General features: G+C 70.4%; 74 protein-coding genes, 2 tRNA genes and 1 riboswitch. Of the genes, 42 read left to right on the plus strand and 34 right to left on the minus strand.

The annotated features are described in order from the left end of the window. The 4 genes from ACZ6S6_RS36505 to nudC all read left to right on the plus strand — a co-directional run. Positions 1 to 962, plus strand: a 962-nt coding sequence (locus tag ACZ6S6_RS36505; protein WP_469709345.1) for a tetratricopeptide repeat protein, incomplete at its 5' end; no start/stop codon positions are given. Positions 963 to 1290: 328 nt separating this feature from the next. Next, complete coding sequence (locus tag ACZ6S6_RS36510; RefSeq protein WP_469709346.1) at positions 1291 to 4713, plus strand: UvrD-helicase domain-containing protein; 3423 nt, start codon at positions 1291 to 1293, stop codon at positions 4711 to 4713. A 10-nt stretch (positions 4714 to 4723) separates the two neighbouring features. Continuing rightward, entirely contained in the window at positions 4724 to 6118 is a 1395-nt protein-coding gene (locus ACZ6S6_RS36515) for a dipeptidase (protein WP_362957442.1), read from the plus strand. Positions 6119 to 6162: 44 nt separating this feature from the next. Next, positions 6163 to 7107, plus strand: a complete 945-nt coding sequence (gene nudC / locus ACZ6S6_RS36520; protein WP_362957440.1) for an NAD(+) diphosphatase — start codon at positions 6163 to 6165, stop codon at positions 7105 to 7107. 191 nt (positions 7108 to 7298) lie between these two features. Here the strand turns inward: nudC and ACZ6S6_RS36525 are convergent, their stop codons facing one another. Next, the gene (locus ACZ6S6_RS36525) at positions 7299 to 7556 is read right to left on the minus strand and encodes a mycoredoxin (RefSeq protein WP_362957436.1); all 258 of its coding nucleotides are present in this window, start codon (positions 7554 to 7556) and stop codon (positions 7299 to 7301) included. Positions 7557 to 7790: 234 nt separating this feature from the next. Here ACZ6S6_RS36525 and ACZ6S6_RS36530 point away from each other — a divergent pair, with 234 nt between their 5' ends. From ACZ6S6_RS36530 to ACZ6S6_RS36550, 5 genes are all read left to right on the plus strand, one after another. Continuing rightward, positions 7791 to 9980 carry an ATP-dependent DNA helicase UvrD2 gene (locus ACZ6S6_RS36530; protein ID WP_469709349.1) on the plus strand — a complete coding sequence of 730 codons (2190 nt, stop codon included), beginning with the start codon at positions 7791 to 7793 and terminating at the stop codon, positions 9978 to 9980. A gap of 167 nt (positions 9981 to 10147) precedes the next feature. Continuing rightward, a complete protein-coding gene (locus ACZ6S6_RS36535) occupies positions 10148 to 10483 on the plus strand; it encodes a hypothetical protein (protein WP_363067793.1) in 336 nt (111 codons plus the stop codon). Between the two features lie 172 nt (positions 10484 to 10655). Further along, complete coding sequence (locus ACZ6S6_RS36540; protein WP_362957428.1) at positions 10656 to 11024, plus strand: WhiB family transcriptional regulator; 369 nt, start codon at positions 10656 to 10658, stop codon at positions 11022 to 11024. A gap of 32 nt (positions 11025 to 11056) precedes the next feature. Beyond that, complete coding sequence (locus tag ACZ6S6_RS36545) at positions 11057 to 11380, plus strand: hypothetical protein (protein WP_362957598.1); 324 nt, start codon at positions 11057 to 11059, stop codon at positions 11378 to 11380. Between the two features lie 232 nt (positions 11381 to 11612). Then, the gene (locus ACZ6S6_RS36550) at positions 11613 to 11816 is read left to right on the plus strand and encodes a hypothetical protein (protein ID WP_469709351.1); all 204 of its coding nucleotides are present in this window, start codon (positions 11613 to 11615) and stop codon (positions 11814 to 11816) included. A 12-nt stretch (positions 11817 to 11828) separates the two neighbouring features. Here ACZ6S6_RS36550 and ACZ6S6_RS36555 read toward each other — a convergent pair whose 3' ends face one another. Continuing rightward, positions 11829 to 13358, minus strand: coding sequence for an ABC1 kinase family protein (locus ACZ6S6_RS36555; RefSeq protein WP_469709353.1), 1530 nt, complete (start codon positions 13356 to 13358; stop codon positions 11829 to 11831). Positions 13359 to 13399: 41 nt separating this feature from the next. After that, the gene (locus tag ACZ6S6_RS36560) at positions 13400 to 14545 is read right to left on the minus strand and encodes a ThiF family adenylyltransferase (protein WP_362957419.1); all 1146 of its coding nucleotides are present in this window, start codon (positions 14543 to 14545) and stop codon (positions 13400 to 13402) included. A 188-nt stretch (positions 14546 to 14733) separates the two neighbouring features. Between ACZ6S6_RS36560 and ACZ6S6_RS36565 the strand changes: the two genes are divergently transcribed. From ACZ6S6_RS36565 to ACZ6S6_RS36580, 4 genes are all read left to right on the plus strand, one after another. Further along, a complete protein-coding gene (locus ACZ6S6_RS36565) occupies positions 14734 to 15357 on the plus strand; it encodes a M48 metallopeptidase family protein (RefSeq protein ID WP_362957416.1) in 624 nt (207 codons plus the stop codon). Positions 15358 to 15463: 106 nt separating this feature from the next. Further along, a complete protein-coding gene (locus ACZ6S6_RS36570; RefSeq protein ID WP_469709355.1) occupies positions 15464 to 17098 on the plus strand; it encodes a TerD family protein in 1635 nt (544 codons plus the stop codon). 11 nt (positions 17099 to 17109) lie between these two features. Next, the gene (locus ACZ6S6_RS36575; RefSeq protein WP_362957410.1) at positions 17110 to 17790 is read left to right on the plus strand and encodes an AIM24 family protein; all 681 of its coding nucleotides are present in this window, start codon (positions 17110 to 17112) and stop codon (positions 17788 to 17790) included. A gap of 19 nt (positions 17791 to 17809) precedes the next feature. Continuing rightward, entirely contained in the window at positions 17810 to 18565 is a 756-nt protein-coding gene (locus tag ACZ6S6_RS36580) for an AIM24 family protein (RefSeq protein ID WP_469709357.1), read from the plus strand. A 66-nt stretch (positions 18566 to 18631) separates the two neighbouring features. Here ACZ6S6_RS36580 and ACZ6S6_RS36585 read toward each other — a convergent pair whose 3' ends face one another. Both ACZ6S6_RS36585 and ACZ6S6_RS36590 read right to left on the minus strand, forming a co-directional pair. Next, positions 18632 to 19180 carry an NUDIX hydrolase gene (locus ACZ6S6_RS36585; protein ID WP_469709358.1) on the minus strand — a complete coding sequence of 183 codons (549 nt, stop codon included), beginning with the start codon at positions 19178 to 19180 and terminating at the stop codon, positions 18632 to 18634. Then, complete coding sequence (locus ACZ6S6_RS36590; protein WP_469709359.1) at positions 19177 to 20652, minus strand: zinc-dependent metalloprotease; 1476 nt, start codon at positions 20650 to 20652, stop codon at positions 19177 to 19179. Before ACZ6S6_RS36590 ends, ACZ6S6_RS36585 begins: the two co-directional genes overlap by 4 nt. A gap of 190 nt (positions 20653 to 20842) precedes the next feature. Between ACZ6S6_RS36590 and ACZ6S6_RS36595 the strand changes: the two genes are divergently transcribed. The 4 genes from ACZ6S6_RS36595 (at position 20843) to ACZ6S6_RS36610 (ending at position 24156) form a co-directional block, all read left to right on the plus strand. Next, positions 20843 to 22033, plus strand: a complete 1191-nt coding sequence (locus tag ACZ6S6_RS36595; RefSeq protein ID WP_362957399.1) for an SDR family oxidoreductase — start codon at positions 20843 to 20845, stop codon at positions 22031 to 22033. A 111-nt stretch (positions 22034 to 22144) separates the two neighbouring features. Then, positions 22145 to 22606: a molybdenum cofactor biosynthesis protein MoaE gene (locus ACZ6S6_RS36600; protein WP_362957396.1), complete on the plus strand. Its 462-nt coding sequence runs from the start codon at positions 22145 to 22147 to the stop codon at positions 22604 to 22606. Positions 22607 to 22734: 128 nt separating this feature from the next. Then, positions 22735 to 22923, plus strand: a complete 189-nt coding sequence (locus tag ACZ6S6_RS36605; RefSeq protein WP_362957393.1) for a hypothetical protein — start codon at positions 22735 to 22737, stop codon at positions 22921 to 22923. 144 nt (positions 22924 to 23067) lie between these two features. Continuing rightward, positions 23068 to 24156, plus strand: a complete 1089-nt coding sequence (locus ACZ6S6_RS36610) for a YlbL family protein (protein WP_469709360.1) — start codon at positions 23068 to 23070, stop codon at positions 24154 to 24156. A 31-nt stretch (positions 24157 to 24187) separates the two neighbouring features. On the opposite strand, the gene ACZ6S6_RS36615 is transcribed toward ACZ6S6_RS36610, so the two are convergent. Continuing rightward, positions 24188 to 24757: a PPA1309 family protein gene (locus ACZ6S6_RS36615; RefSeq protein ID WP_362957387.1), complete on the minus strand. Its 570-nt coding sequence runs from the start codon at positions 24755 to 24757 to the stop codon at positions 24188 to 24190. 127 nt (positions 24758 to 24884) lie between these two features. On the opposite strand from ACZ6S6_RS36615, the gene ACZ6S6_RS36620 reads away from it, so the two are divergent. The 4 genes from ACZ6S6_RS36620 (at position 24885) to ACZ6S6_RS36635 (ending at position 30556) form a co-directional block, all read left to right on the plus strand. Then, on the plus strand, positions 24885 to 27818 hold the full coding sequence (locus tag ACZ6S6_RS36620; protein WP_362957595.1) for a UPF0182 family membrane protein: 2934 nt from the start codon (positions 24885 to 24887) through the stop codon (positions 27816 to 27818). A 52-nt stretch (positions 27819 to 27870) separates the two neighbouring features. Next, positions 27871 to 27944 (plus strand) — tRNA-Met (locus ACZ6S6_RS36625). A 213-nt stretch (positions 27945 to 28157) separates the two neighbouring features. Next, positions 28158 to 30212: a tetratricopeptide repeat protein gene (locus ACZ6S6_RS36630; RefSeq protein ID WP_469709361.1), complete on the plus strand. Its 2055-nt coding sequence runs from the start codon at positions 28158 to 28160 to the stop codon at positions 30210 to 30212. A gap of 270 nt (positions 30213 to 30482) precedes the next feature. Beyond that, a tRNA-Met gene (locus tag ACZ6S6_RS36635) sits at positions 30483 to 30556 on the plus strand. Between the two features lie 68 nt (positions 30557 to 30624). Here the strand turns inward: ACZ6S6_RS36635 and ACZ6S6_RS36640 are convergent. From ACZ6S6_RS36640 to ACZ6S6_RS36655, 4 genes are all read right to left on the minus strand, one after another. Further along, positions 30625 to 31770 (minus strand): ABC transporter substrate-binding protein, encoded by a 1146-nt coding sequence (locus ACZ6S6_RS36640; protein WP_469709362.1) that lies wholly within the window; start codon positions 31768 to 31770, stop codon positions 30625 to 30627. 32 nt (positions 31771 to 31802) lie between these two features. Next, positions 31803 to 32672 carry an ABC transporter permease gene (locus ACZ6S6_RS36645; RefSeq protein WP_469709363.1) on the minus strand — a complete coding sequence of 290 codons (870 nt, stop codon included), beginning with the start codon at positions 32670 to 32672 and terminating at the stop codon, positions 31803 to 31805. Then, entirely contained in the window at positions 32669 to 33493 is an 825-nt protein-coding gene (locus tag ACZ6S6_RS36650; RefSeq protein ID WP_362957375.1) for an ABC transporter ATP-binding protein, read from the minus strand. Before ACZ6S6_RS36650 ends, ACZ6S6_RS36645 begins: the two co-directional genes overlap by 4 nt. Positions 33494 to 33691: 198 nt before the next feature. After that, a complete protein-coding gene (locus tag ACZ6S6_RS36655) occupies positions 33692 to 34111 on the minus strand; it encodes a Fur family transcriptional regulator (RefSeq protein ID WP_362957372.1) in 420 nt (139 codons plus the stop codon). A 151-nt stretch (positions 34112 to 34262) separates the two neighbouring features. On the opposite strand from ACZ6S6_RS36655, the gene ACZ6S6_RS36660 reads away from it, so the two are divergent. After that, positions 34263 to 35732 carry a catalase gene (locus ACZ6S6_RS36660; protein ID WP_362957369.1) on the plus strand — a complete coding sequence of 490 codons (1470 nt, stop codon included), beginning with the start codon at positions 34263 to 34265 and terminating at the stop codon, positions 35730 to 35732. Between the two features lie 61 nt (positions 35733 to 35793). Here the strand turns inward: ACZ6S6_RS36660 and ACZ6S6_RS36665 are convergent, their stop codons facing one another. Continuing rightward, positions 35794 to 36195 (minus strand): CBS domain-containing protein, encoded by a 402-nt coding sequence (locus tag ACZ6S6_RS36665; RefSeq protein ID WP_362957367.1) that lies wholly within the window; start codon positions 36193 to 36195, stop codon positions 35794 to 35796. Positions 36196 to 36459: 264 nt separating this feature from the next. Then, positions 36460 to 37260, minus strand: a complete 801-nt coding sequence (hisN, locus tag ACZ6S6_RS36670) for a histidinol-phosphatase (RefSeq protein ID WP_362957364.1) — start codon at positions 37258 to 37260, stop codon at positions 36460 to 36462. A 137-nt stretch (positions 37261 to 37397) separates the two neighbouring features. Between hisN and ACZ6S6_RS36675 the strand changes: the two genes are divergently transcribed. Further along, a complete protein-coding gene (locus ACZ6S6_RS36675) occupies positions 37398 to 38018 on the plus strand; it encodes a TetR/AcrR family transcriptional regulator (RefSeq protein WP_362957361.1) in 621 nt (206 codons plus the stop codon). Between the two features lie 11 nt (positions 38019 to 38029). Here the strand turns inward: ACZ6S6_RS36675 and ACZ6S6_RS36680 are convergent, their stop codons facing one another. The 4 genes from ACZ6S6_RS36680 to ACZ6S6_RS36695 all read right to left on the minus strand — a co-directional run bounded on the left by ACZ6S6_RS36680 (position 38030) and on the right by ACZ6S6_RS36695 (position 41589). Next, a complete protein-coding gene (locus ACZ6S6_RS36680; protein WP_362957358.1) occupies positions 38030 to 38353 on the minus strand; it encodes a DMT family transporter in 324 nt (107 codons plus the stop codon). A gap of 98 nt (positions 38354 to 38451) precedes the next feature. Next, positions 38452 to 39468: a ribosome small subunit-dependent GTPase A gene (gene rsgA, locus ACZ6S6_RS36685; protein ID WP_362957355.1), complete on the minus strand. Its 1017-nt coding sequence runs from the start codon at positions 39466 to 39468 to the stop codon at positions 38452 to 38454. Positions 39469 to 39471: 3 nt separating this feature from the next. Further along, positions 39472 to 40812 carry a 3-phosphoshikimate 1-carboxyvinyltransferase gene (gene aroA / locus ACZ6S6_RS36690; RefSeq protein ID WP_362957353.1) on the minus strand — a complete coding sequence of 447 codons (1341 nt, stop codon included), beginning with the start codon at positions 40810 to 40812 and terminating at the stop codon, positions 39472 to 39474. A 63-nt stretch (positions 40813 to 40875) separates the two neighbouring features. Further along, a complete protein-coding gene (locus tag ACZ6S6_RS36695; protein ID WP_362957350.1) occupies positions 40876 to 41589 on the minus strand; it encodes a M50 family metallopeptidase in 714 nt (237 codons plus the stop codon). Between the two features lie 65 nt (positions 41590 to 41654). Here ACZ6S6_RS36695 and ACZ6S6_RS36700 point away from each other — a divergent pair, with 65 nt between their 5' ends. The 9 genes from ACZ6S6_RS36700 to ACZ6S6_RS36740 all read left to right on the plus strand — a co-directional run bounded on the left by ACZ6S6_RS36700 (position 41655) and on the right by ACZ6S6_RS36740 (position 50051). After that, positions 41655 to 42470 carry an SOS response-associated peptidase gene (locus ACZ6S6_RS36700; protein ID WP_469709364.1) on the plus strand — a complete coding sequence of 272 codons (816 nt, stop codon included), beginning with the start codon at positions 41655 to 41657 and terminating at the stop codon, positions 42468 to 42470. A 111-nt stretch (positions 42471 to 42581) separates the two neighbouring features. Then, positions 42582 to 43232, plus strand: a complete 651-nt coding sequence (locus ACZ6S6_RS36705) for an alpha/beta hydrolase family protein (RefSeq protein WP_469709365.1) — start codon at positions 42582 to 42584, stop codon at positions 43230 to 43232. Positions 43233 to 43505: 273 nt separating this feature from the next. Further along, positions 43506 to 44162, plus strand: a complete 657-nt coding sequence (locus ACZ6S6_RS36710) for a sigma-70 family RNA polymerase sigma factor (RefSeq protein ID WP_018105559.1) — start codon at positions 43506 to 43508, stop codon at positions 44160 to 44162. Beyond that, positions 44159 to 44479 (plus strand): mycothiol system anti-sigma-R factor, encoded by a 321-nt coding sequence (gene rsrA / locus ACZ6S6_RS36715; protein ID WP_362957342.1) that lies wholly within the window; start codon positions 44159 to 44161, stop codon positions 44477 to 44479. The genes ACZ6S6_RS36710 and rsrA overlap by 4 nt, the downstream gene beginning before the upstream one ends. Positions 44480 to 44583: 104 nt before the next feature. Beyond that, positions 44584 to 46056 (plus strand): HD-GYP domain-containing protein, encoded by a 1473-nt coding sequence (locus ACZ6S6_RS36720; RefSeq protein ID WP_469709366.1) that lies wholly within the window; start codon positions 44584 to 44586, stop codon positions 46054 to 46056. After that, positions 46053 to 47288: an HD-GYP domain-containing protein gene (locus ACZ6S6_RS36725; RefSeq protein WP_362957336.1), complete on the plus strand. Its 1236-nt coding sequence runs from the start codon at positions 46053 to 46055 to the stop codon at positions 47286 to 47288. The genes ACZ6S6_RS36720 and ACZ6S6_RS36725 overlap by 4 nt, the downstream gene beginning before the upstream one ends. A gap of 91 nt (positions 47289 to 47379) precedes the next feature. Then, a complete protein-coding gene (locus ACZ6S6_RS36730; RefSeq protein WP_250967742.1) occupies positions 47380 to 48372 on the plus strand; it encodes a tetratricopeptide repeat protein in 993 nt (330 codons plus the stop codon). A gap of 143 nt (positions 48373 to 48515) precedes the next feature. Further along, complete coding sequence (gene def / locus ACZ6S6_RS36735; RefSeq protein ID WP_362957333.1) at positions 48516 to 49154, plus strand: peptide deformylase; 639 nt, start codon at positions 48516 to 48518, stop codon at positions 49152 to 49154. A 165-nt stretch (positions 49155 to 49319) separates the two neighbouring features. After that, positions 49320 to 50051: a D-Ala-D-Ala carboxypeptidase family metallohydrolase gene (locus ACZ6S6_RS36740; protein WP_362957330.1), complete on the plus strand. Its 732-nt coding sequence runs from the start codon at positions 49320 to 49322 to the stop codon at positions 50049 to 50051. 52 nt (positions 50052 to 50103) lie between these two features. Here the strand turns inward: ACZ6S6_RS36740 and ACZ6S6_RS36745 are convergent, their stop codons facing one another. Further along, on the minus strand, positions 50104 to 51987 hold the full coding sequence (locus ACZ6S6_RS36745; RefSeq protein WP_469709367.1) for a family 20 glycosylhydrolase: 1884 nt from the start codon (positions 51985 to 51987) through the stop codon (positions 50104 to 50106). 131 nt (positions 51988 to 52118) lie between these two features. Beyond that, a complete protein-coding gene (locus tag ACZ6S6_RS36750; RefSeq protein ID WP_362957325.1) occupies positions 52119 to 53093 on the minus strand; it encodes a helix-turn-helix domain-containing protein in 975 nt (324 codons plus the stop codon). 81 nt (positions 53094 to 53174) lie between these two features. Here ACZ6S6_RS36750 and ACZ6S6_RS36755 point away from each other — a divergent pair, with 81 nt between their 5' ends. Beyond that, the gene (locus tag ACZ6S6_RS36755) at positions 53175 to 53387 is read left to right on the plus strand and encodes a hypothetical protein (protein ID WP_362957322.1); all 213 of its coding nucleotides are present in this window, start codon (positions 53175 to 53177) and stop codon (positions 53385 to 53387) included. Here the strand turns inward: ACZ6S6_RS36755 and ACZ6S6_RS36760 are convergent. The 6 genes from ACZ6S6_RS36760 to ACZ6S6_RS36785 all read right to left on the minus strand — a co-directional run bounded on the left by ACZ6S6_RS36760 (position 53384) and on the right by ACZ6S6_RS36785 (position 60735). Continuing rightward, positions 53384 to 54400, minus strand: a complete 1017-nt coding sequence (locus ACZ6S6_RS36760) for a ribonucleotide-diphosphate reductase subunit beta (protein WP_362957319.1) — start codon at positions 54398 to 54400, stop codon at positions 53384 to 53386. The genes ACZ6S6_RS36755 and ACZ6S6_RS36760 overlap by 4 nt on opposite strands. Further along, positions 54400 to 56826, minus strand: a complete 2427-nt coding sequence (locus tag ACZ6S6_RS36765) for a ribonucleoside-diphosphate reductase subunit alpha (protein WP_469709369.1) — start codon at positions 56824 to 56826, stop codon at positions 54400 to 54402. Before ACZ6S6_RS36765 ends, ACZ6S6_RS36760 begins: the two co-directional genes overlap by 1 nt. A 154-nt stretch (positions 56827 to 56980) precedes the next feature. Further along, a riboswitch (adenosylcobalamin-variant (AdoCbl-variant) riboswitch) is annotated at positions 56981 to 57079 on the minus strand. 78 nt (positions 57080 to 57157) lie between these two features. Beyond that, positions 57158 to 57670, minus strand: coding sequence for a GNAT family N-acetyltransferase (locus ACZ6S6_RS36770; RefSeq protein WP_469709371.1), 513 nt, complete (start codon positions 57668 to 57670; stop codon positions 57158 to 57160). A gap of 130 nt (positions 57671 to 57800) precedes the next feature. Next, positions 57801 to 59429, minus strand: coding sequence for a monocarboxylate uptake permease MctP (mctP, locus tag ACZ6S6_RS36775; RefSeq protein WP_362957310.1), 1629 nt, complete (start codon positions 59427 to 59429; stop codon positions 57801 to 57803). Next, positions 59426 to 59632 carry a DUF3311 domain-containing protein gene (locus tag ACZ6S6_RS36780; RefSeq protein WP_362957592.1) on the minus strand — a complete coding sequence of 69 codons (207 nt, stop codon included), beginning with the start codon at positions 59630 to 59632 and terminating at the stop codon, positions 59426 to 59428. Before ACZ6S6_RS36780 ends, mctP begins: the two co-directional genes overlap by 4 nt. A gap of 332 nt (positions 59633 to 59964) precedes the next feature. Continuing rightward, positions 59965 to 60735, minus strand: a complete 771-nt coding sequence (locus ACZ6S6_RS36785; RefSeq protein ID WP_362957589.1) for a GntR family transcriptional regulator — start codon at positions 60733 to 60735, stop codon at positions 59965 to 59967. 281 nt (positions 60736 to 61016) lie between these two features. On the opposite strand from ACZ6S6_RS36785, the gene ACZ6S6_RS36790 reads away from it, so the two are divergent. The 4 genes from ACZ6S6_RS36790 to ACZ6S6_RS36805 all read left to right on the plus strand — a co-directional run bounded on the left by ACZ6S6_RS36790 (position 61017) and on the right by ACZ6S6_RS36805 (position 65868). After that, a complete protein-coding gene (locus ACZ6S6_RS36790) occupies positions 61017 to 62318 on the plus strand; it encodes a sugar ABC transporter substrate-binding protein (RefSeq protein WP_362957307.1) in 1302 nt (433 codons plus the stop codon). 135 nt (positions 62319 to 62453) lie between these two features. Then, the gene (locus tag ACZ6S6_RS36795; RefSeq protein ID WP_469709373.1) at positions 62454 to 63449 is read left to right on the plus strand and encodes a carbohydrate ABC transporter permease; all 996 of its coding nucleotides are present in this window, start codon (positions 62454 to 62456) and stop codon (positions 63447 to 63449) included. Continuing rightward, positions 63446 to 64303 carry a carbohydrate ABC transporter permease gene (locus ACZ6S6_RS36800; RefSeq protein ID WP_362957301.1) on the plus strand — a complete coding sequence of 286 codons (858 nt, stop codon included), beginning with the start codon at positions 63446 to 63448 and terminating at the stop codon, positions 64301 to 64303. Before ACZ6S6_RS36795 ends, ACZ6S6_RS36800 begins: the two co-directional genes overlap by 4 nt. Positions 64304 to 64311: 8 nt before the next feature. After that, complete coding sequence (locus ACZ6S6_RS36805; protein WP_362957298.1) at positions 64312 to 65868, plus strand: glycoside hydrolase family 3 protein; 1557 nt, start codon at positions 64312 to 64314, stop codon at positions 65866 to 65868. 296 nt (positions 65869 to 66164) lie between these two features. Here ACZ6S6_RS36805 and nagB read toward each other — a convergent pair whose 3' ends face one another. Continuing rightward, entirely contained in the window at positions 66165 to 66950 is a 786-nt protein-coding gene (gene nagB, locus ACZ6S6_RS36810; protein ID WP_362957586.1) for a glucosamine-6-phosphate deaminase, read from the minus strand. 218 nt (positions 66951 to 67168) lie between these two features. Here nagB and ACZ6S6_RS36815 point away from each other — a divergent pair, with 218 nt between their 5' ends. Together ACZ6S6_RS36815 and ACZ6S6_RS36820 are read left to right on the plus strand one after the other, a co-directional pair. Then, positions 67169 to 68239 carry an SIS domain-containing protein gene (locus ACZ6S6_RS36815; protein ID WP_362957295.1) on the plus strand — a complete coding sequence of 357 codons (1071 nt, stop codon included), beginning with the start codon at positions 67169 to 67171 and terminating at the stop codon, positions 68237 to 68239. Positions 68240 to 68601: 362 nt separating this feature from the next. After that, on the plus strand, positions 68602 to 70068 hold the full coding sequence (locus ACZ6S6_RS36820; RefSeq protein WP_362957584.1) for a sensor histidine kinase: 1467 nt from the start codon (positions 68602 to 68604) through the stop codon (positions 70066 to 70068). A 200-nt stretch (positions 70069 to 70268) separates the two neighbouring features. Here ACZ6S6_RS36820 and ACZ6S6_RS36825 read toward each other — a convergent pair whose 3' ends face one another. Both ACZ6S6_RS36825 and ACZ6S6_RS36830 read right to left on the minus strand, forming a co-directional pair. Continuing rightward, entirely contained in the window at positions 70269 to 70526 is a 258-nt protein-coding gene (locus ACZ6S6_RS36825; protein ID WP_003953983.1) for a WhiB family transcriptional regulator, read from the minus strand. 319 nt (positions 70527 to 70845) lie between these two features. After that, positions 70846 to 71814, minus strand: coding sequence for a diacylglycerol/lipid kinase family protein (locus ACZ6S6_RS36830; RefSeq protein ID WP_362957292.1), 969 nt, complete (start codon positions 71812 to 71814; stop codon positions 70846 to 70848). 235 nt (positions 71815 to 72049) lie between these two features. Here ACZ6S6_RS36830 and ACZ6S6_RS36835 point away from each other — a divergent pair, with 235 nt between their 5' ends. Further along, positions 72050 to 72439, plus strand: coding sequence for a hypothetical protein (locus ACZ6S6_RS36835; RefSeq protein WP_362957581.1), 390 nt, complete (start codon positions 72050 to 72052; stop codon positions 72437 to 72439). 84 nt (positions 72440 to 72523) lie between these two features. Here the strand turns inward: ACZ6S6_RS36835 and ACZ6S6_RS36840 are convergent, their stop codons facing one another. From ACZ6S6_RS36840 to ACZ6S6_RS36850, 3 genes are all read right to left on the minus strand, one after another. After that, entirely contained in the window at positions 72524 to 73504 is a 981-nt protein-coding gene (locus tag ACZ6S6_RS36840; protein WP_469709376.1) for an RNA polymerase sigma factor SigF, read from the minus strand. Continuing rightward, positions 73501 to 73914, minus strand: a complete 414-nt coding sequence (locus ACZ6S6_RS36845) for an ATP-binding protein (protein WP_014048265.1) — start codon at positions 73912 to 73914, stop codon at positions 73501 to 73503. The genes ACZ6S6_RS36840 and ACZ6S6_RS36845 overlap by 4 nt, the downstream gene beginning before the upstream one ends. 232 nt (positions 73915 to 74146) lie before the next feature. After that, on the minus strand, positions 74147 to 74407 hold the full coding sequence (locus ACZ6S6_RS36850) for a UBP-type zinc finger domain-containing protein (RefSeq protein ID WP_362957286.1): 261 nt from the start codon (positions 74405 to 74407) through the stop codon (positions 74147 to 74149). A gap of 35 nt (positions 74408 to 74442) precedes the next feature. Between ACZ6S6_RS36850 and ACZ6S6_RS36855 the strand changes: the two genes are divergently transcribed. After that, the gene (locus tag ACZ6S6_RS36855) at positions 74443 to 76041 is read left to right on the plus strand and encodes a Na+/H+ antiporter (protein ID WP_362957284.1); all 1599 of its coding nucleotides are present in this window, start codon (positions 74443 to 74445) and stop codon (positions 76039 to 76041) included. Here the strand turns inward: ACZ6S6_RS36855 and ACZ6S6_RS36860 are convergent. From ACZ6S6_RS36860 to ACZ6S6_RS36875, 4 genes are all read right to left on the minus strand, one after another. Beyond that, on the minus strand, positions 76020 to 76967 hold the full coding sequence (locus ACZ6S6_RS36860) for a 1-aminocyclopropane-1-carboxylate deaminase/D-cysteine desulfhydrase (protein WP_362957281.1): 948 nt from the start codon (positions 76965 to 76967) through the stop codon (positions 76020 to 76022). The genes ACZ6S6_RS36855 and ACZ6S6_RS36860 overlap by 22 nt on opposite strands. Before the next feature lie 114 nt (positions 76968 to 77081). Then, positions 77082 to 77672 (minus strand): N-acetylmuramoyl-L-alanine amidase, encoded by a 591-nt coding sequence (locus ACZ6S6_RS36865; RefSeq protein WP_362957279.1) that lies wholly within the window; start codon positions 77670 to 77672, stop codon positions 77082 to 77084. Between the two features lie 147 nt (positions 77673 to 77819). Further along, positions 77820 to 79016 carry a globin domain-containing protein gene (locus ACZ6S6_RS36870; RefSeq protein WP_362957276.1) on the minus strand — a complete coding sequence of 399 codons (1197 nt, stop codon included), beginning with the start codon at positions 79014 to 79016 and terminating at the stop codon, positions 77820 to 77822. Between the two features lie 133 nt (positions 79017 to 79149). Further along, on the minus strand, positions 79150 to 79599 hold the full coding sequence (locus tag ACZ6S6_RS36875; protein ID WP_469709380.1) for an RrF2 family transcriptional regulator: 450 nt from the start codon (positions 79597 to 79599) through the stop codon (positions 79150 to 79152). A gap of 175 nt (positions 79600 to 79774) precedes the next feature. On the opposite strand from ACZ6S6_RS36875, the gene ACZ6S6_RS36880 reads away from it, so the two are divergent. Next, entirely contained in the window at positions 79775 to 81181 is a 1407-nt protein-coding gene (locus tag ACZ6S6_RS36880; protein ID WP_362957270.1) for a family 2B encapsulin nanocompartment shell protein, read from the plus strand. Positions 81182 to 81273: the final 92 nt, after the last annotated feature.

Here is an 81273-nt window from a genome sequence, read left to right on the forward strand (position 1 = left end):
CGCTCTATGAGGCCACCCTCGCCCAGCGTGAGCAGGTCCTGGGCGACACTCACCCCGATACCCTGATGAGTCGCAACAACCTCGCAGGCGCCTACAGGAGTGCGGGGGATCTTGCGCGGGCGATTCCGCTCTATGAGGCCACCCTCGCCCAGCGTGAGCAGGTCCTGGGCGACACTCACCCCGATACCCTGACGAGTCGCAACAACCTCGCAGGCGCCTACAGGAGTGCGGGGGATCTTGCGCGGGCGATTCCGCTCTATGAGGCCACCCTCGCCCAGCGTGAGCAGGTCCTGGGCGACACTCACCCCGATACCCTGACGAGTCGCAACAACCTCGCAGGCGCCTACAGGAGTGCGGGGGATCTTGCGCGGGCGATTCCGCTCTATGAGGCCACCCTCGCCCAGCGTGAGCAGGTCCTGGGCGACACTCACCCCGATACCCTGACGAGTCGCAACAACCTCGCGTTCGGCTACAAGAGTGCCGGGGATCTTGCGCGGGCGATTCCGCTCTATGAGGCCACCCTCGCCCAGCGTGAGCAGGTCCTGGGCGACACCCACCCCAACACCCTGAGCAGTCGCAACAACCTCGCAGGCGCCTACTGGAATGCGGGGGATCTTGCGCGGGCGATTCCGCTCTACGAGGCCACCCTCGCCCAGAGTGAGCAGGTCCTGGGCGACACTCACCCCGATACCCTGATGAGTCGCAACAACCTCGCGTTCGGCTACGAGAGTGCGGGGGATCTTGCGCGGGCGATTCCGCTCTACGAGGCCACCCTCACCCAGTACAAGCAGGTCCTCGGCGACACCCACCCCAACACCCTGAGCAGTCGCAACAACCTCGCTCGGGCTAAAGCGTCAGAACAGCAGTTGACCGCTTCAGCTGACGCACTCAGCGGTGCAGTCAACGGCAAAGTGCTGCCTGATCGCCGCCCAGATCCCACCAGGGGAGACATCCCTACGTAATGGGTCGAGTACTCTATGTGTAGAGGAAGTGCCTGCCGAGGAAGACGTCGTAGACGCGGGCCGGGTGCGCCTTAGTGGTATCTATTCGCTTCCTGAGCCCGGCGGTGGCGTCTGGCGCTCCGGAGCCGTTTGCGGAGCCGGGGGCTGGGATGTCGGCGCTCATATGACCGTCCTCGTAAGGCTGTTGATGCGACAGGCGTCAATCTAGACGGTTCCCTGCGGCCTGTATCCCGCCATCGGGCAGAACGGGCGCCCCGCCGATGCCCCGCCGGCGCCCGCCCGCTCACGGCTTCGTGGGTTGTCGGCGCGGCCGGTTAGCCTCTGTGGAGTGTCCTCACACCTCACCGATCCCGAGCAGCTCAAGGAGCTCCTCGGGATCCCCTTCACCCCGGAGCAGACGGCGTGCATCACCGCGCCGCCCGCCCCGCAGGTGATCGTCGCCGGAGCCGGGTCGGGGAAGACCACGGTGATGGCGGCCCGCGTGGTGTGGCTCGTCGGGACCGGACAGGTCGCCCCCGAGCAGGTCCTCGGCCTCACCTTCACCAACAAGGCGGCCGGCGAACTGGCGGAGCGCGTCCGCAAGGCCCTGGTCGCGGCCGGCGTCACCGACCCGGACGCCATCGATCCGGACAACCCGCCGGGCGAGCCCAGCATCTCCACCTACCACGCGTTCGCCGGCCGGCTCCTGACCGAGCACGGGCTGCGGATCGGGCTCGAACCCACCACCCGCCTCCTCGCCGACGCCACCCGCTTTCAGCTCGCCGCCCGCGTACTGCGCGAGGCCCCCGGCCCGTACCCGGCCCTGACCAGGTCGTTCCCCACCCTGGTCAGCGATCTTCTGGCGCTCGACGCCGAGCTGGCCGAACACCTCGTACGCCCCGAACAGCTCGCGGAGCACGACACCGAGCTGCTCCGCACGCTGGAGACCGCCAAGCTCAGCAACGCCGAACTGCGCAAGATCCCCGAGACCGCCGAGGCCCGCCGCGAGCTGCTCTCCCTGACCCGGCGCTACCGCGAGGCGAAGCGGAGCCGCGACCTCCTCGACTTCGGTGACCAGATCGCGCTCTCCGCACAGCTCGCCCTCACCCGCCCCGAGGTCGGCGCGATCCTGCGCGACGAGTACCGGGTCGTCCTGCTCGACGAGTACCAGGACACCTCCGTCGCCCAGCGGCTCCTGCTCTCCGCCCTCTTCGGCAGCGGCCCCGACGGCATCGCGTCCGGGCACGCCGTCACCGCGGTCGGCGACCCCTGCCAGGCCATCTACGGCTGGCGCGGCGCCTCCGTGGCCAACCTCGACGACTTCCCGAGCCACTTCCCGCAGGCCGACGGCGCCCCCGCGACCCGCTACTCCCTCAGCGAGAACCGCCGCAGCGGCGGCCGCCTCCTCCACCTCGCCAACGGCCTGGCCGCGCCCCTGCGCGCCATGCATGAGGGCGTCGAGGCCCTGCGCCCCGCCCCGGGTGCCGAGCACGACGGCCTCGTCCGCTGCGCCCTGCTGCGCACCCACACCGAGGAGATCGACTGGCTCGCCGACTCGATCGCCCACCTCGTGCGGACCGGCAAGGCACCCGGCGAGATCGCCGTCCTGTGCCGCACGGCGGGCGACTTCCCGGAGATCCAGGCCGCCCTGGTGGCCCGGGACATCCCGGTCGAGGTCGTCGGTCTCTCCGGGCTGCTCCACCTCCCCGAGGTCGCGGACCTCGTCGCGGTCTGCGAGGTCCTCCAGGACCCGGGGGCCAACGCGTCCCTGGTCCGGCTGCTCACCGGCCCCCGCTGGCGCATCGGCCCCCGCGACCTGGCGCTGCTCGGCCGCCGGGCCCGACTCCTGGTCCACCGCGCGGCCCACGGGGACGACGACGACTTCGACCCCGACCGCCGGCTCGCCGAAGCAGTCGAAGGTATCGACCCGGCCGAGGTGATCTCGCTCGCCGACGCGCTGGACACCTTCCTCGACTCCGGCGGCGAGCAGGACGACCGCCTGCCGTTCTCCACCGAGGCCCGCATCCGCTTCGCCCGGCTCGCCACCGAACTGCGCGACCTGCGCCGCTCGCTCGCCGACCCCCTGATGGACGTACTGCACCGGGTCCTCGGCACCACCGGACTCGAAGTCGAGCTCTCCGCGTCCCCGCAGGCCCTGGCGGCCCGCCGCCGCGAGACCCTCGCCAACTTCCTCGACGTCGCGGCCCGCTTCGCCGCCGTCGACGGGGAGGCCACGCTCCTCGCCTTCCTCGGCTTCCTGCGCACCGCCGCGCAGTACGAGAAGGGCCTGGACAACGCGCTGCCCGGCGGCGAGAACACCGTCAAGGTCCTCACCGCCCACAAGTCCAAGGGCCTGGAATGGGATGTCGTCGCCGTGCCCGGCCTGGTCACCGGCCAGTTCCCCAGCGGCCAGTCCCGCGACGCCTGGACCTCCCAGTCCAAGGTCCTCCCGCACGCCCTGCGCGGCGACACGGCCACCCTGCCCGTCATCCACTCCTACGACGCCAAGGGCCTCAAGGGCTTCAAGGAGGAGATGAAGGAGCACCAGCACACCGAGGAGCTGCGCCTCGGATACGTCACCTTCACCCGGCCCCGCACCCTGCTGCTCGGCTCCGGCCACTGGTGGGGCCCCAGCCAGAAGAAGCCGCGCGGCCCGTCCGCCTTCCTGCACGCGCTGTACGAGCACTGCGCGGCCGGACACGGCGAGATCGAGGCGTGGGCGGACGAGCCGGCCGAGGACGAGGAGAACCCCGCCCTGGCCGAGTCGGCGACCGACCACGCCTGGCCGCTGCCCCTGGATGACACCGCGCTGGCTCGCCGCAGGGCCGCCGCGGACACGGTGATGGCCCGCCTGAACGCGCTGGCCACGGCGGGGCCGGTGCCGGACGGGTCCGACGACGCGCCGTTCCCCGAGGACGAGCCGCCCCCGGACGACGCCCCGTTCCCCGAGGACGACCCCTACCCGGACGAGGCGCCGTTCCCGGACGAGGCCCCCTTCCCCGACGACGCCCCGCCCCCCCAGGCCCCGCACGTCCCCGTGGCCCGCACGCCCGAGAGCGTCCCCCCGCGCCTCACCCCCGAGGAGTCCCGCACCCTCGCCTCCTGGGACCGCGACCTCGACGCCCTCGCCGGGGAGCTGCGCCGGGCCCGCGCCGGCGTGCGCGAGGTCCTCGTGCCGGCCTCGCTCTCCGCCACCCAGCTGCTGCGGCTGGCCGACGACCCCGACGGCTTCGCCCAGGAGCTGGCCCGTCCGATGCCCCGCCCCCCGCAGCCGGCCGCCCGCCGGGGCACCCGCTTCCACGCCTGGGTCGAGTCCCGGTTCGAGGAGCTGCCGCTGCCCATGCTCGGCCCCGACGAGCTGCCCGGCGGTGACGAGAGCGACACCGACATCGCCGACGAACGCGATCTCGCCGAGCTGAAGGAGGCCTTCGAGCGCACCCCGTACGCCCGCCGCACCCCGTACCGCGTCGAGACGCCGTTCCAGATCACCCTGGCCGGCCGGGTGATCCGGGGCCGTATCGACGCGGTGTACCGCACCGGGGACACGTACGAGATCGTCGACTGGAAGACCAGCCGTACCAACACCGCTGACCCCCTCCAGCTCGCCGTCTACCGTCTCGCCTGGGCCGAACTGCACGGATTGCCGCTCACCGACGTCACGGCCACGTTCCTCTTCGTACGGAGCGGCGAGAGCGTCCGCCCGGCCCGCCTCCCGGGCCGCCCGGAGCTGGAGCGCATCCTCCTGGACGAGCCACCTCCCGCGGCCGGATAAGCTGAAGGTCATGAGCGACACCCCGGACAGCGCCGTCCGTACGTACACCGAGCAGCACCGCACAGCCTTCCTCGATGACCTCGCCGAGTGGCTGCGCATTCCCTCCGTGTCCGCTCAGCCGGAGCACGACGGGGACGTACGGCGCAGCGCAGAGTGGCTCTCCGCCAAGCTGAAGGAGACCGGTTTCCCGGTCACCGAGATCTGGGAGACGGACGGGGCGCCCGCCGTCTTCGCCGAGTGGCCGTCCGAGGACCCGGACGCCCCCACGGTCCTCGTGTACGGGCACCACGACGTGCAGCCCGCCGCCCGCGAGGACGGCTGGGACACCGACCCGTTCGAGCCGGTGATCCGGGACGGCCGGATGTACGGGCGCGGCGCGGCCGACGACAAGGGGCAGGTGTTCTTCCACACCCTCGGGGTCCGGGCCCACCTGGCCACCACCGGCCGCACCAGCCCCGCCGTGCACCTCAAGCTCCTCGTCGAGGGCGAGGAGGAGTCCGGTTCGCCGCACTTCCGCGCCCTGGTCGAGCGGCAGTCCGCCCGGCTCGCGGCCGATGCCGTGATCGTCTCCGACACCGGCATGTGGGACGAGACGACCCCGACCGTCTGCACCGGAATGCGTGGCCTCGCCGAGTGCGAGATCGAGCTGCACGGCCCCGGCCAGGACATCCACTCCGGATCGTTCGGCGGCGCGGTCCCCAACCCCGCGACCGAGATCGCCCGGCTCGTCGCGGCCCTCCACGACGCGGACGGCCGGGTCGCGGTACCCGGTTTCTACGACGGCGTGGCCGAACTCACCGACACCGAGCGCGCCCTCTTCGCCGAGCTGCCGTTCGACGAGGCCACCTGGCTGCGTACGGCCAGGTCGCAGTCCGCGTCCGGCGAGGCGGGCTACTCCACGCTGGAGCGGATCTGGGCCCGCCCGACCGCCGAGGTCAACGGCATCGGCGGCGGCTACCAGGGCGCCGGAAGCAAGACGATCATCCCGTCCTCCGCCCGGGTGAAGCTCAGCTTCCGCCTGGTCGCGGGCCAGGACCCGGACCGCGTCCAGGAGGCCGTGCAGGCCTGGGCCGAGGCCCGGATCCCGGCCGGGATCCGTCACCGGATCACCTTCCTCCCCGCCACCCGCCCCTGCCTCACCCCGCTGGAGCACCCCGCGCTGCGGGCCGTGGCCCGCGCCATGGGACGGGCCTTCGGCCAGAAGATCCTCTTCACCCGGGAAGGAGGCTCGGGACCCGCCGCCGACCTCCAGGACGTCCTCGGCGCCCCCGTCCTCTTCCTGGGCATCTCCGTACCGTCCGACGGCTGGCACGCCCCCAATGAGAAGGTCGAACTCGACCTGCTGCTCAAAGGCGTGGAGACCACCGCCCATCTCTGGAGCGAACTGGCGGCCGCACTCCGCTGAATCCTCTGAACACCCGATCCATCCCGGGGGAGTAGGAAGCACCTGTGAGCACCTTCGACAACGCCACCGCAGGCCGGCCGATCGGTCTGACCGCGCCCAGCGGCATCGACCGCGCCGCGCACCACCGCCTCGACGAGGCCTGGCTGGCCGCCGCGTGGAGCCACCCGACGACCCGGGTCTTCGTCGTCTCCGGCGGGCAGGCGCTGATCGACGACACCGCCGACGGCACCGAACTCGTGATGACCCCCGCCTTCGAGGCGCCTCTCACCGAGACCCACCGCTACTTCCTCGGCACCGACGAGGACGGCGTCAGCTACTTCGCCCTCCAGAAGGACTCGCTGCCCGGCCGCATGGACCAGTCGGCCCGTCCCGCCGGGCTGCGCGAGGCGGGCCTGCTCCTCGGCGCCCGCGACGCCGGTCTGCTGGCGCACGCGGTGGCGCTGGAGAACTGGCAGCGGCTGCACCGCTTCTGCTCGCGCTGCGGCGAACGCACGGTGATCGCGGCGGCGGGCCACATCCGCCGCTGCCAGGCCTGCGGCGCTGAGCACTACCCGCGTACCGACCCCGCGGTCATCATGCTGGTCACCGACGACCAGGACCGCGCCCTGCTGGGCCGCCAGGTCCACTGGCCCGAGGGCCGCTTCTCCACCCTGGCCGGTTTCGTCGAGCCGGGCGAATCGATCGAGCAGTCCGTGGCGCGCGAGGTGTTCGAGGAAGCGGGCATCACGGTCGGCGAGGTGGAGTACGTCGCCAGCCAGCCCTGGCCCTTCCCGTCCAGCCTGATGCTCGGCTTCATGGCACGGGCCACGACGTACGAGATCAACGTCGACGGCGAGGAGATCGAGGAGGCCTGCTGGTTCTCCCGCGAGGAGCTGACCGCCGCCTTCGAGTCGGGCGAGATCCTGCCCCCGTTCGGCATCTCGATCGCGGCCCGGCTGATCGAGATCTGGTACGGGAAGCCCCTGCCGAAGCCGGTCCGCGCGAGCTGACCCGGCGGGCGCCGGGCGCGGGGCTGTCCGCGTTCAGCACCTTCGTGACCGGCCACCACGGCCGCGGCGGCGATCCAGCCAAGACCGGACCACGCACGGACGCGTCGGTAACCCCGCCGTTCCCGTCGCGCACAGAACCGCCCCCTCCGGTCGGGTTCGCCGGAGGGGGCGGTGCTGTGCGCGACGGGGTGTCAGGCTGTGAGGGCCTGCTTCACCTGGGCCAGGCTCGGGTTCGTCATGACGACGTCCTCACCACCGCCGGCGGGAGCCACGAGAACCGTCGGGACCGTCTGGTTCCCGCCATTCGCCTTCTCGACGAAGGCGGCGGAGTCCGGGTCGTGCTCGATGTTGATCTCGGTGTACGCGATGCCCTCGCGGTCCATCTGGCCCTTGAGCCGACGGCAGTATCCGCACCACGTGGTGCTGTACATCGTCACAGTGCCCGGCATGTCTTCGCGCTCCTCTGTCTCATCGGTCTCGGCAATCCCGCCGCATCCCGTCTCGGTCTCTTCCGTTCGGTCTCTTCCGTCACACGGAGAAGCCGGGACGCGCGTTGCCGCACGACAGGAGAACGTACGTGACCTGGCCACCATTCCCGGCGCCGTTCCCTATTAGTACGACGGATACGGCACCCCTGTGGACAACTTCCACGTCCGCCCCTTTCGACCTGGCAGCATGGCGGGGTGACATCAGCAACGCATTCCACCCTCTTCCCTCAGGTCCCCGACTCCGCCGACGCCGTCCTCGACGGGCTCGACCCCGAGCAGCGCGAGGTCGCCCTGGCCCTGCAAGGCCCGGTGTGCGTGCTGGCCGGAGCCGGTACGGGCAAGACGCGGGCCATCACGCACCGCATCGCCTACGGGGTGCGCGCCGGGATAATCCAGCCGACGAGTGTGCTTGCCGTCACGTTCACCAACCGGGCCGCCGGTGAGATGCGGGGGCGGTTGCGCCAGCTCGGAGCCGGCGGGGTGCAGGCGCGGACCTTCCACTCCGCGGCCCTGCGCCAGCTCCAGTACTTCTGGCCGAAAGCAGTCGGTGGCGATCTGCCCCGGCTGCTGGAGCGCAAGGTCCAGCTGGTGGCCGAGGCGGCGGCCCGCTGCGGCATCCGGCTCGACCGCAACGAGCTGCGCGATGTCACGAGCGAGATCGAGTGGGCCAAGGTCACCCAGACCGTGCCCGCCGACTACCCGGCCGTCGTCGCCAAGTCCCAGCGGGACGCCCCGCGCGATCCAGCCGAGATCTCGCAGGTCTACGCGATGTACGAGCAGCTGAAGCGGGACCGCACGGTGATCGACTTCGAGGACGTGCTGCTCCTGACCGTCGGCATCCTTCAGGACCGGCACGACATCGCCGACCACGTCCGCCGTCAGTACCAGTACTTCGTCGTCGACGAGTACCAGGACGTCAGCCCGCTCCAGCAGCGGCTGCTCGATCTCTGGCTCGGCGACCGGGACAACCTCTGCGTCGTCGGTGACGCCAGCCAGACGATCTACTCCTTCACCGGAGCCACCCCCGACCACCTGCTGAACTTCCGCACCCGCCACCCCCTGGCCACCGTCGTCAAGCTCGTCCGCGACTACCGCTCCACGCCCCAGGTGGTCCACCTGGCCAACGGGCTGCTCGGCCAGGCCCGCGGCAGGGCCGCCGAGCACCGGCTCGAACTGGTCTCGCAGCGCGAGCGCGGCCCCGAGCCCGCCTATACGGAGTACGCGGACGAGCCCGCCGAGGCCGAGGGCACCGCTCGCCGCATCCGTGACCTGATCGCCGCGGGCGTCCCGGCGGGCGAGATCGCCGTGCTCTACCGGGTCAACTCCCAGTCCGAGGTCTACGAGCAGGCCCTGGCCGACGCGGGGGTGCCGTACCAGCTGCGGGGCGCGGAGCGGTTCTTCGAGCGCGCGGAGGTACGGGAAGCGGGCGTCGCCCTGCGCGGCGCCGCCAGGGCCGGGGGCAACGACTCCCTGCTGGACGATGCGCAGGGGCTGCCCGCCGAGGTCCGCGCGGTGCTCTCCACCAAGGGCTGGCGGAGCGAGCCGCCCGCCGGGTCCGGGGCGGTGCGCGACCGCTGGGAGTCGCTGGCCGCACTGGTCAGGCTTGCCGAGGACTTCGAACAGGCCAGGCCGGGCGCGACCCTCTCCGACCTGGTCGCCGAGCTGGACGAGCGGGCCGCGGCCCAGCACGCCCCCACGGTCCAGGGCGTCACCCTCGCCTCGCTGCACTCGGCGAAGGGCCTGGAGTGGGATGCCGTGTTCCTGGTCGGGCTGACCGAGGGCATGATGCCGATCACCTACGCCAAGACGGACGAGCAGATCGAGGAGGAGCGCCGGCTGCTCTACGTCGGAGTCACCCGGGCCCGCTTCCACCTCTCGCTGTCGTGGTCGCTGGCCCGCTCGCCAGGCGGCCGGGCCGGCCGCCGCCCGAGCCGCTTCCTGAACGGGCTGCGCCCCGGCTCGGCGTCGCTGGGCTCCCGGGGCGGGGCGGGCGGCAGCGGCGGCATCGAGCGCCCGGTGGCGGCCCGGCGCAAGCAGCGTGGGCCCGCGCTGTGCAGGGTGTGCGGCAGGACCCTCACCGACGCCGGTGAGATGAAGCTGATGCGCTGTGACGACTGCCCGTCCGACATGGACGAGGCGTTGTACGAGCGGCTGCGCGACTGGCGCGCGGCGCGGGCGCGGGAGATCAGCCAGCCCGCCTACTGCGTGTTCACCGACAAGACGCTGATGGCCATCGCGGAGGCGGTGCCCGGCAGCGAGGGCGAACTGGCCGGGATCCCCGGGGTCGGCGCGCGGAAGCTGGGCCGTTTCGGCGCCGCGGTGCTGGACATCTGCGCAGGTGGGGACGGGGCGGAGGAGTCTGCGGAGGCCGACGAGGAGATGTGAGGAAAACTCGTCGAAAAAATAGTTTGCGCCCGCCCCAGTCGTCACCATAGGTTCTTAACCACGGGAACAGCGACTTCTCTGAAGCCCTGATCCTGTGCTGTACTTATTCCGAATACGTAGGACCGGCTTGGTCGGTCCGCCCGAGACGCCGAGAGGAGGCGATTGAAGTGATCAGCATCATCGAGACCAACAAAATGACCGATCTCTCGGTCGTCTCCGCCTGCTCGCTCGGCCTCGCCTGCTCTTCGACGTCTTCCCTGCGTGGCACCGGTATGTCCGGCATTTCCGCCGTCAGCCCGCTGTCCCTGGTGAGCCTTCCCGAGCGGGAGCGTAATGAGCGACCGACCCAGGCACCGGCAGCAGCAGTAGCGAAGGGACAGGCCCAGGCCTATGCCTTTGCGGCCGTCGGTGCGGGAGCGGAAGCCGGAGCCAAGAAGCAGACGACGCACCACCACACGATGTGGGCCTTCCGTGGGCCTGAACCCTGGAGAGATCCAGCCTGATCGACAATCAGGCCGGCGCCTTCAGGGCCGCGGAACCCCACTCGGGATCCGCGGCCCTTTTGTTTTGTCCGAACGGACGAGACAGCACGAAGGAGCCTCGGGACAAGCAACACCTGGTACCAGCCGCCCCCCGGCCAACAGGCCGGAACGACCAGACGAGGACACCACCACCGTGCAACTCGAAGCGCACGCCCCGTCAGTACCGCCTTCCGAAACGATCCCCCCGCCCGGCCTCACGGAGGACTCCACCTTGACCCCGCTCACTGCGCTCACCGCGCTCGACGACGCCATCGAGAACCTCGGCGTGCCCGTCCCCTGCCGCTCCTACGACCCCGAGGTCTTCTTCGCCGAGTCCCCGGCCGACGTCGAGTACGCCAAGTCCCTCTGCCGCACCTGCCCGCTCGTCGAGGCCTGCCTCGCCGGCGCCAAGGAGCGCCGCGAGCCGTGGGGTGTCTGGGGTGGCGAGCTCTTCATCCAGGGCGTCGTCGTCGCTCGCAAGCGTCCGCGTGGCCGTCCCCGCAAGAACCCGGTCGCGGCGTGATCGCCGACCTGGGGGTCGCGGCCCCCAAACCCATGAAGCGCATCGGAACCATCGACCGTCCCCACACCCACGATCCCCGAAACCAGGAACCAATGACCATCCCCACGAGGGAGCCCGTCGGCTCCGCGACACCGGACGTCACCATCATCGGCGCGAACGACTCGCGTCAGAACAGGACCCGTGAGATGCAACTCATCCCAGAAGCCCTGGCTCGTGCTCATATGCACGACCGCCTGAGGGAAGCCGACGCGGAACGTCAGGCCGTGCGCCTGATCCACGCGCGGCGGATGCAGCGCCGGGCCGAGCGCGCCTCGATGCGTGCCCGGCGTGCGCTGGCCATGGCGGTCATGCACTGAGCCGAGCAGGCTCGAACACCAGCAGGCTCGAACACCAGCAGGCTTGAACACCAGCAGGACCCGGCATCAGCAGGACCGCTGCGGGGCAGCCGCTCTCTGACCCGCAGCAAGCAGTACCCAGTACCCACATCACCACCCCTGCCTCGGGGCCGGTCCACTCGGACCGGCCCCTAGGCCGTGCTGTGTGGTGCCTTGCCGTGCCGGACCGCGACGGTGGAGTTATCGTCACGAGGTGGACGAGGAGACGCAGCGCCCCGAAGCGGCGGGCACCGAGGGCGTCGTATGTGCCCTGTGCGGTACCGGAGCCGGGAGCGACGACGCACCGCCGACCTGGATCTGTTCCGTGGAGAACGGCAGCCGTCGCTACTTCTGTGACAGCTGCGCGCGCGGCCACATCAGGGCCATCGAGAGCCGGCTCGACTCCGCCTGGTGGTGACCTGACCAGCCGCTACTTGGCTTCCGCGCCGGCCGCGGCGCCCTCCACGGGCTCGTCCACCGCCGCGAACTCGTCCGTCGCCTCGTCCGTCGCCTCGAACTCGGCCGGAGCTTCCTCGGGCCACTCCTCGCCGGCTCGTTCCTCCTCTTCCTGCGGCAGGAACCCCGGCAGCCAGGCTTCGAGTTCCTCACGCAGCCGGACCGTCGCGCCGAGCTGGCACAGCACCCCTATCGTGCTCAACGTCACGCGGTGTATCAGCAGATAGGCAGGCGGCAGATTCAGCTGCTTGCCCAGCTGGTGGGCGGGGGAGCGCGGATCAGCTATCCGGGCGGCCTGATTGCGCATCCAGCTCCGGCTGAAGGCGAACTCCTCCACCAGCGCGGGTTCGATGATCGGCCGGAGGTAGTCGAGCACCGCGTCCGGGGCGAGGTCGATCGAGTCCTTGACGAAGCCCTCGTCGCGCAGCATCTCGTACACGCCGTCAGCGTCGCCCCGGAGCGTCAGCCGCAACGAGTCCCCGATGGGCTGCGGCAGCCCGCCGGGCAGCCGGTCCACCGTCCCGAAGTCGAGGACACCGAGCCGCCACTGAGCCGCCCCGGTGTCCTCGGTGCCGTCGGCGTCCGGGGCGTGACCGGTCTCGTCCGCGTCCGCCGGGCCGGCCGGCTCCGGGGGCAGCAGCCGGAAGTTGCCCGGGTGCGGGTCGGCGTGGAGCAGCCCGGTGCGCGCGGGGCCGGAGAACAGGAACCGGGCCAGCAGCTGTCCGGCCCGGTCCCGCTGCTCCGCGGTTCCGTCGGCGATCACATCGGCCAGCGGCACACCGTCGATCCACTCCGTGACCAGCACCTGATCGGACTGGTGGACCACGTCCGGGACCACGACATCGGGATCGTCCGCGAACTCCTCGGCGTGCTCCCGCTGCGACCGCGCCTCCTGTTCGTAGTCCAGCTCTTCCGACACCCGGTCGCGCAGCTCCGTGATCAGCGGCTTGATGTCCATGCCGGGAATCAGCGGGCCGAGCAGCCGGGCGAACCGGCTGAGCTGGGTCAGGTCCGAGAGCAGAGCCTCCCCGGCACCCGGGTACTGCACCTTCACCGCGACGTCCCGCCCGTCGTGCCACACCGCCCGGTGCACCTGCCCGATCGAGGCGGCGGCCGACGGCTTGTCCTCGAACGTCAGGAACAGCTCCCGCCAGTCCTCACCGAGCCGCTCGGCCAGCACCGCGTGGACCCTGCCCTCCGGCATCGGAGGAGCGGCCTCCTGGAGTTTGGTGAGGGCCGCGCGGTAGGGGCCGGCGACCTCCTCGGGCAGGGCCGACTCGAAGACGGAGAGGGCCTGTCCGAGCTTCATCGCCCCGCCCTTCAACTCGCCCAGGACCTTGAAGAGCTGGTCGGCGGTGCGCTGCTGTACCTCGCGGGCGACCAGCTCCGCGGACTTCCCGCCGATGCGCTTGCCCAGCCCCCACGTGGCCCGGCCCGCGAACCCCAACGGCAGCGCGGCCAGCTTGGCGGTTCGGGTGACCGCCTTCCGGGGAAGATCAGACATATGCCCCTCCAAATCCCAGACTGCCGCGCTGCGTGCGGCGGTTACCCGGCCATTGTGTCGTGCGCCGTGCCGGCCCCGGAGGTGCGCACCCCCTCAGTGTGCCCACCCGCTCCACAGGAACAGTCGAGGTGCGCCCGGATCTGCTCCGACCGCCAGTCCAACAGCGGCAGCGCGGCTTCCCACCGGGCCCCGGTGCAGGCGGGCAGCTCCCCGTCGAGGAAGGACAGCGCGTGGGCGGCCGCCAGACCTGCCACCGCGGTCGCCAGGCCCAGGTCACAGGCCTGCACGGCGGTGCGCCGGCCGGACTGCCACTGAGCCAGCATCCGCGGCCACTGCGGGTCCCGGTCGCGCCGGTCCAGATCCAGGCATCCCGCGCACGCCGTACCGCCCGGCAGCACCAGGGGCCCGACGAATCCGGTGGCCTCGATCACTCCGGCGTAGAGGTGCGGTGTGCCCGAGGCGATCCACGGCTCGGCGGTGCGCGGATCGGGGACGTAGGCGGAGAGGCTCTCGCGAGGGGCGACCACGATCAGGGACAGGCCCGGCTCGCCGCGAGCGGGCCCGCCCGACGACAGCGTCGCCCGTGCCGCCGGACCGGGGGCCGAGCGCCGGACCAGCTGACGGGCCGCGGAGTCCCGGCGCTCTCCGGTCGCCGAGGGCGGCAGCCCTCCGGGCGAGACGTCGCACGGCTCGGCGCATCCCCCGTCCAGCACCTCGACGTGCCCCACCCCGGATCCGGAAAGCACCGCGGCGACGGCCGCACCGACCCGGCCGGCTCCTCGCACCTGGACGCGCATGGAACGGCGGGCGGCCAGCCGGCGCAGCCCGCCGCCGGGCTCGGGATGCACGACGGAGAGTGACGCGAGGTCCGGCCGCTGACGCTCCATGGCGTCCGCCCGGTTCCGCAACGCATCGGCTTCCGGTCCGCCGGCCCGCACATCGTCGATGAGTCCCGCGTCCGACAACCGCACGACGAGGGTGTCCACCTGGCGTTCGGTGAGATCCAGCGCCCTGGCCTCTTCACGCAACAGCGGCATCCCGCGTGTTCCGTCGAGGAGCTCCAGGAAGCACCCCGTCGCGATATCCATCGGGCCGACCTTCACCGCGTGTGCGGGCGTCACACCGAATTGGACGGTGCCGCGGCCGCGCCATGCGCGGCGCAGCGCGGGCTTCAACATCGGATGCACGGCTTCCCCCTGGTCTGTGTGGCTGCGTGAGATCCATTGCCAGAATGCAGCGGGCCGCGGAAGCGGGTGCAGAGTTATCCACAGGCAGGGGGTATTAGTCGTTCAAATGGTGCAAGCCATGGGGTGGATCACGTGTGAACCGTTCGGGAGACGGGACTTCCCCCACGGACAGCGGGTAACGTCGTGCCGTGCCCGCCGACCCGTCACCCGGTTTCGCCGGGGAGACCCCCGCGCGCAGCGCCGGAATCCATCAGCGCAGCGCGGAAGACCACCCGCCCCGCGGCTCGGCGACGAGCGCGGTCGAGGTCCGCAGGAGCTCCCGCCGCAGCAGAACGGTCTCCGCGTACCGGGAGGGTGACCGCACGATTGTGCTGATCCCCGCCCGGATGTCCGAGGCCGAGGAGCGGCGCTGGGTGAGCGTGATGCTCGACAAGCTGGCCGCCCAGGAGAGCAGACGCATTCTCGGCGACAGCGAACTCGCCGAGCGGGCGGAGCGATTGTCCGCGCAGTATTTCGAGGGCCGGGCCAGACCCGTCTCGGTGCGGTGGGTGACCAATCAGAACACCCGGTGGGGGTCCTGCACCCCGGCCGAGGGCAGCATCCGCCTGTCCCACCGGCTGCAGGGGATGCCCGAGTACGTCGTGGACTACGTGCTCGTCCACGAGCTGGCTCATCTTCTGGTGCCCGGACACGGTCCGCGGTTCTGGCGGCTCCTGGACGCCTACCCCCGTACCGAGCGGGCGCGCGGCTATCTCGAAGGGGTGGTGGCGGCCGACCGGCTGCCGCACCTGCCCGCCGCACGCGGCGAGTGACGTTCGGTGATTCTGTACCGGGTCTGTACCGGCTTGGCCGGGGGCCGGACTTTGCGGTTAGCCTGACGCGACGCATTAGCTTCCGGATGGGGGACGGTCGTTACGCATGGCCAGGGAATTCCAACGCGGCCACAAGGCCAAGATCAGCGATCTCACGCCGGGGACGGACCTGTACGTAGGTGTGCAGATCGCCGGCCCGGGACTGACCTTTGACATCAGCTGCTTCGGCCTCGATGCCAATGAGCAGCTCTCCGACGACCGGTATTTCATCTTCTTCAACCAGCCGAAATCTCCCGAGGAGTCCATTCAGCTCCTCGGTGCCCAGGCCGGTGACACCGAGTCGTTCCGCGTGACTCTGGACCGTGTTCCGGCGAGCATCCACAAGCTGTCGTTCACCGCGACGCTGGACGGCGCCGGACAGATGGCGCAGGTCGGCCCCGGCTACATCCGGATCGTCGCGGGTGGCGAGGAAGTCGTCAGGTACGCCTTCACCGGCTCGGAGTTCACCACCGAACGTGCGGTGATGCTGGGTGACTTCTACCTCAAGGACGTCTGGCGGTTCGCCGCTGTCGGCCAGGGTTTCGACGGCGGCCTCGACGCGCTGCTGAAGAACTTCGGGGGCGAGGTCGCCGAGGAGGAGCCCGCCGCTCCGCAGCCGCAGTCCGCCGTCCCGTTCGCCCCGCCCGCCCAGGCGGCGGCGCCCGTCCCGTCGTTCGGCGCCCCGGCCGCACCACAGATCCCGCAGCCGGCACCGTCCTTCGGCGGACCGCCCGCGCCGGCGCCCACTCCGCAGCAGCAGCAGATGCACGCCGCGCCCACCATCGTGGCGCCGTTGGTCCCGCAGGGCGGCAGCGTGCCCCCGCCGCCTCCGCCACCGCCCCCGCTCGCTCCGTACGGACATCCGGGGCAGCCGCCCCAGCAGCCGCAGTTCGGGCAGGTCCCGGGACAGCCGGCCGCACCCTATGGACAGCCGGCTCCCGCACCCTACGGACAGCCGGCTCCGGCCCCGTACGGACAGCAGCCTCCCGGCATGCCGCCGGGCATGCCCCAGGGCGTGCCGCAAGGGGCGCCGAAGACCGGGGCAGGCCTCCTGGCCGCGCTCCAGCCGTACAAGGAGACGGCCACCGGCCAGCGCTGGACCGCGCAGAACCAGCAGCTCATGCGCGTCGACCTCACCAACGGCGGCGGGGGAGTGCTGGCCAGGCAGGGCAGCATGGTGATGTACCAGGGCAAGGTCGACTTCGGCTACAAGGGCGCAGGTTTCGCCGGCCGGATCGTCGGCAACGCCACCGGTCAGGAAATGCAGCTGATGCGCTGTACCGGCAACGGACAGGTCTTCCTCGCCGAGGACGGCTCCCATCTGCACGCGGTCGAGCTCCAGGGCGACGGCATCTGCGTCTCCGCGGAGAACGTCCTCGCCTTCGACGAGTCGCTGCAGCACGAGGTCCGCAGGATCGAGGGCCACGGCATCCCCGGAGGCGCCCTGTTCACCATGCAGTTCCAGGGCACCGGCACCGTCGTCGTCAAGACCCACGGTGTGCCGGTCGTCCTGCCGGTCACCCCGACCACCTTCGCCGACTGCAACGCCGTCGTGGCGTGGTCGGCGGCGTCCCAGGTGATCGTCTCCAGCCAGGTCCGGCTGCGCCGCAACGCCTACCCCGGACACAGCGGGGAGACCGTGAACCTCCAGTTCCGGGGCGCACCCGGCAACTTCATCGTCGTCCAGCCCTACGAGGTCTGAGGGAGCCCGTCATGAATCAGCAACTCGCGGGCTACGCCCCGACCCCCGTCACGGCCCGGATGGAGAACCACGGCCATTCGATGCTGAAGGTCGCCATGGCCACCGGCCAGGACCTGTACGCGCGCACCGGCTCGATGGTGGCGTACGAGGGCTTCATCCAGTACGAGCCCAATCCGCCCGCCGTCCGCCAGATCGCCTCGCAGTGGATCACCGGCGAGGGCACACCCCTGATGAAGTGCGCGGGTGACGGGCTGCTCTACCTCGCCGACTACGGCGCGGACGTGGTCGTCATCAATCTCAACAACGACTCCCTCTCGGTCAACGGCACCAACGTCCTCGCCTTCGACGGCCATCTCACCTGGGGTGTCGAACGGGTCAAGGGACTGGCCAAATTCGCCGGCCAGGGCCTGTGGAACGTCTGCATCTCCGGCACCGGCTGGGTCGCCATCACCTCGCGCGGCACGCCGATCGTCGTCGACTGCGGGCGTGGCGAGGACGAGACGTACGTCGACCCGGACGCCCTGGTGGCGTGGTCCCCGAACCTCAAGGTGAAGGGCAAGCGCAGCTTCAAGGCATCCTCGCTCATCGGGCGGGGCAGCGGAGAGGCGTTCCAGATGGCCTTCTCCGGTGAGGGGATCGTCGTCGTCCAGCCGAGCGAGGACAGTACCGACCGCCTGCGGGTCCGGAACTGACGGGGAGGGAGAGAACACCATGCAGAGTCCGCTCTTCAGCTACACGGAACAGCAGTCCCAGGACCGGTACGCGGTTCAGAACCCGCAGCTCCTGCGGGTCTCGCTGACCGGCCACGACGACGTCCTCGCCCGCAAGGGGGCCATGGTCGCGTACCAGGGGCTGATGGAGTTCGACGGCGAGTACCAGTCGCACGGACAGCGCCGGGCCCGCGCGAGCACCGGTGAGGGCCTCGACCTGATGCGCTGCTCCGGGCAGGGCACCGTCTATCTCGCCAACCTGGCGCAGTACGTCCACGTGGTGGATGTCGACCGCGACGGCATGACGGTGGACAGCGCGTATGTCCTGGCGCTCGACTCGGCGCTGCACACCGAGGTCATCGCGGTGGACAGCCAGTACGGCATCTCGGGCACCGGCAAGTACCAGCTCAACATCTCCGGCAGCGGCAAGGTCGCCCTGATGACCTCCGGCCAGCCCCTGATGATGCAGGTCACGCCCGACAAGTACGTCAACGCCGACGCGGACGCCGTCGTCGCCTGGTCCAGCTCCCTGCGCGTGCAGATGCAGGCCCAGACGCACTCGTCGGGCGTCATGCGCCGACGCGGCAACACCGGAGAGGGCTGGGAGCTCAGCTTCCTCGGGCAGGGCTTCGCCCTGGTCCAGCCGAGCGAGGTGCTGCCGCCGCAGAACGCCCAGATCGGCCAGGGGATGGCCGCCCAGTTCGGCATGGGTCAGCAGGGTGTCCACGCCCAGAACCAGAACAACGCCTGGAACTGAGCCACCCGATCGGTAAGGGGCGGCCTCCCAGGAGGCCGCCCCTTACCCGTGCTGTCGTCGCTGCCGCTACCGGGCCCCGTCCAGTACCGCCCGCGTACGTTCCACCAGACGCACCACCGAGGAGTCGGCGACCCCGGCGACCTCGTCGTAGGCGAACCAGCGCAGGTCCAGCGATTCGTCACTGATCCGCTCCGTCGAACCCGACGGTGCCAGTGCCGCGTACTGGACGTCCAGATGCCAGTTGCAGGGCGCCGGGATCGGGTGGCGGTCCAGGGTGACCGGGCCGCCCGCCAGCAACGTCAGACCGGCGATGCCGGATTCCTCAGTGGCCTCGCGCAGCGCCGCACCGGCCAGCGTGGCGTCCCCGGGCTCGCAGTGACCGCCCATCTGCAGCCACATCCGCAGCTTCCGGTGCAGCGTGAGCAGCACCCTGCCGCGCTCCGGGTCCACGACCAGCGCGCTGGCCGTCAGGTGCCCGGCCCCGCAGGCCTTCCACATGCCGTCGGGATACAGCGACAGATGGTCCAGATAGGCCCGGGGCAGCTCCTCCTGGGCGGCGTCCGCACCGCCTCCGTAGCTCTTCAGTACGAGAACGGCGTCGTCGTGCAGGCTCACTTGTCGGTGTCGCCCTTGCCGTCGCCGTCCGAGCTGTCGTCGCCCTTGCCGTCGGCGTCGTCCGGGCCGGGACCGGCCTTGCCCTCGGTGCCGGCCGCGGGCTTCTGCGGCCCGTTCGCGGCCTCGCCGAGCATCTTGTCCAGCTCGGAGAAGTCCAGCTGCTCGTGGTGCACGAACCCGTCCGGATCGTCCAGGTCGTGAGCGGTCGGCAGCATGTCGGGGTGCTCCCACAGCGCGTCGCGTCCGTCGACACCCCGTGCGTCCGTGAGCGAGGCCCACAGCCGCGAGGCGTCACGCAGCCGCCGCGGACGCAGCTGGAGACCGATGAGCGTGGCGAACGTCTGCTCGGCGGGACCGCCGGAGGCGCGGCGCCTGCGCATCGTCTCGCGCAGCGCGTCCGCCGAGGTCAGCCGGGACTTCGCGGCCTCGTGCACCACGGCGTCCACCCAGCCCTCGACCAGCGCGAGCGCCGTCTCCAGCCGGGCCAGGGCGGCCTTCTGCTCCGGGGTGTCCTCCGGCTGGAACATGCCCTGCTGAAGAGCTTCCTGCAGCTGCTCGGGCTGTGACGGGTCGAACTGGCCGACCACGTCCTCCAGCTTGCTCGTGTCGACCTTGATGCCGCGCGCATAGCCCTCCACGGCACCGAACAGATGCGAGCGCAGCCACGGCACGTGGGCGAAGAGCCGCTGGTGAGCGGCCTCGCGCAGCGCCAGGTACAGCCGCACCTCGTCCTGCGGCACGCTCAGGTCCTTGCCGAACCGCTCGACGTTCAGCGGAAGCAGCGCGGCCTTGCCGGCCGGGCCCAGCGGCAGCCCGATATCGGTCGAGCCGACCACCTCGCCCGCCAGCACGCCGACGGCCTGCCCGATCTGCTGGCCGAACATCGCGCCGCCCATCGACCGCATCATGCCGATCAGCGGGCCCGCCATCGCCTGCATCTCCTCGGGCAGCACATCGCCCATGGCGAGGCCGACACGCTCGGCCACCGGGTCGACCAGCTTCTGCCAGGCGGGGAGGGACGCCTCGACCCACTCCGCACGGCTCCAGGCCACGGTGGAGACCGAACCGGACGGCAGCGACGTCGCGCCGTCCAGCCAGATGTCCGCCAGGCGCAGCGCCTCGTCGACCGCGGCACGCTCGGACGGGCCGACGCTCGCGTCCTTGGTGCCGTCCGCGGTGCCCTGCGAGACGGTCTGGCGGGCGATCTGCTTGGCCATGTCCCAGTTCACGGGACCGCCCTCGTAGCTCAGCATCTGGCCGAGCTGCTGGAAGGCGGCGCCCAGGTCGTTCGGGTTCATCGAACCGAACATCGCGGCGAAGGGGTTGTCACCGCCCGCGCCGGGGCCGAAGCCGAGCGGGTTCGCCGGACCGCCCGAACCCTGCCCACCTCCGGTGGGGTCCTTCTTCTTGCCCTGGTCGCCGTCGTCCGGCTCCTCCGGCGGAAGGCCGAATCCGAATGGGGTGTCACTCACGGGTTTCCTCGGCTCGTAGGGCCGCCGGATCGAACCGACGGCGACTGCCCGACATCACCATCCAGCGTAGACACCAAGTCCGCTCAGGGCCTCAGTGCTCCGTCGGCTCCCTGCCTGCGGCAGGATGGACGCCACCTGGTACGTACGCGTCATTCGGGTACGTACTGAAGACAACCGCTGGAGACGCCCGGTGAGTTCCCCAGATCCGCAGGTTCGCGCAGCGCGAAACCTGGCCGACCCGCTGTCCGAGAAGAAGACCGAGAACGAGACCGAGAACAAGGCCCGGAGCAAGCCCGAGGACAAGACCGTCCGGAGCCGCTCCAGGAGCCGCGGCCCCGTCGTGGCCGTCACCGGAGCCGCGACGGGTGTCGGCGAGCTGCTCGCGGCCCGGCTCGCGGCCTCCGAGGAGATCAAGCAGGTCATCGCCATCGACGAACGCCGCGGGGAGGTCTCCGAGGCGACCTGGCACATCCTCGACGTCCGTGACCCGGCCATCGCGGAGAAGCTGCGGGGCGCGGACGTCGTGGTGCACCTGGCGCTCGATCTCGACCTGGAGACCGATGCCGCCGCCCGCACCGCCTACAACGTGCGCGGCACCCAGACCGTGCTGACCGCCGCCGCGGCCGTCGGCGTCCACCGGGTCGTGCTGTGCACCTCCGCGATGGTCTACGGCGCGCTGCCCGACAACGACATCCCGCTGGCCGAGGACGCCGAGCTGCGGGCCACCGCGGAGGCGACCGGCGTCGGCGACCTGCTGGAGATCGAACGGCTCGGCCGTCGCGCGCCCCGCGCCCACCCCGGACTCCACGTCACCGTGGTCCGTCCCACGGTGCTCGTCGGCGGTACCGACACGGCACTGACCCGTTACTTCGAGTCACCGCGCCTCCTCGTCGTCGCCGGATCGCACCCCACCTGGCAGTTCTGCCATGTCGACGACCTGGTCACGGCGCTGGAGTACGCCGCGCTGGAGAAGATCGACGGGGAGTTCGCGGTCGGCTGCGACGGCTGGCTCGAACAGGAGGAGGTCGAGGAGATCAGCGGCGTCCGCCGGATGGAGCTGCCCTCCGCCGTGGCGCTCGGCGCCGCCGCCCGGCTGCACCGGATCGGCCTCACCCCGTCCCCGGCGGGGGACCTGGCGTACACGATGCATCCCTGGGTGGTGAGCGTGAGCCGGCTGCACGACGCGGGCTGGCGCCCGAGCTGGACCAACGAGGAGGTGCTCGCCGCCCTCCTCGAAGAGGTGGAGGGACGGCACACCGTCGCGGGCCGCCGGCTCGGCCGCAAGGACGCCACCGCGGCCGGTGCCGCCGGCGCGACCGTGGCCCTGCTCGGTACCGCCGCCCTGGTACGGCGCGCCCGCAAGGCGCGCCGCCGTATCTAGGGCCTGCCTGCCGTAGGGCCTGCCGTCTGTAGGAGGCTCCAAGGGTGCCGGCGGCCCACCGGCGGAAAGCGCAATTCCGTGATGCCGGCGCGGTGCGGCACGATGTCATGCATGGCACCCACGCATGACCACCCCGGCGAGCAGACGGCACAGGACCCGATCCGGCTGCTGGAGATCCGCGACACGCCGTTGTCGGTGGACGAGATCTTCCGTGCCGTCGGCGACGACGCCGCCGGCGGCACCGCGCTCTTCGTCGGCACCGTGCGTAACCACGACGGCGGCCAGGACGTGGGCGCGCTCGGCTACTCGTGCCATCCCTCGGCGCAGGACGAGATGCGCCGGGTGGCGGAGAGGGTCGTCGCCGCCTTCCCGGTCCGGGCGCTGGCCGCTGTCCACCGAGTGGGTGAACTGGAGGTGGGCGATCTCGCCGTCGTCGTGGCGGTCTCCTGCCCGCACCGCGGAGAGGCCTTCGAGGCCTGCCGCAAGCTCATCGACGACCTCAAGCACGAGGTCCCGATCTGGAAGCACCAGCGCTTTTCCGACGGTACGGAGGAGTGGGTCGGAGCCTGCTGAGCGCAAACCGGCCGGGCGGGCTTCCGCCCCGATTTGCGTAACCGCACCCCTGCCGTGAGCGTTGGCTCTGCAGATGGTTAATCTGCTGATAGGTCAGTTGCGGTTGCTCATGAGGCAGGGAGGTCGTCATGGCAGCACTCGCCTGGTTGTTGATTCCGCTTTTCGCTGCGCTCGGTGCCGCGATATGGGGAAGCTGGGCCGCCCGTAATCGCACGACCGGCGATGTCACCGAACTCGCCGGATATGCCCGGTTCCGTGAAGCGATGGAGAAGTCGCACTCCGGTTCGGAGCCGGTCGAGCAGATATCGAACGTCTGACGCCGCACCGAACGTACGCGGTTGCCAATCCGCACCACCGCATCGCCTGCCGAGGCTTCCCGGCGCACCCCTCGCGCCCCGCCCCGGCCCCGTACGGACCGGCCCCGGCGGTGCACAAACAGACCCTTCCCGTACTGTCGTTCCATGCCACGCCGCACCGCGACGATGCTCGCCTCCACGCTGGTCCTTATCGCGCTGATCTGCGCGGGTCTGCTGATCAAGGTTCCGTACTCGGAGATGTCCCCCGGGCCGACCGTGAACACGCTCGGTGAGGTCGACGGCGAGCCCGTGCTGCAGATCAAGGGGCGCGAGACGTACAAGACGTCCGGCCATCTCAACATGACGACGGTCAGGGTCACCGGCGCGGACTACAACATGAACATCGTGGAGGCCCTCTCCGGATGGCTGGGCCATGACAGCCTGGTCGTACCGCACGACACGCTCTACCCGGACGGCAAGACCGAGCAGCAGTCGACGCAGGAGAACGCCGAGGAATTCAGCCAGTCCCAGGAGAGCGCCAAGGTCGCGGCCCTCACCGAACTGGGCATTCCGGTGTCGTCACGGGTCGTGGTCTCCACGGTCATCAAGGACAGTCCCTCGCAGGGCAAGCTGCACGCCGGTGACGTGATCAAGGCCGTCGACGGCACGGCGGTCAAGCAGCCCGAGGACGTCGCGAAGCTCGTCACCCGGCACAGGCCCGGCCAGGACGTCACCTTCACGGTCATCCCGGCCAAGACCGCGGCGGCGGCCGAGAAGGCCGGCAAGGAGCCCAAGGGCACCGAGAAGATCACCCTCACCACGGAGAAGGCCCCCAAGGAGGACCGCGCGATCGTCGGCATCCAGGCGGGGACCGATCACACCTTCCCGTTCGAGATCGACATCAAGCTCGCGGACGTGGGCGGCCCGAGCGCCGGTCTGATGTTCTCCCTCGGCATCATCGACAAGCTCACCCCCGGACAGCTGACGGGCGGCAAGTTCGTCGCGGGCACCGGGACGATCGACGACAAGGGCAAGGTCGGTCCGATCGGCGGCATCAACATGAAGCTGGTCGGCGCGCGCAACGCCGGGGCGCGCTACTTCCTGACCCCGGCCGACAACTGCAAGTCGGCCGCCTCCGACACCCCCGACGGACTCACCCTGGTGCGGGTGAAGACGATCGACGACGCCAAGAAGTCGCTGGACAGGATCCGCTCGGGGGACACGGCCGGCCTGCCGAGCTGCTCGACAGGCTGACCGCGTCCCCGCACCGGCGGGAGCGGCGGGGTCAGGACTCGAAGGTCGCGGCCAGTGCCTCGGCCAGCCCCGGCACCAGACCGGACCCGGTCAGCACGTCGTTCGGTGAGTCCTTCTCCCGCAGCCGCACGGCCGACTCCCGCGCACCGTCCCGCAGGACGGCCACGGTCATCCGCACCTCCTGACGGTCGGGGTGCTTGGCGACCCACTTGGTCAGCTGGGTGTCGTCGAGACCGTCCGGTACGGAGGCCTCGGCGGACGGCGGCAGCATCAGCCGCTCCACCGTCATCGCGCACCCGACCACCGAGTCGGGCCAGGCGATCGTCGCGAGGAACTCGTCCAGCGCGGTGCCTGCGGGAAGCTCCTCCTGCTCAATAGGGGTGAGTGCGGCGGCCTTCGAGCCGTCGCCGTCGAGACCGAGCTGGGCGGCGAGGCCCGGCTCCTGGACCCGCAGCCGGGCGGTGTCGACGAGGGCGAAGAGCCGGGCGGGCTGATCCCAGCCGAGACCGGAGATGTATTCGTCGATTTCGAGCACCGCGACGGTGAGCGGGCTCGCGGCCATCGGAGGGCCTGAGGGGGAAACGTTGGACATGGACAACATCCTGCCTCCTTCCGCCCCCGGAACGGGAACTAGGTAAAGCCTTAGTAAGTTGCATAGGTGGGCTCTACGATCGCGGGGCCCGTTCCACACGACCGCGAACTTTGAGGTGCGCACGTTGGCTTTCCAGATGCCGGACCGCGGCGGAGGCCCGACAGGGCCACGGATCAGAGTCGGCCGCCCGTCCCGGCGCGCCCGAACCCTGCTCATGACACTGGGCGTCCTGGCGATTCTCGCCATGGCGTTCGTCATGTTCGCGGGGTTCTGGACGGACTGGCTCTGGTACCGGTCGGTCGCGTATTCATCCGTCTTCACCACGACCCTGTGGACCAAGATCGGGCTGTTCCTCGTCTTCGGACTGCTGATGGCCATCGCCGTCGGCGTGAACATCTGGCTCGCGCACCGGCTCCGGCCGCCGCTGAGCGCGATGTCGCTGGAGCAGCAGAGCCTGGACCGCTACCGGATGAGTCTCGCCCCGTACAAGAAGTGGGTGCTGCTCGCGATCACCGCGCTCGTCGGTCTGATCGCCGGAGCGTCCTCCTCCGGCCAGTGGCGTACCTGGCTGATGTACGTGAACGGCGTGTCGTTCGGGCAGAAGGACCCCCAGTTCCATCTGGACGTGTCCTTCTTCGCCTTCGACCTGCCCTGGTACCGCTTCCTGCTGGGCTTCGGCTTCGCGGCCACGGTGCTCTCGCTGGTCGCCGCCGCGCTGACCCACTACCTGTACGGCGGGCTGCGCATCACCAGCCCCGGCGCGCGGGCGACGGGGGCGGCCACCGGTCACCTCTCGGTGCTGCTCGGCATCTTCGTCGCGCTGAAGGCCGTGGCGTACTGGCTCGACCGCTACGGGCTCGCCGTGAAGTCCAGCGACTTCAAGGCCACGGACAACTGGACGGGCCTGCGGTACGTCGACGCCAACGCCTACCTCCCGGCGAAGACCATCCTGTTCTGCATCGCCGCGATCTGTGCCGTGCTGTTCTTCGCGACGCTCTGGCGCCGCACCTGGCAGCTTCCGGTGATCGGATTCGGGCTGATGGTCCTCTCCGCGATCCTGATCGGCGGGCTCTACCCCGCGATCGTGCAGAAGTTCCAGGTCCAGCCGAACGAGCAGGCCAAGGAAGCCCCGTTCATCCGGAAGAACATCGAGGCCACGCGTGACGCGTACGGCATCGACAACGCCCAGGTCGACGACTACGCGGGCAAGAGCACCACGGAGGACGAGACCAAGCTCCGCGCCAGCGCGGACGCGGCGGCGAGTTACCGGGTGATGGACCCCAACGTCGTCTCCCCGGCCTTCCAGCAGCTCCAGCAGAAGAGGAACTACTACCAGTTCCCCAAGACGCTGGATGTCGACCGCTACAAGGACGAGTCCGGCAAGGAGCAGGACACGGTCATCGGTCTGCGCGAGCTCAACCTGCAAGGCATCCCCAAGCGCAACTGGATCAACGACCACTTCACCTACACCCACGGCTACGGTGCGATCGCCGCCCGGGGCACCACGACCGGCAAGAACCCGAAGGGATCTCCCGACTTCACCGAGTCGGGCCTGCCGACCACCGGTGAGCTGGGCTCGTACCAGCAGGAGATCTACTACGGCGAGAAGACCGAGCAGTACTCCATCGTCGGCGGGCCCCAGAAGGAGCTCGACTACGAGGAGGACGGCGAGAAGACCACCAGCTACAAGGGCAAGAGCGGGGTCAGCCTCTCCAACGCGTTCAACCGCGCCGCCTACGCGGTGGCGTTCAGCGAACCGCAGATCCTGTACTCGGGAGCCATCGGTGACGGCTCGCGGATTCTGTACAACCGCACCCCCAAGGAGCGGGTCGAGGCGGTCGCTCCCTGGCTGACCATCGACGGCGACGCCTACCCGGCCGTGGTCAAGGGCCGCATCCAGTGGGTCGTCGACGCGTACACCACGACCAACGGCTATCCGTACGCCTCGCGCACGACGCTGGGTGACACCACGGCCGACTCGCTGACCACCAACCAGCGTGCGGTCGTCGCCCAGCAGAACCAGGTCAACTACATCCGCAACTCGGTGAAGGCCACCGTCGACGCGTACGACGGCAAGGTCAAGCTGTACGAGTGGGACACCAAGGACCCGATCCTCAAGACCTGGCGCAAGGCGTTCCCGGGGACCGTCCAGCCCAGGACGGACATCCCGAAGGACCTCATGGATCACCTGCGGTATCCGCAGGACCTCTTCAAGGTGCAGCGCGAGCTGCTGACCCGCTACCACGTGGAGAACCCCGCCCAGTTCTACAGCGGCAGTGACGCGTGGCAGGTCCCGGACGACCCGACCAACAAGGAGTCCGGTGCCGTCCCGCCGTACTACCTGAGCATAAAGATGCCGGACCAGACGGCTCAGAAGTTCTCGCTGACGACGACGTTCACTCCCAAGGGGCGGCCCGACCTCGGGGCGTTCATGGCGGTGGACGCCGATGCGTCCAGCAAGGACTACGGCACGATAAGACTGCTGAGAGTCACCACCACGGTGAAGGGCCCCGGCCAGGTACAGAGTGAGCTCAACGGCAACGACGACGTCGCCGAGTTCGTGAGAAACCTCAAGGGCACCGACTCCGACATCGAGTACGGCAACCTGCTGACGGTGCCACTCGAAGGGGGTTTCCTCTACATCGAGCCGGTGTACACGCGCGGTGGCACGCAGAACTATCCGCTGCTGCGCAAGGTCGCCGCCTCGTACGGGTCGAAGATCGTCTTCGAGAACAGTCTCGGGGAGGCGCTCAACGCGGTCTTCGGGGTGGACGAATCCGATACGAGCCGTCCACCGGCCGAGACCACGCCACCACCGGGCGACACCACGGAGCCGCCGGCCACCGGCGACGCCGCGCTGAAGAAGGCGATCGCCGATGCGCAGAAGGCCTACACGGAAGGCGAGGCAGCCCTGAAGAAGCAGGACTGGGCCGCCTACGGCAAGGCGCAGACGGATCTGCAGGACGCGTTGCAGCGGGCGGCGGCCGCGCAGCCCAAGTCCGGCAGTACCGGCAAGCCGGACAAGGCCGATAAGCAGGACAGCTCCGCGAGTGCCGACAGCGGTGGCTGAGTGACTCGGTAAAGCTTCACCTTCGCGCCGTGGTACGGTTTGAACACAACGGCGCGGGGTGGAGCAGCTCGGTAGCTCGCTGGGCTCATAACCCAGAGGTCGCAGGTTCAAATCCTGTCCCCGCTACTGAAAGACGAAGGCCCGGATCCTTTCCAGGATCCGGGCCTTCGCCGTGCCGCCGTGACTTTTCTGTGCAGTGGGCGTGAAGTGCGGTTCATGGGGCACGAGTTGGACAGAGACGTGTTTGACTTGTCTCTCTGTGGGCAAGTCGACAAAACGCTGAAGTGACCTCACTGGCCGCGATATACCAGGTGTACGCGGGTTACAGGTGGTGCGACGATGGTATTTATGGGGGACAGGGCAACTCTGTTGGAGACAGGGCGGTTTGTTCAGCGTCACGCCCATCCGGCGGAAAACGTGATGGATGTGGCATTTGCCGCCGCCGCACGGTACAACGACTACATCGAGACCGCCGAGACTGCGGAGTGTGCCGCGACCGTCGAAAGTGCAGAGACCGCAGAGTCCGCGGACGGCGTGGAGAACGCCGAGGGCGCGGAGACCGCAGAGAGTGCGGACAACGCCGAGAGCGAGGCGCGTCACCGTCGCGCCGCCGACGCCGGGGACACCGCGTCGATGAGCGTCCTCGGCGCGCTGCTGCTGCGCCGGGGTGACCTGGCCGGCGCCGAGGCCTACCTGCGTGCGGCCACCGCTGACGGCGACCGTGCCGCGGCCAACAACCTCGGGGTCCTGCTGCACCAGCGCGGGTACCCGGACGAGGCGGCCGACTGGTGGCGGATCGCGGCGGTCGCCGGCTCCGCCGCGGCCGCGCACGCCCTCGGGCGCCACTACCGCGAGCGCGGCGACGAACCCGGCGCCGAGTACTGGCTGCGCCAGTCCGCCGAGCAGGGCCACGCGCTGGGCGCGTATGCCCTCGCCGACCTCCTGGAACACCGCGGCGACGTCGGCGCCGAGCGCTGGCTGCGTGCCGCGGCCGAGCAGGGGCACCGCGAAGCCTCGTACCGGCTGGCACGCATGGTGGAGCGCAAGGCGGCGGACGACGCGCACGACGCGTTCGGCCGCCCCGGACTCGGCCCCCGCACCGGAACGGACGGCGGGACCGGCACCGGCCGGCGCCGGGCCGCCGTGCGCAAGGACGACAGCCCGGTCGCCGGACCCGAGGCGGGCCGGGTCGGCGAGGCCGAGCAGTGGTACCGGCAGGCCGCCGCGCGCGGCCACCGGCGTGCCGCCCTGCATCTCGGCGCCATTCTGGAACAGCGCGGCGAGCTGAAGGAGGCCGGCCGCTGGTACCTCATCTCGGCCAAGGCCGGCGAGGCGCGGGCCGCGTGCGCGCTCGGCTTCCTGCTCCGCGACGCGGGCGACCGGGAGAGCGCGGCCGTGTGGTGGCTGCGCGCCGCCCAGGACGGCGACGGCAACGCCGCCAACGCCCTCGGCGCGCTGCACGCGGCCCGCGGGGAGCAGCAGACCGCCGAGCGCTGGTACCGCGCGGCCATGGACGCCGGTGACGTCAACGGCGCGTACAACCTGGGGCTGCTCTGCGCGGCCCAGGACCGTACGGCCCAGGCCGAGCAGTGGTACCGGCGCGCCGCGTACGCCGGCCACCGGGAGGCCTCCAACGCACTGGCCGTGCTCCTGCTCCAGGCGGGCGACGCGACCGGTGCGGAGCCCTGGTTCTCCAAGGCGGCCGAGGCGGGCAGCGTCGACGCCGCGTTCAACCTCGGCATCCTGCACGCCGGGCGCGACGAGGACCGGGCCGCCCTGCTCTGGTACGAGCGCGCCGCGGCGGCCGGCCACACCGAAGCCGCGCTCCAGGTCGGCATGGCGCTGCTGCACCACGGCGAGGAGCGGGAGGCCGAGCGGCACCTGCGCTGCGCCGCCGGTGGCGGCAGCGCGGAAGCGGCCTTCCGGCTGGCGGGGGTGCTGGACTCGCGGCAGCCGCCGCCGGGACCGCCCGCCCTGGGCGAGCCGATGCCGGAGAAGACCGAGTGCGAGGAGTGGTACGAGCGTGCGGCCGAGCAGGGCCACCGCCGGGCCCAGGTGCGCGTCGGGATGCTCGCCGCGGCCCGGGGCGACGTGGAGAGCGCCGGCCGCTGGTACCGGGAGGCGGCCGAGGCGGGCAGCCGCAACGGGGCGTTCAACCTCGGTCTGCTGCTCGCCCGCGAGGGCAGTGAGCGCGAGGCCGCGCTCTGGTGGAGCCGCGCCGCGAACGAGGGGCACGGGCGGGCGGCCCTGCGCCTCGCCTTGCTGGCCGCGCGCCGCGGTGAGCTCACCGAGGGGCAGCGGTGGTGCGCGCGGGCGGTCGAGCTGGGGCCGGCGGAGGTCGCGGAGCGGGCTGCGCGGTTGCGTGAGGCGCTGCATCAGGAGCTGACCGCGTAGGCGGGTGCGGGGTGGGGTGGTGCGGTGAGGTGTGAGGCGGGGCGGGGCGGGGTGTGGGTGCGGGTGCGGGCGGGGGGTCGGGGGTGCGGTGCCTTCGGCCCCGCCTTGTCCTCAATCGCCGGACGGGCTTGATGCGCGGACGGGCTTGGCGTGCGGACGGGCCTGATGTGCGGGCGGGCCTGATGCGGTGGCTGATGCCCCCGGTGGGGGGCTGGGAAGTGATTTGCGCTGGTCCGGAGGGGTGACGTACTGTGGAGATCAGAACAACGGCGCGGGGTGGAGCAGCTCGGTAGCTCGCTGGGCTCATAACCCAGAGGTCGCAGGTTCAAATCCTGTCCCCGCTACTTAAGACAGAGGGCCGGATCCTTCAAGGATCCGGCCCTCTGCGCGTGTCCCCACGGGGCTGTCCGGCTCAGGGCTTGTGGCCCACGGCTTCGCTGTACATCGCGCGGTCCACGGCCTTCTCCTCCGGTACCGGCGTGCCCGACGAGACGCCCGAGTCGGCGTACGCCTTCTGCACCCGGTCCGTGGTGCCCTTCCGGATCTCCCAGTCCATCCGCATCGACGGCGTCGACCGCAGGGTGGCCTCGTCGGTCTTCATCAGCCCGGCCAGTTCGGTGACGAAGGCGGGGTCGGATTTGTAGTCGCCGGCGAAGTAGGTGTTCACCGTACGGATGTAGGCCCGGAGGAAGGCGACGCCCGCGTCCGGGTCCTTGTTCAGCAGCGTCGGGCCGAACAGGAGCCCGCCGAGCGGTTCTCCGAGCGGCTGGCCGCCGAGGAACGCGTACTTCTTGTCGCCGTCCACCTTGCGCCAGATCGGGTCGAGCAGCCAGGCGGAGTCCACGCCCCCGTTCTGCAGGGCGGTCAGTACGTCCGCGGAGCCGAGCTGCTGGAAACTGATCTTGTCGAGGCCGCCGCCGTGCTTCTTCAGCGAGGTGTCCATCGGATAGGCGATCACCGAGCCCTTGCCGATCATCGTGCCCAGTTTCCGGCCGGCCATATCGACGTGGTCGGCGCTCTCGCCGTCCTTGAGGCGCACCCACAGGCCGCTCTTGGAGGTCGGGTCGGGAGAGAAGTTACCCGCGACCCATTTGATGTCGAAGCCGCCGTTGATGCCGTTCATCACCGCGACCTCCGGCGCCGCCCACTGGGCGTCGACGTCCCCCTTGGCGAGCAGGGGCAGCGCGTCCGGAGTGGGGAGCACCTTCAGCTGGACGTCCAGGCCCTCCTTCGCGAACTCGCCCTTGGCCACCGCGACCTGGAGCGGTGCGACGTACTCCGCGCTCAGGGTGCCGGTGGCCAGGATGATCTTCCGCTTCTCCGCCAGTGGCCGGGCGGCGGGCGCCCCCTTGTCGCAGCGGGCGGGTTCGCGGCCGGGGGCCAGGTCCGCGGGGTCGGTCCAGCTCCCGGCGCCGCAGCCCGCGACGGGCTTGACGGTGCGGGGCGCGGCGTCGGCGGTGCCGCCGCCCGACGCGTCTTTCCCGGCGCAGCCCGCCGCGCCGAGCAGGGATGCCGCCACGAGCACGACGGTGCGGGTGAAGGGGGTAGGTGTGCGCACAGTGCCTCCGTACGAAGAGCGAGGTGGGCCGTTCACGACTGGCTGCGGCCGCGGTCGCGCGGGGCCCAGGGGGTGAGCAGCCGGCCGGCGATCCGCACCACTTCGGAGAAGACGACACCGAGCACCGCCACACAGACGATGCCGACGAACATCACATCGTTCTGGAACAGCGCCCGGGAGTCGAAGATGAGGTGGCCCAGTCCGTCGGCCGCCGCGATCTGCTCCGACGCGACGATGACCAGCACCGCCACTCCGGCCGCGATCCGCGCGCCGACCAGTACCGCGGGCAGCGAGGCCGGCAGGAGCACATGCCGGAACATCTGCCAGGGCGAGGCGCCGAAGACCTGCCCCGCGTCCCGGTGGCCGACCGGTACGGCGAGCACGGCCGCCATGGTCGAGATCCAGACGAAGAAGAAGACGGTGGCGGCGACCAGGGCGATCTGCGGTCCCTCACCGAGGCCGAACATATTGAGGAAGACCGGCAGCAGGGCCAGTTTCGGTACGACGTACAGGGCGTCGAGCAAGGGCTCCAGCGCTGCCCGCACCAGGGCGAGCGAACCCATCAGCAGCCCGAGGGCGTAGCCCGCGACCGTGCCGATCGCGTAGCCGCCGAGGACCCGTTTGAGCGTTGCCCACACATCAGGCCACAGATCGCCGTCGGCGGCCCGGTCCCAGCCGTCCGCGAAGATCGTGGAGGGTGCGGGATAGACGCGGTCGTCGATCCAGGACCTGGCCGCGGCGAGCTGCCAGAGCAGCACCAGGAGCAGCGGTACGGCGACGGCGAGCGCGATCTCGAGGGTGCGGCGTCTGCGGTGGGTGCGTTCGGGATGCAGTTCCTGCGGGCCCGGCCTGCGGACCAGCACCTGCTCGTCGCCGCTCACGGACTTCACGGCGGTGCTCATACCAGGGCCGCCTCTCCGCGGACCTCGCCGCGCAGCAGATCCCACAACTCGCTCTTCAGCGCGGTGAATTCCGGCGTCGAACGGATGTCACCGGTGCGCGGCCGCTCGAACGGAGGGCGGTGCTCGGCGATGATCCGGCCGGGTCGGGCGGACATCACGAGCACCCGGTCCCCGAGCACGATCGCCTCCTCCAGGCTGTGGGTGATGAAGAGCGTGGTGGTGCGGGTGGTCTGGGTGAGCTCCAGCAGTTCGTCCTGGAGGATCGTGCGCAACTGGGCGTCGAGCGCCGCGAACGGCTCGTCCATCAGCAGGATCTCGGGTTCGACGGCGAGCGCGCGGGCGATCGCCACCCGCTGGCGCATCCCGCCCGACAGCGCGGCGGGGTAGGCCCCGGCGAATTCGGCGAGCCCGATCCGGGACAGCCAGTCGTGCGCCCGTGCGTCGGCCTCCTTGCGCGGTACGCGCTGGACGTCGAGGCCGAAGCGGACATTGGCCAGGACGGTCTTCCAGTCGTAGATCCCGTAGTCCTGGAAGATCATCGCGGCGGGCCGGGCCGCTGTCGTACGGATGGACAGCTCGCCGGCGCTGGGGCGCAGCAGCCCGGCCGCGATCCTGAGCAGGGTGGACTTGCCGCAGCCGGAGGGGCCGACGATGCAGGCGAACTCGCCCGGCACGATGTCGAGATCGACCGGACCGAGGGCGGCCAGGGCCTTGGCTCCCCGTCCGAAGGAGCGGGCGAGGGACCGGGCGCGGAGTTTGGGGGCTTCGGTGGAGGGCGGTGCCGGTGATGCGGGGGGTGGGTTCGGGTGCGGGTCTCCCACGGGTCTCTCCTCGTACGCAATCGAGGTGCGAAGCCGCCGCGGGGCGGCGGTGATCGTCGATGACGATATGACGACCCGTCAGATTCGGGAAGGGGGTACGCGGGAGTCAGTGCCCGGCGCGGCACGAAGAAGCCCCGCGCCGGGAATCTCCGGTGCGGGGCTCAGGGGGCGCTGGCGGCCTCTCGGCGGCGGGCGGAGTCAGGTGGTCGCGGCGCAGTTCGGGCAGGTGCCGCGGTAGGTCATCTCGACGCCGGAGATCATGAAGCCGAAGCGCTCGCCGGCCGGCAGGTCCGCCAGCGGGTCGCCCGCCGGGTGCACGTCGCGGATGGCGCCGCAGGTCGCGCAGACCAGGTGGTGGTGGGGGTGGTGCGCGTTCGGGTCGTACCGCTTGGCCCGGCGGTCGGTGGAGACCTCGATGACCTCACCGAGCGTCACCATCTCGCCCAGCGTGTTGTAGACGGTGGCGCGGGAGATCTCGGGCAGCTTGGCGACGGCCCGTGCGTGGACCTCGTCGGCCGTCAGGTGCACATGCTCCCCGTCGAGCACCTCGGCCACGACGCGCCGCTGTGCGGTCATGCGCCAGCCGCGTCCGCGGAGTCGTTCCAGGAGGTCACTCATGTGGACAAGGCTAGCAGTAGAGGGCCCGTGTCCCGAACTGGTGTGACTTTGGATGCCTGCTTGACTTGGACTAAGTCCATTGTAGGATCGGAAGCGGCGTAGGCCGAGGGACAGGCTCTGCACGCCGGGACGACATGACGAATACGCAGGAATGACGCAGGAGGCGCACGTGACGCAGGGACCGCTCACCACGGAGGCCGGAGCACCGGTCGCCGACAACCAGAACAGCCAGACCGCTGGCGTCGGCGGTCCGGTGCTGGTGCAGGACCAGTCGCTGATGGAGAAGCTCGCGCACTTCAACCGCGAGCGCATTCCGGAGCGCATCGTGCACGCCAGGGGCGCCGGTGCGTACGGCACGTTCACGCTGACCCGCGATGTCTCGCAGTGGACGCGTGCGAAGTTCCTCTCCGAGGTCGGCAAGCAGACCGAGACCTTCCTGCGCTTCTCGACCGTCGCGGGCAACCTCGGCTCCGCCGACGCGGTGCGTGACCCCCGCGGCTTCGCGCTGAAGTTCTACACCGAGGACGGCAACTACGACCTCGTCGGCAACAACACCCCGGTGTTCTTCATCAAGGACGCCATCAAGTTCCCCGACTTCATCCACACCCAGAAGCGCGACCCCTACACCGGCTCGCAGGAGGCGGACAACGTCTGGGACTTCTGGGGTCTGTCGCCCGAGTCCACCCACCAGGTGACCTGGCTCTTCGGTGACCGAGGCATCCCGGCCACGCTGCGCCACATGAACGGGTACGGCTCGCACACCTACCAGTGGAACAACGAGGCCGGCGAGGTCTTCTGGGTCAAGTACCACTTCAAGACCGACCAGGGCATCAAGAACCTGACCCAGGACGACGCCAACAAGCTCGCGGGCGAGGACCCGGACAGCCACCAGCGCGATCTGCGCGAGTCCATCGAGCGCGGCGAGTTCCCGTCCTGGACCGTGCAGGTCCAGATCATGCCGGCGGCCGAGGCGGCCACGTACCGCTTCAACCCGTTCGACCTCACCAAGGTGTGGCCGCACGAGGACTACCCGCCGGTCGAGATCGGCAGGCTGGAGCTCAACCGGAACCCGGAGAACGTCTTCGCGGAGACCGAGCAGTCGATCTTCAGCCCCGCGCACTTCGTGCCCGGCATCGGCCCGTCCCCGGACAAGATGCTCCAGGGCCGCCTCTTCGCGTACGGCGACGCGCACCGCTACCGCGTCGGCATCAACGCCGACCACCTGCCGGTGAACCGCCCGCACGCCGCCGAGGCGCGGACGCACGGCCGGGACGGCTACCTGTACGACGGCCGTCACAAGGGTGCGAAGAACTACGAGCCGAACAGCTTCGGTGGTCCGGTGCAGACGGACAGGCCGCTGTGGCAGCCCGTCCCGGTCACCGGCGACACCGGTACCCACGAGGCCGCCTCGCACGCCGAGGACAACGACTTCGTCCAGGCCGGCAACCTCTACCGGCTCTACTCCGAGGACGAGAAGGCCCGGCTGATCGACAACCTCGCCGGGTTCATCTCGAAGGTCTCGCGCGACGACATAGCCGAGCGCGCGATCAACAACTTCCGCCAGGCCGACGGCGACTTCGGCAAGCGGCTGGAAGCGGCGGTCCAGGCCCTGCGCGGCTGACACTCGCTCGCCCTGCCGGCCGGTCCCCTCAGTGGGGCCGGCCGGTCTTCCGCGGGCCCGGTCAGCCGACCAGCTCCGCGCGGTGGCGTCCGGCCGGTGCCCAGCAGCGAATGATGTCGCGCACCGACACGACGCCGACCGGACCGTGGCCGTCCAGCACGATCAGATGCCGGAAGCCGCCGTGCGTCATGGCCTCGGCGGCCTCCTCCAGGGTCCAGGCCGGCGCGGCGAAGACCACGTCGGTGGTGGTGTGGGTGGCGGCGGTCTCGATGTCGGGGTTCTGGCCCGATCCGACCGCGTTGAGGATGTCGCGCTCGGTGAGAATGCCGACACCGCAGGTGTCCGGGTCGTGGACGACGGCTGCTCCGATACGGCGTGCCGACATCAGCCGGGCCGCCTGGCGGAGGGTGTGGGTCGGGCCGATGGTGAGGACCACCGTGCTCATGGCGTCACGGACGAGCATGAAGGGAGTCACCTCCTTCGTGAAGCGACCGCGTGAGTCGATTCACAAGTTCACAAGTGAGGGGACTCTCAGAGTCGCACTGATGGGGAGCGGCAACAAGGGGTGGTGAAGATCATTCGAGGGGCGTGCGGTGGTGCGGCACGCCCCTCGTGATTTCCGTGCGCCCTCTGAGGCGTCCGGCACGGCTGTCGCTGTTCGGGCGGGGGCCCGGTATCGGCGGGGCTCGTCCAGACGGGCCGTGCTCGGGCCGTGCTCGGGCCGGGGTCAGTAGCGCTGGTTCAGATATCCCAGCAGTTCGTGGTGGAGCGTCCCGTTCGAGGCCGCCGCGTTGCCGCCGCCCGGTCCGGGGACCCCGTCCAGGCTGGTGAACCGGCCGCCCGCCTCCTCCACGATGATCGCGTTCGCGGCCATGTCCCAGAGCGAGAGCTCCGGCTCGGCGCAGATGTCGACCGACCCCTCGGCGACCATCATGTACGGCCAGAAGTCCCCGTACCCGCGGGTGCGCCAGCAGGCCCGGGTCAGATCCATGAAGCCGTCGAGCCGGCCCTGCTCCTCCCAGCCGGTCAGGGAGGAGTACGCGAGCGACGCGTCGGCGATCCGCTCCACCTTCGACACGTGCAGCCGGGACGCCGAGGTCAGGCTGCGGCCGGAGAAGGCACCCGCGCCCTTCGCCGCCCACCAGCGCCGGTTCAGCGCGGGCGCGGACACCAGTCCGACGACCGGCTGGAAACCGTCCTCGCCCGCTTCCATCAGCGAGATCAGCGTCGCCCAGACCGGCACGCCGCGTACGTAGTTCTTGGTCCCGTCGATCGGGTCGATCACCCAGCGCCGGGGGCCGGTCCCCTCGATCCCGTACTCCTCGCCCAGAATCGCGTCGCGCGGGCGGGCCCGATGGAGGTGGCCGCGGATCAGCTCCTCGGCGGCCTTGTCGGCCTCGGTCACCGGCGTCATGTCCGGCTTCGTCTCGACCTTGAGGTCCAGGGCCTTGAACCGGTCCATCGTCGTCGCGTCGGCGGCGTCCGCCAGCACGTGGGCGAGGCGCAGATCATCGTGGTAGTCGGGCATGACCGTCACAGTATCGACCGTGGGTGAACAGAGCCACAGGGCCCCGGACGCCGCTCGGACTCCTGCCGGTCCGGGCTCTTGACAGTGCGGGGGAGCGCGTCAACTCTGAAACGCAGGCCCCGGCGTGGGAGGCAACGATGCCGACAGCGCGAGAAGCACTGCTGGACGCCGCCCACGCGGCCCTCACCACCCGGCCCTGGCCGGCCGTGCGGATGGTCGATGTGGCAGCCGCCGCGGGGATCTCCCGGCAGACCCTCTACAACGAGTTCGGCAGCAAGGACGGGCTGGCCCGCGCCCTGGTCAGGCGGGCCGCCGACGCCTATCTGGCCGGCGTCGAACAGGCGCTGGGAACGGCCGGCGGCACCGGCGACAGACTGGCCGCCACCGCCGCCTGGACGGTCCGGTCCACCCGGACGAACGCGCTGGTCAGAGGATTGCTCACCGGTTGCTGGGAGGACCGGTTACCGCGCCCCGCCCACCCGGTCCGGCCGCCCGGCTCGCGGGTGCCGGCGCAGCGCCGGGCCGATGCCGGAGCGCCGACGCCCGCCGAACTGCTCGGCCAGGTCAGGGACCGTGCGGTGGCCGCCCTGGACGGGGGACGCCCGCCGCGCGACCCGGCGGCCCTGGCCGTGACCTGTGAACTCGCGCTGCGGCTCGCCCTGTCGTACGCACTGGTGCCCCCGCACCCTCAAGTGGCGGGGGACGGGATGCCGCTGGTGCGGAATGTGGTGGAGATGGCTCCGGACTCCGTGAAGTGAGCCGGCCGGTCTCAGTGCGAGGAGCCCGAGAGCTGGAGCCCGATCACGCCGAGGATCACCAGCGAGATCGAGATCAGCTTGAGCGTGGAGACCACGTCGTCGAGGAAGATCATGCCGTAGATGGCGGTGCCCGCCGCACCGATGCCGGTCCACACCGCGTAGGCGGGACCGACGTCGAGCTTCTTCAGCGACATGGTCAGCAGACCGAAGCTGCCGAGCGCGAAGACGCAGAACGCGATGGTCGGCCAGAGCCGGGAGAAGCCGTGCGAGAGCTTCAGGCAGACGGCGAAGCCCGTCTCCAGCAGTCCCGCGACCACGACCAGCAGCCACGCCATCGTCAGTGCCCCTCCCGCATCGGTGACCGCCTCGTACCGCTGGGCGTGATTCGTGATTATGCACTTACCGGTGGCGAGTGATCGCAAACGTGCCCCGATCAGTCGCCTTCGCGTCGCTCCCGCGTGGAGAGCAGCCGGCGCAGTGAGTCCAGCCGGGCCGGATCGGCGTGCCCCTCCGCCACCCAGGCGTCCAGCGCGCATTCCGGTTGCAGGCTGTCGTGGGTGCAGCCGCGTGGGCAGCCCTCGGTGCCGGGCTGGAGGTCGGGGAAGGCGTTGATGACCCGGGACGGGTCGATGTGGTGCAGGCCGAAGGAGCGGATGCCGGGGGTGTCGATCACCCAGCCCCGGTAGTCCGGCAGCGGGAGCGCCAGGGCCGACGTGGTGGTGTGGCGGCCGCGCCCGGTGACCGCGTTGACCACTCCGGTCGTACGCCGCCTGTCCTTCGGCACCAGCGCGTTGACCAGCGTGGTCTTCCCGACGCCGGAGTGCCCGACGAAGGCCGTGACCCGGTCGTGCAGCTGCTCGCGGACCCGCTCCGCCGCGCCGCCGTTCTCCAGCTCCTCGCGGTTGGTGACGATGTAGGGCACGCCCAGCGGGATGTACGCCTCCAGGAGCTTGTCCGGGGAGGCCAGATCCGACTTGGTCAGCACCAGGAGGGGCGAGAGCCCGCCGTCGTACGCGGCGACCAGACAGCGGTCGATCATGCGCGGCCGGGGTTCCGGATCGGCCAGCGCGGTGACGATCGCGAGCTGGTCGGCGTTGGCGACGACCACCCGCTCGAACGGATCGTCGTCGTCCGCCGTCCGGCGCAGCACCGAGCGGCGTTCACCGATCCGGACGATCCGGGCGAGGGTGTCCTTGTCGCCGGACAGATCACCGACGATGGATACGGTGTCGCCCACCACCGCGGCCTTGCGGCCCAGCTCACGGGCCTTCATCGCGACGACCGTACGGCCCTCGACGAGACAGGTGAGGCGGCCGCGGTCCACGGTGAGGACCATGCCGTCCTCGGCGTCCTCGTGCTTGGGACGGGTATGCGTACGAGGCCGGTTGCCCTTGCGGTTGGGGCGGACCCGGATGTCGTCCTCGTCGGGGTTCTTGCCGTAGCGGCGCATGTCTCAGGTCCCGAGCATTCGGGTCCACATCTGCGGGAAGTCCGGCAGGGTCTTGGCGGTGGTCGCCACGTTCTCGATCTCCACTCCGGGGACGGCGAGGCCGATGACCGACCCGGCGGTGGCCATCCGGTGGTCGTCGTATGTATGGAAGGTACCGCCGTGCAGCGGTCGCGGCCGGATGTGGAGGCCGTCGGCGGTCTCGGTGACGTCGCCGCCCAGCTCGTTGATCTCCTTGGTGAGTGCCGCCAGCCGGTCCGTCTCGTGCAGCCGCAGATGGGCCACGCCGCTCAGAGTGGAGGGGGAGTCGGCCAGGGCCGCGACCGCCGCGATGCCCGGCGTCAGCTCGCCGACCTCGCCGAGGTCGACGTCGATGCCGTGGATGCGGCCGGAGCCGGTGAAGGTGAGCCCGTGCTCGGTCAGCTCGCAGCTGCCGCCCATGGCGGTGAAGATGTCGCGCAGCGCGTCACCCGGCTGAGTGGTGTGCAGCGGCCAGTCGGGCACGGTGACCCGGCCGCCGGTGACCAGCGCCGCGGCCAGGAACGGCTGGGCGTTGGAGAGGTCCGGCTCGATGGTCAGGTCGCGGCCGAGCAGCGCGGAGGGGGAGACCCGCCAGACGTTCGGCTCGCCGCCCGTCTCCGGCTCGTCGACCTGGGCGCCGACGGCCCGCAGCATGTCGACGGTCATCCGGATGTGCGGCATGGACGGGAGCCGGGTGCCGGTGTGACGTACCTCCACGCCCTGGTTGAAGCGCGGCGCCGACAGCAGCAGCGCCGAGACGAACTGGGACGACGAGGACGCGTCGATCGCGACCGGGCCGCCGTCCAGCGCGCCGCCGCCGTGCACGGTCATCGGCAGCGAGCCGCGGCCGTCGTCGTCGACCCGGGCGCCGAGCACCCGCAGGGCGTCGATCACCCCGGTCAGCGGGCGCTCGTAGGAGCGCGGGTCGCCGTCGAAGTGGACCGGGCCGTCGGCGAGCGTCGCCACCGGGGGCAGGAAGCGCATGACCGTGCCGGCGTTGCCGACATCGATGGTCACCGGGCCGTGCAGACCGGCCGGGATGACCCGCCAGGCCTCGCCGGAGCCGTCCGGGCCGCCCGCGACCGAGGAGCTGGAGGACACCGTCTCCTCGATGCCGACGCCCATCGCGCGCAGCGCGTCAGCCATCAGCAGGGTGTCGCGGGAGCGCAGCGGCCGGCGCAGCCAGCCGGGCTCCGAGGAGAGCGCGGCCAGCACCAGCGCGCGATTGGTGACCGACTTCGATCCGGGCACGGTGACGGTCGCGTCGACGGCTCCGCTCGCGTGAGGGGCGGGCCAGAGGGCGGGGTGCACGGAACTTTCGGTCATGGGCTCACTTTAGACCGACCGGCACTGAGGGGGCGGCGCCGCGGGACGGTGAGGGAAGCGAGGTCACAGGCCCAGCAGCCAGCGCCCGCCGCCGATCAGCGAGCAGAGCGACACGGCGTGGAACAGGAACAGCCACAGCGCGGCCGGTACGTCCGTCAGCCGCGACAGCTGGTCCGCGTCCGAGTCCGGCGCCCCGCCGTGCCGCCGCTTGGACTGGAGCTCGAACGCCGGACGCACACCGCCCAGCAGCAGGAACCAGACCGCGCTGTACGCGAACAGCGACTGCCAGGCGGGTGAGGCCAGCCACGACATCAGCAGGAAGAGCGAACCGGTGAAGATCACCGTCAGCGCCCCGTACACATTGCGGATCATCACCAGCATCACCGCGAGCAGCGCCGTCGCCAGCCAGAGCAGCAGCGTGATCCGGCCGTTGACCAGCAGCCACGCGCCGCCGAGGCCCAGCAGCGGCGGTGCGGTGTAGCCCGCCGCCGCGGTGAGGACCATGCCGATGCCGGTCGGCTTGCCGCGGCTCACCGTCAGTCCGCTGGTGTCCGAGTGCAGCCGGATGCCCGAGAGCTGCCGTCCGGTGAGCAGGGCGATCAGTCCGTGACCGCCCTCGTGGGCGATGGTGATCGCGTTGCGGGTCAGCCGCCATATGAGATTGGGCACGACGGCGATGAGCGCGGCCGTGGCGGTCACCACGACCAGCCACTGCTCGGGGGCCGGCTGGGTGCCGAAGACGCGGTCCCACAGATTGCCGAGATCGGTGCTGTCCATGGCGCGGGCGGCTCCTTGCGGTATTGACGTCCGGTCGGGATGACGGTCGTGGCAGTCTGGCAGCTATGTGCGGACGGTATGCAGCGAGTCGGCGGCCCGAGGATCTGACCGGACTCTTCCAGGTGGAGAAGTGGGAACCGGCCGAGACGCTGGAGCCCGATTACAACGTGGCGCCGACCAAGGAGGTCTACGCCGTACTGGAACGTCCGGTGAAAGACGCGGATGACCAGCGTCCGGTTCGCCAGTTGCGCGCACTGAAATGGGGGCTCGTCCCCTCCTGGGCCACATCGCCGGAGGGCGCCGCCCGGATGATCAACGCCCGCGCCGAGACGGTGCACGAGAAGCCGTCCTTCCGCCGCCCCTTCGTCTCGCGGCGGTGCATCCTGCCGGCCGACGGCTATTACGAGTGGGTGACCGGCAGCGAGGAACGGCAGCTGGAGGAGAAGGGGCGCAGGAAGCGGCCCCGCAAGCAGCCGTACTTCGTGACCCCCGCCGACGGATCGGTCTTCGCCATGGCCGGTCTCTACGAGTTCTGGCGCGACCGGACCCTGCCCGACGACCATCCGCAGGCCTGGTGGGTGACCTGCTCGGTGATCACGACCGAGGCGGAGACGAGCCCGCTCGCAGTCGCCCCGGCCGAGGGCCCCACCGCGCTCGCCGACATCCACCCCCGGATGCCGCTGATGCTCACCCCGGACCGCTGGGACGACTGGCTTGACCCCTCGCACACCGGCGTCGAGGAGCTGCGGGGACTGCTCGCACCGCCGCCCGGCGGGCTGATGCGGGCCTATCCGGTGGCCACCGCCGTCAGCAACGTCCGCAACAACGGCCCCGAGCTGCTGGACGAACTCGCCGCGCCCGAGGTCGGCACGCTCTTCTGAACGCTCTTCCGGGAGACGGGAGACGGGAGACGGGAGGCTGGACACGGGACACGGGACACGGGACCCGGGTCGCACCGGCGCCGGCCGCGCCGGACTTGGTTGGATGAGCCCGTGAAAGCCACCGGGTCAGCCCCACGCACCGAAACCGTCGACACCGAGGCCGGGACCGCCCGGATCACCTGGCGGCCCGCCCGTGAACCCCGCCTCCTGCTCGCCCTCGGCCACGGCGCGGGCGGCGGAATCGAGGCCCGGGACCTGCGGGCGCTGGCCGCCGCACTGCCCGCGCACGGGGTGAGCGTCGCTCTGGTGGAGCAGCCCTGGCGGGTCGCCGGGAAGAAGCTCGCCCCCGCCCCCAAGACCCTGGACACCGGCTGGCGCGGGCTGTGGCCGGTTCTGGCTGCTTCCGGGCTCCCGGTCGTCGCCGCGGGGCGCAGCGCCGGGGCCCGGGTCGCCTGCCGCACCGCGTCCGGACTCGGCGCCCGTGCGGTCCTCGCGCTCAGCTTCCCGCTGCACCCGCCGGGCCGGCCGGAGAAGTCCCGCAAGGACGAGTTGCTGGCCTCCGGCGTGCCCACCCTCGTGGTCCAGGGCGGCAACGACCCGTTCGGCAGGCCCGCCGAATTCCCCCCGGGGCAGTACCGGATCGCCGAGGTGCCGCACGGGGACCACGGCTTCGCCGTCCCGAAGCGGTCGGGGGTGACCGAGGATCAGGCGATGGAGATCCTCACCTCGGCCGTGTCCGGATGGCTGGCCGGAATCGTGTGACGTACGCCCCGGGAATGTTGGGCAGGGGGCCACTGTTGTGTCGGATGTCGGTACACCAACGTCGTATGTGGAGAGGGAGTCCGTCGCATGGGTTCGACCATCTGCCCGCGTCGCTCGAACGCCGCTGACCTGGAGTGGACAGTGCTGCATGCGGCCAAGACCACCCCCGAGCGGGCACTGAGCGGATCGGATCGACAGCCCGCGCCGGACCAAGGTCGACTATTCTCCGATTCGAGCGGGTCCGGTTTCGGCTCCGCCACAGCGTTGGAGGAGGTGGGTCCGGTCACTGGGACCGACACAGGGACCGACGACGGCCGCCCGCAGGAGACGACCGCCGAGCGCAACGCGCGCTTCGAGCGCGATGCCCTCGGTTTCCTCGACCAGATGTACTCGGCCGCGCTGCGCATGACGCGCAACCCCGCGGATGCCGAGGACCTGGTCCAGGAGACGTACGCCAAGGCGTACGGCTCCTTCCACCAGTTCCGTGAGGGCACCAACCTCAAGGCGTGGATGTACCGCATCCTCACCAACACGTTCATCAACTCGTACCGCAAGAAGCAGCGCGAACCCCAGCGCAGTGCCGCCGAGGAGATCGAGGACTGGCAGCTGGCCCGCGCCGAGTCGCACATGTCGACCGGTCTGCGCTCCGCCGAGTCCCAGGCCCTGGACCACCTGCCCGACTCCGATGTGAAGTCCGCGCTGCAGGCGATTCCCGAAGAGTTCCGCATCGCGGTTTATCTTGCCGATGTAGAGGGCTTTGCCTACAAGGAGATCGCGGACATCATGGGGACTCCCATCGGTACGGTGATGTCCCGACTGCACCGGGGCCGCCGTCAACTGCGCGGCATGCTGGAGGACTACGCCCGTGACCGCGGGCTCGTCCCGGCGGGTGCCGGTGAGTCGGACGATCGGAAAGGCTCGGGCTCATGAGCTGCGGAGAGCCGCATGAGACGGATTGCTCAGAGGTCCTTGACCACCTCTACGAGTTTCTCGACCGGGAGATGCCCGACAGCGACTGCACCAAGTTCGAGGCGCACTTCGGTGAGTGCTCCCCCTGCCTGGAGAAGTACGGGTTGGAGCAGGCCGTGAAGAAGCTGGTCAAGCGCTGCTGCGGTCAGGACGACGTGCCGGCCGACCTGCGCTCCAAGGTGATGGGGCGGATCGACCTGATCCGCTCCGGCCAGGCGGTGCCCGAGCAGGACGTGACGGTCTCCGACACCGGTCTGCCGGCCGCCGCCAAGGACTGACGCATCACCCGAACGTGCTAATCGCGGCCGTCGGCACTCAGCCGGGACGCCCAACTCGCTAGCCTGGCGCCTCCATTGGCGATGCTGGGGGGCGGGCGGAACGGGTGAGAGCCACACGCGGCGCGGCGCGGGCGTACATCCTGGCCGTCGCGCTCTGCGCGGGTCTGTGCGTACTGCCCGCGCTGCGTCCCGGCGCGGGCACCCCGTGGACCACCCTCGCACTGCTCAGCGGGCTCTATCTGGCCTGTGAACTTCCCGGCCGCTCCCCCTTCTTCCGCGGCTCCGTGCCGGTCAGTGCCGGATCGTTCTTTCCGCTGCTGCTCGCCGCCGCCTTCCTGCTGCCGCCGTCCGCCGCGGCACTGGTCGCGATACCCGGCTCACTCGTCGGCCGGGTGGAGAAACCCCCGGCCGCCGCCCGCCGCGTCTGGCGGGCGGCACAGCTGGTCCTCGCCGTCTGGGTGGCCTCCCGCGTCCACGTCCTGCTCGGCGGTCCCGCCGCGCTCGGCGGCTCCGGACCAGGCCGGCTGCCCGACCTCCCGTACGCGGCTCTGCCCGCATGCGCCGCCGCACTGGCCTTCAGCCTCGTGCTGACCGCGCTGGACGGCTCGATCCTGGCCGCCGCCGAGCAGCTGCCCGTCCGGCGCGCCTGGAGCGGGCTGCTGCCGCGCTCGCTCGGCCCGCACCTCGTGCACGGCCTCGCCGGACTGATGATGGCGGTCCTGTGGAACAGCTCGTACGGGCCGCTGGCCGCGCTCTTCGTCCTGCTGCCGATGTACATCTCCTGCTGGGTCTTCGCCCAGTACCACCGCGAGCACGCCGCGCATCGCGCCACGATCAGGGCCCTGGTGCAGGCCGTCGACATCAAGGACACCTACACCCGGGGCCACAGCGAGCGGGTGGGGCGCGCCTCCGTGCTGATCGCGGATGAGCTGGGCATGGCGCGGGACCGCGTCGAAGTGCTCCGGTTCGCCGGCATCCTGCACGACGTCGGCAAGCTCGGCGTGCCGACCCGGGTGCTGCGCAAGGACGGGCCGCTGACACCGGAGGAACGGCGGGTGATCGAGCTGCACCCGGAGTACGGGCACGAGATCGTCCGGGGCATCGGCTTCCTCGGTGAGGCGCGGGCCGCGATCCTGCACCACCACGAACGGCTCGACGGCAGCGGCTACCCGTACGGGCTGGCCGGCCGCGAGATCCCCGAGTTCGCCCGCGTGGTCGCCGTCGCCGACGCCTTCGACGCGATGACCTCGACCCGGTCCTACCGGCCGGGGCGGCCGGTGCCGCTCGCCGTGGAGGAGCTCAAGCGGTGTGCCGGCACCCAGTTCGATCCGCAGATGGTACGGGCGCTGGCGCGCGGCCTGGAGCGGCACGGGTGGTCGGGGGCGGCGTCGGCGGTGACGGCGGACGAGGTGCGGGTGCCGGTGTCGCGGGACGGTGGAGCGGGTGCCGGGCCCGGCCGGGGGCCGGTGCGTCCTCAATCGCCGGACGGGCTTGATTTTGGCGCTCCGCCGCCGTCGTCGGGCGGCGGGCTCGGTTCCGGTGTGCCGCCCCCGCCCTCCCGGCTGTCCGAGCGGTGAGCGCCACCCCGGTCGTGCGCGGCGCCGCCCTCGCGCTCACCGCCGCCGCGCTCGGGCACACCCTCTGGCTCGGGGTCCACGACCCCGGCCACGCCCTCGCCTTCGGAGTGCTCATCACGATCGGCGAGCTGGCCCGCTGGGGCGCCCTCCCCGGGGAACGGGAGCCCGCACCGCTCGGCGCCGCCGGGGCACTCGCGTACGCCCTGCTCGGCCGCAGCGGCGGGGAGCCCACCGGCCAGGGCGTGCTCCAGGTGATCGCCGTGCTCGTCGCGGCCCAGCTCGTCGCCTCCGTGCCCCATGTCGCACGCGGCAGCGGGCCCGGCCCGGACCAGCTGGCCCGCCGCATCCTGACCGTCGCCTTCGCGGCCGTGTGCTTCCAGCCGCTCTACAACTCCGGCCGGTCCGAGAGCTGGTTCGGCGACGGGCCGTACTACGCGGCGTTCCTGCTCCTGCTGCTCGGCCTCACCGCGCTGTGCGACGCCGTCCTGGGCGCCCTGCTGCTGCGGGCCGGCACCCCTGTCCCGTACGGCCCGCTGCTCCGCGAGGAGCTGCGGGCCCTGACCGGCATCGGATCGGCGGTCTGCGCGACGGGCGCGGTGATGGCGCTCGGGGTCGCCGCGGCCGGGCTGTGGGCGCTGCCCGTGCTGTGCGTACCGCTGCTGCTCACCCAGGTGTCGTTCCGCCGCTTCGTCGCCGTGCGCACCACCTACCGGCAGACCATCGCCTCGCTCGCCCGTTCCACCGAGATCGCCGGATACACCCCGCACGGCCACGCCCGCCGGGTGGCGGAGCTCTGCACGGCCGTCGGCCGTGAGCTGGGGCTCTCCGGGCCCGAGCTCACGGTCCTGGAGTACGCGGCCCTGATGCACGACATCGGCCAGCTCTCGCTCGTCGACCCGGTCAGGGAGGGGGCCACCGCCACACTGCCCGCCGCCGAGCAGCGCCGGATCGCCCTGCTCGGCGGGGCCGTGGTCCGCCAGACCGGGGTCGACGCGAAGGTCGCCGTCGTGGTGGAACGGCAGGCGGACCCCTACCGCGAGCAGCCGCTGTCCGCCAGGATCGTCAGGGCGGTCAACGCATACGACGACCTGTGCGGGGAAAGTATCGGCGGGCCGCTCGGCGCGCTGGAACAGCTCAGGCTCGGGACCGGCCACGACTACCAGCCGCAGGTGGTGGAATCGCTCGCCCGGGTTCTGGCCAGGGGCGGTCTGACCCCCGTCCCACCTGGGTAACCCATGGGTAATGAGCGGGCGTCCGGCCGGGCATGGTTGGATGCGAAGGAGAGCGAAAAACGAGGGTGTCCAGTGGGGACAGGCGGGAATCGTGAGGATCTTCGGGAAGGTACGGCATCGGCCCTCCGCCTCTTGGCGGCAGGCCACGGACCGCGCGTTCACGCTGATCGGCGACGGCCGGTACGAGGACGCGGGCGCATTGCTGACGCGTGCGGCGGACCTGGAGCCCTGGCTCTCCGAGTCATGGTTCAACCTGGCGCTGCTGCACAAGTTCCGGCATGACTGGGAGCAGGCGCGGGCCGCCGGCCTGCGGGCCGTCGCGCTGCTCGACAAGGAGTCCGGCGCCCCCGACTGGTGGAACGTCGGGATCGCCGCCACCGCGCTGCAGGACTGGCCGCTGGCGCGCCGGGCCTGGCAGGCGTACGGGCTGAAGGTGCCCGGCGGCGGGCAGCAGACCCCGGCCTCCAACAGCGAGCCGGTCGGCATGGAGCTGGGCAGCGCGGCCGTACGGCTGTCGCCCGAGGGCGAGGCCGAGGTCGTGTGGGGCCGCCGGCTGGACCCGGCGCGGATGGAAGTGCTGTCGATCCCGCTGCCGTCCTCCGGGCGGCGCTGGGGCGAGGTCGTGCTGCACGACGGGGTGCCGAACGGCGAGCGGATCACCGCGGCCGGGCCCTCGTACCCCGTCTTCGACGAGATCGAGCTGTGGGCGCCGTCTCCCGTGCCGACCTGGGTGGTGCTTCTCGAAGCCGCCACCGAGGCGGACCGGGACGCCCTGGAGCAGCTGGCGTCGGATGCCGGTTTCGCCGCCGAGGACTGGTCCTCGTCCGTGCGGCTGCTCTGCCGGGCCTGCTCGGAGAGCCGGATGGAGAGCGACGAGGGCGACGGCGAGCACCTCGACCCGCACGATCACAGTGAGCCGGGCCACCCCGGACCGCTGGGGCACCGCACCGCCGGTGAGCTGTGGGTGCCGGAGCGTGAGTGCGGACTGGCGGCGCCCGCCGGGCTGGTGCGCGGCCTGCTGGACGGCTGGGTGGCGGACAGCCCGGACAGCCGTGAATGGCGGGATCTCGAAGAAGTCTGCTGACCTGTGCCCTTACGACCTGGTGCACGATAGGGGGCGGATCAGGTCGTTAGGCTGTACGCGCACCGATTCCGGTGCTCGGGCGCCCGGGTTCTCGCGAACGGCGGACCCCGGGTTTCACGTTGTGAGGAAGGCGTACGGCGGACATGGCGCAGCAGGAGACGGACGAGCAGATCAGCGTCGACGACGAGGGTTTCCTCGTCGACACCGAGGACTGTGAGGCGCGTGAGGCGGCATACCGCGAGCGCGGCACCTCGCACCCGATCACGGTCGTGGGCAACCCTGTCCTGCACAAGGAGTGCAAGGACGTCACGGCGTTCGACGACAAGCTGGCCACGCTGATCGACGACATGTTCGCCAGCCAGCGGACGGCGGAGGGCGTGGGCCTGGCCGCCAACCAGATCGGGGTGGACCTCAAGGTCTTCGTCTACGACTGCCCGGACGACGACGGGGTGCGGCACACCGGCGTCATCTGCAACCCGGTGCTCGACGAGCTGCCGCCCGAGGAGCGCGTCCTGGACGACGCCAACGAGGGCTGTCTCTCGGTCCCGACGGCGTACGCCTCGCTGGCCCGCCCGGACTACGCGGTGGTGCGCGGACAGGACGCGAAGGGCAACCCGGTCAGGGTGCGGGGCAACGGCTACTTCGCCCGCTGCCTCCAGCACGAGACGGACCACCTGTACGGCTACCTGTACATCGACCGGCTCTCCAAGCGCGACCGCAAGGACGCGCTCCGGCAGATGGAGGAGAACACCCCGCGCTACGAGATCGTGCCCAACGGCTGAACCGGCTGAGCGCGCGGCCGCGCGGGGGCCCTGCACCGGTACGCCGGGCAGGGCCCCCGCCGCGTCGCCCGGACGTCAACCAACCTTCTCCTGTGGATAGTTGACGCGCGTCGACTCGTCCGACAGTCTCTCTGTCCACACCTTCGTCGTGATAGGGAGCCCCCCATGCTCAGACGTTCAGCGAGACTTCTGCTCGGCCTTGTCATGACCATGGCTTTCGCGTTGGGCGGGGCCGTCGTCACAGCCGGCACCGCCCAGGCCGACGGCTGCTACACCTGGACCCGCACCCTGTCCTCCGGCGCCACCGGCAACGATGTCGTCCAGCTCCAGATCAGGGTCGCCGGATACCCCGGATACAACTCCGTACTCGCCGTCGACGGCTCCTACGGACCGGCCACCACGGCCGCCGTCAAGCGCTTCCAGGCCGCCTACGGACTGGCCGCCGACGGAGTCGCCGGCCCCGCCACCCAGGCCAAGCTCTACGCACTCCAGGACAACGACTGCACACCCGTCCACTTCACCTACGCCGAGCACAACACCTGCAACAGCACCTGGGCGGGCGGTGCCGTCGCGGCGGGCACCGCGAAAGCCAACGCGCTGAGCACCATGTGGAAGCTGGAGGCGCTGCGCCACGCGCTCGGTGACCACCCCATCCGGATCAACAGCGGCTTCCGCTCCACGCCCTGCAACAGCGCGGTCGGCGGCGCGGCCGGCAGCCGCCATCTGTACGGCGACGCGGCCGACCTGGGCGGACTCCCGCTGTGCACCATCGCCCAGCAGGCCCGTAACCACGGGTTCAACGGGATCCTCGGACCGGGCTACCCGGACCACGGCGACCACATCCACGTGAACCAGGGGCCGAGCCACTTCTGGTCGGCGCCCAACTGCGGTATCTGACCTCCGGCACACCTGTGGGGCCCGCCGCACCGGCGGGCCCCACAGGTATGCGTCAGGCGGACCTCGCCGTCAGGCGCGTCCCGCCCGTCGTCTGCACCGCGGCGCCGTCCGCGGCCCGCTCCGTCAGCCGCAGCTGCGAGACGGCGTTGCGCAGGACCAGCGCACCGGCCCCGGCGTCCAGCTGCCAGCGCTGGGTGCGCGCGCCCGCCGCGCAGGTGCCGAGCGACAGCTCGGCCCCCACCTCCAGCGGGGCGCCCAGGTACTTCTTCCCGCGCACCACGTCCAGGCACTGGCCGCTGGAGGCCGAGCGGACCGTGTAGTACCCGTCGTCGGTCGCCGTCAGCGTCCAGCCGTCCGCCGCGCCACGGGTCAGGGACACCCCGGAGTCCGCGCCGGGCGCGAGCGACTTCGCGCCGGCGTCAAGCCGGTACGTGCCGTCGGCGAGCGGGGTGCGGTCGGTGTTCTCCCAGCCGGGCGCGTGACCGATCCGCCGGGCCAGGGCCTCGAAACCGGCGTACGTCTCACTGGGCTTCGGGCCGCCCCAGGTGGCCTGCGCGATGAAGCGCAGCGGCATGAAGACCTCCGCCTCGACCTCGTTCTCGGTCTCGGCCGCCGCGCTGTCCGGCCAGAGGCTGATCTTCGCGCCGGTCAGGTTCGCCGCCGTGGCGGGCAGCGTCTGGCCCTCGAAGCTCAGGGGCGTCCAGTCGCTCTCGTACAGCTTCCGGGTGTCCATCGTGAAGCCGCCGCGCACCAGGTAGAGGGAGTACGCGGAGTTCATCACCGGACGGCCCTCGGCCAGCAGCTCGGACGGCTGCTGGATGGCACCGCCGCCCAGCCAGTGCTCCACGGCGATGTCGCGGTCCAGCGGCACGATGCCGTTGTGGCCGACCAGTCCGTCGTTCCAGATCCGCAGCGACCGGCCGCCGGCCTTCACATGCTCGTTGACCTGGTTGATGAAGTCGACAAAGAGATCGTCCGGGGTGGCCGAGGCGCCGAACCTCGCGGTCGCGGCGGTCTGCAGCTGCGGGTAGTCCGGATACGAGGAGCCGATCATGTACTCGTCGGCGCCCATGTGCCAGGTAGGGGTGTCCCACACCTTCAGGGCCTCGTCCACCAGGGACGTGTAGTACGTCAGTGCCTCGGGCCGCGAGATGTCCAGCCGGGGCGGCGAGGCGACGCCGTCCTTGTCCTTGAGCTGGAGCTCCGGGTGGTTCTCCAGGTAGGTGTCCATGTGGCCGGGGGAGTTGATCTCCGGCACCAGGTCGATGTGGTACTTCTTCGCCATCGCGACCAGGGTGCGGATCTGCGGCTTGGTGTAGTAGCCCCAGAACGCCGACTCCGGGTCGGTGTCGCTCCTGACCTTCGCCTCGATCCAGAGCTGGTTGAGCTTCTGGGAGGCCATGTCCTTCATCAGCCGCTCGAACCAGGGGAGCGAGACGTTGATGTAGCAGGCGCAGACCCCGACCCCGCGCTCGCGGTACGCGGGCACATCGGTCGCCGAACCCCGTGCCGCGCGGCCGTCGTCGTTCAGCAGCTGGAGGACGGTGCGCGAACCGTAGAACACCCCCGTGGAGGTCGCGGCGGTGACCGTGACCCGGTCGCCGACATCGAGCCGGTAGCCCTCCGCGCCCAACGACCCCTTCAGGGAGGCGTCCTGGCGCAGCACGATGTCCCCGGACCGGGCCGCGGACCGGCCCCGCGACACCAAGGGGTGCCCGTTCAGCTCGCCCGCGAACCTCTTCGCGTCGGCGGCGGTGCGCTGCTCCCGTACCCCGTCCAGCACGATCCTGGCCCGGTCGGTGAGGGTGAACTCCCCCTCGCCGGGCTGCCACTGCCGCAGCGAGGGCAGCACCTCGGGCGGGGGCGCCGCCGCGGGTGCGTCCACGGCCGAGGCGCTCTGCCAGGGCAGCAGAGTGGCGGCGAGTGCGGCCACCACGGCCCCGATGGTCCTTCGTCTTGCCGTCCGGATGTCCATCCGTCAGACCCTGGCCCCCTCGCCGGGGCCCGGTCCATGGACAGGTGAGGGAAACGGTTGGACGAATGATCGGAGGTCACCTCGGATGAGGATCAGGCCACTTCGGTCACGGCGGAGGGGCCGCGGAAGGTCCGCCGGTACGCGTGTGGCGTGGTGTCCAACGAGCGTACGAACTGATGGCGCAGCGCGGCGGCGTTGCCGAAGCCGGTCTGCCCGGCGATCGTGTCCATCGTTTCATCCGATGTCTCCAGGAGGTGCTGTGCCAGCAGCACCCGTTGACGCAGCAGCCAGCGGTAGGGCGTGGTGCCCGTCTCCTGCTGGAAGCGCCGGGCGTAGGTGCGGGGCGACATGTGCGCCTGGGCGGCGAGCTGTTCTACGGTCACCTCCCGGTCGAGGTGCCGCTCCATCCAGGCGAGGGTGTCGCCGACCGTGTCGCAGCGGTCGCGGGGCAGTGGCCGCTGGATGTACTGCGCCTGCCCGCCGTCGCGGTGCGGCGGCACCACCATGCGGCGGGCGATGGTGTTGGCGGCGGCGGGGCCGTAGGCCTGGCGGACCAGGTGCAGACAGGCGTCGATCCCCGCGGCCGTGCCCGCCGAGGTGATGACGGAGCCCTCGTCCACGTACAGCACGTCCGGCTCGACGGCCGCCAGCGGGAAGCGGCGGGCCAGGTCGTCGGCGTGCCGCCAGTGCGTGGTGCAGCGGCGGCCGTCCAGCAGTCCGGCCGCGCCCAGCACGTACGCCCCCGAGCAGACGCTCAGGACCCGGGCGCCGCGCTCCACGGCCCGGCGCAGGGCGTCCAGGACCTCCCGCGGGTACTCCCGCTCCGCGAAGTGGCCGCCGGCCGGTACGGCGATGAGGTCGGCCTCCTCCAGGCGGTCGAGCCCGTACGGGGTGCTGATGGTGAACCCGGCGTGGGTCCGCAGCGCGGGGCCCTCGGCGGAGACCACGGCGAAGTCGTGCACCGGGAGGCCCTCCTCGCTGCGGTCGAGCCCGAACACCTCGCAGATCACGCCGAGTTCGAAGGGGTTGACCTCGTCGAGGAGCAGGGCGGCGACATTCTTCAGCATGGCCCCAGTGTGGCAGTAATTCGATGTCTTATGACAGTCCTGCCACTGACGGATTCCGCCCGGCCGGACGACAGTAGAGGCATGAACACATTCCTGAACCTCCTGGGCATAACCGCCGTTATCGCTCTCGTCCTGCTCCCGGCGCTGATCGGGATCGCCCGCGAACTCCGCATCGAGCGCGCGCTCCGGGAGGCGGAACGGGGCCGGAGAGCCGCACCACCGCAAACGGCGGACGCCGCGCGGCCGGTGAAGGCCGCACGGCGTCCGTACGTCAGGAGCTGGGCGAGGGTCTAGAACTCGTCGTCGAAGCCGACCGTGCCCTCGACCGCCACCTGGTACGCGGAGGGGCGGCGCTCGAAGAAGTTCGTCAGCTCCTGGACGCCCTGGAGCTCCATGAACGAGAACGGGTTCTGCGATCCGTACACCGCGGGGAAACCCAGCCGGGCGAGCCGCTGGTCGGCGACGCACTCCAGGTACTCGCGCATGGACTCGGTGTTCATGCCCGGCAGTCCCTCGCCGCACAGGTCGCGGCCGAACTGGAGCTCCGCCTCGACGGCCTCCTTCAGCATGTCGGTGACCTGCTGCTGGAGGGCGTCGTCGAAGAGCTCCGGCTCCTCCTTGCGGACGGTGTCCACGACCTCGAACGCGAAGCTCATGTGCATGGTCTCGTCACGGAAGACCCAGTTCGTCCCCGTGGCGAGGCCGTGCAGCAGGCCGCGCGAGCGGAACCAGTAGACGTACGCGAACGCGCCGTAGAAGAACAGCCCCTCGATGCACGCCGCGAAGCAGATCAGGTTCAGCAGGAAACGGCGGCGGTCGGCCTCCGTCTCCAGCTGGTCCATCTTCTCGACGGAGTCCATCCACCGGAAGCAGAACTGCGCCTTCTCGCGGATGGAGGGGATCTCCTCGACCGCGTCGAACGCGGCCGCCCGGTCGTCCGGGTCGGGCAGATAGGTGTCGAGCAGCGTCAGATAGAACTGGACGTGCACGGCCTCCTCGAAGAGCTGCCGCGACAGGTACAGCCGCGCCTCGGGGGAGTTGATGTGCTTGTACAGCGTCAGCACGAGGTTGTTGGAGACGATCGAGTCACCGGTCGCGAAGAACGCGACGAGCCGCCCGATCATGTGCTGCTCGCCCGGCGACAGCTTGGCGAGGTCGGAGACGTCGGAGTGGAGGTCGACCTCCTCCACCGTCCAGGTGTTCTTGATCGCGTCCCGGTAGCGCTCGTAGAAGTCCGGGTAGCGCATGGGCCGCAGGGTCAGTTCGAAGCCCGGGTCGAGCAGGTTCTTCTTCTCGGATGTGCTCATTACTGGCAGGCCTCGCAGGACTCGGGGTTTTCGAGGGAGCAGGCGATCGCGTCCGCGTCGGGCGCGGCCGCCTGCTGTACGGGAATGGGGGCGGCGGCCGCGGCCTGGCCGGACGCCGCACGGGCGATCCGGGTCGCCGGGCGCGAGCGCAGGTAGTACGTCGTCTTCAGCCCCTGCTTCCAGGCGTACGCGTACATCGAGGAGAGCTTGCCGATCGTCGGCGTCTCCAGGAACAGGTTCAGCGACTGGCTCTGGTCGAGGAAGGGCGTACGGGCCGCCGCCATGTCGATCAGTCCGCGCTGCGGGATCTCCCACGCCGTGCGGTACAGCGCCCGCACGTCCTCGGGGATCCACGCGAAGCCCTGCACCGAGCCGCTCGCCTCGCGCAGCGCCTCACGGGTCCGCGCGTCCCACACGCCGAGCCTCTTCAACTCGTCCACCAGGTACGCGTTGACCTGGAGGAACTCACCGCTGAGCGTCTCGCGCTTGAAGAGGTTGGAGACCTGCGGCTCGATGCACTCGTACACGCCCGCGATCGAGGCGATCGTCGCCGTCGGCGCGATGGCGAGCAGCAGCGAGTTGCGCATCCCGGTCTTCGCGACCCGGGCGCGCAGCGCGTCCCAGCGCTCCGGCCAGTTCAGCTCGGTGTCGTAGTGGTCCGGGTGCAGCACACCGCGGGCGGTCCGCGTCTCGGACCAGGCGGGCAGCGGGCCCGACCGCTCGGCCAGCGCGCAGGAGGCCTCGTACGCGGCGAGCATGATCCGCTCGGAGATCTTCGTCGACAGGGCCCGTGCCTCGGAGGAGTCGAACGGCAGGCGCAGCTGGAAGAAGACGTCCTGGAGACCCATCGCGCCCAGGCCCACCGGCCGCCAGCGGGCGTTGGAGCGGCCCGCCTGCTCGGTCGGGTAGAAGTTGATGTCGACGACCCGGTCGAGGAAGGTCACCGCGGTACGGACGGTGGCGTCCAGACGCTCCCAGTCGATGGTGCCGTCGGCGACGAACGCGCCGAGGTTGACCGAACCCAGGTTGCAGACGGCCGTCTCGCCGTCGTCGGTGACTTCGAGGATCTCCGTGCACAGGTTCGACGAGTGCACGACGCGGCCGGGCTCGGCGGTCTGGTTCGCGGTCCGGTTGGAGGCGTCCTTGAACGTCATCCAGCCCTGGCCGGTCTGCGCGAGCGTCCGCATCATCCGGCCGTACAGTTCACGGGCCGGCATCGTCTTGCGGGCCAGGCCCCTGGCCTCGGCCGCCCGGTACGCGGCGTCGAACGCGTCGCCCCACAGGTCGACCAGCTCGGGCACGTCGGCCGGGGAGAACAGTGACCAGGTGCCGTCCGCGTCGACCCGGCGCATGAACTCGTCCGGGATCCAGTGCGCCAGGTTGAGGTTGTGCGTGCGCCGCTGGTCCTCACCCGTGTTGTCGCGCAGCTCCAGGAACTCCTCGATGTCCGCGTGCCAGGTCTCCAGGTAGACCGCGGCGGCGCCCTTGCGCCGGCCACCCTGGTTCACCGCGGCGACGGAGGCGTCGAGCGTCTTCAGGAACGGGACGATGCCGTTGGAGTGCCCGTTGGTGCCCCGGATCAGCGAACCGCGGGCGCGGATACGGGAGTACGAGAGGCCGATGCCGCCCGCGTGCTTCGACAGCCGCGCCACCTGGTGGTAGCGGTCGTAGATCGAGTCCAGCTCGTCCAGCGGCGAGTCCAGCAGGTAGCAGGAGGACATCTGCGGGTGCCGGGTGCCGGAGTTGAAGAGCGTGGGGGAGGAGGGCAGGTAGTCCAGCCGGCTCATCAGCCGGTACAGCGCGGCGACCTCGTCCAGGGCGCGCTCGGAGTTGTCCTCCGCGAGCCCGGCGGCGACGCGGAGCATGAAGTGCTGCGGGGTCTCGATGACCTGGCGGGTCAGCGGGTGGCGCAGCAGATAGCGGCTGTGCAGGGTGCGCAGCCCGAAGTAGCCGAAGCGGTCGTCGGCGCCGTCGTCGAGGGCCTGTCCGACCAGCGCGTCGAGGGCGGCCGCGTGGAGGGTCACGAACTCGGCGGTGCGGTCCGCGATCAGGCCCTCGCGGTGTCCGACGGCGACCGACGCGGAGAAGGACGTCGCGCCCTGGCCGGCCGCCTCGTCCGCGATGGAGCGGGTGAGGAGGCGGGCGGCGAGCCGGGAGTAGGCGGGGTCCTCGGAGATCAGGCCCGCGGCGGCCTCGGTGGCCAGCGAGCGCAGCTCGGCCTCGTCCGACCGGGCGTTGCGGCCGCGCAGTGCGGCGCCGGCGACGCGTCCGGGGTCGGTGTCGGGCAGATCCGCGGTGAGGCCGGTGAGGGTTCGCAGCAACGCGGTTCCCGGTCCGTCCTTCGCGGGTGCCGCGGACAGGTCCGTCCCGGACTCGGCTGCTTCGGACTCGGCCGCTGAAACCGGATCGGCTGGCGCGATGGTCACGTGGTGCTCTCCCTCGCTCGGCTCTGGGCCGGCGGGGGATCGGGGGCAGCCGGGCGGAGCCGGACCCTGGGCAGGGCAGCACTCCGCGCGGCGTCCACCGGCCCATCCACGAGGCCCGGACGTCTGGGCATCCGGATCGGTCGAGCCGGATGCGCTGTCGGCAGGTCCTCGGACTCACGGGTGCGCAAAAGCGCACCGAACATACCGTTGCGGGACAGTTCCGGATTCGCACCGGATTTCCCTGCGGCGACAGCGAGCACGAGCATACATGTGGGGGCAGTCGGATGCGGCAGCCCCCACATGTTGTGTCGTGCAACTCAACAGCGCGGCTTCATGGCGTCGGCCGGAGGTCCAGGCGGTAGGTCAGCAGCGACAGCCCCTCGATGGGATACCAGTCCCTTTCGGGGGTCCGTACGAAGCCGAGGCGCCCGTAGATCCTATGGGCGCCGTACATGGCCGACTGCGTCGACAGGGTGATCCCCGTGACCCCCGCGGTGGCCCGTGCGCGGTCGATACAGGCCCGGACGAGCGCCTCGCCCGCCCCGGCCCCACGAGCCTCGCGAGAGACCGCGAGCATCCGGAACTCGGCCTCGTCGGCGGCCGCGATGTCCGCCCACCGATTCCCCGGCGGGGCGTACGTCACGCCGCCCAGCACCCGCCCCCGTGCGTCCGCCGCGACGAGCACCTCGGCCTCGGCGGCCCGCCGGGCGACGTCCCGCAGCTGCGTCAGATACGGATCGTCGGCGCCGAAGTCCAGCAGCCCGTCCCCGAGATAGGCCTCGGCGGTGATCTCGCCGAGGACCGGGTACTCGGCGGGCACGACCGGCCTGATGGTGATGTCCATGCCCGGAAGTGTGCCGCACTCCGCACGCCCGTTCGCGGGAATTCCCGGGCACGCCGGGCCACCCGCGCCCGGCACGCGAACGGGCCGCCGCACCCCGGAGCGGGGGAGCGGCGGCCCGTGAAGCGGTGGGTCAGTGACCGCCCGGCGCCCCGGCCGTGGCCGGCGGGAGCTGGGCCTTCACGCCCGGGTCGCCCGCGTCCGCGGTGTAGTCGCCGGGCGAGGTCTCGTCGACCCCGGCAGGCGCCTTCACGGCGTTCAGGACGAAGGTGAGGACGACGGTGACCACGATGTTCAGCACGAACGCCGTCAGGCCGATGTAGCCGATCTCGCCGAGGCCCGGGATCTCCTTGGAGGACCCGCCGAAGTGGGCCTGGGTCGGGCTGGCGACCCCGTACGCGGCGGCCGTCCCGTAGACCATGCCGACCGCCCAGCCGGCGAGCAGCGCCCAGCGGTGGAACCACCGGGTGAACAGGCCGCCGACCAGGGCCGGCATCGTCTGGAGGATCCAGATCCCGCCGAGCAGCTGGAAGTTGATCGCGACCGTCTTGTCCATGGTGAGGACGAAGGCGAGCGCGCCGACCTTCACCAGCAGCGAGACCGTCTTGGAGACCTTGGTCTCCTGGGCGGGTGTCGCGTCGGGCTTCAGGAAGTCCTTGTAGATGTTCCGGGTGAACAGGTTCGCCGCCGCGATCGACATGATCGCCGCGGGCACCAGCGCGCCGATGCCGATGGCGGCGAACGCCACGCCCGCGAACCAGTCGGGGAACATGTTCTCGAAGAGCTGCGGGATCGCCAGCTGGCCGTTGTCCACCTTGACCCCGGCGGCGATCGCCATGAAGCCGAGCAGCGCGAGCAGCCCCAGCATCAACGAGTACAGCGGCAGGATCGTGGTGTTGCGGCGGATCACGTTGCGGCTGCGGCTGGAGAGCGTCGCCGTGATGGAGTGCGGATACATGAAGAGCGCCAGCGCCGAGCCCAGCGCCAGCGTGGCGTAACCCCACTGCCCCGACCTGGCGGGTGCGAGCGCACCGGTCGGCTTGCCGCCCGGCGGGCCCGCGAACTTCTCCTGCGCGGAGGCGAAGATGTCGTGGAAGCCGCCGAGCTTGATCGGGATGTAGATGATCGCCACGAGGATGACCAGATAGATCAGCCCGTCCTTGACGAACGCGATCAGCGCGGGCGCGCGCAGGCCCGAGGAGTACGTGTACGCGGCGAGTACCGCGAACGCGATCAGCAGCGGCAGGTCCTTGACGAACCAGCTGGTGTTCTCGCCGCCGCCGACGCCCATCACGTCCAGCACCGCCTGGATGCCGACGAGCTGGAGCGCGATGTACGGCATGGTGGCGAGGATGCCGGTGACGGCGACGGCGAGGGAGAGCCCCTTGGAGCCGAAGCGGCCGCGGACGAAGTCCGAGGTGGTGACGTAGCCGTGCTTGTGCGAGACCGACCACAGGCGCGGCAGGAAGGTGAAGATCAGCGGGTACACCAGGATGGTGTAGGGCACCGCGAAGAAGCCGGCCGCGCCGGCCGCGTAGATCGCCGCCGGCACGGCGACGAAGGTGTACGCGGTGTAGAGGTCGCCGCCGAGCAGGAACCAGGTGACCCAGGTGCCGAACGACCGTCCGCCCAGGCCCCATTCGTCGAGGCTGGCCTCGTTCTCGGCCTTGCGCCAGCGGGCCGCCATGAAGCCGACGACCGTCACGGCCAGGAAGAAGAAGATGAAGACGCCGAGCGCGACGCCGTTCACGCCGTCCTTCATGCCGACGCACCCCCCTTGCGGGCGCGCTGGTCACGCTGCCACAGCTTGTACGCGGTCATCGTGAGTGCGGTCGAGATCAGCACCCAGAGCATCTGGTACCAGTAGAAGAACGGGATGCCGATGAAGGCCGGGTCGATCTTGGCGTACGAACTCACCCAGAGCATCGCCACGAACGGCGCGATGAGGCAGAGGGCGATGACCACCCGCACGGGTGTGACGGTGGGTGGCGTTCCTCCTGGGTCCGCTGGCTTTCCTTCTGGGTCTGCTGGCATGGCGGCGACTCCGTCCCCTCGCTGATCACCTGTTGTAACGCGCAGGGAAATCTAAGTGAGCGTCCGTGCCAGCGTCACCCCCTGTCCGCATTGCGGTCCGGCAACGGTCTTCCGGGCGGGGGAGGTTCGCCCAAATGGCCCTGAGCGCCGGAGAGTTGGTTCAGACCAATGGCGGTACGAAGGGGCTGTCCGGGGAGTGGAAAACCCCCGTGGAAGCGCTTCCACGGGGGCTGTTGGGGTTGCTGCGCCGGGGCGGCGCCCGCTCAGTCCAGTGGACGCTTCAGGCGGGCCACGAACTTGTAGCGGTCGCCGCGGTAGACCGAGCGGACCCACTCGACCGGCTCGCCCTGTTCGTCCAGTGAGTGCCGGGACAGCATCAGCATCGGCAGGCCCACGTCCGTACCGAGCAGCCCGGCCTCGCTCGGGGTGGCGAGGGAGGTCTCGATGGTCTCCTCGGCCTCGGCCAGCCGCACGTCGTACACCTCGGCCAGGGCCGTGTAGAGAGAGGTGTACTTCACCAGCGAGCGCCGCAGTGCGGGGAAGCGTTTGGCTGAAAGGTGAGTGGTCTCGATCGCCATCGGCTCACCGCTCGCCAGCCGCAGCCGCTCGATGCGCAGTACGCGGCCGCCGGTGGTGATGTCGAGGAGCCCGGCGAGCGTGTCGTCGGCCGTGACGTACCCGATGTCCAGTAGCTGGGACGTCGGTTCCAGTCCCTGGGCGCGCATGTCCTCGGTGTACGAGGTGAGTTGCAGGGCCTGGGAGACCTTCGGCTTGGCGACGAAGGTGCCCTTCCCCTGGATGCGCTCCAGCCGGCCCTCGACGACCAGTTCCTGGAGCGCCTGGCGCACGGTGGTGCGCGAGGTGTCGAACTCGGCGGCCAGGGTCCGCTCCGGGGGCACGGGGGTGCCTGGCGGCATCGTGTCCGTCATGTCGAGGAGATGTCGCTTCAGCCGGTAGTACTTAGGTACGCGCGCGGTGCGCGTACCCGCGCCCGCGCTCGTCCCGTTCTCCGTACTGCCCCCGTCGGCACCCATGGCCCGCCTTCCCGACTGCTGCGTTGCTGCCGTCACCGGCTCCTCCGTCTGTCGCGGCTCACATGGTGGCACGGTCCGGTCACGGCTCGTCGCCCTCCCTCAGATGTCGGTCCTATAACGGACGCGAGTGCACTTCTTATACACCCTTGACACCCCTAAAGGTCTAGGCCAAGCTCCCGGTACTGGTCTAAACCATTAAAGACCAGGTTCCAGCCCCAGCAGTACTCGTCGACGTGTTTTGCGCGGTGGGCAGGGGTTGCAGCATCCCTGAGGAGGGTGGCGTGAAGCGCAAGCTCATCGCGGCGATCGGCGTCGCGGGCATGTTGGTTTCGATCGCAGCGTGTGGTTCGGACGACGACAAGACATCGTCGAAGGACCCGAAGGACCGCAACGAATCGCTCACCGTCTGGCTGATGTCGGACGCACAGAGCACGTGGCCTGAACTGGTGAAGGATGTCAATACCCAGTTCAAGACGAAGTACCCCAACGTCAAGGTCAACGTTCAGTACCAGACCTGGGCCGACAAGGCCAAGAAGCTCGACGCCGCCCTGGCCGGCGACAAGTTCCCCGACGTCGTGGAGCTCGGCAACACCGAGACCATGACGTACATCCTCAACGGGGCACTCGGCGAGATCGACCCGAAGAAGTACGAGAACTCGGACACCTGGATCAAGGGTCTGAAGGACACGTGCGCCTTCGAGGGCAAGCAGTACTGCGTTCCCTACTACGCCGGCGCCCGCGTAGCGATCTACAACAAGGACATGTTCAAGGCCGGCACCGGCAAGGACACCCTCCCCGCCACCCAGGACGAACTGACGGCCGCCCTGGACAAGATCGGCGAGAAGTACGGCAAGGACAAGGCGTTCTCGCCGCTGTACCTGCCGGGCCGCTACTGGTACGCCGCGATGTCCTACGTCGCTGCCGAGGGCGGCCAGATAGCCAAGTACGACGAGGGCAAGAAGGAGTGGAAGTCCGCTCTGTCGACCCCGGAGGCCCAGAAGGGCATCACGGACTTCGTCGACCTGGTCAAGAAGTACAACCACGGTGACAAGACGAAGGACGAGGCGGACCACGCCAACGTCATGGCCAACGAGAAGACCGCTCTTCTCTACGGCAACGGCTGGGAGGCCGGCAGCGTCGTCGACTCCAAGTCGAACGGCAACCCGAAGCTGACCGACAAGATCGGCACCGCGGGCATGCCCGGCCCGAACGGCAAGGCGCTCCCCTCCTTCATCGGCGGCTCCGACCTCGCCACCATCTCCAAGTCGAAGATCCAGGACCTCGGCGAGGAGTGGATCTCGATGTTCACCTCCGAGAAGTCGGAGGAGGTCCTCGCCTCGAAGAACATCCTTCCGAACAACACCAAGCAGCTTGAGCCCCTGAAGGACAAGCCGGAGACCGCGGCCATCGCCAACGCCGTGCCGGACGCCTGGTTCACTCCGATCGCCCCGGGCTGGACGGCGATCGAGAAGAAGGAAACCCTCGAGATCATGCTGCTCGACATCATCAAGGGCAAGTCGGTCGAGGAGGCCACCAAGGCGGCCGACGCGGAGATCGACTCGATGATCAACAAGGAGTCCTGAGCCCCGAGCTCACAGATTCCGAGCCGGTGAGGACATGAGCCACCGGTTCACCTGATCGTCTGCGGGGGTGGCGGGCCCGAAAGGGACTGTCACCCCCGCCCTCCGGTACCCGGTCCGAAACGGAAGGCAAGCACAATGAGTGCCGCCGATATGAAAGCAGCCGACCCGCCGGTGTCCGTCCCGCGGGCTCCTGAGGGTGCGGATCCTCAGCTCGCGAAGAACGTGAACCGTAAACCGCGGAAGGCCGGCGCTCTGCTGCCGTACCTCCTCATAGCACCGGCGTTCGTCGCCATCGCCGCAGTCTTCGTCTGGCCCTTCATCAAGACGGTCATCATGTCCTTCCAGGACGTGGGCCGCCGCGAGCTGTGGTCCGGCTCCGCGGCCCCCTGGGTGGGCTTCGACCAGTTCACCAACATCCTCGGGGACAGCGAGTTCTGGGACGTCGTCTGGCGCACCATCATCTTCATGGTGGTCTGCGTCTCCGTCACCATGGTCGCGGGCCTCGGCCTGTCCATGATCATGCAGCGGATGGCCACCTGGGTCCGGCTGCTGCTGACCGCCGCGCTGGTCGCCGCCTGGTCGATGCCGCTGCTGGTCGCCACCTCGATCTTCCGCTGGTTCGCCGACTCCGACTACGGCGTCATCAACATGGTGCTGACCAAATACCTGGGGATCGACGCACAGGGCCACAACTGGTTCCTCGACCCCAAGCAGGGCTTCGTCATCATCGGCGCGGTCGTCGTCTGGGGCGCCATTCCCTTCGTCTCCGTCACCCTGTACGCCGCGCTGACCCAGGTTCCCAAGGAACTCGAAGAGGCCGCGTCGCTCGACGGAGCCGGCACGACAGGCGTCTTCCGCTACGTCACCTGGCCGGTCATCAAGCCCGTGTTCCAGATGGTCGCCACTCTCTCCGTGCTCTGGGACTTCAACGTCTTCGGCCAGATCTTCCTGATGCGCGGCAACAAGCCGGAACCGGAGTACTCGGTTCTCGGTATCTATTCGTTCGAGAAGGCATTCGAGTCCAACTCGTTCAGCCAGGGCGCCGCCATCTCGCTCATCACGGTCCTGCTGCTGTCCGGAGTCGCCGTGTACTACCTGCGCCAGCTGCTCAAGATCGGAGAGGTCGAGTGAGCGCCTCCACCCCCCAGGTCCTTCGCCCGGACCGCAAGAAGCACCGCATCGGCTACAACATCGCGGGCCTCGTCGCCTTCGTGCTGATGGCCTTCCCGGTCTACTGGCTGGTCATCAGCTCCCTGCGGCCGAACGCCGAGATCCGGAGCTACGACCAGACGCTCTGGCCCACGTCGATCACCTTCGACAACTTCTCCCGCGCCATCAACCAGCCGAACTTCGGTACGGCCATCCAGTCCAGCCTGATCGTCTGCGGCGTCGCCGTGCTCGGCGGCATGCTGCTCGCCACGATCGCCGCGTTCGCGATCGGCCGCTTCCGGTTCCGCGGCCGCAAGTTCTTCATGATCGTGCTGCTCGTCGTCCAGCTGCTGCCCCCGACGGCGATGCTGATCCCCATCTACATCCAGCTCAACGACCTCGGCGGGCTGAACGAGTACTGGGGCGTCATCGTCATCTACCTGGTCTCCACGCTGCCGTTCGCGACGTGGATGATCCGCGGTTTCGTGATCAACATTCCGCCGGAGCTGGAGGAGTCGGCCATGGTCGACGGCTGCAGCCGGATGGGCGCCTTCTGGCGGATCACCTTCCCGCTGCTGGCTCCGGGTCTCGCCGCCGCGTCGATCTTCTCGCTGATCACCGCCTGGAACGAGTACCTCCTCGCCTACGTTGTCCTCCAGGACAACGACAAGTACACCCTCAACGTGTGGCTGATGAACTTCACGACCTCGCGGGGCATCGACTACGGCGCGCTGATGGCCGCCTCGACAATGATCGCGATTCCGGTCGTGGCCTTCTTCCTGCTGGTGCAGAAGTACATGGCGACCGGTCTCACCTCCGGTGCCGTGAAGGGATAACGCCACCCATGACCACCCTCGTATCCACCACGGACACCGTCACCCGCGACGCCCTCGCCGTTCTGCAGCCGGGGTTCACGGGCACCACCGCCCCGGACTGGCTGCTGCGCCGGGTCGGCGAAGGCCTCTCCTCCGTCGGCCTGTTCGGCCGCAACATCCAGACGCCCGAGCAGCTTTCCGCGCTCACCGCCCAACTCCGCGCCGAACGCGATGATGTGCTCGTCGCGATCGACGAGGAGGGCGGCGACGTCACCCGGCTGGAGGTGCGGCACGGCTCCTCCTTCCCCGGCAACCTGGCGCTCGGCTCCGTCGACGACGTGGCACTGACCCGCGCCGTCGCCCAGGAGCTGGGCCGCCGGCTCGCCGACTGCGGTGTCAACCTCAACTGGGCGCCGTCCGCGGACGTCAACTCCAATCCCGGCAACCCGGTCATCGGGGTACGGTCCTTCGGCGCCGAACCCCACCTGGTCGCCCGGCACACCGCCGCGTACGTCGAGGGCCTCCAGGCCGCCGGCGTCGCCGCCTGCACCAAGCACTTCCCGGGGCACGGCGACACCGCGGTCGACTCGCACCACGCGCTGCCGCGCATCGACGTGGACCTGGAAACCCTGCACGCCCGTGAACTGGTGCCCTTCCGGGCGGCGATCGCGGCGGGTTCCAAATCGGTGATGAGCGCGCATATCCTGCTTCCCGCGCTCGACCCGCACCGCCCGGCGACGCTGAGCCCGCAGATCCTCACCGGTCTGCTGCGCGAGGAGCTGGGTTACGACGGCCTGATCGTCACCGACGCCGTGGAGATGCAGGCCATCGCCTCGACGTACGGGATCGAGCGCGGCTCGGTCCTCGCGATCGCGGCGGGCGCCGACGCGCTCTGTGTCGGCGGCGGCCTCGACGACGACAGCACGGTGCTCCGGCTGCGCGACGCGCTGGTCGCGGCGGTCCGTGCCGGTGAGCTGCCCGAGGAGCGGCTGGCCGACGCGGCCGCCCGGGTACGGGCCCTCGCGTCCTGGACGCGGCGGGCCAGGGGGGCTGTCCCGGAGCCGGGCGCGGCAGTGCAGGAGGGGACCGCGCCCGGCACCGGGGACAGCACGGGCATCGGCTCCGACATCGGCCTGGTCGCGGCCCGCCGCGCGGTCGTGGTGACCGGCACGGCCGAACCGCTCACCGGGCCGGCGTACGTCGCCGCGCTCACCCCGGTCGCGAACATCGCGGTCGGCGACGAGACCCCCTGGGGCGTCGCCGCCGAACTGACCCGGCTGGCGCCGGGCACCGGGACGGACACGTACGACAGCGAGCACGAGGCGCTCGCGGCCGATGTGCTGCGGGCCGCGGGGGAGCGGCGCATCGTCGCGGTCGTCCGCGACGCGCACCGCCACCCGTGGATGACCGAGGCCCTCGACGCGCTGCTGGCGGCGCGTGCGGACACGATCGTGGTCGAGATGGGCGTCCCCCAGGCCGAGCCCAGGGGCGCCTTCCACATCGCCACCCACGGAGCGGCCAGGGTCTGCGGCCTGGCAGCGGCAGAAACGATCACATCGCCGAAACCAAGCCCGTCCAACGATTGAGCCCAGGCCTTACGCCGGTCGGGCGCGCCAATTCAAGCCCGTCCGGCGACTGAGCCCAGGCCTTACGCCGGTCGGGCCGGCGAATTCAAGCCGGTCCGGCGATTGAGGACAAGACGTCCATCAGGACGCCCCCGCACACATCAAGCCCGTCCGGCGATTGAGGACAGGCCTTACGCCGGTCGGGCCGGCGAATTCAAGCCCGTCCGGCGATTGAGGACAACGCGTCCAGCAGGACGCACCCGCACACAGAAGGGCCGGGACACCCCAGGGTGCCCCGGCCCTTCCGCACGGAAAGCCTAAATACCCTGCCACAGCGGCTTCGCCGCAAACGTGGCGCGGAAGTAGCCCGCCAGCTTCAGCTTCGACGCCGCCGCCTCGTCGACCACGATCGTCGCGTGCGGATGCAGTTGCAGCGCCGACGCGGGCACGACCGAGGCCAGCGGCCCCTCGACCGTCTGCGCCACCGCGTCGGCCTTGCCCTCGCCCGTCGCGAGCAGGACCGCGTGGCGGGACTCCAGGATCGTGCCGATGCCCTGGGTGATCACGTGGTGCGGCACCTGCGCGATGTCGTTGTCGAAGAAGCGCGCGTTGTCGACCCGGGTCTGCTCGGTCAGCGTCTTGATCCGGGTACGGGAGGCGAGCGAGGAGCACGGCTCGTTGAAGCCGATGTGACCGTCGGTGCCGATGCCCAGCAGCTGGAGGTCCACCCCGCCGGCCGCGGCGAGAGCCTCGTCGTAGGCCTCGCAGGCGGCCTGGACGTCCTCGGCGGAGCCGTCGGGGCCCATGAACGAGGCCTCGGACAGCCCGAGCGGCTCGACGACCTCGCGCAGCACCACGGAGCGGTACGACTCCGGATGGCCCGCGGGCAGCCCGACGTACTCGTCGAGCTGGCAGATGCGGACGCGCGAGGCGTCCACGGCACCGGAGCGGACCCGGTCCGCCAGTGCCTGGTAGATGGGCAGCGGGGTCGAGCCGGTGGCAACGCCCAGAAGGGCGTCGGGCTTGCGGCTCAGCAGGGTGCCGATGGCCCCCGCGATCAGTTCGCCGCCTGCCTTGGCGTCCGGGACGATGACAACTTCCACGCGGGGCCTGCCGATCTGGAGTGACTGCATGTGGTATAGACCAATCAAACTCCTAATCTAGCAGACCCCGCGCACGGGGACACGGCCCCGGGTACCCGTCCGGCGAACTGTGAGCGACTCGTCCCGCGATCCCCGCCGGACGCCGTCCGCTGGCGGGCCCGCGGGGGCTCGTGTTCGACTTGGCCGACGCATCGGAACACCCCCGGGAGGCACCAGACATGTCCGCCACGTACCCGGCAGCCGAGGGCGAGCCGCCCGGCCGGATCATGTCCGGCGAGATGGCCGAGCAGCCCGCGATGCTCCGGCGCATCCTCGACGAGGGGGCCCCTGCCATCCGGACGGTGGCGGCCGAGATCGCGGCGCGCAAGCCGCGCTTCGTCCTGCTCACCGCCCGCGGCACATCGGACAACGCCGCGCTCTACGCGAAGTACCTGATCGAGATCAGGCTCGGACTGCCCTGCGGTCTGTCCTCGATGTCCACCACCACCGCGTACGGCGCGAAGCCGGACCTCAAGGACGTCCTGGTCGTCACCGTCAGCCAGTCCGGCGGCTCGCCCGACCTGGTGGCGTCCACCAGGGCCGCGCGGGAGGCCGGCGCGGTGACGCTGGCCGTGACCAACAATCCGGACTCGCCGCTCGCCGCGGTCTCCGAGTACCACATCGACATCCTGGCGGGTCCGGAGAAGGCCCTGCCGGCCACCAAGACGTACACCGCCTCGCTGCTGTCCCTGTACCTGTTCGTGGAGGGGCTGCGCGGCGGCGACGGCGCGGCCGCCACGATCCTGCCGGAGCTCGCCGAGGCGATCCTGGGCCGCGAGGACGAGGTCAGGGCCCTGGCGTCGCGCTACCGCTTTGCCGAGCGCATGGTGATCACCTCGCGCGGCTACGGCTATCCCACGGCCAAGGAAGCCGCCCTGAAGCTGATGGAGACGAGCTATATCCCCGCCCTCTCCTACTCCGGCGCCGACCTGCTGCACGGCCCGCTCGCCATGGTCGACAACATCTCCCCGGTGATCGCCGTGGTCCCCGACGGCCGGGGCGGTGAGGCCCTTCAACCGGTGCTCGACCGGTTGCGCGGACGGGGCGCCGACCTCTTCGTGGTCGGCCCGAGGGCCCAGGTGGAAGCGGCGTCAGCGGGCTTCGTGCTGCCGACGGCAGGGATCGCCGAGGAGGTCCAGCCGATCCTGGAGATCCTGCCGCTGCACATGCTGGCGTACGAGGTGACGATCGCCCGCGGCCAGGACCCGGACGCCCCGCGCGCGCTCGCGAAGGTCACAGAGACGCACTGACCGGGGGGCCGGACGGCCCGGAAGACACCCGCGGGCCGCGGCGCCGGGCCGGGACCCTCAGCCCGACCAGCACCGCAGCCCGGAGTAAGACCGCCCGGAAGCGGTCTGCCCGGCCGGCGGTGTGCGGTGCCCCCGGCCTGGGAGAGGTACCGGCGCAGTCAGGGCAGAGAGCGCGGGTACCTCGTTCCGCTCTCCTGTGCGGGGAGAGCGGAGGCTCTGTCTTCTGCATTGTGGACTAGACCATTCGTCGCTGTCCATCCATGGGGCGCGGTAATTTCCGGCCCTTCTTCCCACACGTGCGGCCGAGGCGTCCGGTTCGGTAACTGTGCGCATCCACAGGTACGCTCGCACGCGTGCCCTCCATGAACGACCTCGTCCGCCAGCACACAGCCCTCAGTGACACCGACCTCGAGTGGCTCCATCTGCTGGTCTCGGAGTGGCAACTGCTCTCCGACCTCTCCTTCGCCGACCTGGTCCTCTGGGTCCCCACCCGCGACGGCACCCGCTATGTGTCCGTCGCCCAGATGCGGCCCAACACCGGCCCCACCTCCTACCAGGACGACATGGTCGGCCATCTGGTGCCGCGCGGCCGCCGTCCGCTGCTGGACGCGGCGCTGGACGAGGGCCGGATCGTGCGCGAGGGCGACCCGGAGTGGCGCGAGGAGGTCCCCGTACGGGTCGAGTCGATCCCCGTACGCCGGGAGGGCCGCGTGCTGGGGGTCATCGCCCGCAACACCAACCTCCTCACCGTGCGCACCCCGTCCCGGCTGGAGCTCACCTACCTCCAGTCCGCCTCCGACCTGGCCCAGATGATCGCCGCCGGATCGTTTCCCTTCCCCGGCCAGCAGGTCGACATGGACGCCTCGCCGCGGGTCGGTGACGGCCTGGTCCGGCTCGACGCCGACGGCGTCGTCCAGTACGCCAGCCCCAACGGCCTCTCCGCGTACCACCGTCTCGGTCTCGCCTCCGACCTGGTCGGACAGCACCTCGGCGGGATCACCGCCGAACTCGCCCCCTCCCGGGGGCCGGTGGACGAGGCGCTGGTCAAACTCGCCAGCGGCTACGCGCCCCGCGAGTTCGAGGTCGAGTGCACGGGCGGTGTGATCCAGCTCCGGGCCATCCCCCTCAAGCCCAAGGGGGTCCGGATCGGTTCCCTGGTCCTGCTCCGTGACGTCACGGAACTGCGCCGCCGCGAGCGCGAGTTGATCACCAAGGACGCCACCATCCGGGAGATCCACCACCGCGTGAAGAACAACCTCCAGACGGTGGCCGCCCTGTTGCGGCTGCAGGCCCGCCGGATGGACTCCGAGCAGGGCCGCGAGGCGCTCAACGAGGCGGTGCGGCGCGTCGGTTCGATCGCCATCGTCCATGAGACGCTGTCTCAGAATCTGGACGAGCGAGTGGAGTTCGACGAGATCGCCGACCGGGTCATCGCCATGGTCGCCGAGATCTCGCCGGGCAAGGTGACCTGCCGCCGTACGGGACGCTTCGGCATCCTCGACGCCGAAGTGGCCACCCCGCTCGCGATGGTTCTCACCGAAGTGCTGCAGAACGCGCTGGAACACGCGTTCGGAGTAGCCGAGTCCGGCACGGTCGAGGTCTCCGCGGTGCGGGGCGGTTCACCCACGGAGGGCCGGCTGCTGATCACCGTCAAGGACGACGGGTGCGGTCTGCCCGAGGGGTTCGACCCGCAGCGCACCGGCAATCTGGGGCTCCAGATCGTGCGGACGCTGGTGGAGGGTGAGTTGAGCGGGACGTTCGGCATGGTGCCGGCGCCCGAGCGCGGCACCCAGGTCATCCTCGACATCCCGGTCCGCGCCGACAAGTAGTACGCGCCGACAAGCCGACAAGTAGTCCGCGCCGACAAGTAGTCCGCGCGTCACAGCAGGAAGCCCGGACCGTAGGTCACGGTCCGGGCTTCCTGGTCAAACATGCGCTTCGGGGGTACTGCGCGCTGCGACTCGGGGGGCGGGGTGATGCGTACACTCCGTACGCGCCGCCTGGCTGAGGTTCGTAGCGGTGGCGTCGGTCAGGCGCTGGCGTTACGCGCCCGGTTGCGAGCGGCGCGGCGCTTCATTGCGCGGCGCTCGTCCTCGCTGAGGCCACCCCAGACGCCGGAGTCCTGGCCGGACTCGAGCGCCCACTGCAGGCACTGCTCCATGACGGGGCAGCGACGGCAGACGGCCTTGGCTTCCTCGATCTGCAGCAGCGCAGGACCGGTGTTGCCGATGGGGAAGAACAGCTCCGGGTCTTCCTCACGACAAACGGCGTTGTGACGCCAGTCCATGGCTGCTACCTCTCCTTGGTATTACATACTGTGGCTTGTGAATGTGAACGCTTTCACGAATCCCCCCGCAGGTGTCGGGCCGACGCCCAGACGAACTGGATGTGGTCCTGTGAAGTGAGGAGGGGTTCTGGCTCTCAGTGGAGGCCGTTGTTGCGGGCCGTCCCGATCGCCATGTAGAGATTCGCAAACCTCGGCGGCGGATACAACCCCTTCAGGAAAGTTTTTTTTGATTCCTCGGTGTCGACTAGGTCACAGCCGTACTTCTAGAGGGTGGAAGCCAGTCCAAACGTTCGAGTTAAAGGACTTTGGTCCCTTCCACTCACACAATCACACGCAGTGCACGGCGTACGCCTGTGAACGTCACACTTGTACGCACCCCCAGGTGGTCACCGTCCATCTGGAAGGGCAGTGGCGCCTTTGAATGCAAGGTGAAGTCCGTGAGGTCATGCAGTGAAACCGCGTGCTTACCGTGCGGCCCCTTCTCGGGGCTCGAAGTGAGCAGCTGGGTGGCGTAGCGGGTGACCGCAGCCGTCGACAGCCGCCGCAGGCCGAGGACGTCCAGGGCGGTGTCGAACGAGGCCTTCGGGGAGGCGTATATCGGGCGGTTCCCCAGGTAGGTCCAGGGTGCCGTATTGCAGATTATGGAGAGCGCGAGATCGGTGACCGGCTCCTGTCCTGGCACGTCGAGCGTGATCATTCCCTGCCGCCGGTGCGGTTCCTCAAGGAATTGGCGGAGCACCTGGCGGACGTACAGCGCGTGGGTCGACCGCTTTCCCTGCTCGCGCCGCTGTTCGACCCGGCCGATCACGCCGGCGTCGAATCCGAGGCCCGCGCAGAACGTGAACCAGCGCTCCGGGACCGATTCGTCCTCCGTGCCGGGGGTGCCGGCCGCCAGGCCGAGGCCGACGGTCCGCTCCGTGCGGTTGGCCAGCGCGTCCAGAATGGCGCCGGTCGCCTCCACCGCGTCGTTGGGCAGACCGAGCGCGCGTGCGAAGACATTGGTGGAGCCACCGGGAACCACGGCGAGCTTGGGGCGGTTGTCTATGTCGGGGCCGTTGTGCAGCAGGCCGTTCACGACCTCGTTGACCGTGCCGTCGCCGCCGAGTGCCACCACGAGATCGATGTCGTCGCTGTCGGCTGCCTGGCGCCCCAGGTCACGGGCGTGCCCGCGGTACTCGGTGGTCACGGCCTCCAGCTTCATCTCGCTGGCCAGTGCGTGAATGAGCACGTCACGGGTCCGCGCACTGGTGGTGGTGGCAGCTGGATTGACCACAAGGAGTGCGCGCATGACTGTCAGACTACCTACCGCGAGGTATGGGTCTGAAGTCCTGCCCGGTGGCCCTCACACACGGTGACGGTCCGGGCGCGGTGGGGCGATCGCAGGTGCCCCGTTCCGGTGGTGTTCCTACCCCGGCTTCACTTTCGCGGGTCCGGGGTGCCAACCTGCATGGGTGAGTACTCAGGAGAACGCGCCCTCGTCGATGCCTCTGGCCGAGCGGCCGAAGCCGGCCAGGATCACGGTCGTGGCCGGACTCAACGCCCTCGAAGGCGCGGCCCTCGTCATCGGCGGGATCTACATGCTGGTCATGGGGCTGCTCGGCCGCCCCGACAGCCCGCAGCAGGCCGAAATGGGCGGTCTGACACTGATCGCGCTCGGGCTGATCCCGCTCTTCGCCGCCCGCGGACTGCTGCTGCGGCGCAGCTGGAGCCGCGGCCCCGCCCTCATCACCCAGATCATCGCGCTGCCGGTGGCGTGGACGCTGTTGCGGTCCCAGGGCGTGCTGATCCCGGCCGGGATCGTCCTCGCGGCGGTGTCGCTGACCGCGCTGTTCCAGCTGGCCAGGCCGGCGACGATCGAGGCCCTGGGCATCCGTCGGCCCGGCGCGGAGCCCGACACGGACACCGACGCCTGACACCTGCGCGCGGAACGCGGGCAGGTGTCAGGCGCTCCGGGGTGCGTCGCGGCCGCCGGTCTCCCGGGGCCGCGCGCCGCCCGGCTACTCCTCGACGAGCAGCCGCTCGCGCAGCTGGGCCAGGGTCCGGGCCAGCAGTCGCGAGACATGCATCTGCGAGATGCCGACCTCCTGCGCGATCTGCGACTGGGTCATGTTGCCGAAGAACCGGAGTAGCAGAATCCGCTTCTCCCGCGGCGGCAGGTCCTCCAGCAGCGGTTTGAGCGACTCCCGGTACTCCACCCCTTCCAGCGCCTCGTCCTCGGAGCCGAGCGTGTCCGCGACCGCGGGGGACTCGTCGTCCGTGTCCGGCACGTCCAGCGAGAGCGTGCTGTAGGCATTGGCCGATTCCAGGCCCTCCAGGACCTCTTCCTCGGAGATGCCGAGCCGCTCCGCCAGCTCGTGCACCGTGGGGGAACGGCCGTGCTGCTGGGAGAGCTCGGCGGTCGCCGTGGTCAGTGAGAGGCGTAGCTCCTGGAGGCGGCGCGGCACCCGCACCGCCCAGCCCTTGTCACGGAAATGACGCTTGATCTCGCCGACGACCGTGGGCGTGGCGTACGTCGAGAACTCGACGCCCCGCTCCGGATCGAACCGGTCCACCGACTTGATCAGGCCGATCGTGGCGACCTGGGTCAGATCGTCCAGCGGCTCGCCCCGGTTGCGGAAGCGCCGGGCCAGGTGCTCCACGAGCGGCAGATGCATCCGCACCAGCCGATTGCGCAGTTCGGCCTTCTCCGCCGAGCCCTCGGGGAGCTTGCCCAGCTCGATGAAGAGCGCCCGCGCCCCGCTGCGGTCGTGTGGATCGTGGTGCCCGTGCTCGCTCATCTGGCCTGCCCGCTCCGCCTGCGACTGCTCCACCACGACCGTACGGCCAGCGGGCCCGTCCGCCCCGTCCACCGCACGAGGCAGGTCCGCCTCGTCCACCGGATGCGTCAGGGCCTGCTGCTCCGGGATGCCTGCCGCGTGCACCACCCCTGGTCGGATCGTCTCGTCCCGCACAGGACCGTCCCCGTTCCCGTTGCTCACGCCGGCCCGGGTCCCGCGCCGCGCTGTTTGTACAGGCTGATGCTGACCGTCCGGTCGTCGGCGACCGTGGAGTCGACCTTCCCGGCCAGTGCGGAGAGCACCGTCCAGGCGAAGGTGTCGCGCTCCGGGGCCCGCCCGTCCGTCGTGGGTGCCGAAACCGTCACCTCGAGAGAGTCGTCGATGAGACGGAACACGCAGCTGAGGACGGAGCCGGGCACGGCCTGCTGAAGCAGGATCGCGCAGGCCTCGTCGACCGCGATGCGAAGATCCTCGATCTCGTCGAGAGTGAAGTCCAAGCGCGCTGCGAGGCCGGCCGTGGCCGTACGCAGCACCGACAGGTAGGCACCCGCAGCGGGCAGTCGGACCTCTACGAAGTCCTGATTCCCGGGCTCGCCTGCGATCTGGGACACCCTCACCTCCAAGGTGGCACAAACTCATTCGAGGATCCGGGAAGGGTGCCCCGGAGCCATGCGGTACGTCTTCGGTTCTTGGTCCGGCGACGCTATCGCGATCCATGATGCCGTGTCGCCAGGACCCCGTCCCATGACTGTCACTCATGGTAAGCATATGAGTACACACAGTGGATAGGGGTCTGCGGCGGTCAATTACGAACAACAGGCGCCGGTTTGACGTACCCAGACGTCAGACGATCGAACCGTCCTCGAAGCACCAGCGCCAGCTTTCGCCGGGTTCGAAGCTCCGCATCACCGGATGACCGGTCTCCTTGAAGTGCGTCGTGGCGTGCCGCAGTGGCGATGAATCGCAGCAGCCGACATACCCGCAGACCAGGCAGAGCCGCAGCTGCACGGGATGGGTGCCCGCGGCCCGGCATTCGAGACAGGCGTCGCTGAGGGGTGCGGGCTCGGGGCGCGGCAGATCTGATACGTGCGGGCACTCACTCATGATTGCCAGGTTACGACGGATGCGAGGACCGTGAGATGGACGCATTGCCACTGGTGGCACTGGTCGCGGCCAGTGCAGCGGTGGCGGGACTGGCCCGCCGCACGCCCGTGCCCGCCCCGCTGCTGCTGGTGGCCATGGGGCTGATCGGCTCGTACGTGCCGGGGGTGCCGACGTACACCCTGAACGCGCACATCGTGCTGCCCCTCCTGCTGCCGCCGCTGCTCTACACGGCCGCCGTCGACAGTTCGTACCTCGACCTGCGGGCCAATCTCCGCCCCGTCGCGCTGCTCTCGGTCGGCTACGTGCTGTTCGCGACCGTCGCGGTCGGCTGGCTGGCGTACCGGCTGGTGCCCGATCTGCCGCTCACCGCCGCGCTGGTGCTGGGCGCCGTGATCGCCCCGCCGGACGCGGTCACGGCCGCGGCCATCGCCCGCCGGGTCGGCCTGCCCGCCCGGGTCACGACGATCCTCCAGGGCGAGTCCCTGGTGAACGACGCCACCGCGATCACCGCGTACAAGGTGGCGCTCGCCGCGGCCGTGGGCGAGGGGATGAGCTGGGGCGCCGGGATCGGCGAGTTCTTCCTCGCGTCGGTCGGCGGGGTCGCGGTCGGCCTGGTGCTCATGGTGCCGCTGCACTGGCTCCGTACGCACCTGAAGGAGGCGCTGCTCCAGAACACCCTGTCGCTCCTGATCCCCTTCGTGGCGTACGCGGCGGCCGAACGGGTGCACGCGTCGGGAGTGCTCGCGGTGGTCGTCGTCGCGCTCTACCTGGGCCACCGGTCCTGGCAGGTCGACTTCGCGACCAGGCTCCAGGAGGCGGCCGTCTGGAAGATGGTCGCCTTCGTCCTGGAGTCCGCGGTCTTCGCGCTGATCGGCCTCCAGCTGCCCTTCGTACTGAAGGGGCTCGGTACGTACGCCGTCGCGGACGCCCTCTGGTACGCGGTGGCGGTGTTCCTGGCGGTCGTCGTGGTCCGGTTCATCTGGGTCTATCCGGCGACCTATCTGCCCCGGTGGCTGTCGAAACGGATCAGGGCCCGGGAACCCGGGACCGACTGGACCGCGCCGCTGATCGTCGGCTGGGCCGGGATGCGCGGTGTCGTCTCGCTCGCCATCGCGTTCTCCATCCCGATGGTCATGGCCGACGGCGCGGACTTCCCGGCCCGCAACCTGGTGCTCTTCCTGACGTTCACCACGGTCATCGGCACCCTGGTCATCCAGGGGCTCACGCTGCCGCTCCTGGTGCGCGTCCTGGGGCTTCCGGGGCGCGACCGGCAGGCCGAGACCCTCGCCGAGGCGCAGGCGCAGAGCGAGGCCTCCACGGCCGCCGAGGCGCGGCTGGAGGAGCTGCTCGCCGACGAGCGCAACCGGCTGCCCCAGCCGCTCACCGACCGGCTGCGCACCGTCCTGGAGCGGCGCCGCAACGCCGTGTGGGAACGCCTCGGGGCGTCGAACCCGGTGACGGGGGAGTCGGCGGACGACACCTACCGGCGGCTGGCCGGCGAGATGATCGAGGCCGAGCGCGAGGTGTTCGTGCGGCTGCGCGACGAGCGGGGCATCGACGACGAGATGATGCGGACCCTGCTCAGGCGCCTCGACCTGGAGGAGGCGGCGGCCTACCGGGAGGAGTCGGACTGAGGGGCGCCCGGCGGCTCGGCGGGGTCCGGGCGTCCGGTGATCACGGCGGCGACCGCGGTGCCTGCGGGGAACGCCCCCGCCTCGGCCAGCGCCGTGAGCGCGTACAGGAGTTTGGCCACATAGAGCCGCTCGACGGGCAGCCCGTGCCGGTCCTCGAAGTCGTCGGCGAAGGCGTGCAGGGCGGGAGTGGTGCGGGCGTAGCCGCCGAAGTGGAAGCGTTCGTCCAGGGACCAGGAGCCGGCCGGTCCGCCGAACGCCTCCCGCTGGAGGTCCCGTACCGCGTCGGCCAGGAAGCCGCCGCGCAGGACCGGGATGCCGAGCGCGCGCTGCCCCGGTGCGAGACCGGCGGCGAGGCCCGCGAGGGTGCCGCCGGTGCCGCAGGCCACCGCGGCCACATCGGCCGGGCCGCGCAGCTCGCGCCCGAGCTCTGTGCAGCCCTGTGCGGCCAGGGCGTTGCTGCCGCCCTCCGGGATGACCTCGCACTCCCCGTGAGCGCTCAGCAGCCCGGCCAGGACCTGTGGATCGGCCTTCGCGCGGTAGGTCCGGCGGTCCACGAAGTGCAGCCGCATCCCGTCGGCGGCGCACTGCGCGAGGCAGGGGTTGAGGGGGCGGTGGGCCAGTTCGTCGCCGCGGACGACGCCGACGGTACGGAAGCCCAGCAGCCGGCCCGCGGCGGCCGTGGCCCGCAGGTGGTTGGAGTAGGCCCCGCCGAACGTCAGCACGGGACGTCCGGCGGCGGCCGTCAGGTTGGGGGCGAGCTTGCGCCATTTGTTGCCCGGCAGATCCGGGTGGATCAGGTCGTCGCGCTTGAGCAGCAGCCGTACGCCGTGCCGGCCGAAGCGGTCGTCCTCGGCCGGCTGCAGGGGCGACGGAAGCACCGGCCGCAGCCGGGAGAGGCCGGGCGGACCGGACGGTGTGGCAGGCATGCCTCCATTGTGGACGTGCCCCGGCCGGGCATTGCGCACATGGCTCGGGCGGGCATTCGAGGACGTGCTCCGGGCGGGCATTTGCGGACGTGCCCGGGGCGGGCCGCCGGGCGGCTATTTCATGCGGTCGTGGATCCGCGCCCGCATGGAGGCCATCGTGAAGCCGCGCGGGTCCACTTTGCCCGGTTGCCACTCCAGGTGTCCGATGACCGACTTGGATGTCCAGCCGTGATGGCGGCAGATCGCGGCCGCGGCCTTCTCGATGGCTTCGAGCTGGACGTCGGGCCACGGGTCCTTGCCGTCGCCGAGGTTCTCGCACTCGAAGCCGTAGAAGTGCCGGTTTCCGTCGGTGTTGGCCTCGTTGACCGCCGGCAGGCCCTTCTCCGCGATGACGGCGCGCAGGACGTCGTCGTCGCCGAGACCGGCGTGATTGGCCCGGCCGTAGCCGACCAGGTGGACGCGGCCGTCCTTGGCGATGACGCCGTGGCACAGCGGCCCCGGCAGGTCGCTGTGGCCGTCGCGGCAGAGCTGGACGGTGGCGTCGGTGCCCTTGGTGACGGTGTGGTGGATCACCACGCCGTTGACCGGGCCCCAGGAGCCCTTGTGGTTGCGGTTGTGGGTACGCCAGTCGTCCACCTGGACGACGGTGAGCCCCTCGTTCTTCAGGGCGGCGAGGAAGGTGCTCGCGGACATGGGTGAGGACATGGCCGACTCCTTTTGCGCGTGGGGAGTATGTCCGTACAGCGCTTGTACCCGGCAAAAGGGCCGCGAGCCAGTTATGGGCTGTTCGCGGTGATCTGTTCGGGCGGTGTGCGAGCCGATCCGGCCAATTCCGCGAGCACCGGACCAGATTCAGCCCTTGGCGAGCCACAGGTCGGGGCCGAACACCTCGTAGTGGATGTCGGCCGCGGCGACGCCCTTGGCGAGCAGCTGGGTGCGTACGGACCGCATGAAGGGCAGCGGGCCGCAGAGGTAGGCGTGGGTGCCGGACGGGATGAGCAGACCCGTCAGGTCGACCAGGCCCGTGCGGTTCGCGGGGTGGCCCGGCTCGGGGGTCTCGTACCAGAAGTGCGCCGAGGCGTCGGGGAGTTTGCCGGTGAGCAGCGAGTGGTCGGTGCGCATGGCGTGGTCGTCGGGGGAGCGGTCGCCGTGCACGACGGTGACCGGGGTGCGGTGGTCGTCGCTCGCGAGGTGTTCGAGCATCGAGAGCATCGGCGTGCATCCGATGCCGGCGGAGGCGAGCAGGAGCGGGGCGTCGGCGGACTTCAGTACGAGGTCGCCGTACGGGACCGACACCCGGAGCCGGTCGCCCGCCCGGACCCGGTCGTGCAGCTGCCGCGAGACCTCGCCGTCGGGGGCGCCGCCGCCGTGCACCCGCTTGACGGTGATCGAGCGGAGCGGGGAGCCGGGGGCCGAGGAGAGGCTGTACTGGCGTATCTGGCGCGCCCCGTCCGGGAGTTCGCACTGCACCGAGACGTACTGGCCGGGGTGGAAGCCGGGGGTGGGCGAACCGTCGGCGGGGCGGAGCCGGAAGGTGGCGACGTCCTCGGTCTCCTCGGTGCGGGAAACCACCTCCCAGTCGCGCCAGACATCACCGGCGAGCACGCCCTGCTGCGCGTAGAGCCGCTCCTCGATGGCTATGAGGGCGTTGGCCATCAGCCAGTAGACCTCGTCCCAGGCGGCGGCGACCTCAGGGGTCACGGCGTCGCCGAGCACCTCGGCGATGGCGGCGAACAGGTGGGTGTGCACGACGTCGTACTGGGCGGCGGTGATGCCGAGCGAGGCGTGCTTGTGCGCGATGCGGCCGAGCATGACGTCGGGGCGGGTGTCCGGGTGCTCGACCAACTGGGTCGCGAACGCGGCTATGGAGCCGGCGAGTGCCTGGCGCTGGGCGCCGGAGGCCTGGTTGCCGCGGTTGAACAGGTCGCGCAACAGCTCCGGGTGGGCGTCGAACAGCTTGCGGTAGAAGAGATCCGCGATGTCTCCGATGGCCGCGCCGACGGCGGGGAGGGTGGCTCGGACAGTGGCGGTCGACGGCTCGGAGAGCATCGTGACTCCTCGGGTTTGAATTGGTATTTGAGATGCGTATTTACGGCCGGGGTGGGCGACCGGCGTGGAGGGCCGGCGTGAAAACCGGGCCGGGCGCCTTTGGTGGCGAGTGCGGTGGGGGCGCGGGTGCGGTTCAGCCGCCGGGTGGCCGTCCGCTGCTGATGCTGATCAGGAGCGGTCCCGTGGGGGAGGCGACGAGTTCGGCGACGGTGAGCGGGTCGAGCGTGGCGTAGAAGGCCTCTGTCGCCTCGCGCAGGGCGCCGCGCAGCCGGCACGCCGACCGCAGTGGGCACGGGGTGGCGCCCTCGCACTCGACGACGTCGCCGGGGCCCTCCAGTTCGCGGACGAGCTCGCCGACCGAGGCGGAGCGGGCGCCCGCGGCGAGGGCGAGCCCGCCGCCGCGGCCCCGCCGCGCCTCGACCAGGCCGAGGTGCTGGAGCCGGGCGACGACCTTCGCGACGTGGGAGTAGGGCACTTCCATGGTCGCCGCCACCGCGCGGGTGGTCGGCGGATCCTCGTTCTCCGCGACGGCGAGGCGCATCAGTACGCGCAGCGCCACGTCGGTGAATCTCGTCAGCCGCATGACCCTCACCGTAGATAATTGGTATTCAAGATGCAAATAAACCGGTCCGTGGGCATCGCGCAGCGTAGTGCCCAACCCAAAGCCCGACTAGTCACACTCTTTTGTGTAATGGCGCGCCGAGTCACGTGCTGAAAGGCTTCTTCCGCAGGTCCGCCGATGATCGAGAGGACGTCAGATGTCCGTTGGTGAAGAGGTTCAGAACGCGCAGGTGCCGCCGCAGCAGAGTCTTGGCACGGCAGCCGCGCGGAACCTCGCGACGACCACCAAGTCCGCTCCGCAGATGCAGGAGATCACCTCACGGTGGCTGCTGAAGATGCTCCCGTGGGTCCAGGTGCAGGGCGGCACATACCGGGTGAACCGCAGGCTGAGCTACTCGGTCGGCGACGGCCGGGTGACTTTCGTACAGACCGGGGACCGGGTGGCGGTCATCCCCGCCGAGCTCGGCGAACTCCCGGCACTGAGGGACTTCGGGGACGAGGAGGCGCTCGCCGAGCTGGCCCGGAGGTGCGAGCAGCGTGACATCCCCGCCGGACAGCTCCTGGCCACGGCCGGTGACGCGGCGGACCGGGTCTTCCTGCTGGCGCACGGAAGGGTCGAGAAGATCGGCACCGGCCCCTACGGGGACGAGACGGTGCTCGGGGTGCATGCCGACGGCGCCTACTTCGGCGACCACTCGCTCATCGAGGGCGACGCCCTCTGGGAGTACACGGCCCGCGCCGTCACCGACTGCACCGTCCTCACGCTGCAGCGGGCGGATGTGCTCAACCTCGCCGAGCGGTCCGACTCGCTGCGCGAGCATCTTGCCGGGCAGCTGGCCATCCCGCAGCAGCGCACCAACAAGTACGGCGAGGCGGAGATCGACCTGTCCGCGGGGCATGTCGGCGAGGCCGTCGTCCCGCACACGTACGTCGACTACGACTCCGCGCCGCGCGAGTACGAGCTGAGCGTCGCGCAGACCGTGCTGAAGGTCCACAGTCGCGTCGCCGACCTCTACAACCAGCCGATGAACCAGACCGAGCAGCAGTTGCGGCTCACGGTCGAGGCGCTGCGCGAGCGCCAGGAGCACGAGCTGATCAACAACCGCGAGTTCGGCCTGCTCAACAACTGCGACTACGGCCAGCGGATCCAGCCCCACGACGGGGTGCCCGGCCCCGACGACATGGACGAACTGCTCTCGCGCCGCCGCGGATCGAAGCTCTTCCTGGCCCACCCGCGGGCCATCGCGGCCTTCGGCCGGGAGTGCAGCAAGCGCGGCCTGGTCCCGGAGAGCGTGGATGTCGGCGGGCACCGCATGGCGTCCTGGCGCGGGGTGCCGATCTTCCCGTGCAACAAGATCCCGGTCACCGACGCCCGCACCACATCGATCATCTGCATGAGGACCGGTGAGAGCGAACAGGGCGTCGTCGGACTCCAGCAGACGGGCATCCCCGACGAGATCGAGCCCAGCCTCTCGGTCCGCTTCATGGGGATCGACGAGCAGGCGATCATCTCTTACCTCGTGACGGCCTACTACTCGGCCGCCGTACTGGTACCGGACGCCCTCGGCGTCCTGGAGAACGTCGAGGTCAGCCGGTGGCGTTAGGTCGTGTTTTAGAAGTCCCGTCTGTCTCGCGTGGTCCGGCACGCACGCTCGCCGCGTTGCCGAAATGCCCTAGTAGCTCCGCTACGAGGGCA

The organism is Streptomyces sp. NPDC048671 (assembly GCF_055587045.1).

What these genes read in the sequence shown, in the direction of transcription:
- ACZ6S6_RS36770 (WP_469709371.1), bottom strand. Translation starts at nt 57,670, where the DNA reads ATGGACATCACCATCAGGCCGGTCGTGCCCGCCGAGTACCCGGTCCTC.
- ACZ6S6_RS36665 (WP_362957367.1), bottom strand. Translation starts at nt 36,195, where the DNA reads ATGCTCGTCCGTGACGCCATGAGCACGGTGGTCCTCACCATCGGCCCG.
- ACZ6S6_RS36620 (WP_362957595.1), top strand. Translation starts at nt 24,885, where the DNA reads ATGCCGGACCGCGGCGGAGGCCCGACAGGGCCACGGATCAGAGTCGGC.
- hisN (WP_362957364.1), bottom strand. Translation starts at nt 37,260, where the DNA reads ATGCCCGACTACCACGATGATCTGCGCCTCGCCCACGTGCTGGCGGAC.
- ACZ6S6_RS36750 (WP_362957325.1), bottom strand. Translation starts at nt 53,093, where the DNA reads ATGCTGAAGAATGTCGCCGCCCTGCTCCTCGACGAGGTCAACCCCTTC.
- ACZ6S6_RS36805 (WP_362957298.1), top strand. Translation starts at nt 64,312, where the DNA reads ATGACCACCCTCGTATCCACCACGGACACCGTCACCCGCGACGCCCTC.
- ACZ6S6_RS36525 (WP_362957436.1), bottom strand. Translation starts at nt 7,556, where the DNA reads ATGCCGGGCACTGTGACGATGTACAGCACCACGTGGTGCGGATACTGC.
- ACZ6S6_RS36740 (WP_362957330.1), top strand. Translation starts at nt 49,320, where the DNA reads ATGCTCAGACGTTCAGCGAGACTTCTGCTCGGCCTTGTCATGACCATG.
- ACZ6S6_RS36755 (WP_362957322.1), top strand. Translation starts at nt 53,175, where the DNA reads ATGAACACATTCCTGAACCTCCTGGGCATAACCGCCGTTATCGCTCTC.
- ACZ6S6_RS36675 (WP_362957361.1), top strand. Translation starts at nt 37,398, where the DNA reads ATGCCGACAGCGCGAGAAGCACTGCTGGACGCCGCCCACGCGGCCCTC.
- ACZ6S6_RS36600 (WP_362957396.1), top strand. Translation starts at nt 22,145, where the DNA reads ATGGCACCCACGCATGACCACCCCGGCGAGCAGACGGCACAGGACCCG.
- ACZ6S6_RS36820 (WP_362957584.1), top strand. Translation starts at nt 68,602, where the DNA reads ATGAACGACCTCGTCCGCCAGCACACAGCCCTCAGTGACACCGACCTC.
- ACZ6S6_RS36555 (WP_469709353.1), bottom strand. Translation starts at nt 13,358, where the DNA reads ATGTCTGATCTTCCCCGGAAGGCGGTCACCCGAACCGCCAAGCTGGCC.
- ACZ6S6_RS36795 (WP_469709373.1), top strand. Translation starts at nt 62,454, where the DNA reads ATGAGTGCCGCCGATATGAAAGCAGCCGACCCGCCGGTGTCCGTCCCG.
- ACZ6S6_RS36610 (WP_469709360.1), top strand. Translation starts at nt 23,068, where the DNA reads ATGCCACGCCGCACCGCGACGATGCTCGCCTCCACGCTGGTCCTTATC.
- ACZ6S6_RS36855 (WP_362957284.1), top strand. Translation starts at nt 74,443, where the DNA reads ATGGACGCATTGCCACTGGTGGCACTGGTCGCGGCCAGTGCAGCGGTG.
- ACZ6S6_RS36655 (WP_362957372.1), bottom strand. Translation starts at nt 34,111, where the DNA reads ATGAGTGACCTCCTGGAACGACTCCGCGGACGCGGCTGGCGCATGACC.
- ACZ6S6_RS36860 (WP_362957281.1), bottom strand. Translation starts at nt 76,967, where the DNA reads ATGCCTGCCACACCGTCCGGTCCGCCCGGCCTCTCCCGGCTGCGGCCG.
- ACZ6S6_RS36785 (WP_362957589.1), bottom strand. Translation starts at nt 60,735, where the DNA reads ATGGGTGCCGACGGGGGCAGTACGGAGAACGGGACGAGCGCGGGCGCG.
- rsgA (WP_362957355.1), bottom strand. Translation starts at nt 39,468, where the DNA reads ATGCGCCGCTACGGCAAGAACCCCGACGAGGACGACATCCGGGTCCGC.
- ACZ6S6_RS36850 (WP_362957286.1), bottom strand. Translation starts at nt 74,407, where the DNA reads ATGAGTGAGTGCCCGCACGTATCAGATCTGCCGCGCCCCGAGCCCGCA.
- ACZ6S6_RS36605 (WP_362957393.1), top strand. Translation starts at nt 22,735, where the DNA reads ATGGCAGCACTCGCCTGGTTGTTGATTCCGCTTTTCGCTGCGCTCGGT.
- ACZ6S6_RS36760 (WP_362957319.1), bottom strand. Translation starts at nt 54,400, where the DNA reads ATGAGCACATCCGAGAAGAAGAACCTGCTCGACCCGGGCTTCGAACTG.
- ACZ6S6_RS36700 (WP_469709364.1), top strand. Translation starts at nt 41,655, where the DNA reads ATGTGCGGACGGTATGCAGCGAGTCGGCGGCCCGAGGATCTGACCGGA.
- rsrA (WP_362957342.1), top strand. Translation starts at nt 44,159, where the DNA reads ATGAGCTGCGGAGAGCCGCATGAGACGGATTGCTCAGAGGTCCTTGAC.
- ACZ6S6_RS36875 (WP_469709380.1), bottom strand. Translation starts at nt 79,599, where the DNA reads ATGCGGCTGACGAGATTCACCGACGTGGCGCTGCGCGTACTGATGCGC.
- def (WP_362957333.1), top strand. Translation starts at nt 48,516, where the DNA reads ATGGCGCAGCAGGAGACGGACGAGCAGATCAGCGTCGACGACGAGGGT.
- ACZ6S6_RS36870 (WP_362957276.1), bottom strand. Translation starts at nt 79,016, where the DNA reads ATGCTCTCCGAGCCGTCGACCGCCACTGTCCGAGCCACCCTCCCCGCC.
- ACZ6S6_RS36615 (WP_362957387.1), bottom strand. Translation starts at nt 24,757, where the DNA reads ATGTTGTCCATGTCCAACGTTTCCCCCTCAGGCCCTCCGATGGCCGCG.
- ACZ6S6_RS36630 (WP_469709361.1), top strand. Translation starts at nt 28,158, where the DNA reads ATGGTATTTATGGGGGACAGGGCAACTCTGTTGGAGACAGGGCGGTTT.
- ACZ6S6_RS36830 (WP_362957292.1), bottom strand. Translation starts at nt 71,814, where the DNA reads ATGCGCGCACTCCTTGTGGTCAATCCAGCTGCCACCACCACCAGTGCG.
- ACZ6S6_RS36575 (WP_362957410.1), top strand. Translation starts at nt 17,110, where the DNA reads ATGAATCAGCAACTCGCGGGCTACGCCCCGACCCCCGTCACGGCCCGG.
- ACZ6S6_RS36825 (WP_003953983.1), bottom strand. Translation starts at nt 70,526, where the DNA reads ATGGACTGGCGTCACAACGCCGTTTGTCGTGAGGAAGACCCGGAGCTG.
- ACZ6S6_RS36645 (WP_469709363.1), bottom strand. Translation starts at nt 32,672, where the DNA reads ATGAGCACCGCCGTGAAGTCCGTGAGCGGCGACGAGCAGGTGCTGGTC.
- ACZ6S6_RS36815 (WP_362957295.1), top strand. Translation starts at nt 67,169, where the DNA reads ATGTCCGCCACGTACCCGGCAGCCGAGGGCGAGCCGCCCGGCCGGATC.
- aroA (WP_362957353.1), bottom strand. Translation starts at nt 40,812, where the DNA reads ATGACCGAAAGTTCCGTGCACCCCGCCCTCTGGCCCGCCCCTCACGCG.
- ACZ6S6_RS36580 (WP_469709357.1), top strand. Translation starts at nt 17,810, where the DNA reads ATGCAGAGTCCGCTCTTCAGCTACACGGAACAGCAGTCCCAGGACCGG.
- ACZ6S6_RS36695 (WP_362957350.1), bottom strand. Translation starts at nt 41,589, where the DNA reads ATGGACAGCACCGATCTCGGCAATCTGTGGGACCGCGTCTTCGGCACC.
- ACZ6S6_RS36880 (WP_362957270.1), top strand. Translation starts at nt 79,775, where the DNA reads ATGTCCGTTGGTGAAGAGGTTCAGAACGCGCAGGTGCCGCCGCAGCAG.
- ACZ6S6_RS36680 (WP_362957358.1), bottom strand. Translation starts at nt 38,353, where the DNA reads ATGGCGTGGCTGCTGGTCGTGGTCGCGGGACTGCTGGAGACGGGCTTC.
- ACZ6S6_RS36545 (WP_362957598.1), top strand. Translation starts at nt 11,057, where the DNA reads ATGAAGCGCATCGGAACCATCGACCGTCCCCACACCCACGATCCCCGA.
- ACZ6S6_RS36515 (WP_362957442.1), top strand. Translation starts at nt 4,724, where the DNA reads ATGAGCGACACCCCGGACAGCGCCGTCCGTACGTACACCGAGCAGCAC.
- ACZ6S6_RS36865 (WP_362957279.1), bottom strand. Translation starts at nt 77,672, where the DNA reads ATGTCCTCACCCATGTCCGCGAGCACCTTCCTCGCCGCCCTGAAGAAC.
- mctP (WP_362957310.1), bottom strand. Translation starts at nt 59,429, where the DNA reads ATGAAGGACGGCGTGAACGGCGTCGCGCTCGGCGTCTTCATCTTCTTC.
- ACZ6S6_RS36570 (WP_469709355.1), top strand. Translation starts at nt 15,464, where the DNA reads ATGGCCAGGGAATTCCAACGCGGCCACAAGGCCAAGATCAGCGATCTC.
- ACZ6S6_RS36660 (WP_362957369.1), top strand. Translation starts at nt 34,263, where the DNA reads ATGACGCAGGAGGCGCACGTGACGCAGGGACCGCTCACCACGGAGGCC.